At 72.0% G+C, this 114,209-nt stretch carries 96 protein-coding genes and 3 pseudogenes (2 of these 99 running past the window's edge); 47 read left to right on the forward strand and 52 right to left on the reverse strand.

What is annotated here, in order from left to right; all coding sequences use genetic code 11:
- Positions 1-31, forward strand: partial view of a GntR family transcriptional regulator gene (locus AB0I49_RS01130; RefSeq protein WP_363224610.1) — the end only. The gene continues 329 nt to the left of window position 1, outside the view; the window shows 31 of its 360 coding nt (coding positions 330-360); its start codon lies beyond the left edge, outside the window; the stop codon is at positions 29-31.
- Positions 32-97: 66 nt separating this feature from the next.
- Here the strand turns inward: AB0I49_RS01130 and AB0I49_RS01135 are convergent, their stop codons facing one another.
- Genes AB0I49_RS01135 through AB0I49_RS01150 form a run of 4 tightly spaced genes read right to left on the reverse strand, consistent with a single transcriptional unit; the run spans position 98 to position 3,895 of the window.
- A complete protein-coding gene (locus AB0I49_RS01135) occupies positions 98-742 on the reverse strand; it encodes a response regulator transcription factor (protein WP_363224611.1) in 645 nt (214 codons plus the stop codon).
- Between the two features lie 57 nt (positions 743-799).
- Positions 800-2,311, reverse strand: a complete 1,512-nt coding sequence (locus AB0I49_RS01140; RefSeq protein WP_363224612.1) for a sensor domain-containing protein — start codon at positions 2,309-2,311, stop codon at positions 800-802.
- A 4-nt stretch (positions 2,312-2,315) separates the two neighbouring features.
- Entirely contained in the window at positions 2,316-3,119 is an 804-nt protein-coding gene (locus tag AB0I49_RS01145; RefSeq protein ID WP_363224613.1) for an ABC transporter permease, read from the reverse strand.
- A complete protein-coding gene (locus AB0I49_RS01150) occupies positions 3,116-3,895 on the reverse strand; it encodes an ATP-binding cassette domain-containing protein (protein WP_363224614.1) in 780 nt (259 codons plus the stop codon). Before AB0I49_RS01150 ends, AB0I49_RS01145 begins: the two co-directional genes overlap by 4 nt.
- A 202-nt stretch (positions 3,896-4,097) precedes the next feature.
- Here AB0I49_RS01150 and AB0I49_RS01155 point away from each other — a divergent pair, with 202 nt between their 5' ends.
- Positions 4,098-4,616 carry a GNAT family N-acetyltransferase gene (locus AB0I49_RS01155; protein WP_363224615.1) on the forward strand — a complete coding sequence of 173 codons (519 nt, stop codon included), beginning with the start codon at positions 4,098-4,100 and terminating at the stop codon, positions 4,614-4,616.
- A gap of 59 nt (positions 4,617-4,675) precedes the next feature.
- Here the strand turns inward: AB0I49_RS01155 and AB0I49_RS01160 are convergent, their stop codons facing one another.
- Complete coding sequence (locus AB0I49_RS01160) at positions 4,676-5,371, reverse strand: alpha/beta hydrolase (protein WP_363224616.1); 696 nt, start codon at positions 5,369-5,371, stop codon at positions 4,676-4,678.
- Between the two features lie 131 nt (positions 5,372-5,502).
- Between AB0I49_RS01160 and AB0I49_RS01165 the strand changes: the two genes are divergently transcribed.
- Positions 5,503-5,991, forward strand: a complete 489-nt coding sequence (locus AB0I49_RS01165) for a MarR family transcriptional regulator (protein ID WP_363224617.1) — start codon at positions 5,503-5,505, stop codon at positions 5,989-5,991.
- Between the two features lie 86 nt (positions 5,992-6,077).
- Here the strand turns inward: AB0I49_RS01165 and AB0I49_RS01170 are convergent, their stop codons facing one another.
- The 4 genes and pseudogenes from AB0I49_RS01170 to AB0I49_RS01185 all read right to left on the reverse strand — a co-directional run.
- Complete coding sequence (locus AB0I49_RS01170) at positions 6,078-6,830, reverse strand: class I SAM-dependent methyltransferase (protein ID WP_363224618.1); 753 nt, start codon at positions 6,828-6,830, stop codon at positions 6,078-6,080.
- A gap of 221 nt (positions 6,831-7,051) precedes the next feature.
- Positions 7,052-9,139, reverse strand: a complete 2,088-nt coding sequence (locus tag AB0I49_RS01175; protein ID WP_363224619.1) for an iron ABC transporter permease — start codon at positions 9,137-9,139, stop codon at positions 7,052-7,054.
- Between the two features lie 22 nt (positions 9,140-9,161).
- The gene (locus AB0I49_RS01180) at positions 9,162-10,145 is read right to left on the reverse strand and encodes an iron-siderophore ABC transporter substrate-binding protein (protein ID WP_363224620.1); all 984 of its coding nucleotides are present in this window, start codon (positions 10,143-10,145) and stop codon (positions 9,162-9,164) included.
- A gap of 248 nt (positions 10,146-10,393) precedes the next feature.
- A pseudogene (locus AB0I49_RS01185) lies at positions 10,394-11,227 on the reverse strand (ABC transporter ATP-binding protein); the annotation flags it as partial.
- Between the two features lie 352 nt (positions 11,228-11,579).
- On the opposite strand from AB0I49_RS01185, the gene AB0I49_RS01190 reads away from it, so the two are divergent.
- The 3 genes from AB0I49_RS01190 to AB0I49_RS01200 all read left to right on the forward strand — a co-directional run bounded on the left by AB0I49_RS01190 (position 11,580) and on the right by AB0I49_RS01200 (position 15,705).
- Positions 11,580-12,734, forward strand: a complete 1,155-nt coding sequence (locus AB0I49_RS01190; RefSeq protein WP_363224622.1) for an aromatic acid exporter family protein — start codon at positions 11,580-11,582, stop codon at positions 12,732-12,734.
- A 152-nt stretch (positions 12,735-12,886) separates the two neighbouring features.
- On the forward strand, positions 12,887-14,404 hold the full coding sequence (locus AB0I49_RS01195; protein ID WP_363224623.1) for an MFS transporter: 1,518 nt from the start codon (positions 12,887-12,889) through the stop codon (positions 14,402-14,404).
- Positions 14,401-15,705 carry an FAD-dependent monooxygenase gene (locus AB0I49_RS01200; protein WP_363224624.1) on the forward strand — a complete coding sequence of 435 codons (1,305 nt, stop codon included), beginning with the start codon at positions 14,401-14,403 and terminating at the stop codon, positions 15,703-15,705. Before AB0I49_RS01195 ends, AB0I49_RS01200 begins: the two co-directional genes overlap by 4 nt.
- Here AB0I49_RS01200 and AB0I49_RS01205 read toward each other — a convergent pair.
- The 4 genes and pseudogenes from AB0I49_RS01205 to AB0I49_RS01220 all read right to left on the reverse strand — a co-directional run.
- Positions 15,665-16,339 (reverse strand): response regulator transcription factor, encoded by a 675-nt coding sequence (locus tag AB0I49_RS01205; protein WP_363224625.1) that lies wholly within the window; start codon positions 16,337-16,339, stop codon positions 15,665-15,667. The two genes, AB0I49_RS01200 and AB0I49_RS01205, sit on opposite strands and share 41 nt — an antisense overlap.
- Positions 16,336-17,664 carry a sensor histidine kinase gene (locus AB0I49_RS01210; RefSeq protein WP_363224627.1) on the reverse strand — a complete coding sequence of 443 codons (1,329 nt, stop codon included), beginning with the start codon at positions 17,662-17,664 and terminating at the stop codon, positions 16,336-16,338. The genes AB0I49_RS01205 and AB0I49_RS01210 overlap by 4 nt, the downstream gene beginning before the upstream one ends.
- A gap of 110 nt (positions 17,665-17,774) precedes the next feature.
- Complete coding sequence (locus AB0I49_RS01215) at positions 17,775-18,527, reverse strand: alpha/beta hydrolase (RefSeq protein ID WP_363224628.1); 753 nt, start codon at positions 18,525-18,527, stop codon at positions 17,775-17,777.
- Positions 18,528-18,880: 353 nt separating this feature from the next.
- Positions 18,881-19,243, reverse strand: a pseudogene (locus AB0I49_RS01220) (hypothetical protein); the annotation flags it as partial.
- A 93-nt stretch (positions 19,244-19,336) separates the two neighbouring features.
- Here AB0I49_RS01220 and AB0I49_RS01225 point away from each other — a divergent pair.
- The 5 genes from AB0I49_RS01225 to AB0I49_RS01245 all read left to right on the forward strand — a co-directional run bounded on the left by AB0I49_RS01225 (position 19,337) and on the right by AB0I49_RS01245 (position 27,003).
- Positions 19,337-19,960: a TetR/AcrR family transcriptional regulator gene (locus AB0I49_RS01225; RefSeq protein WP_363224629.1), complete on the forward strand. Its 624-nt coding sequence runs from the start codon at positions 19,337-19,339 to the stop codon at positions 19,958-19,960.
- Positions 19,961-20,176: 216 nt separating this feature from the next.
- Positions 20,177-22,903: an aconitate hydratase AcnA gene (gene acnA / locus AB0I49_RS01230; RefSeq protein ID WP_363224630.1), complete on the forward strand. Its 2,727-nt coding sequence runs from the start codon at positions 20,177-20,179 to the stop codon at positions 22,901-22,903.
- Positions 22,904-23,193: 290 nt separating this feature from the next.
- Positions 23,194-24,765: a trypsin-like serine protease gene (locus tag AB0I49_RS01235; RefSeq protein ID WP_363224631.1), complete on the forward strand. Its 1,572-nt coding sequence runs from the start codon at positions 23,194-23,196 to the stop codon at positions 24,763-24,765.
- 206 nt (positions 24,766-24,971) lie between these two features.
- Complete coding sequence (locus AB0I49_RS01240) at positions 24,972-25,772, forward strand: response regulator transcription factor (RefSeq protein ID WP_363224632.1); 801 nt, start codon at positions 24,972-24,974, stop codon at positions 25,770-25,772.
- A gap of 1 nt (position 25,773) precedes the next feature.
- Positions 25,774-27,003, forward strand: coding sequence for a HAMP domain-containing sensor histidine kinase (locus AB0I49_RS01245; protein ID WP_363224634.1), 1,230 nt, complete (start codon positions 25,774-25,776; stop codon positions 27,001-27,003).
- Between the two features lie 73 nt (positions 27,004-27,076).
- Here the strand turns inward: AB0I49_RS01245 and AB0I49_RS01250 are convergent, their stop codons facing one another.
- The gene (locus AB0I49_RS01250) at positions 27,077-27,271 is read right to left on the reverse strand and encodes a DUF397 domain-containing protein (protein WP_363224635.1); all 195 of its coding nucleotides are present in this window, start codon (positions 27,269-27,271) and stop codon (positions 27,077-27,079) included.
- Positions 27,272-27,283: 12 nt separating this feature from the next.
- Positions 27,284-28,138, reverse strand: coding sequence for a helix-turn-helix transcriptional regulator (locus AB0I49_RS01255; RefSeq protein WP_363224636.1), 855 nt, complete (start codon positions 28,136-28,138; stop codon positions 27,284-27,286).
- Positions 28,139-28,334: 196 nt separating this feature from the next.
- Between AB0I49_RS01255 and AB0I49_RS01260 the strand changes: the two genes are divergently transcribed.
- Positions 28,335-28,670: a hypothetical protein gene (locus AB0I49_RS01260; RefSeq protein WP_363224637.1), complete on the forward strand. Its 336-nt coding sequence runs from the start codon at positions 28,335-28,337 to the stop codon at positions 28,668-28,670.
- Between the two features lie 50 nt (positions 28,671-28,720).
- Here the strand turns inward: AB0I49_RS01260 and AB0I49_RS01265 are convergent, their stop codons facing one another.
- The 6 genes from AB0I49_RS01265 to AB0I49_RS01290 form a co-directional block, all read right to left on the reverse strand.
- Entirely contained in the window at positions 28,721-29,371 is a 651-nt protein-coding gene (locus AB0I49_RS01265; RefSeq protein ID WP_363224638.1) for an ABC transporter, read from the reverse strand.
- Positions 29,368-30,960 (reverse strand): ABC transporter permease, encoded by a 1,593-nt coding sequence (locus tag AB0I49_RS01270; RefSeq protein ID WP_363224639.1) that lies wholly within the window; start codon positions 30,958-30,960, stop codon positions 29,368-29,370. The genes AB0I49_RS01265 and AB0I49_RS01270 overlap by 4 nt, the downstream gene beginning before the upstream one ends.
- Positions 30,957-31,832, reverse strand: coding sequence for an ABC transporter ATP-binding protein (locus tag AB0I49_RS01275; RefSeq protein WP_363224640.1), 876 nt, complete (start codon positions 31,830-31,832; stop codon positions 30,957-30,959). Before AB0I49_RS01275 ends, AB0I49_RS01270 begins: the two co-directional genes overlap by 4 nt.
- Positions 31,829-32,683: a zf-HC2 domain-containing protein gene (locus AB0I49_RS01280; protein ID WP_363224641.1), complete on the reverse strand. Its 855-nt coding sequence runs from the start codon at positions 32,681-32,683 to the stop codon at positions 31,829-31,831. Before AB0I49_RS01280 ends, AB0I49_RS01275 begins: the two co-directional genes overlap by 4 nt.
- On the reverse strand, positions 32,680-33,273 hold the full coding sequence (locus AB0I49_RS01285; RefSeq protein ID WP_363224642.1) for an RNA polymerase sigma factor: 594 nt from the start codon (positions 33,271-33,273) through the stop codon (positions 32,680-32,682). Before AB0I49_RS01285 ends, AB0I49_RS01280 begins: the two co-directional genes overlap by 4 nt.
- A 364-nt stretch (positions 33,274-33,637) precedes the next feature.
- Positions 33,638-34,423 (reverse strand): DUF3592 domain-containing protein, encoded by a 786-nt coding sequence (locus AB0I49_RS01290; RefSeq protein ID WP_363224643.1) that lies wholly within the window; start codon positions 34,421-34,423, stop codon positions 33,638-33,640.
- Between the two features lie 448 nt (positions 34,424-34,871).
- Between AB0I49_RS01290 and AB0I49_RS01295 the strand changes: the two genes are divergently transcribed.
- A complete protein-coding gene (locus AB0I49_RS01295) occupies positions 34,872-35,474 on the forward strand; it encodes an XRE family transcriptional regulator (protein WP_363224644.1) in 603 nt (200 codons plus the stop codon).
- Between the two features lie 102 nt (positions 35,475-35,576).
- Here AB0I49_RS01295 and AB0I49_RS01300 read toward each other — a convergent pair whose 3' ends face one another.
- Positions 35,577-36,530 carry a VCBS repeat-containing protein gene (locus tag AB0I49_RS01300; RefSeq protein WP_363224645.1) on the reverse strand — a complete coding sequence of 318 codons (954 nt, stop codon included), beginning with the start codon at positions 36,528-36,530 and terminating at the stop codon, positions 35,577-35,579.
- A 109-nt stretch (positions 36,531-36,639) separates the two neighbouring features.
- The gene (locus tag AB0I49_RS01305; RefSeq protein ID WP_363224646.1) at positions 36,640-37,812 is read right to left on the reverse strand and encodes a serine protease; all 1,173 of its coding nucleotides are present in this window, start codon (positions 37,810-37,812) and stop codon (positions 36,640-36,642) included.
- Between the two features lie 354 nt (positions 37,813-38,166).
- On the opposite strand from AB0I49_RS01305, the gene AB0I49_RS01310 reads away from it, so the two are divergent.
- Positions 38,167-38,928, forward strand: coding sequence for a hypothetical protein (locus AB0I49_RS01310; protein WP_363224647.1), 762 nt, complete (start codon positions 38,167-38,169; stop codon positions 38,926-38,928).
- Positions 38,929-38,991: 63 nt separating this feature from the next.
- On the opposite strand, the gene AB0I49_RS01315 is transcribed toward AB0I49_RS01310, so the two are convergent.
- Positions 38,992-42,855: a GH92 family glycosyl hydrolase gene (locus AB0I49_RS01315; protein ID WP_363224648.1), complete on the reverse strand. Its 3,864-nt coding sequence runs from the start codon at positions 42,853-42,855 to the stop codon at positions 38,992-38,994.
- 591 nt (positions 42,856-43,446) lie between these two features.
- On the opposite strand from AB0I49_RS01315, the gene ngcE reads away from it, so the two are divergent.
- The 3 genes from ngcE (at position 43,447) to AB0I49_RS01330 (ending at position 47,003) form a co-directional block, all read left to right on the forward strand.
- Entirely contained in the window at positions 43,447-44,880 is a 1,434-nt protein-coding gene (gene ngcE / locus AB0I49_RS01320; RefSeq protein WP_363224649.1) for an N-acetylglucosamine/diacetylchitobiose ABC transporter substrate-binding protein, read from the forward strand.
- A 151-nt stretch (positions 44,881-45,031) separates the two neighbouring features.
- On the forward strand, positions 45,032-45,949 hold the full coding sequence (locus AB0I49_RS01325; protein WP_363224650.1) for a sugar ABC transporter permease: 918 nt from the start codon (positions 45,032-45,034) through the stop codon (positions 45,947-45,949).
- Positions 45,950-46,145: 196 nt separating this feature from the next.
- Complete coding sequence (locus AB0I49_RS01330; protein ID WP_363224955.1) at positions 46,146-47,003, forward strand: carbohydrate ABC transporter permease; 858 nt, start codon at positions 46,146-46,148, stop codon at positions 47,001-47,003.
- Between the two features lie 59 nt (positions 47,004-47,062).
- Here AB0I49_RS01330 and AB0I49_RS01335 read toward each other — a convergent pair whose 3' ends face one another.
- A complete protein-coding gene (locus AB0I49_RS01335; RefSeq protein ID WP_363224651.1) occupies positions 47,063-47,773 on the reverse strand; it encodes a hypothetical protein in 711 nt (236 codons plus the stop codon).
- 280 nt (positions 47,774-48,053) lie between these two features.
- Between AB0I49_RS01335 and AB0I49_RS01340 the strand changes: the two genes are divergently transcribed.
- From AB0I49_RS01340 to AB0I49_RS01365, 6 genes are all read left to right on the forward strand, one after another.
- On the forward strand, positions 48,054-49,277 hold the full coding sequence (locus AB0I49_RS01340) for an ROK family transcriptional regulator (protein ID WP_363224652.1): 1,224 nt from the start codon (positions 48,054-48,056) through the stop codon (positions 49,275-49,277).
- Positions 49,278-49,432: 155 nt separating this feature from the next.
- The gene (locus tag AB0I49_RS01345; RefSeq protein WP_363224653.1) at positions 49,433-50,542 is read left to right on the forward strand and encodes a substrate-binding domain-containing protein; all 1,110 of its coding nucleotides are present in this window, start codon (positions 49,433-49,435) and stop codon (positions 50,540-50,542) included.
- A 234-nt stretch (positions 50,543-50,776) separates the two neighbouring features.
- Positions 50,777-51,565, forward strand: a complete 789-nt coding sequence (locus AB0I49_RS01350; RefSeq protein WP_363224654.1) for an ATP-binding cassette domain-containing protein — start codon at positions 50,777-50,779, stop codon at positions 51,563-51,565.
- Positions 51,562-52,863, forward strand: coding sequence for a sugar ABC transporter permease (locus AB0I49_RS01355; protein ID WP_363224656.1), 1,302 nt, complete (start codon positions 51,562-51,564; stop codon positions 52,861-52,863). The genes AB0I49_RS01350 and AB0I49_RS01355 overlap by 4 nt, the downstream gene beginning before the upstream one ends.
- A gap of 362 nt (positions 52,864-53,225) precedes the next feature.
- Complete coding sequence (gene dxs, locus AB0I49_RS01360; RefSeq protein ID WP_363224956.1) at positions 53,226-55,154, forward strand: 1-deoxy-D-xylulose-5-phosphate synthase; 1,929 nt, start codon at positions 53,226-53,228, stop codon at positions 55,152-55,154.
- Positions 55,155-55,622: 468 nt separating this feature from the next.
- A complete protein-coding gene (locus tag AB0I49_RS01365; RefSeq protein ID WP_363224658.1) occupies positions 55,623-57,143 on the forward strand; it encodes an amino acid permease in 1,521 nt (506 codons plus the stop codon).
- 84 nt (positions 57,144-57,227) lie between these two features.
- On the opposite strand, the gene AB0I49_RS01370 is transcribed toward AB0I49_RS01365, so the two are convergent.
- Positions 57,228-57,644 (reverse strand): NTP pyrophosphohydrolase, encoded by a 417-nt coding sequence (locus tag AB0I49_RS01370; RefSeq protein WP_363224659.1) that lies wholly within the window; start codon positions 57,642-57,644, stop codon positions 57,228-57,230.
- Between the two features lie 156 nt (positions 57,645-57,800).
- Between AB0I49_RS01370 and AB0I49_RS01375 the strand changes: the two genes are divergently transcribed.
- Complete coding sequence (locus AB0I49_RS01375) at positions 57,801-58,865, forward strand: hypothetical protein (RefSeq protein WP_363224660.1); 1,065 nt, start codon at positions 57,801-57,803, stop codon at positions 58,863-58,865.
- Between the two features lie 70 nt (positions 58,866-58,935).
- Here AB0I49_RS01375 and AB0I49_RS01380 read toward each other — a convergent pair whose 3' ends face one another.
- A complete protein-coding gene (locus tag AB0I49_RS01380; protein ID WP_363224661.1) occupies positions 58,936-59,880 on the reverse strand; it encodes a hypothetical protein in 945 nt (314 codons plus the stop codon).
- Positions 59,881-60,449: 569 nt separating this feature from the next.
- Between AB0I49_RS01380 and AB0I49_RS01385 the strand changes: the two genes are divergently transcribed.
- The 4 genes and pseudogenes from AB0I49_RS01385 to AB0I49_RS01400 all read left to right on the forward strand — a co-directional run bounded on the left by AB0I49_RS01385 (position 60,450) and on the right by AB0I49_RS01400 (position 65,087).
- Positions 60,450-62,210, forward strand: coding sequence for a HAMP domain-containing protein (locus tag AB0I49_RS01385; protein ID WP_363224663.1), 1,761 nt, complete (start codon positions 60,450-60,452; stop codon positions 62,208-62,210).
- 11 nt (positions 62,211-62,221) lie between these two features.
- A pseudogene (pgsB, locus tag AB0I49_RS01390) lies at positions 62,222-63,415 on the forward strand (poly-gamma-glutamate synthase PgsB); the annotation flags it as partial.
- 71 nt (positions 63,416-63,486) lie between these two features.
- Positions 63,487-63,969: a poly-gamma-glutamate biosynthesis protein PgsC/CapC gene (locus tag AB0I49_RS01395; protein WP_363224664.1), complete on the forward strand. Its 483-nt coding sequence runs from the start codon at positions 63,487-63,489 to the stop codon at positions 63,967-63,969.
- 56 nt (positions 63,970-64,025) lie between these two features.
- Positions 64,026-65,087, forward strand: a complete 1,062-nt coding sequence (locus tag AB0I49_RS01400) for an NlpC/P60 family protein (RefSeq protein ID WP_363224665.1) — start codon at positions 64,026-64,028, stop codon at positions 65,085-65,087.
- Positions 65,088-65,202: 115 nt separating this feature from the next.
- Here the strand turns inward: AB0I49_RS01400 and AB0I49_RS01405 are convergent, their stop codons facing one another.
- The 5 genes from AB0I49_RS01405 to AB0I49_RS01425 form a co-directional block, all read right to left on the reverse strand.
- The gene (locus tag AB0I49_RS01405; RefSeq protein ID WP_363224666.1) at positions 65,203-67,332 is read right to left on the reverse strand and encodes a 3-hydroxyacyl-CoA dehydrogenase NAD-binding domain-containing protein; all 2,130 of its coding nucleotides are present in this window, start codon (positions 67,330-67,332) and stop codon (positions 65,203-65,205) included.
- A complete protein-coding gene (locus tag AB0I49_RS01410; RefSeq protein WP_363224667.1) occupies positions 67,329-68,549 on the reverse strand; it encodes an acetyl-CoA C-acyltransferase in 1,221 nt (406 codons plus the stop codon). The genes AB0I49_RS01405 and AB0I49_RS01410 overlap by 4 nt, the downstream gene beginning before the upstream one ends.
- A gap of 231 nt (positions 68,550-68,780) precedes the next feature.
- On the reverse strand, positions 68,781-70,058 hold the full coding sequence (locus AB0I49_RS01415) for a ribonuclease D (protein WP_363224669.1): 1,278 nt from the start codon (positions 70,056-70,058) through the stop codon (positions 68,781-68,783).
- A 75-nt stretch (positions 70,059-70,133) separates the two neighbouring features.
- Positions 70,134-70,799: a response regulator transcription factor gene (locus tag AB0I49_RS01420; protein WP_363129827.1), complete on the reverse strand. Its 666-nt coding sequence runs from the start codon at positions 70,797-70,799 to the stop codon at positions 70,134-70,136.
- 161 nt (positions 70,800-70,960) lie between these two features.
- Entirely contained in the window at positions 70,961-71,599 is a 639-nt protein-coding gene (locus AB0I49_RS01425) for a DUF3000 domain-containing protein (RefSeq protein WP_363224670.1), read from the reverse strand.
- 90 nt (positions 71,600-71,689) lie between these two features.
- Between AB0I49_RS01425 and hemE the strand changes: the two genes are divergently transcribed.
- Positions 71,690-72,799, forward strand: coding sequence for a uroporphyrinogen decarboxylase (gene hemE / locus AB0I49_RS01430; protein ID WP_363224671.1), 1,110 nt, complete (start codon positions 71,690-71,692; stop codon positions 72,797-72,799).
- 84 nt (positions 72,800-72,883) lie between these two features.
- On the opposite strand, the gene AB0I49_RS01435 is transcribed toward hemE, so the two are convergent.
- The 4 genes from AB0I49_RS01435 to AB0I49_RS01450 all read right to left on the reverse strand — a co-directional run bounded on the left by AB0I49_RS01435 (position 72,884) and on the right by AB0I49_RS01450 (position 77,191).
- Complete coding sequence (locus AB0I49_RS01435) at positions 72,884-74,293, reverse strand: FAD-dependent oxidoreductase (RefSeq protein WP_363224672.1); 1,410 nt, start codon at positions 74,291-74,293, stop codon at positions 72,884-72,886.
- 126 nt (positions 74,294-74,419) lie between these two features.
- On the reverse strand, positions 74,420-75,052 hold the full coding sequence (gene pcaG / locus AB0I49_RS01440) for a protocatechuate 3,4-dioxygenase subunit alpha (RefSeq protein WP_363224673.1): 633 nt from the start codon (positions 75,050-75,052) through the stop codon (positions 74,420-74,422).
- On the reverse strand, positions 75,049-75,828 hold the full coding sequence (pcaH, locus tag AB0I49_RS01445) for a protocatechuate 3,4-dioxygenase subunit beta (RefSeq protein ID WP_363224675.1): 780 nt from the start codon (positions 75,826-75,828) through the stop codon (positions 75,049-75,051). Before pcaH ends, pcaG begins: the two co-directional genes overlap by 4 nt.
- 157 nt (positions 75,829-75,985) lie before the next feature.
- Positions 75,986-77,191 carry a thiolase family protein gene (locus tag AB0I49_RS01450; protein ID WP_363224676.1) on the reverse strand — a complete coding sequence of 402 codons (1,206 nt, stop codon included), beginning with the start codon at positions 77,189-77,191 and terminating at the stop codon, positions 75,986-75,988.
- 425 nt (positions 77,192-77,616) lie between these two features.
- Here AB0I49_RS01450 and AB0I49_RS01455 point away from each other — a divergent pair, with 425 nt between their 5' ends.
- The 3 genes from AB0I49_RS01455 (at position 77,617) to hemQ (ending at position 80,871) form a co-directional block, all read left to right on the forward strand.
- Positions 77,617-78,498, forward strand: a complete 882-nt coding sequence (locus AB0I49_RS01455) for a D-alanyl-D-alanine carboxypeptidase (protein WP_363224677.1) — start codon at positions 77,617-77,619, stop codon at positions 78,496-78,498.
- 167 nt (positions 78,499-78,665) lie between these two features.
- On the forward strand, positions 78,666-80,144 hold the full coding sequence (gene hemG / locus AB0I49_RS01460; protein WP_363224679.1) for a protoporphyrinogen oxidase: 1,479 nt from the start codon (positions 78,666-78,668) through the stop codon (positions 80,142-80,144).
- 10 nt (positions 80,145-80,154) lie between these two features.
- Positions 80,155-80,871: a hydrogen peroxide-dependent heme synthase gene (gene hemQ / locus AB0I49_RS01465; RefSeq protein WP_363224680.1), complete on the forward strand. Its 717-nt coding sequence runs from the start codon at positions 80,155-80,157 to the stop codon at positions 80,869-80,871.
- Between the two features lie 74 nt (positions 80,872-80,945).
- Here the strand turns inward: hemQ and AB0I49_RS01470 are convergent, their stop codons facing one another.
- The 5 genes from AB0I49_RS01470 to AB0I49_RS01490 all read right to left on the reverse strand — a co-directional run bounded on the left by AB0I49_RS01470 (position 80,946) and on the right by AB0I49_RS01490 (position 87,543).
- Complete coding sequence (locus AB0I49_RS01470) at positions 80,946-82,511, reverse strand: alpha/beta hydrolase (protein WP_363224681.1); 1,566 nt, start codon at positions 82,509-82,511, stop codon at positions 80,946-80,948.
- Between the two features lie 302 nt (positions 82,512-82,813).
- Complete coding sequence (locus AB0I49_RS01475) at positions 82,814-83,641, reverse strand: TIGR04222 domain-containing membrane protein (RefSeq protein WP_363224682.1); 828 nt, start codon at positions 83,639-83,641, stop codon at positions 82,814-82,816.
- 133 nt (positions 83,642-83,774) lie between these two features.
- Positions 83,775-84,980, reverse strand: coding sequence for a DUF1996 domain-containing protein (locus AB0I49_RS01480; RefSeq protein ID WP_363224684.1), 1,206 nt, complete (start codon positions 84,978-84,980; stop codon positions 83,775-83,777).
- Between the two features lie 6 nt (positions 84,981-84,986).
- Positions 84,987-85,817, reverse strand: coding sequence for a DUF4142 domain-containing protein (locus tag AB0I49_RS01485; RefSeq protein ID WP_363224685.1), 831 nt, complete (start codon positions 85,815-85,817; stop codon positions 84,987-84,989).
- 337 nt (positions 85,818-86,154) lie between these two features.
- Positions 86,155-87,543: a DUF692 domain-containing protein gene (locus AB0I49_RS01490; protein WP_363224686.1), complete on the reverse strand. Its 1,389-nt coding sequence runs from the start codon at positions 87,541-87,543 to the stop codon at positions 86,155-86,157.
- A gap of 420 nt (positions 87,544-87,963) precedes the next feature.
- Between AB0I49_RS01490 and AB0I49_RS01495 the strand changes: the two genes are divergently transcribed.
- Positions 87,964-88,641: a nuclease-related domain-containing protein gene (locus AB0I49_RS01495; RefSeq protein WP_363224687.1), complete on the forward strand. Its 678-nt coding sequence runs from the start codon at positions 87,964-87,966 to the stop codon at positions 88,639-88,641.
- 136 nt (positions 88,642-88,777) lie between these two features.
- On the opposite strand, the gene AB0I49_RS01500 is transcribed toward AB0I49_RS01495, so the two are convergent.
- Positions 88,778-89,410 (reverse strand): BlaI/MecI/CopY family transcriptional regulator, encoded by a 633-nt coding sequence (locus AB0I49_RS01500; protein ID WP_363224688.1) that lies wholly within the window; start codon positions 89,408-89,410, stop codon positions 88,778-88,780.
- Between the two features lie 303 nt (positions 89,411-89,713).
- Here AB0I49_RS01500 and AB0I49_RS01505 point away from each other — a divergent pair, with 303 nt between their 5' ends.
- From AB0I49_RS01505 to AB0I49_RS01515, 3 genes are all read left to right on the forward strand, one after another.
- Positions 89,714-90,097 (forward strand): DUF6083 domain-containing protein, encoded by a 384-nt coding sequence (locus tag AB0I49_RS01505; protein WP_363224689.1) that lies wholly within the window; start codon positions 89,714-89,716, stop codon positions 90,095-90,097.
- 283 nt (positions 90,098-90,380) lie between these two features.
- Positions 90,381-91,646 (forward strand): hypothetical protein, encoded by a 1,266-nt coding sequence (locus tag AB0I49_RS01510; RefSeq protein WP_363224690.1) that lies wholly within the window; start codon positions 90,381-90,383, stop codon positions 91,644-91,646.
- On the forward strand, positions 91,643-92,308 hold the full coding sequence (locus AB0I49_RS01515) for a hypothetical protein (RefSeq protein ID WP_363224691.1): 666 nt from the start codon (positions 91,643-91,645) through the stop codon (positions 92,306-92,308). Before AB0I49_RS01510 ends, AB0I49_RS01515 begins: the two co-directional genes overlap by 4 nt.
- Before the next feature lie 17 nt (positions 92,309-92,325).
- Here the strand turns inward: AB0I49_RS01515 and AB0I49_RS01520 are convergent, their stop codons facing one another.
- Entirely contained in the window at positions 92,326-94,527 is a 2,202-nt protein-coding gene (locus tag AB0I49_RS01520) for a tetratricopeptide repeat protein (protein ID WP_363224692.1), read from the reverse strand.
- 152 nt (positions 94,528-94,679) lie between these two features.
- Entirely contained in the window at positions 94,680-95,606 is a 927-nt protein-coding gene (locus AB0I49_RS01525; RefSeq protein ID WP_363224957.1) for a LysR family transcriptional regulator, read from the reverse strand.
- A gap of 264 nt (positions 95,607-95,870) precedes the next feature.
- Between AB0I49_RS01525 and AB0I49_RS01530 the strand changes: the two genes are divergently transcribed.
- Complete coding sequence (locus AB0I49_RS01530; RefSeq protein WP_363224693.1) at positions 95,871-96,236, forward strand: darcynin family protein; 366 nt, start codon at positions 95,871-95,873, stop codon at positions 96,234-96,236.
- Positions 96,237-96,307: 71 nt separating this feature from the next.
- Here AB0I49_RS01530 and AB0I49_RS01535 read toward each other — a convergent pair whose 3' ends face one another.
- Positions 96,308-97,027 (reverse strand): peptidyl-tRNA hydrolase, encoded by a 720-nt coding sequence (locus AB0I49_RS01535; RefSeq protein ID WP_363224694.1) that lies wholly within the window; start codon positions 97,025-97,027, stop codon positions 96,308-96,310.
- A 183-nt stretch (positions 97,028-97,210) separates the two neighbouring features.
- On the opposite strand from AB0I49_RS01535, the gene AB0I49_RS01540 reads away from it, so the two are divergent.
- The 3 genes from AB0I49_RS01540 (at position 97,211) to AB0I49_RS01550 (ending at position 99,830) form a co-directional block, all read left to right on the forward strand.
- Complete coding sequence (locus AB0I49_RS01540; protein WP_363224696.1) at positions 97,211-97,885, forward strand: AIM24 family protein; 675 nt, start codon at positions 97,211-97,213, stop codon at positions 97,883-97,885.
- 86 nt (positions 97,886-97,971) lie between these two features.
- Entirely contained in the window at positions 97,972-99,165 is a 1,194-nt protein-coding gene (locus AB0I49_RS01545) for an ATP-binding cassette domain-containing protein (protein WP_363224697.1), read from the forward strand.
- Entirely contained in the window at positions 99,162-99,830 is a 669-nt protein-coding gene (locus AB0I49_RS01550) for an ABC transporter (RefSeq protein ID WP_363224698.1), read from the forward strand. The genes AB0I49_RS01545 and AB0I49_RS01550 overlap by 4 nt, the downstream gene beginning before the upstream one ends.
- An 8-nt stretch (positions 99,831-99,838) precedes the next feature.
- Here the strand turns inward: AB0I49_RS01550 and AB0I49_RS01555 are convergent, their stop codons facing one another.
- Positions 99,839-101,239: an alkaline phosphatase PhoX gene (locus AB0I49_RS01555; protein ID WP_363224699.1), complete on the reverse strand. Its 1,401-nt coding sequence runs from the start codon at positions 101,237-101,239 to the stop codon at positions 99,839-99,841.
- Between the two features lie 242 nt (positions 101,240-101,481).
- Between AB0I49_RS01555 and AB0I49_RS01560 the strand changes: the two genes are divergently transcribed.
- Complete coding sequence (locus AB0I49_RS01560; RefSeq protein ID WP_363224700.1) at positions 101,482-102,108, forward strand: TetR/AcrR family transcriptional regulator; 627 nt, start codon at positions 101,482-101,484, stop codon at positions 102,106-102,108.
- Between the two features lie 53 nt (positions 102,109-102,161).
- Here the strand turns inward: AB0I49_RS01560 and AB0I49_RS01565 are convergent, their stop codons facing one another.
- Both AB0I49_RS01565 and zapE read right to left on the reverse strand, forming a co-directional pair.
- A complete protein-coding gene (locus tag AB0I49_RS01565; protein WP_363224701.1) occupies positions 102,162-103,376 on the reverse strand; it encodes a hypothetical protein in 1,215 nt (404 codons plus the stop codon).
- 56 nt (positions 103,377-103,432) lie between these two features.
- The gene (gene zapE, locus AB0I49_RS01570; RefSeq protein ID WP_363224958.1) at positions 103,433-104,509 is read right to left on the reverse strand and encodes a cell division protein ZapE; all 1,077 of its coding nucleotides are present in this window, start codon (positions 104,507-104,509) and stop codon (positions 103,433-103,435) included.
- Positions 104,510-104,629: 120 nt separating this feature from the next.
- Here zapE and AB0I49_RS01575 point away from each other — a divergent pair, with 120 nt between their 5' ends.
- Complete coding sequence (locus AB0I49_RS01575) at positions 104,630-105,445, forward strand: pyrimidine reductase family protein (RefSeq protein WP_363224702.1); 816 nt, start codon at positions 104,630-104,632, stop codon at positions 105,443-105,445.
- A 126-nt stretch (positions 105,446-105,571) separates the two neighbouring features.
- Entirely contained in the window at positions 105,572-106,048 is a 477-nt protein-coding gene (locus AB0I49_RS01580) for an indole-3-glycerol phosphate synthase (RefSeq protein ID WP_363224703.1), read from the forward strand.
- A 96-nt stretch (positions 106,049-106,144) separates the two neighbouring features.
- Here AB0I49_RS01580 and AB0I49_RS01585 read toward each other — a convergent pair whose 3' ends face one another.
- Genes AB0I49_RS01585 through AB0I49_RS01595 form a run of 3 tightly spaced genes read right to left on the reverse strand, consistent with a single transcriptional unit; the run spans position 106,145 to position 108,596 of the window.
- Positions 106,145-106,630, reverse strand: coding sequence for an NUDIX domain-containing protein (locus AB0I49_RS01585; protein WP_363224704.1), 486 nt, complete (start codon positions 106,628-106,630; stop codon positions 106,145-106,147).
- Positions 106,631-106,680: 50 nt separating this feature from the next.
- The gene (locus AB0I49_RS01590; protein ID WP_363224705.1) at positions 106,681-107,427 is read right to left on the reverse strand and encodes an ABC transporter ATP-binding protein; all 747 of its coding nucleotides are present in this window, start codon (positions 107,425-107,427) and stop codon (positions 106,681-106,683) included.
- Complete coding sequence (locus AB0I49_RS01595; RefSeq protein ID WP_363224706.1) at positions 107,424-108,596, reverse strand: ABC transporter permease; 1,173 nt, start codon at positions 108,594-108,596, stop codon at positions 107,424-107,426. The genes AB0I49_RS01590 and AB0I49_RS01595 overlap by 4 nt, the downstream gene beginning before the upstream one ends.
- 175 nt (positions 108,597-108,771) lie before the next feature.
- Between AB0I49_RS01595 and AB0I49_RS01600 the strand changes: the two genes are divergently transcribed.
- The 3 genes from AB0I49_RS01600 to AB0I49_RS01610 all read left to right on the forward strand — a co-directional run bounded on the left by AB0I49_RS01600 (position 108,772) and on the right by AB0I49_RS01610 (position 112,550).
- Positions 108,772-110,535 (forward strand): sensor histidine kinase, encoded by a 1,764-nt coding sequence (locus tag AB0I49_RS01600; RefSeq protein WP_363224707.1) that lies wholly within the window; start codon positions 108,772-108,774, stop codon positions 110,533-110,535.
- Positions 110,532-111,176 carry a response regulator transcription factor gene (locus AB0I49_RS01605; protein ID WP_363224708.1) on the forward strand — a complete coding sequence of 215 codons (645 nt, stop codon included), beginning with the start codon at positions 110,532-110,534 and terminating at the stop codon, positions 111,174-111,176. Before AB0I49_RS01600 ends, AB0I49_RS01605 begins: the two co-directional genes overlap by 4 nt.
- Positions 111,177-111,380: 204 nt before the next feature.
- On the forward strand, positions 111,381-112,550 hold the full coding sequence (locus AB0I49_RS01610; protein WP_363224709.1) for a serine hydrolase domain-containing protein: 1,170 nt from the start codon (positions 111,381-111,383) through the stop codon (positions 112,548-112,550).
- A gap of 108 nt (positions 112,551-112,658) precedes the next feature.
- Here the strand turns inward: AB0I49_RS01610 and AB0I49_RS01615 are convergent, their stop codons facing one another.
- The gene (locus AB0I49_RS01615; protein ID WP_363224710.1) at positions 112,659-113,270 is read right to left on the reverse strand and encodes a TetR/AcrR family transcriptional regulator; all 612 of its coding nucleotides are present in this window, start codon (positions 113,268-113,270) and stop codon (positions 112,659-112,661) included.
- A gap of 135 nt (positions 113,271-113,405) precedes the next feature.
- Between AB0I49_RS01615 and AB0I49_RS01620 the strand changes: the two genes are divergently transcribed.
- On the forward strand, positions 113,406-114,209 hold the 5' portion of the coding sequence (locus tag AB0I49_RS01620) for an MFS transporter (protein WP_363224711.1). 426 nt of this gene lie beyond the right edge of the window; only the first 804 of its 1,230 coding nucleotides appear in the window; it begins with the start codon at positions 113,406-113,408; its stop codon lies beyond the right edge, outside the window.

Genomic DNA, 114,209 nt, shown 5'->3' on the forward strand with positions numbered 1-114,209 from the left:
GCTGGTACGGGCCGGGCTCGCTCCTGGGTGAGGGCCGCCCCGACGCTGCTCAGGCGCTGCCGCAGCCCCGGCCCGCCGGGTGCCGGCCCTCACGCCCCTACGATCCCAAGTAACGGATCACCGCCAGCACCCGGCGGTTCTGCTCCTCCGCCGCCGGAAGCCCCAACTTCCCGAAAATCGCGGCCACATGCTTCTCCACCGTCCCCGGCGTCACCACGAGCGACTGCGCGATCCCCGCGTTCGAACGGCCCTCGGCCATCAGGGAGAGCACCTCGCGCTCGCGCTGGGTGAGAGCGGCCAGATCCTCGGACCGCCGGTTGCCGGCGGCCAGTTGGGTGACGACCTCCGGATCGAGGGCGGTGCCGCCCGCGGCCACACGCGCCAGCGCGTCGGTGAACTCGGCCACGTTCGCGACTCGGTCCTTGAGCAGATAGCCGACGCCCGCCGAGCCCGCCGCGAGCAGCCGGGTGGCGTACCGCGTCTCGATGTACTGCGAGAAGAGCAGCACCCCCGTGCCGGGGTGCGCGGCGCGGATGTCGATGGCGGCCCGCAGTCCCTCGTCCGTGTGGGTCGGCGGCATCCTGATGTCCACCACCGTCGCGTCCGGACGGTGTTCGGCCACCGCCGCGCGCAGCGCCCCGGCGTCGGCGACCGAGGCGCACACCTCATGGCCGCGGTCCGCCAGCAGCTGAGTGAGCAACTCCCGCAATACGGGGGCGTCTTCCGCGATCACGACGCGCATGGCCGCATGCTCCCATCCTTTCGGAGGCTTCTCCCAGGCGTGGCCGCCTCGGGGAATTCAAGCGTGTCGGGGCAGGACCACGGTCACCTCCGTCGGGCCGCCCGCCGGGCTCGCGACCGTGAACGTCCCGTCCACCGTGCGTACGCGCTGCGCCAGCCCCGCCAGTCCGCCGCCCGCCGCCGGGCGCGCGCCGCCGCGGCCGTCGTCGGCGACGCGGAGCCGGAGCGCGCCGTCGCGCTGTACGGCCTCGATCGCGATGTTCCGGGCGGCGCTGTGCTTGGCGGCGTTCGTCAGGAGCTCGGCGGCGCAGAAGTAGGCGATGGCCTCGATCGCCGCGGTGGGGCGTACGGGCACGTCCACCGTCAGCGCCACCGGCACCGCGCTCCGGGCCGCGAGGCCGGCCAGCGCGTCGGGCAGGCCGTCGTCCAGCACGGGCGGGTGGAGGCCGCGGGAGAGGTCGCGCAGCTCGGTGAGGGCCGCGGCGGCGTTGCGGTGCGCGGTGTCCACCAGCCGCCGGGCGCCGTCCGCGTCCGGCGGCGGACCCGCCTCGCCCAGCTTCTCCTTCGCCATGTCGAGGCTCATCGCCAGCGCCACGAGCCGCACCTGCGCCCCGTCGTGCAGATCGCGTTCCAGCCGCCGGAGCGTGGCCGCCGCGTCGTCCACCGCCAGCGCCCGCGTCTCCTCCAGGTCGCGGACCCGCTGGTCCAGCCGGCCCGGCCCCAGCAGGGCGCGCAGCAGCCGGAGATCTGCCGCGACCACGGCCCGCGTCAGCCACGGGGCGACCAGCACCCCGCCCGCCCCGACGGCCAGCGCGCCGAGCGCGCCCGGGTAGGAGCTGACGTGCAACTGGCCCCCCGGCACCGGCGGCAGCACGTCCATCGGGCCCATGGCCCCCGCCATCCAGTACAGCGGGAAGACGACGTCGAGCAGCGAGAAGAGCCACCAGCAGATGGCGTAGGACATGCCGAAGGCCGCCACCGGCAGCTTCACCAGGACGTACGCCACGGCCCGCCAGCCGTCGCCGTCCCGCAGCCGGGCGTCCAGCCGGCCCAGCACCCCGCCCGCGCGGGAGCGGAAGGGCGTCGGCGCGGTGACGCGCTCGCCGAGCAGCCCGGCCGCCAGTGCGCGGTGGACCTTGCCGAGAGCCCGGGCGAGCGCCGCGTCCGCCGCCAGCACCAACACACCGACGAGTGCGCCGACCAGAGGGAGCGTCAGGACAACGCCCAGTGCGAGCAGCATGGCGATGAACGCGAAACCGGCCAGCCCGAGGGGCAACCCCACTGCGCAGTAGGCGAGTTCCGCCCATGTCCGGCGGTGCGCGAACGGGTCGCGGAGCAGTGCGCGTACGCCCGCTGAAGCCCGTACGAGCACAGCTGTCCGTACGAGCCCAGCAGCCCGTACGCGCGCCGGGTCCCGTACGCGCGCCGGGTCCCGTACGCGCGCCGGGTCCCGTACGCGCGCCGGGTCCCGTACGCGCGCCGGGTCCCGTACGCGCGCCGGATCCCGTACGCGCGCCGGATCCCGTACGTGCGGTGTGCCATGTACGCGCGCCGCGCCCCGGTCTGACATCCAATCAGGCGTCTCGCCGCGTCAGCACCCGGTCGCCGATGACGAGCGCGGCGGCGACGTACAGCCAGAGCACGGCGAAGCCCACCCAGGGATGGAGCGTGTCGGGGTCGGGTTTGGCCACGGCGAGGGAGCTGGAGGCGATGATCGACGGCAGGAACTTGGCGACCGTGGTGCCCGTGAAGCCGGCGAGGACCGCCGGGACGACGAAGATCAGCGCGACCTGCGCGGCGACCGCCGCCGCCGTGTGCCGGATGGCCGCGCCGAGCCCCACCCCGATCACCGCGATCAGCGACAGGTACAGGCCGGAGAGCAGCAGCGCCTGTACGACGCCGGGCTGGTCGAGCGCGGGGTGCGGCACCGAGTCGGACAGCGCCGCCCGGCCCGCGAAGAAGGTGACGAAGGTGATGACCTCGCCCACGACCAGCGTGAGCCCGCCGATCACCGTCGCCTTGGCGGCCAGCAGCCGCCGCCGGTGCGGCACCGCCGCCAGGGTGGACCGGATGGAACCCGACGAGTACTCGCCGGTCACGACGAGCACGCCGATCGTGCCCACGACCAGCTGCCCCAGCGCGATCCCCGCGAGCACGTTGTTCGTGGGGTCGAAGGCCGCGGCCTTGGCCGCGCTGGGCGGCTTGGTGTTGGCCATCGTGGCGACGCCGATGCCGATCATGCCGACGACGACGCCGACCAGCGCCCATACGGACGAACGGAGGCTGCCGAGTTTGATCCACTCCATCCGGACCGCGTCCCGGAAGGCGTGCTGCCCGGCCCTCGGAACGCGGGGGAGGCCCGCTGCCGCCACGGTCATGCCGTCCACTCCTTCCACTCGTCGCGAGGCGCGGCGCCGGTGCCGGTGCTTGTGCTGGTGCCGATACCGCGGTACTCGACGCTCCCACTGGTCAGCCGGAAGAACGCCTCCTCCAACGTTCCGCCCCCCGAGGTCAGTTCGGCAACCGAGGTGTCGGCGAGCAGCCGCCCCTGGCCGATCACTACCAAGTGGTCCGCGGTCAGCTCCATTTCACCGATCAGATGGCTCGACAGCAGCACCGTGCGCCCTTCCGCCGCCAGCGACCGCATCAACTCCCTTATCCAGCGCACCCCCGCCGGGTCCAGCCCGTTGACCGGTTCGTCGAAGAGGAGCACGGCCGGGTCGCCCAGCAGCGCCGTCGCGATGCCGAGCCGCTGCGCCATGCCGAGCGAGAACGTGCCCGCCCGCCGCCGCGCGACGGCGCTCAGCCCGACGGTGGCCAGCACCTCGTCGACCCGGCGGCGCGGGATGGAGTTGCCCGCCGCCAGCGCCGCCAGATGGCGGTAGGCGCTGCGCCCCGGATGGAACGTACGCGCCTCCAGCAGCGCCCCCACCTCGCGCAGCGGTCGGCGCAGCTCCCGGTAGGCCCGCCCGCCGATCCGCGCGTGCCCGGCGTCCGGCGCGTCCAGCCCCGTGACCAGGCGCATCGTCGTGGACTTGCCCGACCCGTTCGCGCCGAGGAAACCGGTCACGCTGCCCGGCCGCACATCGAAACTCAGCGTGTCGACGGCGACCGTCGCGCCGTAGCGTTTGGTGAGATTACGGATCTCGATCATCACAACTCCCTGGAGCGCGTGGGTATGTGCTCCCGTACGTACGGGCATGCGCTCGTGGAATGTCACGCTAGGCACCGGCGGGCCGCCCCGGAACGCGGCTGACCACCAACTCCGCCCGGGGGATTTCCCCCAGACGGGACGAGGACGAAGGGTGCCGCGCCCGGCCGGGCGACGCCATCATGCGGGGATGGACCGGAATCCGATGAGCGAACCGCCGGCCGTCACGCGGCTGGCGCGGTACACGTCGAGCGAGTTCGACGAGATCAGGGGGGACGACCACGATCCCTTCGAGGTCGAGGGGTCCGGCTTGGTCTGGCGGCCCACGCAGGAGCACTTCGGCGTCCGGCTCGACGGCCGCCTGGTGGCGCACGCGGGGTACGTGCCCGTGCCACTGTCGGTGGGCGGCGCCCGGTTCCGGGCCACGGGGGTCGGCAGCGTCATCGTCGCGCCCGGACAGCGGGGGCGCGGGCTGGCCCGTACCGTCGTGGCGTCCGCGGTGGAGCACGGGCGCGGGCGGGGCCTGGAGTACGGGTTCCTCTTCTGCCGGCCGGACCGCGTCCCGGTCTACGAGCGGCTGGGGTGGCGGCTGCTGAAGGACGACGTGCGGATCGAACAGCCCGACGGGCCGATCGTCATGCCGCTCCGCTCGATGTGGCTGCCCCTTCGGGAGGACGCGGTGTGGCCGGGCGGACCGGTGCGGCTGCTGTCGTTGCCGATGTGACGGCGCCTCCCGGCCCGTTCAACAACCTCTCAATGGAAAGAAGTTGACGAGCTGTCCGGTCAGTCCTGAGTCGACGCGATGCTGCCGAGGAGGGCCGCCAGTTCGGCGGGCGCGGACAGGAAGGGGGAGTGGCTCCTGGCGATGCGCTCGACGCGCCCGGTGCGCGCGGCCATCTTCTCCTGCATCGCGGGCTTGAGCGCCCGGTCCTGCTCGCAGAGCACGTACGTGGAGGGCACGGTCCGCCACGCCGCCTGGGTGATCGGCTCGTGGAACGACCGCTTGCTCTGCTCGACGAGCCGGCCGATGGCGAGCTCGGCCTGCTCGTCGGTCAGGTCCTGGTACAGCAGGCCCCGGGCGTCTTCGAAGCCGGGAACGGAGCCTTCCAGGTCGTCGGTCTGCGGGGCGCCGTGCATGCCGCGGGTGTACTCGCCCTCCTCGGGCACGTACGCGGCGAGGTAGACGAGGCGCGTGACGTTCGGGTGGTCCCCGGCGGCCTGCGTGACCGGGAAGCCGCCGTAGGAGTGGCCGACGACGACCACGGGGCCCGGTATCCGCCGCAGCTGCGCGGAGACCTCTTCGGCGTCGGCGTACATGCCCGCGGAGGGCGTGGGCTGCGGGCCGCCGCTCGGCAGGGTCACCGTGCGGGACTGCCACCCCTCGGCGGCGAGGGCGGCCTGGAGCGGCTCCCAGCAGGTGGGCCGGTGCCAGGCGCCGTGGACGAGGAGGAAGGTCGGGCGGGGCTCGGCAGTTGACATGGAAGTGCTCCTGATGTTGTGACAGGCTTACTGTTAAGTTGACAGTAGACCTGTCATCTTCTGCCGGTCAAACTCTGGGCCCGCGCACCGGGCATGCCAGACTTGGGCGAGCACGAGAGGTGGAACCAGCGATGCCCCGAACGCCGTCGCGCGTCGAACCGGTCGGCGATGCGCACGAGGAGCGGCTCGAATACGCCCTGTGGCAGGTGAACAGAACCCTGCTGAAGGCCCTCGACGACGAGCTCAAGCCGTTGTGTCTCACCATGGCCCAGTTCGGCACGCTCTACCGGCTCGCCGTGTACGGCCCGATGTCCGCCGCCGACCTCGCCCGCGACGTCGGGATGCGCCCCCAGACCGTGGCGCAGAACGTGACCGCGCTGCTCAAGGCGGGCCATGTGCACCGCCGCCGCCACCCGGTCCACAAGCGCATCCTGCTCGTCGAGCTGACCGAGCAGGGACGCCGCGTCTGGGAGGACGCCGATCGCCGGGCCGCCGCCGTGGAGCGGCGGATCCAGGACGCGCTCGGCGAGCGGCGTCATCAGTCCATGTGCCGCGACGCCTGGAAGATCGTGGACGCGTTCGGCGGCCTGCCCGACGAGGCTGCCGGCGACCGCCTCTGACCTGTGCTGTGGTTACGGGCCTGCGCCCGCAACCGCTGCGCCTGCAACCGCTGCGCCCGCAACCGTTGCGCCTACAGCCGTTGCGCCTACAGGTCGGCCACGCGCCAGACGCCGATCGACTTGTCGGTGAAGCCGTACCGCACGCCCGTATCGCCTTCCCGCGCCACGTATACCTCCGAGCAGTTCTCGTTGATGACATGGCTCGGGGCGGGGAGGGAGAACGGCGCGAGGCAGAGATTGAGCGAGCGCCAGCCGCCCGTCTCGATATCGGGGGCGTTCTCGGTCCGGCCCGTGAAGGTGGTCGCGGCGAGATACGTGGCGCCGCTGCGCTTGACGTTCTCCAACGCGGCCCGCACGGCGGCGTCGCCGAAGTGCACCAGGCAATCCCGTGAGAAGACCAGATCGACCCGCGGAAGCGGACTCCGGGTGATGTCGAGGACGCGGAATTCACGGCCCGGCCCCGCGAAATCGCGGGTGTTCCGCTCGACGACTTCGGGGACGAGGTCGGCGCCGATATAGGCGTCGATTCCGAGGTCCAGCCGGGACATCCAGTAGAAGTCCCCGCACGGGATGTCGAGCAGCGTACGGACGCCGAGCCGCGCGAGCAGGCCGGGGAGCTCGGTGCGGAGCGTGGCGGTCTGCGCCAGGTTCGAGCCGTTGCCCGAACGCGACGTGTCCCCTTCTTCGCCGCCCCCGCCCTGCCCGGCGCGGCTCTCGCCCGCGAGGTAGAGATTCCAGGTGTTGTTGTCGTAGAGCTTGGTGAAAACACCCTCCATCGTCCGTTCGGACGACGCGTTGGGGGAGCGGGGAACGCTGATGGAAGGGAATTCGCGATTCATGGGGCTCATGACAAGCCTTCCGATAACGAAATGACGGAATGAATCGATACCCGAACAGGCTCCCGTGGCCCCGGAAGCCTGTCAACGGCACCCATCCGGTCCCCATCCGGTCCCCATCCGGCATCCGGCCCGGTATCCGGTCCGACTCCCGGCCCCGCGCCGCCTGCCGTCCCACCGTCGACAGCTCAGCCCTCTATCGCCCCGCCCCCATCGCCCCGCCCCTATCGCCCCGCCGCCCGAGTCCGTACCAGCAGCCAGAGGAAATACGGCGTCCCGATGACGGCCGTGAGCAGCCCCGCGCCGAGCTGCGCCGGAGCGATCACCGTCCGCCCCAGCATGTCCGCCAGCCCCACCAGCACCGCGCCCAGCAGCACCGCCACCGGCACCACCCGTACGTGCCGGCGGCCCACCAGGGCGCGCGCGGCGTGCGGGGCGACCAGGCCGACGAAGGAGATGGTCCCGGCGCACGCGACGGCCGCCGCGCTCAGCAGCACCGCCAGCGTCAGGAAGCCGAGGCGCGACCGGGACAGCCCCAGACCCAGCAGCTTCGGGGTGTCCTCGTCGAGCGAGACGAGGTCGAGTTCGGTGCGCCGTACGACCGCCACGGCGACGGCCGCCGCCAGGACGATCGCGAGCGGCAGCAGGTCGGGCATCGTGCGCCCGTACGTCGAGCCGGACAGCCAGGTCAGCGCCTTGGTGGCGTTGAACGGGTCGGTGAGGACGATGAACAGGCTGATCAGGGCGGCGCTTGCGGTGGAGACGCCCATGCCGACCAGGACCAGGCGGTTCTGCCGGAAGCCGCCGCGCGCGGACAGCCCGAAGACGAGCGCCGAGGCGAGGGCGGCGCCCGCGAAGGCCGCGCCGGCGAGCCCCGCCGGCCCGGCCTGCGGCACGGTCGTCACCAGGATCACCGCCCCCAGCGCCGCGCCGCCGGAGACGCCCAGGACGCCCGGTTCGGCGAGCGGGTTGCGGGTCACGGCCTGGACGAGGGTGCCCGCCAGGGCGAGGGCCGCGCCCGCGAGGACCGCGGCGAGCACCCGCGGCACCCGCGTGTCGAGGACGAAGGAGACGGCCCGGCCGGCCCTGCCCTGCGTCCAGTTCACGACGTCGCCGAGCAGCAGCTTGGAGTCGCCGAGCAGCACGGAGCCGACGGCCAGCGCGACGAGCGCCGCCACCAGCACGGCGGTCGCGGTCAGGAAGACGGTCCGGCTGCGGATGCGCAGCCGGTCGGGCGGTGCGGCGGCGCCGGTGTCCCGGCCCCTGGTCGCCAGCACCACCAGGAAGGCGGCGCCGACCAGGCTCGTCACCACGCCGGTCGGCACGGCTACCGACGTGTCCGCCGACACCATGGCCCGCAGCGCGACGTCCGAGCCGAGCACGAGGGCCGCGCCGGCCAGAGCGGACAGCGTCACGCTCGTACGGACTCGGGCGAATCCGCGGTAGCGGCGCGCGAGCAGGCGTACGAGGGCCGGGGCGCACAGGCCGACGAAGCCGATCGGTCCGGCGAGGGTGACGGCGGCGGCGGAGAGCAGCGCGGACAGCACGACGGTGGTCACGCGGGTGGCCCGTACGGGCACGCCGAGGCCCCGCGCGGCGTCGTCGCCGAGCGCGAGGGCGTCGACCCGGCGGGCGATCAGCAGCAGCCCGGCGAGGGCGGCGACGGCGAGCGGCACCATCCACAGCACGCTGCCGAAGCCGTTCTGCGCGATGCTGCCCTGGTTCCACGCGTACAGCCCCTCCGTCTGCTCGGGGAAGAGCAGCAGCAACCCTCCCGTGACGGAGGCGAGGCCGAGGGTCAGGGCGCTGCCCGCGAGCACCAGCCGTACGGTCCCGGTGCCCAGGCCGGACAGCCCGAGGACGAGGGCAGCGGCGGCCAGACCGCCGACGAAGGCGACGCCGGAGGACGCGAACACCGGCAGCGAGACGCCGGTCGCGGCGACCAGCCCGAGCGAGAAGTAGGAGCCGGCGTTGACGGCCAGGGTGTCGGGCGAGGCGAGGACGTTGCGGCTGACGGCCTGGAGGGCGGCGCCCGACATGCCGAGCGCCGCGCCGACGAAGAGCCCGGCGGCCATGCGCGGCAGCCGGGAGGCGACGACGACGGACGCGTCCGCCGGGTCGGCCTGGCCGGTGAACGCCTTCCACACCTCGGCCGCGCCGACGGCGGCGGTGCCCTGGGCGATGTCGACGACCGCGAGGACGGCCACCAGCAGGACGAGCGCGGCCGTCACCCCGACCGCGCCGCCCGTCCGGGAGGCCGCGGCCGCGGTGGGCGCGGGAGGGGCGGGGGGAGCGGTGGTGGTGACGGCCATGATCTTTACGCGCGCCTCGTCATCACTTCTTCAGCGCGGCGACGACGGAGTCGACGTACGACTCCATCGACCCGGTGCCGCCGAACATCCACACGCCGTCGGGCAGCCGGTGCGTCTTGCCCGCCTTCACGAACGGCAGCGACTTCCACACCGCGTTGTCGGCGAGGGCCCCGGAGAACGGCGAGCTGGTCTTGTCGTCGTCGTTGCCGATGTACCCGAACTCCGTGTCCTTGTCGAGCTTGGTCAGCCCCTCGACGTCGGTGGAGCCGAGCCCGTAGGCCGGGTCGCCCTTGAGCTTCCAGGGGTTCTTCAGCCCGAGCTTGTCGTTCACCGCGCCGATCAGCGAGCCGCTGAGGTACGGGCGGATGCTGACCTGGCTGCCGTTCACATACCCGTCCGCGAAGGCGAACTTCGTGCCCTTGTGTCCGGACTTCTCCAACGCCTGCCGGCCCTCCTCAAGCTTCGCCTCGAAGCCCTTCTTGAGCTTGCCGGCCTGCTCCGTGGCGCCCGTGGCCTGGGCGATGAGGTCCAGGTTCCTGGTCATCTGCCCGATCGGGTCGGACCCGTCGGCGGACTTCACGTCCAGCACGGGGGCGATCTTCCGGAGCTGCGCGAGGGCGGCCTTGGGCAGGCCGTCGGTGGCGACGATGAGGTCGGGCGCGAGGGCCGCGACGGTGTCCATGCTCGGCTCGCCGCGCGTGCCGATGTCCTTCGGATCGTTCTTCAGCGGCGCGGCCTTGTCCCAGGTCTTGTACCCCTTGACGTCCGCGACGCCGGCCGGCTGCACGCCCAGCGAGACCAGGTGCTCCACGACGTTCCACTCGGTCCCGACGACCTTCTTCGCGGGCCGGTCCAGCTCTACCTTCGTGCCGGACGCGCCGGTGAGGGTGATGTGCCCGTCATCGGACTTCTTGGACTGGTCCGCAGCGGGCTCGGTCGTACCGCACGCGCTGAGGGTGAGCGCGGCGGCGGCTGCCGCGGCCGCGGTGAGGAGGAGTCGTCTCATGGGGTGGCACTGAGCCTTTCACTGTGCGCGGGGCGCGCGTTCTGCTTGCTGTCTTACGTGGTGGGGGCGCCGGCCCGGGCCGGGACGCCGCTGTCCTGAGCCGGGACGCCGTCCGGGCGCGATGGGGCGCCGCTGTCCTGGGCCGGGACGCCGTCGGCCGGGGCGGTGCCGTCGTCTTGCGAAGCGCCGTCGGCCGGGGCGGTGGTGTCGTCGCCTCGCGCCGTGTCGTCGTCGCCGTCCGCCGCCCGGCGCGTGTGGTAGCGGCCGATCGCGCGGGTGCGCAGCCGCCCCGTCAGCGGATCGGTCGAGACCTCGATCCGGATGCCGTACGTGTCCGTGAGCCGCTCCGGGGTGAGTACGTCCTCGGGCCCGCCGTCCGCGATGACGCGGCCCTGCCCGAGCAGCACGATCCGGTCGGCGACGGCCGCCGCCTGGTCGAGGTCGTGCAGGACGACGCCGACGGCGATCCCGTGTTCGTCCGCCAGGTCCCGTATCAGGTCGAGCAGTTCCACCTGGTACCGCAGGTCGAGGTAGGTCGTCGGCTCGTCCAGCAGCAGCACGCCGGTCTCCTGCGCGAGGCAGCCCGCGAGCCACACCCGCTGGAGCTGGCCGCCGGAGAGGTGCTCGGCGCCCCGCTCGGCCAGGTCGGCGACGCCGGTCATGCCGAGGGCCCGGTCCACGGCCGCGCGCCCGCCGGGGTCGGACCGGCCCCAGCGCCCGCGGTGCGGATACCGCCCGAACTCCACGACGTCCCGGACGGTCAGCCCGCTGGGCGTCGGCCGTCCTTGGGGCAGCAGCGCCACGCGCCGCGAGAACTCGCGGGGCGTCAGCGCGAAGCAGTCCGTTCCCTCGTCGAGCGTCAGCGCCGCGCTGCGCGCCCGCTGGAGCCGCGCGGCGGTCCGCAGCAGCGTCGACTTCCCGCTGCCGTTCGGCCCGACGAGCACGGTCACCTGTCCGGGCGACAGTTCGAGGGACGCCTCGTGCACGACGTCGACACCGTCGTACGCCACGGTGACGCCCGTGGCGGAGAGGGTGTGGCCGCGGGTACGCGCGGCCTGGGGGAGTTCTTCACCGACCTTCACGGGGCAAAGGTTAGCCTAACCTAATCTTGGCTGAAAATAGCCTCATGGGACGGCTTTTGCCGACCGCTTCCCCGGCCCGAGCAAAACACCCCAAATGCCCCCGGTGTGTGTAAAGTCGCCGCAGGCGGCCGCCCGGTGCGGCCCGCGGCCCGCGGCCCGTACGGACATGACACGAAGCGGCACGGACACGAAGCGGCACGGACGCGGAGCCGTACGGACACGAAGCGGTACGGACACGAAGCCGTACGGACACGAAGCGGTACGGACACGGAGCCGTACGGACACGAGGCCGTACTGGCATGACGCGAGGTCGGCCGGGAACTCGCACCGCCCCGACTCAGGAGGCCGCCACATGCCCGACAGGCTCAGGAGCGCGCTCGCCGGCGAGGCCCGCGGCATAGCGCGTTCCATCCGCCGGGCCGCGACATCCGCGGGCCCGGAACGCGATACGGCCGTACAGGCGCTCAAGGCCGCCGCGGCGGCACTGGCGGCGTGGGCGCTCGCGGGCTGGTGGTGGAACGCGCCGATGGCGCTGCTCGCGCCGTGGACCGCCGTCCTCCTCGTCCAGAGCACGGTCTACCGCTCGGTGTGGTCGGCGACGCAGCAGTTCGCCGTCGTCGCGACGGGCACCGTGATCGCCGCCGCGGCGGCGACGCTCACCCACGACGTACTGGCCGCGATGGCCATCGCGCTGCCGATCACGGTGCTCATCGGCCAGTACTCCCGGTTCGGGGAACAGGGCTGGTACGCGCCGACCGCCGCGCTGTTCGTCCTCACCTACGGTTCGTACGGACCCATGGAGATCGTGCACCGGCTCCTGGAGACACTGCTCGGGGCGGTCGTCGGCGTCCTGGTCAACGCGCTCGTCCTGCCGCCCGTGCACACGGGCGGAGTGCGCCAACTGCGCGCCCGCGTGCCGTCGGACTGCGCGGACCTGCTGCGCGACGCGGCGGACGGCATCGAGAACGGATACGACTCGGCGGCGGCCGAGGACTGGTACGCGCGGGCGCTGCGGCTCGGCACGACGGTGGCCGAACTCGAATCGGCCCGCCGCCGTTCCGACGAGAGCCGCCGCCTCAACCCCGGCCGCCGGCTGCGCCGCTCGGCGCCCCACCCCCCGGCGGGCGGCGGCGACTTCCGCTGGGAGCGGGTGGCCGGTCACCTCTCGGCGGTGATGCGCTCACTGGCCGAAACCGTTCGGGAACGCCCCCGCTTCGCCGCCCCTCCCGAGACGGCACTCGGCGCGCTGGCCGCACTGCTGCGGTCGGCCGGCGAGGTGTGCGCGGTCGACGCGGACCGCTTCAAAGCGGCGGACGCCGACGAGGAACGGGCCGTACGCGCCTGGGAGGAAGCCCACGACGCGAGCCGCCGCCTCGCCTCCCACCACACCGACCCGCACGGCGGCCCCGTCACCGCCTCACTGGGCGAACTCACGGCGGCGGCGACCCGGCTCCTCGACGACCTGGAGGCCGTCGCGGCACCGCCCGCGGCCCGCCGCGACCGGTAGTGCGCCCGCACCAGGGCAGGCGAGCGCCTGGTGCGGGCGCACCAGGCGAAGACGGCGGCTGAGGACGATGCCGGGAGCGGCGCGGGCGGGAAATGTGGGAGGCGCGCGAATCCCGCGCTTCTCCCTCTCTCCCGACACCGACAAGGACGTCCATGTCCGAAGCCGTGATCTCCCCTGCCCGCATCGGGCGGCTCCCGATCGGCGCCCTCGGCGCCTTGGCGCTCGCCCTCGGCACCCTGCAGTCAGTGGTGGAGCCCGCGCTCCCGCTGCTCCAGCGCGAGTTGGGGATCAGCCCCTCCGAAGGGGCGCTGGTCGGCAACACGTTGCTCATCACCGGGGCGGTCGCCGCGCCCATCGCGGGAAAACTCGGCGACCGCTACGGCGGCAAGCGGGTACTGGCCTGGCTGATGGCCCTGGTCTCGGCCGGCGGGCTGCTGGCCGGGCTGGCGCCGAATCTGCCGGTGCTGCTGCTCGGCCAGGTACTTCAGGGCGTCATGGTGGGCGCGCTGCCCCTCTCCTTCATCCTCGTGCGGAAGCACCTGCCGGCAGGGCGGTCGCAGGTGGCGATCGGGGTGGTCGTCGCGCTGTTCACCGGCGGCGGCATGGTGGGTACGGCGGTCGCCGGGCCGATCGCGGAAGGGCTGTCCTGGCACTGGATGTTCGCGCTGCCGACGGTCGTGGTCATGGCGGCGACGCTGGCCGTGACCCGGCTGATGCCGCACGATCCGCCGGTCCCCTCGTACGGTGGGAGCGAGGGGAACGACGGTAGCGACGAGAGCGACAAGAGTGATGGGAGCGGCCGGAGCGTCAGGAGGGGCCGGACCGACCCGATCGACTGGCCCGGCGTGGTGCTGCTGAGCGGCACGCTGCTCGTGTTCATGGTCGGGCTCGTGACGGTCTCGAACGGCGGCCTGCCGCCGCTGGCGATCGGCGCCGTCACGGTGGCCGTGGCCGCCCTCGCCACCGCGTGGGTCGCCGTCGAGCGCCGGGCGGCCTCGCCGATGGTCGATCTGCGCATGCTGGCGCGGCCCGCGATGTGGCACGCGTGCGTGCTCACCCTCGTCATCACCACCGGCCTCGGAATGATGATCTTCCTGCTCCCGCAGCTGTTCTCGCTCTCGGCGGACGGATACGGCTTCGGGGCCGGCACCACCGACATCGGACTGTTCCTGCTGCCCGGCGCCCTCGCCGGGGCCGTGAGCGATTCCGTCGGCGGGTTGGCAGCGCGGCGGTTCGGCCCGCGGGCCGTGGTCGTCGCGGGCACCCTCGTCACCGCGGCCACGATGCTCGTCCTGGCGTCGGTGCACACCGCGGCCTGGCAGCTCGCCCTCGCGAAGGTGCTGACCGCGTTCGCCGCGGGCGTCGGCACCACGGCGCTGCTCGCCGGCGTCGCCACCGCCGTCGACGCCAAGGACACCGGCATCGCCACCAGCCTGCTCGTGGTGACACGCGTGATCGGCGTCGCCATCGGCGCCCAGGCCGGCGGCGCGATCCTCGCCGCCGGGGCCGACCCGACGACGGGCAGGCCGACCGAATCGGCCTTCGTCATAGGTTTCGCCCTCACCGGAGTCGTCGCCGCACTGTCACTCCTCGTCGTCCGCATGACGCATAAGACGCCTGAGACGCACACCACGCACGTGACGCAGACGAAGAAGGGAACCCCGGCATGACTCCCATAGGTTCGACGGCGGGCCCGCTTACGGCCGCGAAGCGCGAAGTCCTGATATCCGGGGCCAGCATCGCCGGGCCCGCCCTCGCGTACTGGCTGCGCCGGTCCGGATTCGCGGTCACCGTCGTGGAGAAGGCGGACGCGCTGCGCGACGGCGGCTATCCGGTCGATATTCGCGGTACCGCGACGGAGGCCGTCCGGCGCATGGGAATACTGCCGCGCCTGCGGGACGCGCACATCGACTCGCGCCGCATGACATTCCTCGACGCCGACGGCGGGACATTCGCCTCGGTTGCCCCGAGCGCCGTCGTCGGCGGAGTCGAAGGGCAGGATCTCGAAGTACGCCGCGGGGATCTGACCGCGGCTCTGTACGGGCTGGTCCGCGACGACGTGGAATTCCTGTTCGGCGACTCCATCGACACCCTCGACCAGGACGGGCACGGGGTCGATGTCACGTTCCGCGGCGGGCGGCAGCGCACGTTCGACCTGGTCGTCGGCGCCGACGGCATGCACTCGCAGACCCGGCGGTCCGTGTTCGGCCCCGAGGAGCGATTCCACCGCTACCTCGGCTACTGCTTCGCCATATTCACCATGCCGAACACCTTCGGGCTCTCCCGCGAGGCCATCCTGTGGAACGCACCGGGGAAAGCAGCCGCCCTCTACGCGGTCGGGGACGCGGGCGAGAACGGCGACGAACTCCACGCCTTTCTGAACTTCCATCGCTCGAAAACGCCGCCCATCGAAGCTCTCCGTGATCCCGATGCGCAGCGAGACCTTTTCGCCGAGGGTTTCGCGGGCGCGGGATGGGAGGTCCCCGGCATGGTCGACGCCATGCGCGTCGCGGATGACGCGTTCTTCGACACGGCCGGCCAGATCCGCATGCCCCATTGGTCCAAGGGCCGCGTCGCGCTCGTAGGCGACGCCGCGTACGCGCCCTCGTTCCTCACCGGACAAGGTACGAGTCTGGCCCTGGTCGGCGCCTATATGCTCGCCAATTCCCTGGCGGCGCACCGGGATCGGCACGACGCCGAAGGCCACATCGGAAAAGCCTTTGCCGCCTACGAGCGCGGCATGCGCGAATTCGTGGCCGTGAACCAGGCGCTGGTCGACGACGGCGCGGCCGGCCTCTTCCCTACCACGCAAGAGGCGCTGGAGCGGCGCAACGCCAGGCTGCGCGGTCTCGTCACCATGCCGTCCGCGCCGGTGCGCCCGGCGTACACGGCTCTCGCGCTGCCCGAGCCCGTCCCGCCGCCCCGCCGATTCACCCCGACGCCGACACCAGGCCCGTCCGGTAGGCGATGACGACGAGCTGCGCCCGGTCGCGGGCCTCCAGCTTCGTCATGGCGCGCTGCACGTGGGCGCGGACGGTGAAGGGGCTGAGGAACATCCGGTCGGCGATCTCCTGATTGGACAGACCGGTCGCGACCAGGGCCACCATCTCGCGTTCGCGCGGCGTGAGCACGGCGAGCTGTTCGGCGCGGTGCGCCGGGGCGGCGTCGTCGTTCGGCGTGGCCAGGAAGCGGGCGACCAGGGAGCGGGTCGCGGCGGGGGAGAGGAGGGTGTCGCCGTCGGCGATCGTCCGTACGGCGTTCAGCAGGTCCTCGGCCCCGATGCCCTTGCCGATGAAGCCCCCGGCCCCCGCGCGCAGCGCCTGGGCGACGTACTCGTCGGTCTCGTACGTGGTGAGGATCAGGATGCGGCTGGCGCGCAGTTCCGGGTCCGCGCAGATCTCCGAGGTGGCGGTGAGCCCGTCCGCCTCGGGCATCCGGATGTCCATGATCACCACGTCCGGGCGCAGCTGCCGGGTGAGCCGTACCGCCTCCCGTCCGTCGGCGGCCTCGCCGACCACGGTGATGTCGTCGGCGGAGTCGAGCAGGAGGCGGAAGGCGTCGCGCAGCAGCGCCTGATCGTCGGCGAGAAGCACCCGGACTGTCACGACACACCACCGATCCGCTCTCCGCCGTCTGCCGGTCCGCCGTCCGCTGGTCCGTCGTTCGCCGGTCCGTCGTTCGCCGGTCCGCCGTCCGCCGGTCCGGCGGCCGTCCGCGCCGTCGGCAGCTCGGCGGAGACGAGGAAGCCGCCCTCCGCGCGTCGGCCCGCGGAGAGGCGTCCCCCGACCGCCGTGGCGCGTTCACGCATCCCGATCAGCCCGTAACCGGGCGTACGGTCCGGTCCCGCGTACGTACTCGGCGCCGTACGAGCGTCCCCACCGTCATCCGCGATGCTGACGGTCACGGACTCTCCGCCCCAGACGAGGCGCACCCGGGCGCTCCCGGCGCCGGCATGTTTGGTCACGTTGGTCAGAGCCTCCTGGACGATGCGGTAGGCGGTGAGGTCCGTGCCCGGCGGCAGGGGCCTGGCCGTGCCCTCCTGGCGCACCGACACCTCCAGCCCCGCGCGGCGGAAGGACGCGAGGAGGGCGGGCAGCCGGGAGAGTCCAGGCGCGGGTTCGGCGGGCGCACCCGTATCCCCGTCCTCATCCGCGTCCCCGGTCTGCCGCAGCAGCCCGACCGTGGCCCGCAGTTCGTCGAGCGCGCTGCCGGTGGTCTCGATGAGTTCGTGCAGGCTCTTGCGGGTCTGCTCCGGGCGGGCGTCGAAGAAGTGGGCGGCGACCGTGGCCTGCGCGTTGGCCAGGGTGATCTGATGGGCCACGAGGTCGTGGAGTTCGCGGGCGATGCGCACCCGCTCCTCGGCCACCCTCCGGCGCGCCTCGCCCTCCCGGCTCTCCTCGGCCCGCCGGGCCCGCTCCTCCATGGCCGCCAGATAGGCGCGCCGGTTCCGCACCGAGTTGCCGAGTACGCCCGCCATCAGCGGGAACGCCGCCACCGCCGCCATCCTGCTGGCGTCCCGCCACGAAAGGGCGTCGAAGAACGGGGTGGTGGCGACCAGCAGCGTCGCGGCGGCGAGCGCCACCGCGCCCGCCGCGCGCCGCCACTCGGTGCGTACGGCGAGCGAGTAGGCGGTGATCACGGCGGGCGCTACGAGGGGCGGGCTCAGCAGCAGACCGGCCAACGGCGCCAGCAGCCCGCCCGCGGTCGTGACGGCCATGGCGGCCAGGGGAGCCCGGTGCCGTACGGGCAGTACGGCGCAGGTCGCCACGGCGAGGAGGTAGGCGGCGGCGGGCGGCGCCCCGATCGTGGCGCCGTCGTCCCGCACCGTGCCGGCGAGCAGGCAGAGCGCGAACGCCGCCGCCGTGACCGCTGCCTCCCGCCACCGCACACCACGCGGTCGCGGGTCCCCGCCCCCTGAATTCACCGGCACACGGCCAGAATACGAGGGGGAAGGGGACCTCCTGCTGTCCGTACCGTCCCCCGCCTACCGGCTGCGACCGCCGCCTACCGGCTGCGACGCGCCTGCCTGCCGGACCGGTCTCACCTCAGGTGCCGGGCGAAGAACCGGGCCGCGGCGTCCCCGGCGTGCTGAGGGACGCCGGTGTGCCCGCCCATGTTGGCGTGCAGGGTCTTCTCCTCGGAGCCGAAGGCGTCGAACAGGTCCAGGGCGGCCTGCCGGTCGTTGCCCTCGTCGTCCCACTGCAACAGGACGTGCAGGGGGATGGTGACTCGGCGGGCCTCCTCGACTATGGCGCGGGGGATGAAACTCCCGGCGAACAGCACGGCGGCCGAGACGCGCGGCTCGACCACCGCCAGCCGGACCCCGATGGAGATCACGCCTCCCGAGTAGCCGACCGGGCCGCCGATCCCGGGCAGCGCGAGGAGGGCGTCCAGGGCGGCCTGCCATTCGGGGACCGCCTGGTCGACCAGGGGGAGGATGAGGGCGTCGATGATCTCGCCGCCGACGGGCTCGCCGGCCTCCAGCGCCCGGCGCATGTCGGCGAGGGCCTGCTCGGCGGCGGGCGAGCGGGGCCGGTCGCCGCTTCCGGGGAGTTCGATGGCGGCCGTGGCGAAGCCGTCCGCCGCGGAGTGCCGGGCTCGGGCCGCCAGCCGCGGGTACGCCTTGCGCAGTCCGAGGGGAGGGGGGCTGAGCAGGATCAGCCGCGCTGGTTCAGACGCGGATGCGGCCGCGGATATGAAGGAGGGCGTCCACAGGATGCCGGGGATCTCGCCGAGGGTGAATTCGCGTTCGAGGACGCCGTCTTCGAGGCGTCGCTCGGAGGTGAATCGCATGGTCGTGCCTTTCGGGAGGGCTCACAGATGGCGCTCCCGGACGACCTGTCGCCCGACCGTGACCCCGGAGGGGAGCACCCATGTCGATACTGCGTTCACGGGTACCACCTCCTCGTTCTCCGGCACGGCTGCCGGAAAAGTAGCAGTGGCCGCCGCGGCCCGCCAACGGGTTTTCGCGGGCCCCGGCGGACAGGACACCGACGCCGGGCGGCGACGGTCGGCGACGGTCGCCCTCACCGTCAACGGGCGACGTCCTCCGCCTGAGCTTTCGAGGCCGCCTGCGCCGGGACTGTCTGCGTCGAGGCCGCCTGTGTCGAGGCCGCCTGTGTCGATGCCGTCTGCGTCCGGGCCGTCTGCGTCGGGGCCGCGGCGATCAGCAGCGCGGCGAACGCGAGGGGAGCGGCACACTGGTACGCCATCCACACCTCACCCCCGGCGCTGCTGCCCTGCCAGGCCATCAGGAGGCCGGCCAGGGTCGCCAGCACCCAGCCGCTGTCGTAAGCGATCATGAACTGGGTGTACGTGCGCAGCGACCGTCTGTGTATGTACCTGATCTCGATGCCGCCGCCGATCAGCAGGGCCACGCCCGAGACGACCATCAGCCAGACCGGCGTGCCGAGCAGCCGGCCGAGCGGGGCGGCGCCGGCGATGTAGACGGCGGCGAGCAGCACCTTGAAGACGCCATCGGTGATGGCTCCCACTGCCTGTCGGGTCATCCGCGGTGCCACGACCTGGGTCATGAACGTCCTCCTTGAGGCTGGTCCGGACTGGTTTCATAATGAGATTACGGCAATAATGAGATTATGAGAATGACGAGGGCGGAAGCCAAGGAGCGGAACCGCCGGGCGTTGCTGGACGCGGCGTTCCAGGTCGTTTCCCGAGACGGGTACCGGGCGAGGCTGGAGGAGATCGCCGAACGCGCCGGCCTGACCACCGGCGCCATCTACTCCCTGTTCGGGAGCAAGAACGGCCTGGTGGTCGCCCTGGTCGCCGACTACCTGCGGCCGTACTACGAGGAGATCGAGCAGGTGATCCCCCCTGGGCTAGACCTGCTGGAAGCGGTCGACGCCTTCGCCCGGCACTACCGGCGCAGCAGCGACGCCCCGGACGCGCTGTCTAGCCTGTCGCTCCAGATCACCTTGCTGGACATGGCCCTGCACGACCCGGAGCTGGGGTCCCAGCTCGCCACGTCAGTCCGGTCGCAGGAGAGTCACCTGGTCGCGCTGTTCACCGGAAGGCTGCACAACGGAAGGGCCGTGACGTCGCATCAGGCGCAACGCCTGACCACCGCCCTCAGGGCGCTGTTCGTCGGCCTCACCCAGGGCGTCCCCTTCGGCCTCGCCCCTGGCGCCGACGAGCAGTACTTCGCCGACACCGCCCGCGCACTGGCGTCGGATATGTCCCTCATCGATCACGATGAGGGTGCTTCGTGATGGTTCGACCTTCGGTGGGTCGGGAAGGCGGGCAGCACATGACCCGGGCGGGGCGATGTACTAGAGTTATCTCGACATCGAGATATCTGCCGAGAGGCGTACCGCTGCCGCGCCAGTAAGGCGTACCTAACTTAGGTTGACCTTAGCGGATCGGCAAGGTCCTGTGACGGCAGGATCGCGGTAGTACGCGCGAATTCATGCATGAAGGAGACTGTCGTGTCGGCGAACAGCTTCGACGCCCGCACCACGCTGCGCGTGGGCGACGAGTCGTACGAGATCTTCAAGCTGGACAAGGTCGAGGGCGCCGCGCGCCTTCCCTACAGCCTGAAAGTGCTGCTGGAGAACCTCCTCCGCACCGAGGACGGCGCGAACATCACCGCCGACCACATCCGGGCGCTGGGCAACTGGGACGCGAATGCCCAGCCCAGCCAGGAGATCCAGTTCACGCCGGCTCGTGTGATCATGCAGGACTTCACCGGCGTGCCCTGCGTCGTCGACCTCGCCACCATGCGTGAGGCCGTCAAGGAGCTGGGCGGCGACCCGGCGCGCATCAACCCGCTCGCCCCGGCCGAGCTGGTCATCGACCACTCCGTGATCGCCGACCGCTTCGGCACCCCCGAGGCGTTCACGCAGAACGTGGAGCTGGAGTACGGCCGCAACAAGGAGCGCTACCAGTTCCTGCGCTGGGGCCAGACCGCGTTCGACGAGTTCAAGGTCGTACCGCCCGGCACCGGCATCGTCCACCAGGTCAACATCGAGCACCTGGCCCGTACGGTCATGGTCCGCGGCGGCCAGGCGTACCCCGACACCCTCGTCGGCACCGACTCGCACACCACCATGGTCAACGGCCTCGGCGTGCTCGGCTGGGGCGTCGGCGGCATCGAGGCCGAGGCCGCGATGCTCGGCCAGCCGGTCTCCATGCTCATCCCGCGCGTCGTCGGCTTCAAGCTGACCGGCGAGCTGCCCACCGGCACCACCGCCACCGACCTGGTCCTCACGATCACCGAGATGCTGCGCAAGCACGGCGTCGTCGGCAAGTTCGTCGAGTTCTACGGCGAGGGCGTCGGCGCCGTGCCGCTGGCCAACCGCGCCACCATCGGCAACATGTCGCCGGAGTTCGGCTCCACCGCCGCGATGTTCCCGATCGACGGCGAGACCATCAAGTACCTGAAGCTCACCGGCCGCGACGAGCAGCAGCTCGCGCTGGTCGAGGCGTACGCCAAGGAGCAGGGCCTCTGGCACGACCCCAGCCGCGAGCTGGAGTTCTCCGAGTACCTGGAGCTCGACCTCGCCACCGTCGTGCCGTCCATCGCCGGCCCCAAGCGCCCGCAGGACCGCATCATCCTGGCCAACGCCAAGGAGCAGTTCGCCACCGACGTCCGCAACTACGTCGCGGACGACGAGGAGGCGGGCAAGGAGTCCTTCCCGGCCTCCGACGCCCCCGCCGTCCGGAACGGCGTGCCGAGCAAGCCGACCACGGTCACCGGCCCCGACGGCCAGACGTACGAGATCGACCACGGCGCCGTCGCCGTCGCCGCGATCACCTCCTGCACCAACACCTCCAACCCGTACGTCATGGTCGGCGCCGCGCTGCTGGCCAAGAAGGCGGTGGAGAAGGGCCTCACCCGCAAGCCGTGGGTCAAGACCACCCTGGCCCCCGGGTCCAAGGTCGTCATGGACTACTACGACCGCGCCGGCCTCACCCCGTACCTCGACAAGCTGGGCTTCAACCTCGTCGGCTACGGCTGCACCACCTGCATCGGCAACTCGGGCCCGCTGCCCGACGAGGTCTCCAAGGCCGTCAACGACAACGACCTCGCCGTCGTCTCGGTGCTCTCCGGCAACCGCAACTTCGAGGGCCGGATCAACCCCGACGTCAAGATGAACTACCTGGCGTCCCCGCCGCTGGTCGTCGCGTACGCCATCGCCGGCTCCATGAAGGTGGACATCACCACCGAGGCGCTGGGCACCGACACCGAGGGCAACCCGGTCTACCTCAAGGACATCTGGCCCTCCGAGTCCGAGGTCGAGACGGTCGTCGCCTCCGCCATCGGCCAGGAGATGTTCACCAAGGACTACGCCGACGTCTTCGCGGGCGACGCGCAGTGGCAGGCCCTGCCGATCCCGACCGGCAACACCTTCGAGTGGGACAGCGAGTCCACCTACGTCCGCAAGCCCCCGTACTTCGAGGGCATGACGATGGAGACCTCCCCGGTCTCCGACGTCTCCGGCGCCCGCGTCCTCGCCAAGCTCGGCGACTCGGTCACCACCGACCACATCTCCCCGGCCGGCGCCATCAAGGCCGACACCCCGGCCGGCAAGTACCTCACCGAGCACGGCGTCGAGCGTCGCGACTTCAACAGCTACGGCTCCCGCCGCGGCAACCACGAGGTCATGATCCGCGGCACCTTCGCCAACATCCGGCTCCGCAACCAGATCGCGCCCGGCACGGAGGGCGGCTTCACCCGCGACTTCACCCAGGCCGCCGACGCCGCCGACGCCCCGGTCTCGTACATCTACGACGCCTCGCAGAACTACCAGGCGCAGGGCATCCCGCTGGTCATCCTGGCCGGCAAGGAGTACGGCTCGGGCTCGTCCCGCGACTGGGCGGCCAAGGGCACGGCGCTGCTGGGCGTGAAGGCCGTCATCGCCGAGTCCTACGAGCGCATCCACCGCTCGAACCTCATCGGCATGGGCGTCCTCCCGCTCCAGTACCCGGAGGGCGCCTCGGCCCTCTCCCTGGGCCTGACCGGTGAGGAGACCTTCGACATCGCGGGCGTCACCGCCCTCAACGACGGCGGCATCCCCGACACGGTCAAGGTCACCACGGACAGCGGCGTCGAGTTCGACGCCAAGGTCCGTATCGACACGCCGGGCGAGGCGGACTACTACCGCAACGGCGGCATCCTGCAGTACGTGCTGCGGTCGCTGATCAGCGAGTAAGCGCCCCGTACGGCAAGTGAAGGGCCGCACTCCCCGGGAGGGGGGTGGCGGCCCTTCCGCGTTCTCGGCGCGCACACGCTGATATACGGGCGGATAGACGCTGATATACGGATGTGTACGCGCTGTTACCCGACTGAGCGGTCGCCGCGGACCGTCTGATACACGGGTGAGCTCTTCCGGCGGCCCGCCGGGGCCAGCATCAGTGGCCGGACGGGACGGCCGGGCGCCGTTCCTCCTCCGTACGAGACCGCCGCGGGGATGGCCCGCGGCGGACGAAAGGGGAGACGCTGATGCGCAATCGGATACGTCGGAGGGTGGCCGCCGTCCTGACGGCCGGGGCCGCCGTGACCGCGTCCATGATGGCCGCGACACCGGCGCAGGCCATCATGGGCGGCACCGAGTCGACCCACGCCTACTCCTTCATGGGGTCGTTCCAGCCTGCCTACCCCAAGTCGCCGCGCCCGGACGGGCACGGCTGCGGGGTCGAGGTTCTCGCACCGCAGTGGGTGCTGACCGCGAGCCACTGCGCCGGCAAGAACCCGACCGATACGAGAACGGGGGTCCCGAAGGGCTGGAAGGTCCGGATCGGGTCCCTGGATCCCGCGTCCGGGGGCGAGGTCGCGGAGGTCGATCACTACTACCGGCTGTCGACCTTCCAGGACAAGGGCAGGATCTATGGCAGGGACGTGGCGCTGATGCACCTGCGCACCCCGGTGCGGGCCAAGCCCGTGCGGATCGCCTCGGCCAGGCCGGCGGACCACGCCCCTGTCCGCATCATGGGGTGGGGCATGACCTGCCAGGATGACGACGACCCGGGGTGTTTCCCGAAGCGGCTGCACGAGGCCGACACCGAGGTGCAGCCGCTGACGAAGTGCCCGAATCACGTGCCCGTCGGAGAGATGTGCGTCGGCAGCGCCGACGCCCGCGTCAGGGCGTTGGACTTCGACTCCGGTTCGCCCGCGCTGGTCCGTGAGGGCGGTGAATGGGCGGTGGCCGGTGTGGTCAGCAACGGCACCACGAATGACGACACGCTGTACGCCGACGTCACCAAGTACCGCGACTGGATCAACGGCATCATCAGCGGCGCCCATGTCCCGCCCGACGACAAGATCCCGAACGTGGAAGGCGCGACAGACCTGGGGAACTGCGTGGGCTCGGTGGTGAAGACCCCGGCTTCCCGGCCGCAGGACCCCGCGCTGCTGATGACCAACGGCCACTGCGTGGAGGGGAAGCGGCCCGCGCCCGGAGCCGCGCTGACGGACCAGCCGGCCGACGGCGACGTGCCGATCGCCGACCGCCAGGGCTACCCGAAGACCACCGCCCATATGAAACGGCTGGTGTACGCGACGATGACGGGCACTGATGTCGCGCTCTACCGTCTGGACCAGACCTACGCGCAGTTGAAGGCCGAGGGCGCGAAGGTCTTCCGGCTCACGTCCTCCCCGGCACGCGCGGGCGACTCGCTGACCATGGCCGACACCTACCGCCGCTTCCACTGCACCGCCGAGGCCGTGGTCCCGCACCTGCGGGAGGGCGGCTACCACCAGGACCACTCGATCCGCTACGCCACCGGCAAGGACTGCGCCCCCGAGCGCGGCACCTCCGGTTCGGCGCTGCTGGCCCCCGACGGCACCACGGTGGTGGGCATCCACAACACCCACAACGTCGCCGGCGAGAAGTGCACCGACAACAACCCCTGCGAGGTGGGCTCGGACGGAACGGTGACCTCCGTGAAGGGGCGCGGCTACGGCCAGCAGGTCGACATGATCGCGTCCTGCGTGACGGCGGGGTCGAAGCTGGACTTGTCGCGCAAGGGGTGCACGCTCACTGGCGCCACGTCGCGCACGGGCCACGGGCGCTGAACGGGCGCGGCGCGGTCACGGGCGCTGATGGCGCGAACCCTGCTCACGGGTGCTGATGGGGCACGGCGCGGTCACGGGCGCTGATGGGGCAAACCCCGGCTCAAGGGCGCTGATGGGCAGGCCCCTGCCACGGTGGCTGATTGGGCAAGGCGGACCTTCTCGTCGCATCATGGTCCCCCAGCACCCAGTACGTCCCATGGGGGAATATGTCGGCCCCACTGTCCGGGGAGAGCGCCTCGGCGCCCGTAGCGGTCCTGCTCGTCGAGGACGACGAGGTGATCCGCAGATCGGTGACGCTGGCGCTGGAGCGCTACGGCTACCGCGTCACCTCCGCCGGTGACGGACTGACCGGTCTCGAACTGTTCCGGCAAGGCGGACACGACCTGCTGCTGCTGGACATCATGCTGCCGGAGCTCGACGGCATCGGACTGTGCCGCCGGATCAGGGAGACCAGTACGGCCCCGATCCTGATGATGTCGGCCCGCGGAGACATCCCGGACATCGTGGCCGGCCTGGAATCGGGCGCCGACGACTACGTCGTCAAACCGGTCGACACCGCCGTGCTGGTGGCCCGGATACGGTCCCTGCTGCGCCGCGCCACGTTCGCGCCGGTCGCGGCGGCAGCGGAGCCCGGCGCCGCGACGGCGGCGCCGGGCGGATCCACGGTCCCCCTGCCGGGTGGGCCGTTCCCTCCCGACGGGAGCGATCCATCCGGTGGGCGCCCCCGCCTCGTCTTCGGGGACCTGGCCGTCGATACGGCCGGCCTGGAGGTGTTCCTGGCCGGTGAGCCGGTCGCCCTGGCCCCCACCGAACTCCGGCTGCTGCTGGAATTCGTCGCCCACCCGGGCATCGTCCTGGACCGGCAGGCCCTGCTGCGCAACGTATGGGACTACGGCTGGGACGGCGACAGTCGGGTGGTCGACCTGTGCGTGCAGCGGCTGCGGAAGAAGATCGGCGCCGAGCGCATCGAGACGGTCCGGGGCTTCGGCTACAAGCTGAGGAGCTGACATGGGAGGCCGGCGGTCCCTGCTCAACTGGCGCTCGCTGCGCTGGAGGATCGCCCTCCTGGTCACCGTGGCGTGCTGCGGCATCGCGCTGACGGTCGGGCTGCTGGTGCACCGCAGCACGTACGAGTGGTCCATGAACGACGGCGCGGCCAAGGCGCACAACGCCCTGGACACCGCCCTTGCGGGCCGAGGCAGGGCGCGCCTGGTGGCTCCCGAGGACATGCCGGCGGCTCTGGTGCGGACGGTCCGGGAGAACGGGCACGGCCACCTGTACGACGAGAGCAACGATTACGACCCGAAGATGTGGGCCGGTGAACGGCTGTCTGACGGGCGCCTGGCGGCAGTCACGGTCAGCATGGTCCCCGACCAGCTCAGCCGCCGCGCCCTGGACCGGCACATGTGGAAGTACTCACTGGTCGCGCTGGCCGTCATCGTCCCCCTGTCCGCCCTCGCCGCCGAACTCCCCAACCGGCGACTGCGGCGGGTGGCGCGTACGGCCCGGCGCATCTCCTCCGGCGACCTGGCCGCCAGAACCGGGACGGGCCGCCGGAAAGGCGACGAGATCACCGAGATCTCGGCCACCGTCGACTCGATGGCCGACAGTTTGCAGGACCGGCTGCGCAATGAGCAGCGCTTCACCGCCGACGTCGCCCACGAACTGCGCACCCCGCTGATGGGCCTGGTCACCTCCGCCGAACTGATCCCCGAGGGCGAGGCCACCGATCTCGTCAGAGGCCGGGTACGAGTGCTGCGCACCCTCGTCGAAGACCTGCTGGAGATCTCCCGCCTCGACGCCGGCTCGGCCCACGCCGACCTGCGGTCCGTCGTCCTCCCCGACCTGGTCCGGGACGCGCTCGCCCGCACCGGCCTCGACGCCCGCCTCACGACCGACGCCGCGCCGCCCGTCGTAGTGGAAACAGACCCCCGCCGACTCGACCGCATCCTCGCCAACCTGATCGTCAACGCCCACCAGCACGGCGCCGCCCCGGTCGAGATCACCGTCGAGGACACGACCATCGCCGTCCGCGACCACGGCCCCGGCTTCCCCGACAGCCTCCTCGCCGAAGGACCGCAACGCTTCCGCACCGGAGCAGCCGAACGCGGCCGCGGCCACGGCCTCGGCCTCACCATCGCCTCCGGCCAGGCCAAGGTCATCGGCGCGACCTTGCACTTCTCGAACGCCGGTGACGGCGGGGCCGTCGCCACCCTCCGACTGCCGTCGGTGGGCTGACGCCGGTCGGCTGGCGCCGCCGGGCCGATACGCGACGGGCCGCGCCCCAAGCGGGGGCGCGGCCCGTCGCGCGTCAGCGGGAGGTGTCGTACCGCCCTGCTTTGGCGGCGCGTATGAAGGCGTGGAGGCTGGTGGGGGTGGTGGTGAGGATGACGTCGGGGGTGTCGCTTTCGCGGAGCTTGATGATGTGGGGGGCTGCCGCGGCGACGTAGAGGCAGTTTGATCCTTCCTGGCTGTAGGAGGACTTCTGCCAGACAGGGGCGGGCACTATTGCTTCCCTTCAGAGACTCTGGGCGATGCTGTGGATCAGATCGCGGGACGCCTCTGGTTTGAGTGCGTAGCCTTCGAGGCGGTCCAGCACACTCCGGTATTTCACGAGGTGGGCTTGCGCGTCGAGTAGTTCGTTGCCGTGGTCGGTGTCGAGCTGAACGGTGTCGAGTTGCGGTACTGATCCGCCGAAGTAGTCGATGGGTTGGCCAGAACCGTGGAGTGCGCCGACGCCGAACGGGATCACCACGACCGTGATGTTCTCGCGCTCGCCCATCTCGATGAGGTGCTGAAGCTGTCCCCGAGTTACATCCGGACCACCGAACCCCATATGCAGAGCCGCCTCGTGGACGATCGCCGTCAATGGGGTCGGATTGTCCCCGTCGAGAATGCCCTGCCGCCTGATCCGGAACGAGAGCCGGTGTTCCACGGCGTGGGGCGGAAGTTGCGGGACCGTCGAGTCGAAGAGCACACGCGCGTGGTCCCTGGTCTGGAGCAGTCCGGGCATGTGAACCATGGTCGCGATGCGCACATGTGTGGCGTGGTGTTCGAGTTCGGCCAGGTCGAGGAGCCCGGCAGGGAGGACTTCCCGCTCTTGCTCCCACCAGCCTCGGTACTGCCGTCCAGTCAACTCCGTCAATGCCGCGACGTATTCGTCGTCCGCGCAGTTGTACAGAGCGGCCAGTTCCCGGACTCGGTTCGCACTCACCGCATAGCGGCCCGATTCCATGGTGCTGATCCGCGACTGGTTGGCACCTGCGAGCGCGCCCGCCTGGGTGGCTGACAGGTCGACTCGCTCGCGGAGTCTGCGCAACTCCGCGCCCAAGCGCCGCTGTCGCACGGTCGGTGGACGGTTGGTCGGGGCCATGGCGGTCCCTCTCTGCCTCGGGCGAGATGTGTTGGCGTCACCCTAATGGAGGGTGTTGAGACTCATCGCGGCAAATCTCGATATTCATCTCAAGTTTCACGCTACGGTGTGACCCGAGCCACTTCGGCTGGCGCGGCCGTGCCGTGCGTGCACAACTGCGCCCTGGTCCAAATCCCCCTCCTGACGGGAGACTTCCATGGCCAAAACACCCCCACAGAGGCCCGCGCTCATCCCCGTGACGTTCGACCAGGAACTGTGCGAACTCGCACTATCCGACGCACCCCGCTTCTTCGCCGTAGTCCAGGAGTGGGATACGGACACGGAGGACCCGGACGGGGTGGTCGTCGCCTGGGGGCTGGCCTACGAGGACGGGCGCGTCCACGTGGTCAGCGCTGGAGGCCGCACGCAGTACAGGCTCAACTCGCCCGAGCGGGCGGTCTACTGGTTCGGCCGAGAACCCGGCGTAACGGCACGCATCGTGTGGTTCGCGCCCCCGGCGAACCCGGCATTCGAGCGGGTCGAGGCGGCGTGACGCGGGGCGGGCCGGGGTGCCCCGTGCGGGTGGTGACCCCGGCCCGCCTGCTATGTCGTTGACGGGTCGCGTAACTGGGCCGCGCAGCCGATCACGGTGATGACCAGCAGCAGCGACCACCGCAGGCCGGCATCGGGCCAGTTCGGATCGCTCGGTGTTGGGAACAGCTTCAGGCCCTCGGGGAGGAACAGCGCCGCCACGACGAAGAGCGGCACCGCGGGCGCGGCCAGCAGGCTGCCCGTTCCCGGTGCCGAGTGCCGTACGCCGAAGAGGGCGAGGGCCAGTGTGCCGACGGCGAGCGTCAGGGCTTCCAGCGCGAGACCGCCGAGGGGGAACGACTGCCGTGCCTCGGTCGCCACCCCCAGCCGGGCGAGGTTCGCCGAAGCGCCCCAGAAGAGGCCGAAGGCCGGCAGACCCACGGCTATCCGCAGCCCGCTTCGCAGCCCTCGTGAAACAGGTACCGCTACGGTCGTCCGGGCGGCGGGGTCGTCGAGGAGGCAGGCGAGGCCGACGGCGGTGAGTACGGTCGCGGTCCGCAACAGCACGGCGGCCGTGACCGGTTGGACGGGTGCGGAGAACAGCGCGGGGCAGCTCGTAGTCGCTGTTCCCGCCACGCCCGCGCCGAGCAGCGGAAGGGTGCGGGCGGCCCGCAGGTCGGGGCCGAGGAGAGTGCGCAGCACCGCACCTGTGGAAGCGTTCACAGGCACCGGCCCTCCTCACCTTCGCGTGCGGCCGGCGGGGCGGGGACGCCCAGGAGGGCCGCAGCCTCGTCGGTCGTGGTGTCCGGAGCGGTGAGTCGCGTCCACGACCGTTGCACCTTGGCGCCGATGTCGGCACCGGGCCGCGTCAGGAGGGTCCGTACAAGCTCCTGTTCCCGCACGTTGACGCTGAAGCCGGTGGCGGCGTCGAAGGCGGTGAGCGAGAGCCCGCCGAAGGTGCGGCCGGACAGCGATTCGTATGCCTCCCGGGTCCCGTCGGTCGCCTGGACGGCGAGCCATAGAGTGATCGCGCCGCGAGCACGGCAGATCGCTTGGCCGCGGGCGTCGGCGAGGGACTCGCCGGTCACCGCGCGGTACGCGAAGCTCCCGGCGAAGCCGAGCGTGTGGTCGCCCGCGAGCTCGCTGTGCGTGCCCCAGTCGGTGCCGACGGGCACGGCGCGCGGCGTTCCGGCCGCCCGGTCGTCGGCGGCCCAACGTGTCACCGGTAATGGGGGTACGACGCCGCTGTCGACCGTGCTCAGGAAGACGTGCTGGCGTACGGTATACCGCTGCTCCCGCTCGGATGGCGGCACCCGGTGCAGCACTCCTCCCGTCACCTCCGCCCACTGCCGGTACCGGTCCTCGAACTCGGGGAAGGCGCAGTAGGCGACGGCGTCGCGCTCGACGCACACCTGTTGCGACGACGGGGCGTTGTCGGCGATCGTACGGGCCTGGCGGACGTCGTCCGGCAGGCCGCGCTGCTGCGCGACACCTGTGCCGATCAGCGCGAGAAGGGCGACACCGGCTGTCGCCCTGAACGCGGTGGAGGGGCCGCCCGCGCGGAGCACGGCCGCCGCGGCCACCAGGGTCAGCAGGGCGGCCAGGTAGAGGAGATGCCAGCTCACGGGCCGGTGGGTGAGCGCGGTGGGCAGCGGCGGTACGTTCTCGTCCTCGATGCCGACCAGTCCCCACCAGCGCGCATTCGACTTCGGCTGTAACGCGCCCGCCACGGTCACGATCCCGAGCGCGGCCAGGGTGAGCGGCGCGGCCGCCACGGACCGGACGACGCGGGCCGCGAAGACGCCGATCGCGCCGGTCAGGAGCACCACGAGGGGGCCGGTGGCGAGCTCCGCCATGGAAGGGCCGCCGATCGCCGCGTCCTGAGCGGCCACGTAGCCGATGCGGGCGCCGGCCAGGACCGCCGACAGCGCGGTCACCGGCAGCAGGGCGAGCAACAGGGCCCAGGTGCGACGCCAGGGCGGGAGCACCAGGAGGTCGAACATCGCGTCGGCGCCGTGCCGGTACGAGCGGAGCGCGGCGAGGTTGGCCGCGAGCAGGGTTCCCGCCGCGATCAGCAGGAGCGGCACCTGGGTGTAGCGGTCCTCGTCGTGCAGCACCGGATAGCGGTCGTCGCCGGAGTACGCGCCGTACGCCCACTGCGCGAGATACAGCGCGAACGCGGCGAGTACGGCGGGGTGCCGCAGCAGCCGGACGGCTTCGGCGCGGGTGAGGGCGCGTGTGGCGGCGCCCGCCGTGGCGGAGGGGGCATGGTCTTCGGCGCGCACCGGGGCCTCGGCCGTCGTGCCGCTCACGCCGAGCTCCCCTGTCCGGTCCGCCGCCCGGTGTCGTGGAGGAGCAGCAGATAGCCGTCCTCCAGGGCCGGGTCCACGAGCGAGGCGCCCGGCGGCGGGCTGCCGATGTTGTGGAACGTCCCCTTGCCCGTACGCCATCCGGCGAATGCCCCCGGGTCGCGCTCGGCGCTGCTCCACACCCGGCCCTCGGCGACCGCGCTCAGGCCGACCGGATCACCGTCGAACTTGACGACGCCGTGGTCGAGTACGACGACGCGTCGGCACAGGGCGGCGACGTCCTCGGTCTGATGGGTGGAGAGCAGGACGGTCCGCCCCTCACCGATATCGGCGATCAACTCACGGAAACGCAGCCGCTGTTCGGGGTCGAGTCCCACGGTCGGTTCGTCGAGGATGAGCAGTTCGGGCTCGCCCGCGAGGGCCGCGGCCAGCGCGACGCGCTGCTTCATGCCGCCCGACAGCATCCGTATCCGCTTTCCGCGGTGCGCACTCAGGCCCACGGCGTCGAGCACCCGGCGCACCTCGTCGTGCCGGCGGCCGCGGTGGGTCATCTCCTTGAGGATGGCGACATAGTCCACGAACTCGAAGGCGGTGAAGTTCGGATGGAAGCCGGGGTCCTGTGGAAGGAATCCGAGGCGCCGCCTGATCTCCGTCCGTTGGCCGGGCGCGCGGGGGTCCCTGCCGAGCACTCGGATCTCCCCGGTGTCGGGGACGAGCGCGGTGGCCAGTGCCCGTAACAGGGTTGTTTTTCCTGCCCCGTTGGGCCCGAGCAGGCCGGTGACGCCGGTCCGCAGCGAGAAGGACACGGAGTCGAGCGCCACGGAGCGCCGGAAGCGTACGCCCAACTCCCGCACCTCGACGGTGCGATCGGTCATCGGAGATTCCCCTGTCGGTAGGCGGGCCGGTCGAAGGCGGTACGGGAGAGCAGCACGCACACCGAGGCCACGGCGAGCACCGCGGCCGAGGCGGTCTGCCCCGTGGCGCTGAAGACCGCGTGCGATGCGTGGGTGGCGAGCAGGACGGCGAGCCAGCCGGCCCCGGTCGCGCCGGCCGCCGTCGTGGAGTCCATACGCGCCGCCAGGGCGAGAGTCATGGCGGTGAGCGCGCAGCCGGGCAGCAGCCATCCCAAGGCGGCGAGGCCGAACCCGGGCAGGGCCAGGCCGGCGGCGCCCGTCAGGGTGATGCAGGTGCCGAGGACCGCCGCGGTGCGCAGCAGTACGAGCCGGAAGGCCCGCATGGGCGTCACCAGGCCCATCTCGTGTGCGGGATCCCAGCGTCGGCCGTAGGAGACGGACACTCCGGCCACGGGCAGCAGCGGTGCGAGACCGAGGAAGAGCACCGGGGTCCCGGCCGGCTCGGCGAGGCGCGCGATGAGCGCGGCGAGCAGCAACGTCAGGGCGGCGGCGCCGACCCAGGACGCGCGCAGCGCCGGAGTCGCCGCGAACAGCCGCGCCACGTGCTCCGGCACCCCGAACCGGAGCAACAGCCGCTCTCCTGTGCCGGGTACGGGTGCGTCGATCGCCACGTCGAGGCGCTCCCAGCCCTGGTCCAGGAGGTGCGGGTCGGTGTGGTCCGACAGCCGCGAGCGGCAGAGCGCACAGCCGTCGAGGTGCGACTCGACGGCCCGCAGGGCGTGCGGCGCCGTCTCTCCGCGCGCGTAGCCGCGCAGCAGCGCGTCGGGCGCGTGGTGGTCGGTGCTCTCCTGCGTCGATCTCCGCCGCGTCACCCTCGCCTCCTCTCCGGCCGGGCTGTGAGCGCGGCCCCTTCGAGTTCCTGCTTCAGTAATCTGCGGGCGCGCATGGCGCGCGTCTTCACCGTGCCGGACGGGACTCCGAGGAGGGCCGCGGTCTGCCGTACGGTCAGGCCGTCGACGACCGTCGCCTGTACGACGTGCCGGAGCTCCACGGGCAGCCGGGCCAACGCATCGGCCAGATCGCCGTGCCGGCCGCCGGCGAGCGCCTGCTCCTCGGCCGACGGCTCGTCGGAGGCGCGCAGCCGTTGCAGCGCCTGACGCAGCCGCGAACGGGCGCCACCCGCGCGAACCTGGTCCGCGAGTCGCCGGGAGGCGATGCGCCATAACCAACCCGCCATGTCCGCGACCTGCTGCTGCCGGCCGGCAGCACAGGTGCGCCACAGGCTGAGAAACGTCTCCTGGACGATGTCGTCGATCAGAGAGGCGTCCGCGCAGCGGTGGCGCAACCGAGCGGCCAGCCAAGGAGCGTAGTGACGGTAGAGCAGTCCGAAGGCGTCGCGGTCCCCTTCGGCGACGGCCGCCACGAGGCCCGCCTCGGTATCCGCATCGCGCGGCTCTCCCATCACACCTCTTCGTCGTGGTGACCCGGGCTCCCGGTTCATGCGAACAGAGTGATGCCCGACACATCCGGTCGAGGTGGCGCGCTTGCTTCCCGCCGCGCGGCAGGCGGTCTATTCGGGTCGGCTTTCGGCCAGGAGGGAGGACCGTGGGCGACGAATGCCCTGACTGGATACGTCCCGCGGGGCGGCTCCGCTACTGGCTACCGGTAGGTAGGGAGCGGTTGCCACCCGACAAAAGCGCCTTTTGGGGCGCGGATTCGGGCGGCAAGCGCACTCTGTTGAACAGCAGACCTGGCGCATCGGGCATACCCGGCGCGGCGGTTGACGCGTGGTGTTCCCCCGGCCGTGGGTCTGCTGGGTTCGTTGTTCACCACCCCGTCAGCAGCGCGGAGATGAACAGCCACAACGGAATGAGCATCAAGACGACCGAGAGCACGCCGAAGAATGTCAGCGCGATGCCGCGTATGGCGAGGCGTTTGTCGCGGAGGCTTCTGACGCGAGTCGGTGACAGCGGATCGTAGGTCACGTCCACCGGGCCCCTTTCGCCCTTGTGCTCGCGGCCGACCGGCTGGGTGACGACGAGGTTCCGGCCTTCCAGCGTCCGGAACTCGTAGACGGGGCGCCATTCCCCCCGGCCCTCCGAGATGTGGTGCCAGTCGTAGTCCCGGATACGGCCGGGGACGGTGATGCCTCGTCGTCGCAGAATCAACGCGTCGCGCATCACCTCGGTCCAGCCCGCGTGCAGCATCAGCCAGCCCACAGGGCAGTAGAGCATGATGAAGGCGACCGGGCCTTCGATACCCGCTTCGGCGCCCTTGTCCACGGCCACGGAGAAGAAGGCGAGATACGGCACGATGCCCAGAGCGATCTTTCCGCCCGCGGAAATGGGCGGCAGACGTGGGAGGCGACGCCCGGTCACCTCCCTCACTACCTGGGCCGGTGCCTGGGGCGAGGCCGGCCGGCGTCTCAGGGCGGTACGCAGCTGCTGGACGAAAGCGTCGGCGGCGGTGGTGTTGCGGGTGGTGAGCGTGAGAGCGGCGCTGTCCTCGGCGCCGCCGGCGTCGGGGGACAGTTTCAGCAGGACGCGTCCTCCCGCGTAGTCGACGCGGTCGATCGCCGCCAGCGGCACCGTCCAGGTGATGCGACCGCGCATCACCCGCACCGCGTACCCCTCCAACCGGAAGACGACGCCCCGCCCCCGTAGCACCATTTCCGGTATTCGCTCCATGCCCAAGATCATAAATGCCGGTGAACGGGGAGTTACGCGTCTTCTTCAGGGCAACGCGCACGGCTCGACACGCAGTCGGCATACCGCTCGTCACCGCTCGTTCCGGAACACGGGGTGCCCTCGCGGGCGCCACCTCCCGCATCCGCGTCCAGACCGAGCTGCTGCTCGCTCCGCTGCGCGACACCGCCCTCCTGGGCAGGCGGCCTGTTCGACACCGCGCGCAGCTTCTGGAAGGAGTATCCAGCGCACGGTTCACCGGCCTTCGGGTGCGCCCGAGGTCCGTCGTGGCCGCTTCCCGTCTCCAAGGCGCGTCCGCCCCGGCAGTCGGGCAAACCTCTTTGCGGGAAGTGCAAAGGGCGGGCAGGGTGGGCCTATGAGCGATGACTTCGGTGCGGTGCTGGACGCGGTCGGGCCGCGGTTGCGTGAGTTGCGCCGTCGTCGCGGTGTCACTTTGACCGCCCTGTCGGAGACCACCGGCATCGCCATCAGCACGCTGTCCCGGCTGGAATCCGGGCAGCGCAAACCCGGCCTGGAGCTTCTGCTGCCGCTGGCTCGCGCCTATCAGCTGCCGATCGAGGAGCTGATCGGCGCGCCGGCCGACCTCGATCCGCGGGTGTATCCGCAGCCGTTCACCCACAACGGCATGACCGTCGTCCCGCTGAACCGCACCCCCGGCGGGTTGCAGGCGTTCAAACACATCCTGCCCGCCGGCCTGGCCGACGGCCGTGCGGCGGAGCCCCGTTCACACGAGGGCTACCACTGGCTGTACGTCCTGCGCGGCCGTCTGCGCGTCGTACTCGGCGACAAGGACTTCGTCCTCGGCGAGGGCGAAGTCGCCGAATTCGACACCCATCTCCCGCATTGGTTCGGCAATGCCGACGAGCACTCCGTGGAATTCCTCAGTATTTTCGGCCCGCAGGGTGAACGCGTCCACATCAAAGCCAGCTACCGCCCCGACGGGGCCCCGCCCCGGTGAATGACCTCTCCGGGGGGTCTCCGCGGCGCCGGTGTCCGCGTACGGGCGCACGCGGACACCGGCCCGTACGCGGACACCCGCCCGTACGCGGTCACCCGCCCGTCAGAACAGCAGCTTGAACTGGTTCCAGCCGGAGTTGCCGATCTTGACTCGGGACTGGAACGGCGCCGACGCCTTGCCCGTGCCCTTGTAGAGCCACAGGGCGCCGGACTTGTCACGGGCGATCAGGTCGCTGCGGCCGTCGAGGTCCACGTCGCCGGTGGAGAACAGGGCGTTGAACTGGTTCCAGCCGGGGCCGACCTTCGTGCGCGCGGCGAACGGCTTGTTGTAGTCGCCGGTGCCCTTGTAGAGCCACAGGACGCCGTCGCGGTCACGGGCGACGATGTCGGTCTTGCCGTCGCCCGTCAGGTCGCCCTGGCCCGCGATCGCGGTGTACTGGCCCCAGCCGGGGCCGACCCGGTGCGCGACGCCCGTGAAGGAGCCGTCGGGGTAGGCGAGGAAGAGCCACAGCACGCCGTCCTTGTCGCGCGCGAGGACGTCCGACTCCTTCGCGCCGCCGAGGTCGCCGGGCGAGAACACCAGGTCGTACTTGTCCCAGCCGCCCGAGATATCGCGCGCGTTCCCCGCGGTCGAGAAGATCAGCGAGCCGCTGTTCGTACGGGCGTACAGGGCGTCCGCGAAATCGTCCTTGTCGTTGTCGACCGTGGACGCCGCGTTGAACTCCCCCCAGCCGTCGGTGACGTAGTCGCGGGTCTCCAGGCCGCCGCGTCCGTCCGGCCAGTAGAAGTACAGCTCGCCCGAGTCGTTGACCGCGGAGACCGGGAAGATCGGAGCGCTGCCGGGAGCCCCCTTGAGCGACTTGAGGGCCCCGTGCGAGGCGGGTCTGTGCTTCGCGGCCTTGCGCACCGTGTCCTCAAGCGGCGTCGGGGCCGCGTCCTTGGCCATCGCGGTGCCGGCGGTGGTGCCGACGAGGACGGCGGCCAGGGCCCCGGCGGCGATGCGACCCAGCGTACGCCCGCGCGTACGCCCGTATGCACGTCCGTAAGAAGTAGGCATCCATGTCTCCAGAAGTCGTGAGATGAAGCGCGACACGCCCCCATGTGATGAGACGTGTCACGATAACTCCTGGATCTTTGCACAACTCCTTTACATGTCAATCGATTTGTCAGGACTCGGCGGGACGCACCGACTGCTGGAGGCGCACCTCGCCCGCCGGGGACTTCAGCGTCGCGATGCACAGCAGCCGCTTGCCCGCGAGGTCCTTGGACACGGTGAGGCCCGAAGAAGTGGCCCCGTCGATGGGGACGTTGTACTTGAAGCCGTCGTCGTCGGACTTCTCCTCGTACCAGACGTAGTGCACGGCGGCGGACTTCGGGGTGAGCGCGTCGACCGCGGCGTTCAGCCGCTTGCCGGCGGCCGGGGTCCCGTGGACGCGCAGCGTGCCGGTCGGGGCGAGTTCGGGGTTCGGGCGCAGGGCCTGCCGCCGCCAGGGGCCGGGGTTCATGAACTGGCCCTGGTGCACGCTGCCGTCGCAGCCGTCGCCGCTCTGCGCGCTGAGGACGCCGGCGACCTCGCGGCCGGCCGGAGTGGACACCATGAGGGGGCCGCCGGAGTCGCCCGGGCAGACGCTCGGGGCCTTCGCGTGGCTGTCGGCCGGGACGCCGGTGGTGCAGAAGTCGGCCTTGTCCACGGAGTTCTGCGGGATGTCCTGGGCGCACCGCTGCGGCGGGAGCAGCTTCATCGTGCCCTGCCGCAGCCGGTCGGTCAGGCCGCCTTTCTTCGGGTCGGTGTGCTCCGTGGCGCCGTGGCCGTAGAGCGTCCCGGCGCTTCCGCCCGCCACCTTGGCGGCGACCTCGTCGGCGGTCGCGATCCGCGCGGGGCGCACATCCTTCACGGGGTGGTCGAGTACGACCACGGCCATGTCATGGGCCGCGAACATGCCGTCATCGGTGGTGATCTTCTGCCAGCCCGGGTGCTGGAACCAGCCCCGCGCGTGGTGCGCTTCCCCATGGGGCTTGGAGAGTTGATCGGCGCCGAGGTAGACGTCGAAGTCCGCGGGGGACTTGTCCATCACGCAGTGCCCGGCGGTCAGCACCCGGTCCGGGGCGATGAGCGTCCCCCCGCAGTAGCCGCGCTCGGTGAGCGGTGTGTCGTGGGGGAACGCCAGTGTCGCCATCCAGGGAGCCGCGCCGGCGGGGGCGTCCGTACCGTGCGAAATGGCCGCTGCCGACGGGGCGGTGGAGACGACGCCGGCCAGGAGCGCCGCCGACGCCGAGGCCAGTACGGCTGCTCGGCGTGCGTGGCGGCCGGTGCTGCGGCGGGGGCCAGAGAATGCCATCAGAGGGGTTCTCCTGTGGTGTTGCGGATGTACAGCGTTGCCTACGGCGAAAAAGCTAGTGGCGGCGCCGTATCGCGGCATCCGACCGCCGGGCTACATCCGCGTCAGACTCCAGGATTACGTTCCACCCGAGCGCCAACCCGTCGACTGACGCGGCGCGCGGCGGGGTCGGAGCCGCCCTCAAGCGGACATATCCCTGGATGTCCCCGGCATTTGGCGGCGACCGGCCGGAGAACACGGGAACCTGCCGCCCGCAACTCCCGTCGTTATCTACAGGTACGACAAAGTCGCACCGTGCCGGCGGGCCGGTCCTCATCCGGTCTCCCGGCGCTCTTGCGAACTCCGGAGACGAACGTGCGGGAAGTCATCCGCTACATCGAAGAACAGCGCAAGCGGTACGAGGACCACGATTTCTTCATCAAGCTCCTGGCCGATGAAACGCTTCCGGGGGATAGGCGACTGGCCTGGGCCCCGAGCGTCATACCGTTCATCATGGGCTATTCCGACCTGAACAAATATGTCTTCCGCAAGACCGTCGAGGACGGCGAACTCGACCCGTTGCAGGTCCTGCTCAATGACCACACCTACGAAGAGGACTTCCACTGGCAGTGGATGCTCACCGACCTCGCCAAGCTGGGGGCGGACGGCCCCATGCCGCTGTCCGACGCGTCGCGGGTGCTGTGGGGAGCGGACTTCCAGCACTCCCGGCGGCTCTGCCTCGGACTGGCCGAGATGGCCGCCAACGCTCCGACCTATGCCGTGTTCGCGATGGTCGAATCCATCGAAGCCGTTTCGGTGACGATATTCGAGCACTGCCAGGGAATCACCTTGCGGAACGGTCAGGAATGCGAGTTCTTCGGCACGCGCCACTACCTCGCCGAGGCGTCCCACAGCATCAAGTCCCCGGAAGTCGAGGCGACCGAACTCCCACTCCTCGACACCTCGCAGCGCGAGCAGGCGAAACTGGTAGTGGATCGCACCTTCTCGCTCTTCGACGACTGGTCGACGGCCCTGCTGCAATTCGCCCTGAAGAATGAGAAGAATGAGACGTATCAGCTTGCCTACGAGCGGATGATCCAGGACAGCAAGGATCTGTACCCGAACCCGGAGCCGTAAAAGGAAGGGGCGTTGCGGCGGGCACGAATTCGTGCCCGCCGCAACGCCCGCCGGCTGTTTCGGCTACTTCAGCAGCTCGATCTGGGCGAGCGTCGTCTTCGCCGTCGGTACGAGCCGGTAATGCGTGTACGAGCCGGGGGACCGGACCGTGAACGTGCGGGTCTGCCGGTCCCACGGGAACGACTCATGCGCCCGCCGGTCCAACTGCCGCCATCGCTTTCCGTCGTTGGAGCCCTGGAGCACCCAGCCGGACGGCGCCGCGTCGTGCGCAGCGGAGGTCAGCGTGTACTGCACCGCCCGCGTCGCGCGCCCCGGCTTCACCTCGGCCGCCGTGAACGCGGCGTCCGTGGCGGAGGTGTTGTCGACCAGGCGCGAGCCGTCGCCGCCGCCGGTGAGCACGACCTCCGTCTTCGGGGTGGTCGCGTCCTCCATCGGCGTCGGCGGCTTGTCGCCCTTGGTGATGGACGTGGGCCCGGCGTTCTTTCCGCTGCCCCAGGACGACGGCTTGTCGCCCATCGCGAACTCCAGCGTCCCGCCGCGCGCGAGCAGCGAGTGGGGGAGCGCGGTGGAGTTCCAGCGCTTGCCGTCGACCTTCAGCCCCTGGACGTACACATTCCGGGCGCTGTTGCGCGGGGCCTTCACGACGAGGTCGCGGCCGTTCTCCAGGTGGACGGTGGCCTTGGTGAAGAGCGGGGACCCCACCGCGTACTCGGGGCTGCCCATCACCAGCGGATAGAAGCCGAGGGCGCTGAAGACGTACCAGGCCGACATCTCGCCGTTGTCCTCGTCGCCCGGATAGCCCTGGCCGATCTCGCTGCCGAGGTAGAGCCGGGAGGTCGCCTCGCGCACCTTGGCCTGCGTCTTCCACGGCTGGCCGGCCGCGTCGTACATGTAGGCGATGTGGTGCGAGGGCTGGTTGCTGTGCCCGTACATGCCCATGCGGACGTCACGGGCCTCGGTCATCTCGTGGATGATGCCGTTGTAGGAGCCCGCGAAGTCCGGGGAGGCGGTCTCCGGCGTCGAGAAGAACGTGTCGAGCTTCTTCGCCAGCCCGTCCCGGCCGCCGTAGAGGTTCGCCAGGCCCTTGGTGTCCTGCGGCGCGGTGAAGGCGAAGTTCCAGCCGTTGGTCTCGGTGTAGTCGTGACCCCAGACGCGCGGGTCGTACGCGTCGGGGGAGAGCCGCCGGCCGCCGTCCGCGTCCCTGCCCTGGAAGAAACCGATCTTCGGGTCGAAGAGCTTGACGTAGTTCTGCGCGCGGCTGAGGAAGTACGCCGACTCTTCCTTGTAGCGGGCCTTGTGGGTCTTGGCGTAGAGCGCCTGGCCCATCTTCGCGATCCCGAAGTCGTTGAGGTAGCCCTCCAGCGCCCAGGACATGCCCTCGCCGGTCTTGGTGCTCGTATAACCGAGGAAGACGGAGGTGTCCATGCCCTTGCGGCCGACTCCCCGGTTCGGCGGCGCGACCGTCGCGTTCTTGAGCGCGGCCTCGTACGCCGCCTCCGCGTCGAAGCGCACGCCCTTCTGGTAGGCGTCGGCGAAGGCCACGTCCGAACTGGTGCCGGTCATCAGATCGGCGTAGCCGGGCGAGGACCAGCGGGAGATCCAGCCGCCGTCCTTGTACTGCTGTACGAAGCCGTCGACCATGTTCCCCGCGCGCTTCGGGGTCAGCAGGGAGTACGCGGGCCAGGTGGTGCGGTAGGTGTCCCAGAAGCCGTTGTTGACGTACACCTGGCCGTTCACGATCTTGGCGCCGGTGTGCGTCGGGGTGTTCTCGCCCGTCGGCTTCGAGAAGGCGCTGGCGTACTGGTACCGGGGCCGGTGAGCCGAACCGGTGTTCTCCGAGGCGGAGTTGGGATAGAGGTACAGCCGGTAGAGGTTGGAGTAGAGCGTCGTGAGCTGGTCGCGGGAGGCGCCCTCGACCTCGATGCGGCCGAGGATGGAGTCCCATGCGGCGCGGGCCTTTCCGGTGACCGAGGCGAAGGAGGCCGAGGCCGGGATCTCCTGCTGGAGGTTGGCCTTTGCCTGGTCCACGCCGATCAGCGAGGTGGCGATGCGCAGCGTGACGGTGCGGTCCTTGCCGGGCTTGAAACGCATATAGCCGGTGACGTCGTCGCCCCCGCCGCCCTTCAGCTTTCCGCTGCCGGTCACCGGCGCGTCGAAGACGCCGTACACGAAGAGCCGACCGGCGCCCGTGGACAGGCCGCTCTTGACGTCCGAGTAGCCGGTGATCACGCCGTGCTCGGGGTCGAGGGAGAGCCCGCCCTCGTTCTTGACGTTGTCGAGGATGACGCTCGCGTCGTCGCCGGGGAAGGTGAAGCGCATCATCGCGGCGTGGTCGCTGGGCGCGATCTCGGCCTTGAGCCCGTTGTCGAAGGTGACGCCGTAGTAGTGCGGATTCGCCGTCTCGCGCTCGTGGTGGAAGGGGAGCGCGCGGGCGGTCCGCTTCGCGTCCGGGACGCCGGCCGCCGCGGACGGCATGACCTGGAACGTCTGCCGGTCGCCCATCCAGGGGCTCGGCTCATGGCTCGCGCTGAACGCCTGGATCGTGGGGAGGTTGTCGGCGTTGTTCGCGGCCGCGTACTGGTAGAGCCAGTCGGTGGAGCCCGCGTTGGTCACCGGCGTCCAGAAGTTGAAGCCATTGGGAACGGCGGTCGCCGGGAAGTTGTTGCCGCGCGAGAAGCTGCCGCTCGAATTCGTGCCGCGGGTCGTCAGCGCGTAGTCCGCGAGATGCGCGGGCCGCTTCTCCGGCGGCGCGGGCGCGATCGAGATGTCGTCCACCCAGCCGCGGAACTTCGCCGGGCCGCTGGGGGAGTCGTACGCGAGCAGCACGCGGGCGACCGTCTTGCCCGCCGCCACCGCGCCGATCCGCGACTCCTTGTTGTTCCACTGGTTCGCGTACAGCGTCTTGGAGGCCGCCTGGCCCTGCGGGGTCAGCCGGGCGCCGTGCTGGTCGACGGCGTTCAGATCGCTGAGATACGTGCCGTCGGTGAAGGCGAGGTCCAACGCCACATGCGTCGCCGGGTAGTTGGCGTCGTACTCCGGCATCGACGGGAAGATCTTGTACGACAGCTCCGTCCGCGGTGTGACCTTGGTGTGCACGGCGAAGACCTTGTTGTACGAGTACGCGCGCCCCGTCGCCTTGTGCGTGCCCGCGTAGCGCAGCGCGTGCGTGCCGCTGAAGCCGACATTGGCCTTGGCGGTGGGGGAGCCGGTGGGGCCCCGGTCCACGTACGTGCGCATGTCCTGGGGCGGCGGCGGGGCGTCGTCGCCGTTCGAGATCTGGAACTCGGCGAGCTGGGTGATGTCGTCGCCGCCGTTGCGCGTGATATCGAGCCGGTAGTGCCGGTAGGCGGTGGAATTCGTGAACCCGAACTCGCGGGTCTGCTGCCGCTTTTCGAAGGTCTCGTCCTTGCGGGCGTCCAGCGCGGTCCAGTTCCTGCCGTCGTCGGAGCCCTTGAGCGTCCAGTCCCTCGGGTCCCGGCCGGCCGCGTCATTCGCGGACGTGAGCGCGTACCGTACGACCTTGACCGGCTCGGACAGGTCGAATTCCAACCAGGAGGTCTTCTCGAAGGTGAGCCATTTGCTGGTGGTCTCGCCGTCCAGCAGATTCTCCTTGACCTCACCGGACGCGCTGTTCTCGCCGCTGGCGCGTACGGCGGTGACCTTCTCGGTCACGCTGCCGGGTATGCCGGAGGAGTAGCCGCCGTCCACCCCGGACGCCTTCTTCTTTCCGTCCGGACCGGTCTCGACGGTATTGCGCCAGTCGGGCTGCGGGTCCTTCGTCTCGAATGAGGAGTGGAACTCGGCGCCGCTTTTCTGCGGTTGGCCGGGAAACGCCACCGCTACGCCCTGTGCCGTCGCCACGAGCGCGGCCGCCGCCAGCAGGGCGGCCGGTCTGCTGACCGCCCGCCATCGTCGTCTCTGTCGCATCTTGTGCCTCTCAACGCATGTGACAACGTTGTCAATTGAGTTGCGCAGAGATAAGTAGGACGCGAGGGGCCAAAGGTGTCAAGGGGGCGCGGCGGGAAGGGGCCGTTGGGGGGATAGGCGGGGCGAGGGGCGCGGGCCCCGATTCCGGCCCGGCGTGGCCCTCCGGGCGGGGAAATTGTCGCGGTCACGACAGCGGGATGGTAAGCGCGGGGGGTGTTCTCGCGGGGCGGATACCGGTCCGGGGCGGCAAACGGAGTAGGGGCCGCCGAAGGCGCGGACCGCGCACTATGTCATCGAGGTCTCAACTCGGGAAAGACTGCTGACGAAAGCTGTATTCGATCTTGCTCATTCGATGGGCAGTGGACTATACCTGTCGGCGTCCGGACAGGTCGTACGTCACCGCCCCGGATCCGGGGGGACCCAGGTAAGGGTCACGGAACATCGAACCTGGTGTGAACAACGCCGGCCCCCGGGCATACCCAGCACAACCCTGCTTCGACTGACCCGCGGTGTCGGGCCCTTCGCCGAAGGCGAGTTCCAAGGGGAGACCGGCTTACCGCCTGAGTCCTGTTGGAAAGCGAGGACTTGAGCATGGGATCCACCTCAGAATTCAGCCGTCGAGACCTGATCAAGCGAGCAGCGGCCATCGGCCTGATCTCCGTCCCCTCCATCGGCGTCCTCAGCGCCTGCGCGAGCGGCGACAGCGGGGACGACGGAAACAAGGCCGACAAGGGCAAGAAGACCGCGAAGAACCCCCTCGCCGTCAATGACTCCGCGCCCCTGGACGTCGTCATCTTCGACGGCGGACTCGGCGACCAGTACGCGAAGGACGCCGAGGCGCTGTACAAGCGGGCGTTCCCCAAGGCGTCGATCAAGCACACCCCGACGCAGAAGATCCAGACCACGCTCCAGCCCCGGTTCAACGGCGGCACCCCGCCCGACCTGATCGACAACTCCGGCGCCGAGCAGATGGACATGGGCACCCTCGTCGGCAAGCGGCAGCTGGCCGACTTCAACGCGCTGCTCGACGCGCCCTCCATCGACGACCCGGGCAAGACGGTGCGCGACACGCTGCGCCCCGGCGTCGCCGAGATGGGCAAGTTCGACGGCGACGAGACCTGGGTCCTCTACTACGCCTACACCGTGTACGGCGTCTGGTACTCGAAGACCAATCTCGACAAGCTCGACGCCGCGTACCCGGAGACCTGGGACGACATGCTCGCCCTGTGCGCGAAGGCGAAGAAGAAGGGCATCGCCGGCTGGACGTACCCGGGCAAGTACCCGTACTACCTGCCGTTCAGCCTCTACCCCTTCATCGCCAAGATCGGCGGCGTCGAGGTCCTGGACAACATCGACAACCTGGAGCCGAACGCCTGGAAGCACCCGGCCGTGAAGGCCGCGTTCGAGGCGTACTACGAGCTGTTCAAGAGGGGCTACATCCTCCAGGGCACGCCCGGACTGACCCACATCGAATCGCAGACGGCGTGGAACGAGGGGAAGGCGCTGTTCATTCCGAACGGCTCCTGGGTGGAGAACGAGTCGAAGAAGACCACGCCCAAGAACTTCGAGATGACGGTGAGCGCGCCCTCGGGGCTGGACAGCAGCGACAAGCTGCCGTTCGGCACGCTGTGGGCGTCGGGCAGCGAGCCGTACATCGTGCCGAAGGCCGCGAAGAACGCGCAGGGCGGCATGGAGCTGATGCGGATCATGCTCGGCAAGCAGGCCTCCCAGAACTTCATCAAGCAGGTCTCCTCGCTCACCTCCCTCAACGGCGGCACCGAGGGCCTGTCCCTGCCGCCGGGGCTGAGGTCCGCGCAGGCCGCGGCCGCCAAGGCCGGCAAGAACATCGTCAACCCCCGGCTCCAGGACTGGTACGTGGCGCTCCAGAAGGAGAAGATCGGCGTTTCCGCGCTGGGCGAGATGATGGCGGGCCGGATGACCCCGGACGAGACGATCAAGAAGATCCAGAAGTTCACCGACGACACCCGCAAGGACGACTCCGTAAAGAAGTACAAGCACCGGTGAGGTGGGCGGCGTGCGCCGCGGCGCGTGCTTCCGGGCGCGCTCCGGCGTGTGCCGCCGAGGTGAACTGCGCGCGCTCGCCGGGCATTACACCCTTCACGTCACCTGCGACACCTACGGCGGCGCCCGCACGTAAAGATCGGGGTCGGTTGACATGCAACACGGTAAGTACCGTTTCATCGTGGGGTTCCTGCTCGTGCCCCTGGTGCTGTACGGGGTCTTCGTCATATCGCCGTTCGTCCAGGCCATCTACTACTCGTTCACGGACTGGACCGGCCTGAGCTCCGACTTCAAGATGGTCGGGTTCGACAACTACCAACGCATGTTCAAGGACGACGTGTTCTGGACATCCGTCGGCCACAACGTCCTGCTGCTGTTGCTGCTGCCGCTGGTGACCATCGGGCTCGGCCTGTTCTTCGCCTTCATGCTCAATGTCGGCGGCCGCCGCCGGAAGAACGCGGCGGTCGCCGGTGTACGCGGTTCGAGCGTCTACAAAATCATCTACTTCTTTCCGCAGGTGCTTTCGATCGCGATCGTCGCCCTGCTCTTCCAATTCGCCTACAACCCCAACAGCGGCGCCATCAACTCCCTGCTGAAAGCGGTCGGTCTGGACTCCGTGCAGCCCGAATGGCTGGGCGATCCGCAGCTCGCGCTGTGGTGCGTGATGGCGGTGATGGTGTGGAGCAACGTCGGCTTCTATGTGGTGCTGTTCTCCGCCGGAATGAGCTCCATCCCGAAGGACTACTACGAGGCCGCGCTCCTGGACGGCGCCAACCGCATCCAGAGCTTCTTCAAGATCACGCTGCCGCTGCTGTGGGACACCGTGCAGACCGGCTGGGTCTATATGGGGATCATGGCGCTGGACGGCTTCGCGGTCGTACAGATCATGACGGTGGGGCCGGGCGGCCCGGACTACTCCACCGAGCTGCTGTCCTTCTTCCTCTACACGAAGGCGTTCCGCGACGGGCAGGCCGGTTACGCGACCACGTTGGGGGTCGCGCTGCTCATCGTCACGCTGATCTTCGCGGGCATCGTCATGAAGCTGGGCCGGCGCGAACGGCTGGAGTACTGATGGGCGCGGCGACCGGAGTGCGGGTACCTGTCGAGACCACGGCAGCCGCCGAAGTGGGGGGAGCACAGTGAGCGCGCAAGCAGAGCCCGCGGGCCGCCCGAACGCGACGAAGGCGAGCGGCGGGGAAGGGCCGGGCGCCGGGACCGGCGGCGGCTCCGGCGACGGGGCGCCGCCGCAGGGCGGCGGCGCGGCCAAGGTGGACTCGCCGCGCGGGCGCCTCGGCAGCGAGGGCAGGATCCTCAACGTCTTCTCGCACGCGACGCTGGTCATCTGGGGGCTGATGGTCACCCTGCCGCTGCTGTGGGCGGTGATGAGCTCCCTCAAGGACGACAAGTCGATCTTCACCTCGCCGTGGTCGTTCCCGACGAGCCTGCACTTCGACAACTGGTCCCGCGCCTGGGACCAGGCCCACATGAGCCAGTACTTCCTCAACTCGATCATCGTGGTGGCCGGTTCGCTCACCGGCACCATGCTGCTGGGCTCCATGGCCGCCTACGTACTGGCGCGGTTCGAGTTCCCCGGCAACCGCTTCGTCTACTTCCTGTTCGTGGGCGGGATGAGCTTCCCGATCATCCTGGCGCTGGTGCCGCTGTTCTTCGTCATGAAGAACATGGGGCTGCTGGACACCTATCCGGGGCTGATCCTGGTCTACATCGCCTACTCGCTGCCGTTCACGATCTTCTTCATGAGCGGCTTCTTCCGTACGCTCCCGAGTTCGGTCGCCGAGGCGGCGATCATCGACGGGGCGTCCCACACCCGGACGTTCTTCCAGGTCATGCTGCCGATGGCCAAGCCGGGGCTGATCAGCGTCGGCATCTTCAACTTCCTCGGGCAGTGGAACCAGTACCTGCTGCCGGCCGTGCTCAACGTCGGCGACGAGGACAAGAAGCTGCTGCCCCAGGGGCTGGTGGCGCTGGCCGTCAGCCAGGGCTACAAGGGCGACTGGTCGGGGCTCTTCGCCGGGCTGGTGATAGCGATGCTGCCGGTGCTCGCGGCGTACATCATCTTCCAGCGGCAGGTGCAGAGCGGCCTGACGGCGGGGGCGATCAAGTAGCGGGCGGGGAGCCGGGCCCGTACGCGCGCACGCCTGTACGGGCCCGGCCCCTGTGCCGCTCAGCGCAGCGTCCAGATCCAGCCCAGCGGGGTGAGGCCCAGGGTGCGGGCCACCGACTGGGAGGCGTGGTTCGTGGCGCCGGTGCTGTAGAAGAGCACCTGCTTGTTCCGGCGCTCGCGCTCCGACCAGGCGGCGACGACGGCCGGGGCGAGCCGCCGGCCGCGGAAGTCCGCGCGGGTCCAGATGCCCGCCTCGGCCGCTGCGGCGTTCGTGGCCGGGGAGAAGCAGATCGACACGGGCGAGCGGTCGTGCACGGCCATCGCCCACTCGCCGAGCTGCCCGGAGATCAGCTCGCCCCACTCGCCCGGCTCCCAGTTTCCGGGGCGCGTCAGCGCCTCCGCGGCGCGCATGCCGTCCTGGTCGGAGGCGATGAGGGGCAGCGAGGACGGGGGCGGGGCGGGGAGCGCGGCCGGGAAGACATAGCTGGGGCCGCCCGAGATCTCGCCGGCCGCCGGGCCGAGCGAGTCGGCCAGCCGCTCCAGCGCGCGCGGCACGGCTCCGGGGGCGTACGCCTGCGCCTCCCCGTCCAGCCCGTGGCCGGGCTCCTCCATGCCCGGCCGCAGCGCGAATATCCGGGCCCGCGGCGACCACGACCACACGGCGCGCACCTTCGGATCCCGCACGCCGGGCCGTCTCCGGCCGGGCTCCTCGGTGAGCCCGTAGATCGCGTCGGCCTCCAGCCTCAGCAGTTGTTCGTCGTCCCAATTCATTACGCAAGGCTAGGCCGTTGGCGTGCTGGAATCGCGCCCGGCCGCCGCCCCGGAGAGGAGCGACGAGGGGTGTGCCAGGCCCCGCGTCGAAGGTATGTGCGAACATGGGAAGATTCGCTGGGGGCCGGCCGGTGGATGCCGCCGTTCAAGGTCTTGACGGGATACAACCGAGCCAGCTCAGCTTAGAGTTCACATGTTGTAGACAGGGCCGGGCTCCATGGACGTGGTCCGGCCGACGGGGCGGCCGTCGTGCCGTCTCTCGAGGCGGGAGTGGATGGGCGTGGAGACTCCGGGATCGCAGTCGTCGCTGCACCGGGCCAACCTTGAGCGGGTCGTGCGCGCGGTGCGGATGGCCGGGTCGCTCACCCAGGCGGAGATCGCCAGGACCACCGGGCTGTCCGCCGCCACGGTCTCCAACATCGTGCGGGAGTTGAAGGAAGGCGGCACGGTCGAGGTCACGCCGACCTCCTCCGGAGGGCGCCGGGCGCGCAGCGTCTCGCTCTCCGGGGACGCCGGCATCGTCGTCGGAGTCGATTTCGGGCATACGCACCTGCGGGTCGCGATCGGCAACCTCGCCCACACGGTGGTGGACGAGGAGATGGAGCCGCTGGACGTGGACGCGTCGGCGGAGCAGGGCATGGACCGGGCCCAGACGCTGGTCAGCAGGTTGATCGAGAGGAATGACATCAGCCGGCACAAGATCGTCGGGGTGGGGCTCGGCGTGCCCGGCCCCATCGACGTCGAGTCCGGGGTGCTGGGCTCGACCTCGATCCTGCCGGGGTGGGTCGGCACCAACCCGCGCGACGACCTCGGCGCCCGGCTCGGGGTGCCGGTGTACGTCGACAACGACGCCAACCTCGGCGCCCTCGGCGAGCTGGTCTGGGGGAGCGGGCACGGCGCGGCCGACCTCGCGTACATCAAGGTGGCCAGCGGCGTCGGGGCCGGGCTGGTGATCAGCGGGCAGATCTACCGCGGGCCCGGCGGCACCGCCGGGGAGATCGGCCACATCACCCTCGACGAAGCCGGGCCGGTGTGCCGGTGCGGCAACCGCGGCTGCCTGGAGACGTTCGCCGCCGCCCGCTACGTGCTGCCGCTGCTGCACTCCAGTCACGGCCCCGACCTCACCATGGAGCGGGTGGTGCAGCTGGCCCGCGAGGGCGACCCCGGCTGCCGGCGCGTCATCGCGGACGTGGGCCGGCACATCGGCAGCGGCGTGGCGAACCTCTGCAATCTGCTCAACCCGAGCCGCGTCGTGCTCGGCGGCGATCTCGCGGACGCCGGTGAGCTGGTGCTCGCCCCCATCCGCGACTCCGTCTCGCGCTACGCGATCCCCAGCGCGGCCCGGCAGTTGGAGGTCGTGCCCGGCGCGCTGGGCGGCCGCGCCGAGGTGCTCGGCGCGCTGGCGCTCGTACTCAGCGAGATGGGCGACTCGACCCTGCTGGACCGCACCCAGCCGGCCGCGCGGACTGCCGCACAGCCGACCGACGCCGCCGCCCTCGCCTGACCGCTGCCGCTCACGCCTCTTGAGTTCACGCAGATAACGAATGGCATCGTTGCCATCTCGTTAAGGATTTACTTATTGACGCCCCCCCTGGCAGCCGAGTTGACTTCCAGCCACCTCGGCCGCAACGACGCGGCCTCGTCAGGGAGGTATCTCACGTGAACACGCATCTGCGTCGTGCTGCCGTGGCCGTGGCCGCCGTCTCGATGGCCGCCGGGCTCGCCGCCTGTGGTTCGGCCAAGGAGGCCGGCGACAACGGCGGGAAGAAGAAGGACAAGAGCGGCCCGCTGACCATCGGGCTGCTGCTGCCGGAGAACCAGACCGCGCGCTACGAGCGGTTCGACCGGCCGCTCATGGAGAAGAAGATCAAGGAACTGGCCGGCGCCGACACCAAGATCGTCTACGAGAACGCCAGGCAGGACCCGTCCGTCCAGCAGCAGCAGGTCGACACGGTGATCACGAAGAAGGTCGACGCGCTGATCCTGGACGCCGTGGACGCCAAGTCCATAGCCAGCTCCGTCAAGAAGGCCGACGACGCGGGCATCCCGGTCGTCGCCTTCGACCGCCTCGCCGAGGGCCCCATCAAGGCGTACACCTCCGTCGACAACGAGCGCGTCGGCAAGATCCAGGGCGAGTCGCTGCTCAAGGAGCTCGGCGACAAGGCGTCCAAGGGCCAGATCGTCATGATGAACGGGTCGATCACCGACCCGAACGCCAAGTCCTACAAGGACGGCGCCCACTCCGTGCTCGACGGCAAGGTCAAGATCGGCCGGGAGTACGACACCAAGGAGTGGAAGCCGGAGAACGCCAACCAGAACATGAAGGGCGCCATCGCCTCGCTCGGCAAGGACAACATCGTCGGCGTCTACTCCGCCAACGACGGCATGGCCGGCGGCATCATCACCGCGCTCAAGGGCGCGGGATACAGCAAGCTCCCGCCCGTCACCGGCCAGGACGCCGAACTCGCCGCCGTCCAGCGCATCCTCTCCGACGAGCAGTTCATGAGCGTCTACAAGCCGTACAAGCCCGAGGCCGACGCCGCAGCCGAGATGGCCGTCGCCCTCGCCAAGGGCAAGTCGCTCGACGGGATCGCCAAGTCCACCGTCGACAGCGGCACCGTGAAGAAGGTCCCCTCGATCATCGTCGACCCCTTCGCGCTGACCAAGGCCGACATCGGCAAGTACGTCGGCAAGGAAGGCTTCTTCAACCTGGACGAGATCTGCACGGCCAAGTACAAGGCCCAGTGCGACAAGGCCGGGCTGAAGTAGCCGTCCCGGAGTGACCGGCCTGACGTAAGCCGTCAATTCCCCTGCCCTGTACGGGAATCGGGCACGCAGGCCACGTAACGCCGTCGCGCGCCGACCCCGTACGGGCGGAGAGCGCACCATCCGTACGGGCGGCAGCGCACCCCCGAAGTCCGTCCGGCGCCCAGCGCCTCATCCCACCCCGCCGAGGGCCGGGCGCCGGATGCCACACCCCCGCCGGTCAGGCGGGCGAAGGAGATGATTCACGTGTCCGCTACGCCCGTGCTGGCGTTGCGCGGGGTCTCCAAGCGGTTCGGCGCCGTGCAGGCGCTCACCGATGTCGAACTGGAGATCCACCCCGGCGAGGTGGTCGCCCTGGTCGGCGACAACGGCGCCGGCAAGTCCACCCTGGTCAAGGCCATCGCCGGGGTCGGCCCGGCCGATGACGGCACCATCGAGTGGGAGGGCCGGCCCGTCACCGTCGACCGGCCGCACACCGCCCAGGGGCTGGGCATCGCGACCGTCTACCAGGACCTCGCGCTCTGCGACAACCTCGACGTCGTCGGCAACCTCTTCCTCGGCCGCGAGATCGCGCGCGCCGGAATCCTCGACGAGGTCGAGATGGAGCGCCGCTCCCGCGAACTGCTCGCCACCCTGTCGATCCGCATCCCGAGCGTGCGCATCCCCGTCGCCTCGCTCTCCGGCGGCCAGCGGCAGACCGTCGCCATCGCCCGGTCGCTGCTCGGCGAGCCCAAGGTCGTCATCCTCGACGAGCCGACGGCGGCGCTGGGCGTCGAGCAGACCGCGCAGGTCCTCGACCTCGTCGAGCGGCTGCGCGAGCGCGGCCTCGGCGTGATCCTCATCAGCCACAACATGGCCGATGTGAAGGCCGTCGCCGACCGGGTCGCGGTGCTCCGACTCGGCCGCAACAACGGTGTGTTCGACGTGCGGACCACATCCCAGGAGGAGATCATCTCCGCCATCACGGGCGCCACGGAGAACGCCGTGACCCGCCGTGAGGCGCGTACCACGGAGGCGCAGAAGTGAGTGCGAACCTGTCCCGTACCGAGGGCGACCCCGTAGACGAACCGGCCGCGTCGGACGCCCCGGCGGCCGAAGGCGCCGTGACCGTCGTCGACCCCCGGCTGCTCGTGCGCCAGCAGGGCTTCAAGGGCTACCTCGACGACTTCGGGCGCAAGCTGCGCAGCGGCGAGCTGGGCTCGCTGCCCGTGGTCGTCGGCCTGATCATCATCGCCCTCGTCTTCCAGTTCCAGGACGCGCGGTTCCTCAGCGCGGGGAACCTGAGCAACCTCCTCGTCGACGCATCCGGCACCGGGCTGATCGCCGTCGGCATCGTCTTCGTGCTGATCCTCGGCGAGATCGACCTGTCGGTGGGCTCGGTCAGCGGCCTGGCCTCCGCGGTCTTCGCCGTGCTGAACGTCAGCCACGGCATGCCCGAGTGGGAGGCGCTGATCCTCGCGGTGCTGAGCGGCGCGCTGACCGGCGCGTTCCACGGCTTCTTCTTCGCCCGGATCGGCGTCCCGGCATTCGTCGTCACCCTGGCCGGCCTGCTCGGCTGGAACGGCCTGATGCTCCAGATCCTCGGCTCCAACGGCACCATCAACCTGGACCCCGACGGACTGCTCTCCCAGCTCACCAACTACTTCTTCAGCGACGTCGCCGTCGCGTATGGGGTGGCGCTGCTCGCCGTGGTCGCCTTCTTCGGGCTGTCCTTCCTGGACAGCAGGCGACGGGAGGCGGCCGGTGTGCCCAGCCGGCCGCTGAGCGAGATCGTGCTCCGCACGGTCTTCATCGCGGTGCCCGCTTTCCTCGTCGCCTGGCTGTTCAACAACTTCAAGGGGCTGCCGCTCGCGGTCGTCATCTTCATGGTCTTCATCGTCGGCCTCGACTTCGTGCTGCGGCGCACGTCGTACGGGCGCAAGGTCTTCGCGCTCGGCGGCAGCGTCGAGGCGGCCCGCCGCGCCGGCATCAACGTCGTCGCCATCCGGATCTCCGTCTTCACGATCTCCGGCACGATGGCGGCGATCGGCGGACTCTTCCTGGCCTCCCAGCTCAACGCCGCCAACCAGTCCTCCGGCGCGGGCAGCCTGCTGATGAACGCCATCGCGGCGGCCGTCATCGGCGGCACCAGCCTCTTCGGCGGCCGTGGCAAGACCTGGTCGGCGCTGCTCGGCGTGCTGGTCATCCAGGCGATCTCCTCCGGCATGGCGCTGCTGGGGATCGCCGCCGCCGTGCAGCAGATGATCACCGGTGCGGTGCTGCTCGCCGCCGTGGTCATCGACTCGGTGTCCCGGAAGACGCAGAAGACGGCCGGGCGCGCGTAGCCGGGCCTTCTTCCCCGCCGGGGTGCGAGCTTCCCCGCCGGGGTGCGAGGCGCCCCGGCCCCCGCCCCGCCCCCGAACGCCGGATGAGCTGGCATACCAGCTCATCCGGCGTTCGCGATCTGCCCGAAAGCGGCCGGGAAAGGCCAGGAACAGGCCGTTTCCCGCGTACGAGGCCGGGCACTACCCCTGATTTGTCACCCGAATGGGTGACGTACATCGCATAGCCCGACCATCGCCGCCCCAGGCGGAACATTAGACTCGGCAAACCGGCAAGGCTCGACAGCTCAAAGCAAGGAGGCACAGTGCCAAAGGTGCCGCGCGAAGCGCGCCGTCCAGAGGCGGTGGCGGTCGACGGGCGGGAGCTGTTGACCCGCGTCAACGGACCCCGTGATCTGGACGGGCTGAGCCCGGAGCAGCTGGAGCGGCTGGCCGCGGAGATCCGGTCCTTCCTCGTCGACGCCGTCTCCAAGACCGGCGGCCACCTCGGCCCCAACCTCGGCGTGGTGGAGCTGACCATCGCCCTGCACCGGGTCTTCGAGTCCCCGAAGGACCGGGTGCTCTTCGACACCGGCCACCAGAGCTATGTGCACAAGCTGCTCACCGGCCGCCAGGACTTCGCCAAGCTGCGTACCAAGGGCGGACTGTCGGGCTACCCTTCGCGCGCCGAGTCCGAGCACGACGTCATCGAGAACAGCCACGCCTCCACGGTCCTCGGCTGGGCCGACGGCCTCGCCAAGGCCAATCAGGTGCAGGGCCGGGACGACCACGTCGTCGCGGTGATCGGCGACGGCGCCCTGACCGGCGGCATGGCCTGGGAGGCGCTCAACAACATCGCCGACGCCCAGGACCGCCCGCTGGTCATCGTCGTCAACGACAACGAGCGCTCGTACGCGCCGACCATCGGCGGCCTGGCGAACCACCTCGCCACGCTCCGTACGACCGACGGCTACGAGCGGTTCCTCGCCCGCGGCAAGGACCTCCTGGAGCGCACGCCCGTCGTTGGCCGCCCGCTGTACGAGACCCTGCACGGCGCGAAGAAGGGCCTCAAGGACTTCATCGCCCCGCAGGGCATGTTCGAGGACCTCGGCCTGAAGTACGTCGGCCCGATCGACGGCCACGACATGGAGGCCCTGGAGTCCGCGCTGCAGCGCGCCAAGCGGTTCGGCGGGCCGGTCATCGTGCACTGCCTCACCGAGAAGGGCCGCGGCTACCGCCCCGCCCTCGAGGACGAGGCCGACCACTTCCACGCCGTCGGCCAGATCCACCCCGACACGGGGCTGCCCATCGCCGCCTCCGGCATGGACTGGACCTCCGTCTTCGGCGAGGAGATGGTCAAGCTCGGCCGCGAGCGCGAGGACATCGTCGCCATCACGGCGGCCATGCTCCAGCCGGTGGGCCTGACGAAGTTCGCCAAGGAGTTCCCGGACCGCGTCTACGACGTCGGCATCGCCGAGCAGCACGCCGCCGTCTCGGCCGCCGGGCTGGCCACGGGCGGGCTGCACCCCGTCTTCGCGGTGTACGCGACCTTCCTCAACCGCGCCTTCGACCAGATCCTGATGGACGTGGCGCTGCACAAGTGCGGCGTCACCTTCGTCCTGGACCGGGCCGGGGTCACCGGCTCCGACGGCGCGTCGCACAACGGCATGTGGGACATGTCGATCCTCCAGTGCGTCCCCACCCTGCGGATCGCCGCGCCGCGCGACGCCGACCAGGTCCGCGCCCAGCTGCGGGAGGCCGTCGCGGTCGACGACGCGCCGACCGTCGTGCGCTACTCCAAGGGCGCGGTCGGCCCCGCCGTGGCGGCCGTCGGCCGGATCGGCGGCATGGACGTCCTGCGCGAGCCCGCCGACCGCACCGAGCGGCCGGACGTGCTCCTCGTCTCCGTCGGCGCGCTCGCCCCGATGTGCCTGGAGATCGCCGACCTCCTCGACAAGCAGGGCATCTCGACGACCGTCGTCGACCCGCGCTGGGTCAAGCCGGTCGACGAGGCGCTCCCCGCCCTCGCCGAGCGCCACCGCGTCGTCGTCACCGTCGAGGACAACAGCCGCTCCGGCGGCGTCGGCTCGGCCATCGCCCAGGCCCTCCGCGACGCTGGCGTCGACCTCCCTCTCCGCGACTTCGGCATTCCGCCGCGCTTCCTCGACCATGCCTCCCGCAAGGAGGTCATGGCCGAGATCGGCCTCACCGCCCCCGACATCGCCCGCCAGGTGACGGGCCTCGTCGCCAAGATCGACGGCAAATACGACCACCATGCCGCCGCCTCCAGGACGGCGGAAACGGCCCGCGACTGAGCTGAGCGTCGCCGGTAACGGCTGACGGTACGAACGCGCCGCACGGACCCCAGGTCCGCGCGGCGCGTTCGCGTTGGGCACCGCCGACGCCAGGCGTCCCGCGGGACGGGCCGCATGTACGGGCCCGGCGCTGCCCGACCGGCCGTACAGCCCCGCTCGCAGCCGGCCCCGCCGCCACACGTCCCGCCGCGCGGCCACAATCCGGCCTGCCGCGCCGACGGCGCTTGCCGCGCGGCCGCCTTGCGGCCGTAGCCGCGCCGTCACGCCCGTACGGCGTACGTACCACCAGCTCCGACCCGCCCCGGGTCCCCCTTCGAGTGGTCCGGGAGGACACCCGGCATAGGCGCCCACGCGTCAGTTCGAGTGAATCCGGCCCCGCAACGCCGTAGGCGATTGGCATGGGGACGAACATTGCGGAGACTCGCCCAGTTCAGGGTGGGCGACGGCCGAGCAGGCGGAGGTGCGGCGATGAGTGGTACGTCGGGGGAGACGGCTCGCGGCGGCGGAGGCGGGGGCAAGGGGGTTCTGCGGACCAAGACGATCGAGCAGTCGATCCAGGACACGGAGGAGCCGGAGCACTCGCTCCGCAAGTCGCTCTCCGCCCTCGACCTCACGGTCTTCGGCGTCGGCGTGGTCATCGGCACCGGCATCTTCGTGCTGACCGGAAAGATCGCGAAGGAGACGGCGGGCCCCGCCGTCGCCCTCGCCTTCGTCGCCGCCGGCCTGGTGTGCGCGCTCGCGGCGCTCTGCTACGCGGAGTTCGCCTCGACGGTCCCGGTCGCGGGCTCGGCGTACACCTTCTCGTACGCCTCGCTCGGCGAGCTCCCCGCCTGGATCATCGGCTGGGACCTGGTCCTGGAGCTCGCGCTCGGCTGCGCCGTCGTCGCCGTCGGCTGGTCCGGCTACGTGCGCTCGCTGCTGGACACGGCGGGCTGGCGGATCCCGGACGCGCTGTCCGGACCGAAGAGCGGGCACTTCGGCTTCGACCTGTTCGCCTGCCTGCTGGTGCTGCTGCTGACGGCCATCCTGGTCGTCGGGATGAAGCTGTCCTCGCGGGTGACGTCGATCGTGGTCGGCGTCAAGGTCGCCGTGGTGCTCATCGTCGTCATCGCGGGCGCCTTCTTCATCAACGGCGCCAACTACAAGCCCTTCGTCCCGCCGTCCGAGCCCAGCAGCGGCGGCGACGGGCTGGCGGCGCCCCTCGCCCAGATCATGTTCGGCTTCACGCCCTCCAACTTCGGCGTGATGGGCGTCTTCTCGGCCGCCGCCGTGGTCTTCTTCGCCTTCATCGGCTTCGACATCGTCGCCACCGCCGCCGAGGAGACCCGCAACCCGCAGCGCGACGTGCCGCGCGGCATCCTCGGCTCGCTCGCCATCTGCACCGTGCTGTACGTGGCCGTGTCGGTGGTCGTCACCGGCATGCAGAAGTACAGCTCACTGACGGTCGACGCGCCGCTCGCCGACGCCTTCAAAGCGGTCGGGCACCCCTTCTGGGCCGGTCTGATCAGCTTCGGCGCGGTGGTCGGCCTGACCTCCGTGTGCATGATCCTGCTGCTCGGCCAGAGCCGCGTGTTCTTCGCGATGAGCCGGGACGGGCTGCTGCCCACCGTCTTCTCCCGCGTGCACCCGCGCTTCGGCACGCCCTACCGCTCGACCATCGTCCTCGGCCTCGTCGTCGCCGTCGTCGCCGGGTTCACCTCGATCGACGTGCTGGCCGAACTGGTCAACATCGGCACCCTCTTCGCCTTCGTCGTCGTCGCGCTCGGCGTGATCATCCTGCGCCGGACCCGCCCCGACGTGCCGCGCTCCTTCCGCACCCCGCTGGTCCCGCTCGTCCCCGTGCTGTCCGTGCTGGCCTCGCTGTGGCTGATGCTGAACCTGCCCGCGGAGACCTGGCTGCGGTTCGGCGTGTGGATGGCGCTGGGGTTCGTCGTCTACTTCCTGTACGGGCGGCGGCACAGCCGGGTGCGGGCGGAAGCGAAGCGGTAGCGGGGCGCACGGGGCCCGCCGGTCCCGCCGGGTGAGCCGTGCCTCGTACCGCAGGTCCGGCTGTGCCGCGTACCGCTGGTCCGGCTACGGCTCGTACCGCTGGTCCGAGGAGGAACGGCCGGTGTCGGGCCGTACGGTCCGGGGCCCGGCCACCTCGGCGCCCAGCGCCGCCACCCGCCCCCGCAGCTCCCGGTCGGCCGTCACCACGACGCAGCGCCGCCCGTCCGCGCGGTCCGCGACCAGCTCCACGATGCGGTCGTCGCCGCTGCCGTCCGCCGCGTCCGTCCGTACGCCCGGCACGGAGGCGGTCCCGCGGGCCGCGCCCTCCACCACGAGGACGATCTCCAGCGGCGGCGCGAGCGCGGCGCCGGGCAGGCCGTCCGCGGCGTAGGGGACGAGGCGGTCGCGGAGCCGCTCGGCGGCGCCCCGGCGGTCGCGCCACCAGCCGTCGGGCACGGACCCGACGACGTTCGCCGCGTCCACGATCAGCAGGGTGTGCATGGGGACAGCCTCGCACGCGCCGGGGGAGGGCGCCGGGGGAGATCATGGGCGATGGCCGCGGTGAGGCCCAGTGATATTGTCGATGGCCATCGGTTTGTGTGCCGGACAGTGCCGCGCACCGCGGAATTCGTTCTTCAGGAAGGTTGGCGGCGAGTCATGCACACCCCCACCACCGGCTGGCTGCTGCGCGGTACGGACGGCCGGCTCACGGCCTACGCCCCGAGGGCGGAAGGCATCGCCCGCTGGACCGAGGAGCGCCCCGGCGGCCCCTCCTGGAAGGGCCCCGACCTGCTGGCCGCGCCGGGGCTGCTGCCCTACCTGTCCGTGGCCCAAGGGCCCGACGGCTACGCGCACTTGGTGGGGCTGCGGCGGCAGCCGAAGGACGGCGGCGAGGTCGCGACGGACGTCGTGCACGCCACGCAGTTCCAGCCGGGCCGGCCCCCGACGATGTGGCGGGCCCTGGGCACGCCCTACGGCGGCGACTGGCGCCGGGCGGAGCAGATCGGCCTCCCCGCGGCGGTCGTCGGCCACTCCGGCGCGCTGCACGTCTTCGTACGCAACGCCGGGGGCGGCGTGTGCGGGCGGAAGCAGGACGCCAAGGGCTCCTGGGGCGGCTGGCTGGACCTCAAGGGCTACGACCTGCTGGAGGGGCTCTCGGCGGCGGCGACCGGCGACGGCCGCGTCGACGTGATCGCCCCCGCGCGCGAGGGCGCGCACCGCTGGAGCCAGGAGAAGCCGGGCGGCGACCTGAAGCGGGCCCCGGCGGTGCCGGCGGCCGCGGCGGCGGGCACCGCGTCGTCCACCGGGACCGGCGAGACCTCCGTCACCCATTTCTGGCGGGACGCCGGGGACGGCGAGGTGCGCGCCTGGCGGGCGGGCGGCGAGGACGAGCCGGAGGACGCCGTGGTCTCGCTCGGCGGCGGCGCCGGCACGGGCCCGGTCGCCCTGGTCCGTACGGCCATCGACGGCCACGACTGCACGGTGCTCGCCCAGCGCACCGCGGCCGGCCGGGTGGCCGTCGCCGCGTATCCGACGGCGGACGAGTCGGCGGGCGCGTTCTGGTCCGAGACCGGCGGGGAGTGCGTGGGCGCGCCCGCGCTGGCGCTGGACGCGCGAGGGCACGTGGTGCTGGCGGCCATCGCCGCCGACGGCGGGCTGCGCGTGGCCCGGCAGCGGGCGGAGGAGCCGGGGCTGGCACTGGGGGCCTGGGTCCCGGCCTGACGGTCGCTCACGCCTCCATCCCTCCACCCCTTCAGCTCTTCCCCCTGCACCCCTGCACCCCTGCACCCCTTCATCCACGCCCCCAAGACCCCACGACCTCGCCCAGCGCGTCGATCAGCCGCTCCCGCGACGTGGCGGAGTCGCGCAGTTCGCGGCTGTTCTCGTCGTGGAGGAACGGCACGCCGTGGTCGGCGGCGGTCTGGGCCTGGACGTTGGTGGTGCCTTCGAGGCGGCCGCAGTCCTGGGACCAGGCGCGGCAGACGGCGAACCCGGCGGCGGAGAGCTTCTTCGCGGCCCGGCGGGCGGGCCCCGTGGCGGCCTCGTCGGGGCCCGGTGAGAGCACGATGTCGTGGTCGGGCGAGCTGTCGTCGGCGAAGCCGTGCACCTGGATGCCGGGGAGGCGGCGGGCGACGAGTTCGGTGCAGATCGCGTCGAAGACGGAGTCCTGCCGGTGGGCCATGTCGGCCGAGATGCCCTTGCCCGCGTCGCGCGGTGCTCCGGCGAGCACCATGATGCCGCCGGGCGTCCGGGTGAAGAGGCCGGCGCCGATCAGTTCGGTGTGCAAGTCGGAGCGCGGGTGCGGGACTTGGACGCTCCAGCGGACCCGCTGCCCGAGGTCGATGTAGACGCGCCCCCAGCCGCGGCCCGTCCGGTGTTTCTCTGTGATCTCGGCCACCGTGCGGTCCGTGCCCCCGAGCCGGACAGTGCGGACGGTGTAGTCGACGGCCGCGAGGCGCTTACGGGCCGAGTCGAGCTTGTCGTCGAGCACGTCGGCGACGCCGCCGGCGAGCGCGGCCCGCTGACCGGCGGTCGGGGTGCGGTAGCCGCCGTGGCGGGGGAAGTCCGACACATAGTCGTCGACCTCCTCCGTCAGGTGCAGTACGGGCTCTGCCGGCGCCGAGTGGGTTATGAGGAGTGCGGCGACGACCGCCAGGGCCCCCGCCGCGCACAGGACGAAAAGCGTGGCGAGGGCGGTGCGTCGTCGGTGGAGTGGCTTGACTGCGGGGAATTGCATGGGGATACAGCGTAGGCGGTCTTGGCGGGCGAATTGTCGCGGCCGGGGCCCCGGTTGGTCCAATCCGCAATCTCTTGTGTCGGATTCGTGAGAACCGTGTGTCAACGGTGGTGAAACTGCACGTCAACTCCTTGTGTCGATACCGGTGTTGTGTTTCGTCCGGGTGAGCGGTCCCCGCGAATGCCGTTAATCATGAGATACGATGTTCGCCAATTCATGAACTGGCGTGCCGAACTTCCCTGACCAGGAGCGATGCCATGCAGGCAGCGGGGGCTGCCCCTCGACCGCCACAGGCCCGGCGCAAGCGCGCGAATATGCCGCTGCTAGGTGGCGTAAAGCCGCCAATAGCAGCGCTGTTGGCCTTGTTGGTGGCAATTTCCGCCCTTACCTCTCTTACCGTCGGTAGCTCCGACGACCGTTCCGTCTCACGTGCCATCGTCGAGTCCCAAGAGCATGTCGCGAACGATACGGCGCGTTCTCTCGGCTCTTCTCTCGAACAGAACACGGCCGATCTCCGGGACGCCGTAGCGCTTCTAGAGCAACATTCACCAAATCCTCCCGAATCGGTGTTGAGTTCACTCGGCGCCGCTTATCGGAAGTGGCGCGGACTCGCGATCGTCGACCCGAAAACGGGCAGACTCCTCGCCGCCCGCGGTGAAACCGTGCCGCTCGACCAATTCGACGGACGCTCGGACGACAGCTTCCGGCCCCGCCTGGTGACCACCGAATCCGGCGCGCCCCGGCTGCTCTCCTTCGCCTCCCTCGAAGGGCGGGGCGGAACGGAACAGCTGGTCGTCGCCGCGGGCACGCTCCGGCTGCCCGCCGAGCGCGGCAACCGCACCACCTTCGTCACCGGCCCCGGCGGGCGCGTCCTCGCCGCCTCGGGCGACCAGGCCGACAACTCCGGTGTCCGCGAGCTCGCCGCAAGCGACGCCGGGCCCGTACGCCGCGACGGCGACCGCTACTTCGCCGTCGGCCGCGCGGACGTCCCCGGCGGCGACCGCGTCCAGCGCCTCGGCCTCTCCGTCGCCACCGCCGTCCCCGTGCCCTCCGGCACGGCCGTCGACAGCGACCGGCTCCTCGGCCCGCTGGCCGCCGTCGTCCTCCTCGCGATCGGCGTCCTCGTCGCCTGGTGGCTCGCGCGCCGCGTCCAACGCCCCCTGCGCGGACTGGACATGGAGGCGGCCAGGCTCGCGCGCGGCAGCCTGGAGCGCCCCGTGAACGTACCCGGCCGCGGCGAAGCAGCCCGGATCGGCCGGTCGTTGGAGGCGCTGCGCCGCCAACTCCTCGGCGAGCGGCCCGGAACCGCGCCCGCCAAGCCCGTACGCGGCGGACTGCGGGTGACCGCCCTGTGCTGCGCGGCCCTCATCACCGCCTGGGCCGTGGCGCTGCCCGTACTCAACCGCGCCGACGGCCGGGGCCCCGTACCCGCACAGACCGCCCAGGACCAGCGGTATCGCACCGAGGCGGCGTCCGAGCGGGTGCGGCGCACCCTCGGCGAGGGGATCGCCGACCTGACCTCGGTGGCCCGGCTCGGGGCCGCGGGCGAGGCCCGACCTGGGAATGTCATGGACATGTTGCTCCCTAAACATCCCGAGTGGAGCGCCCTGTACATCATGGACGGGGACGGGGAGATCCTGCTGCGGTCCGGCGCCGGGAAGAGCGGCATCGACCGCAAGGCGGCCCTCGGCGGCGCGAAGAGCGCGACGCCGAAGGTGGTCCAGCTCAACCACGGCGGCAAGGTGCCGGTCTCCGCCGCCGTCGTCCCCTACGGCAAGGACGGGCGCCGGCTCGTCGGCGAGTTCGAGCCCGCGGCCTTCAACGGGCTGCTCAACCGCCCCGGAATCGGCCGGTCCTGGCTCGTCGACGCGCACAACCGGGTGATCGGCTCCAACCAGGGCTTCATCGCCTTCAGCGCACAGCCCGGCCATCAGGCCCGTACGCTCACCGCCGCCGCCCCCGTCAAGGGCACCGCGCCGGTGGACGGCCTCGGCTGGCGCGTCGTCACCCAGAAGCCGCTGTCCTGGCTCCCGTTGGCCTCGTACGAGACACAGCGGCGCGCCATCCTCGTGGGGCTGCTCGCCTTCACCGCCGCACTGCTCTGCCTCGGCTGGCTCCAGCTCACCGTGATCCGGCCGCTGCGCGCCGTCGACACGTCGGCCGCGGCGCTCGCGGCGGGCGACCGTACGAGCGTGATCTACCCGCGCCACCACGACGAGGTCGGATCGCTGGCCCGCTCCCTCGAACTCATCAGACAGCGGCTCGCGGACGCCGACCGTCACGGCGCGGCCGCCGAACGCCCCCTTTCCACCGTCCTCCAGGGCAACTGACAAGCAGGGACATGCTTTTCCTCTACAGCGTCTTCCTCATCTCCTCCCTCACCCTCCTCGTCGCGGGCATCGTCGAACAGCGCCGGCACTACGCCGCGCTCGAAGCGATCCCCCAGCGGGTGCTCGTCAACGGCATCCGCGGCAAGAGCTCCATCACCCGGCTGTGCGCGGGCGCGCTGCGCGGCGGCGACCTGACCACCGTCGCCAAGACCACGGGCACCGCGGCCCGCTTCATCCACCCGGACGCCACGGAGGAGCCGGTCTACCGCAAGTTCGGCATCGCCAACGTCGTCGAGCAGATCGGCATCGTCCGGCGGGCCGCCTCCTACCGGCCCGACGCGCTGGTCATCGAGTGCATGGCGGTCATGCCGGCGCTCCAGGAGGTCAACCAGACCAAGCTGATCCGCTCCACCATCGGGGTGCTCTGCAACGTCCGCGAGGACCATCTCGCCGAGATGGGCCCCACCCTCGACGACGTGGCCCGCTCGCTGTGCCGCTCGATGCCCGTCGGCGGCGTCTGCGTCACCGCCGAGCGGGACCGGCTGCACATCCTGCGCGAGGAGGCCGCCGCCCGGAACTGCGAGCTGATCGTCGCCGACCCGGAGACCGTCTCCGACGACGAGCTGCGCGGCTTCAGCTGGTTCACCTTCAAGGAGAACGTCGCCATCGCGATCGCCGTCGCCGGACTCCTCGGCGTGGACCGCGCCACGGCCCTCCAGGGCATGTACGACGCGCCGCCGGACCCCGGCGTCCTCTCCGTCGAGAAGTACCGCACGCCCAGCGGCCACCGGCTCTCCTTCGCCAACGTCTTCGCGGCCAACGACCCCGAGTCGACGCTCATGAACGTACGCCAGCTGCTCGGCCTCGGCGCGATCGACCGGCCCCTGCACGTCGTCATCAACTGCCGCCCCGACCGCGTCGAACGCAACGGCCAGATGGGCGCGATCATCCCCGACCTCGACCCCGACACCGTCTTCCTGATCGGCCACCCCACCAGGAGCGCGCGCGACGGCATCCCCGCCGACTGGCACGGCCGGGTCGTCGACCTCGGCGGCGACAGCCGCGACCCCGACGAACTGCTCGCCGGGATTCTCGACGCCATGCCCGGCGACGCCTCCCTGGTGGCCGTCGGCAACATCCACGGCCAGGGCGAACACCTTCTGGAGCGGCTCGCCCTGCTGCCGGACGCCGACTCCGCCGAGGCCCGTACGGGCGCCTCCTCCCACATCCCCGTCCAGCGCACCCCCCACAGCTCCCGCACTGGAGACACCACCCCGTGACCCCCGTCGAACTCACCCCGGACATGGCCGCCATCGGCATCGCCCTGGGGCTGCTCTTCTCGCTCATCTGCTACCTGACGACCAACCTCTCGCCCGGCGGCATGATCACCCCCGGCTGGCTGGCGCTGACCCTCGTCGGCGACGTCCGGCTCTTCGCGATGGTCCTCGGCGTGACCGTGCTGACCTACATCTCCACCCGCGTGCTGCAAGGCGTCGTGATCCTCTACGGGAAGCGGCTGTTCGCGGCGGTCGTGCTGTGCGGCGTCCTGCTCCAGGCCACGCTGTACCTGATCCTCCAGCAGCAGTTCCCGATGCTGTTCGCGCACCAGACGCTGGGCTACATCGTCCCCGGCCTCATCGCCTACCAGCTGGTCCGCCAGCCGCCCCGCGCCACGATGCTGTCGACCGCCACGGTCACCCTGAGCGCGTACGTGGTGCTGACCGCGGGCGTGCTGCTCGGCGCGCTCCCCAGCGTCTGAGCCTCCCGCGCCGAAGCCGACAGCCGACTCCGCGCCGAAGAAAGGTTCCCCCATCCATGGCAGCCCGCATGAAGAGCCGGCTCCCGATCGCCGTCCTGTGCGCCCTCGCCGTCACGGCCGGCGCCCTGACCTACGAACTCCACGCCGATCCCGCGGCGGCCCAGTCCCCCGACCCCACGGCCCGCCACACCCGCCTCCCGTCCGCCCTCGTCGGCGGCTCCGGCGGCTCGGCCGGCTACCGCTACGACCGGCTCACCGGCCCCGGCCGGACCGTGGTGCGCGACCACAAGGGCGCCGTCCTGGCCACCCTCACCGACGGGGCCCGCACCGCCGTGCTCACCGGCCCCGGCCGTACGTTCGCCGAGCCGCATACCACCAAGTCCACCGTGGTCACCGACAGCTGGGTGCGGCTGCTGCCGCGGGCCTGGAAGCCCGGCCAGGAGCGCGCCAAGTGGTTCGCCGACTGGCTGCGCGCCTACCGCGGCAGCCGCGCGCCGGACGTCTTCGACATCTCCATGCAGTACGTGCGCGGCGCGAAGCCGAAGAAGGACGCCAAGGGGGTCCGCTACGCGGGCGACGCGGGTTTCGGCCCGCTCAACCCCAAGGGCGCGCCCGGCAGGGACCTGCGCCTGGAGAAGTCCGACTTCTACCAGTACCTGGGCAGGCCCTGGACCTTCCCGGACTCCGGAGCCGCCGCCCCGCAGCGGGTCCGGTACGGCACCGTCGACTGCTCCGGCTATGTGCGGCTCGTCTACGGCTACCGCTCCGGGTACCCGCTGTTCGGCTCCGACCACAAGGGCGCCGGCCTGCCCCGTACGGCCAACGGCATGGCCACCGTCGGCCCCGGAGTGTCCGTCATCGCCGACCACCGCACCCGCCCCGTCGAACTGGACGCGCTGCAACCCGGCGACCTGGTCTTCTTCGACATCGACCGGCGTACGGGCCGGCGGCTCGACCACGCGGGCATCTACCTCGGCCTCGACACCGACGGGCACCCGCGCTTCATCTCCAGCCGCGAGGAGAGCAACGGGCCCACCCTCGGCGACGCGGGCGGCGACTCGCGCCTCGACGGGCCGGGCTACTACGGGAAGGGGCTGCGCAGCGCCAAGCGGCTCTGAGCGCCGATCGCCGTCAACGGCCGCCATTAACCGACAGATGACGTTCGAACGCCGTGTGGCGGGGCCCTTTCCACAAGGGCCCCGCCACACGCTTCTTCCGCGATCCGGCTTCCGGCTACGCGGGCACGCTCGCGACGCCCGGCTCCAGGAAGCGCTTCCCGTTGACGCGCTCGGAGACGCCCTCGCGGTCCAGGTACGGGGTGATCCCGCCCAGGTGGAAGGGCCAGCCCGCGCCGGTGATCAGGCACAGGTCGATGTCCTGCGCCTCGGCCACGACGCCCTCGTCCAGCATCAGGCCGATCTCCTGCGCCACGGCGTCCAGGACGCGGTCGCGGGCCTCCTGCTCGCTCAGGACGGTGTCGCCCTGCTTGAGCAGCGCCAGCACCTCCGGGTCCAGCTCCGGCTTGCCGGAATCGTGGACGTAGAAGCCGCGCTTGCCGGCCTTCACGACGGCGGCCAGGTTCGACGAGACCGTGAAGCGGTCCGGGAACGCGCCGTGCAGCGTCTCGGAGACGTGCAGCCCGATCGCCGGCCCCACCAGCTCCAGCAGCTCCAGTGGCGACATCGGCAGCCCGAGCGGTCGGACGGCCTTCTCGGCGACCTCGATGGGCGTGCCCTCGTCGATGACGTTCTGGACCTCGCCCATGAAGCGGGTCAGCACGCGGTTGACGACGAACGCCGGGGCGTCCTTGACCAGTACGGCCGTCTTCTTCAGCGACTTGGCGACCGCGAAGGCGGTGGCCAGCGACGCGTCGTCGGTCCGCTCCGCCCGGACGATCTCCAGCAGCGGCAGCACCGCGACCGGGTTGAAGAAGTGGAAGCCCACGACCCGCTCGGGGTGCTTGAGCTTCGACGCCATCTCGGAGACGGACAGCGAGGAGGTGTTGGTGGCGAGGATCGCGTGGGCCGGGACGGCCGCCTCGACCTCCGCGAACACCTGCTGCTTGACGCCCATCTCCTCGAAGACGGCCTCGATGACGAAGTCCGCGTCGCCGAAGGCCGCGGCCTTGTCGAGCGAGCCGGAGACCAGGCCCTTGAGCCGGTTGGCCTTGTCCTGGTTGACGCGGCCCTTCAGGAGCAGCTTGTCGATCTCGCCGTGGACGTAGCCGACGCCCTTGTCCACGCGCTCCTGGTCGATGTCGGTCAGCACGACCGGCACCTCCAGGCGGCGCGCGAAGAGCAGCGCCAGCTGCGAGGCCATCAGCCCCGCGCCGACCACGCCGACCTTGGTGACCGGCCGGGCGAGGGACTTGTCCGGGGCCCCGGCCGGGCGCTTGGCGCGCTTCTGCACCAGGTTGAAGGCGTAGATGCCGCTGCGCAGCTCGCCGCCCATGATCAGGTCGGCGAGCGCCTGGTTCTCGGCCTCGAAGCCGGCCCGCAGATCGCCGTTCTTGGCCGCCGCGATGATGTCGAGCGCCCGGTACGCGGCCGGGGCCGCGCCGTGCACCTTGGAGTCCGCGACGGCCCGGCCGCGCGCCACGGCCTGGTCCCACGCCTCGCCGCGGTCCACGTCGGCCCGTACGACCTCGGTGCCGCCGCCGAGGACCGACGCGGTCCAGATCAGCGACTGCTCCAGGAAGTCCGCACCCTCGAAGAGCGCGTCCGCGATGCCCAGTTCGAAGACCTGCGCGCCCTTGAGCTGGCGGTTCTGGTTGAGGGAGTTCTCGATGACGACGGACACCGCGCGGTCCGCGCCGATCAGGTTCGGCAGCAGCACACAGCCGCCCCAGCCCGGTACGAGGCCGAGGAAGACCTCGGGCAGCGAGAAGGCGGGCACGGCCTTGGAGACGGTGCGGTACGTGCAGTGCAGGCCGACCTCGACGCCGCCGCCCATCGCCGCGCCGTTGTAGTACGCGAAGGTGGGGACCGCCAGCGAGGAGAGCCGCTTGAAGACGTCGTGGCCGCCCTTGCCGATGGCGTACGCGTCCTCGTGCCGCTTCAGCAGCTCGACGCCCTTGAGGTCGGCGCCGACCGCGAAGATGAACGGCTTGCCGGTGACGCCGACGCCGACGATCGTGCCGTCCGCCGCCTCCTTCTCCACCTGATCGATGGCCGCGTCCAGCTGCGCCAGCGACTGCGGGCCGAAGGTGGTCGGCTTGGTGTGGTCCAGGCCGTTGTCCAGCGTGATGAGCGCGAACCTGCCCGCGCCGCCCGGCAGATCGAGGTGGCGCACGTGCGCCCGCGTCACGACCTCGTCCGCGAACAGCTCGGCCGCGCCCTTCAACAGCTCAGCGGTGGTCGTCACTTGCCTGCCCCCTCGAAGTGCGGGTTCTCCCAGATAACGGTGCCGCCCATGCCGAAGCCGACGCACATGGTGGTGATGCCGTAGCGGACGTCGGGCTGCTCCTCGAACTGCCGCGCCAGCTGCGTCATCAGCCGCACCCCGGAGGAGGCCAGCGGGTGGCCGAAGGCGATGGCCCCGCCGTACTGGTTGACGCGCGGGTCGTCGTCGGCGATGCCGTAGTGGTCCAGGAGCGAGAGCACCTGCACCGCGAACGCCTCGTTGATCTCGAAGAGCCCGATGTCGTCGATCGACAGCCCCGCCTGCGCGAGCGCCTTCTCCGTCGCCGGAACGGGCCCGATCCCCATCACCTCGGGCTCGACGCCCGCGAAGGAGTACGCGACCAGCCGCATCTTGACCGGCAGGCCCAGCTCGCGCGCCACGTCCTCGGCGGCGATCAGCGAGGCGGTGGCGCCGTCGTTGAGCCCGGCGGCGTTGCCCGCGGTGACCCGGCCGTGCGGCCGGAACGGGGTCTTGAGGGACGCCAGGTTCTCCAGCGTCGTCCCCGGCCGCATCGGCTCGTCGGCGGTGGCCAGCCCCCAGCCGGTCTCCCCGGCCTCGGCGTTGGTGCGGCGCACGGAGACCGGCACCAGGTCCGCCTGGATCTTCCCGTTGGCGTACGCCTTGGCGGCCTTCTCCTGGCTGCGGACCGCGTACTCGTCGGCGCGCCGCTTGGTGATGTGCGGCAGCCGGTCGTGCAGGTTCTCCGCCGTCATGCCCATGAACAGGGCCGACTCGTCGACCAGCTTCTCCGAGACGAAGCGCGGGTTGGGGTCCACGCCCTCGCCCATCGGGTGGCGGCCCATGTGCTCGACGCCGCCCGCGACCGCGATGTCGTACGCCCCGAAGGAGACGCCGCCCGCGACGCTGGTGACGGCGGTCATCGCGCCCGCGCACATCCGGTCGATGGAGAAGCCCGGCACGGACTGGGGGAGCCCGGCCAGGATGCCGGCGGTACGGCCCAGGGTCAGGCCCTGGTCGCCGATCTGCGTCGTCGCGGCGAGGGCGACCTCGTCGATACGGGCCGGGTCCAGGTCCGGGTTGCGGCGCAGCAGCTCCCGGATGCAGTTGACGACCATGTCGTCGGCGCGGGTCTCGTGGTAAATGCCCTTCGGGCCCGCCTTGCCGAACGGGGTGCGGACACCGTCGACGAAGACGACGTCCCTAGCGGTACGAGGCACGTTGGCTCTCCTCCAGTTGCGTACGGGCGCTACGAGGGCACGGCCGTGCCGAGCCGGGGCACGGCGCTGGCTCCCACCGCCATGCTACTTGCGGGTAACCAAGCTGCCCAGCCCCCTTGCCCCAAGCGGCGAAGGTCACACCGCGGACCGGGCCGAGTCGAGCCGAAAGGCCGAAAAAAGACCCCCGCCCGCCGGACGGACCGGTGGGCGGGGGTGCGAGGGCGGCGGGGGTCATTCCACCCCGGCCTGTAGTGCCTCGGTGAGGACCGGGGTGACCTGTTCGATCTGCCAGGGGCGCGCGCCGTGGCCCGCGAGGACGTTCGCGACGGCCTCCGGCGTCGGATCGGCCGGCGGCTCCCAGCACAGCCGCCGCACGGTGTCCGGGGTGATCAGGTTCTCCTGCGGCAGGTTCAGCCGCTCGGCGAGGTCCGAGACGCCCGTGCGGGCCGCCGAGAGCCGGGCGGCGGCCACCGGGTCCTTGTCGGCCCAGGCGCGCGGCGGCGGCGGACCGGTCAGGGCCTGACCGGGCTGCGGCAGTTCGCTGTCCGGCAGGGCGCGCGCCCGGTCGATCGCCGCCTGCCACTGCTCCAGCTGCTTGCGGCCCATCCGGTGGCCGAAGCCCGGCAGCGCCGCCAGCGCGTGCGCGTTCGGCGGGGTGCCCAGCGCGGCCTCGATGATCGCGCTGTCGCCGAGCACCTTGCCCGGCGAGACGTCGCGGCGCTGCGCGATCTGGTCGCGCGTGGTCCACAGCTCGCGCACCACGGCCATCTGCCGCCGCCGGCGCACCTTGTGCATCCCGGAGGTGCGGCGCCAGGGGTCCTTGCGCGGCGGCGCGGGCGGCGCGGCCGCGATGGCCGCGAACTCCTGGTGCGCCCACTCCAGCTTCCCCTGCCGCCGCAGCTCCTCCTCCAGCGCGTCGCGCAGGTCGACCAGCAGCTCCACGTCGAGCGCGGCGTAGCGCAGCCACGGGTCGGGCAGTGGCCGGGTCGACCAGTCGACCGCGGAGTGCCCCTTCTCCAGGGCGTAACCGAGTACGTTCTCGACCATCGCGCCGAGCCCCACCCGGGCGAATCCGGCGAGCCGTCCCGCGAGCTCCGTGTCGAAGAGCCGCGTCGGCGTCATGCCTATTTCGCGCAGGCACGGGAGGTCCTGGGTGGCGGCGTGCAGGATCCACTCGGCGTCGGCGACGGCCGCGCCCAGCGCGCTGAGGTCGGGGCAGCCGACCGGGTCGATGAGCGCGGTGCCCGCGCCCTCGCGGCGCAGCTGGACGAGGTAGGCGCGCTGTCCGTAGCGGTAGCCGGAGGCGCGCTCGGCGTCGACGGCGAGCGGGCCGGTGGCCGCCGAGAAGGCGTCGACGACGGCCGCCAGGGCGTCGGCGTCGGCCACGACGGGGGGCATGCCCTCGCGTGGCTCCAACAAGGGAATCGGCGCCGAATCGACGTCGTCCGGGGGAGCGCCCCCGGTGGTTCGCAGTGTCATTTCTTCTGCGGTCTCTTGGGCGTCGGTCACCGGTCAAGGGTATCTGTGGATAGGAAGCGCCCGCCGACGGAACGTTCCGTCGGCGGGCGAGCTGGTCGGGAGCGGTCAGTGGATGATGCCCGTACGCAGCGCGACGGCGACCATCCCGGCCCGGTCGCCGGTGCCGAGCTTGCGGGCGATGCGGGCGAGGTGGCTCTTGACGGTCAGCGCGGACAGGCCCATCGAGACGCCGATGGCCTTGTTGGACTGGCCCTCCGCCACCAGCCGCAGGACCTCGACCTCGCGGCCCGAGAGCTCGCGGTAGCCGCCGGGGTGGCCGGGGGCGCCGGGCGGGCGGCGGTGCATACGGGCCGCGGCGGCGGAGCCGATCGGGGGGTGGCCGGGGCGGCCGGGGACCCCGATGTTGGTGCGGGTGCCGGTGACTACATAGCCCTTGACGCCGCCGGCGAGCGCGTTGCGCACGGCGCCGATGTCGTCGGCGGCGGAGAGCGCCAGGCCGTTCGGCCAGCCCGCGGCGCGGGTCTCGGAGAGCAGCGTGAGACCGGAGCCGTCGGGGAGGTGGACGTCGGCGACGCAGATGTCGCGCGGGTTGCCCACTCGGGGACGGGCCTCCGCGATGGACGACGCCTCGATGACGTCTCGCACACCGAGCGCCCACAGATGGCGGGTGACGGTGGAGCGGACTCGGGGGTCGGCCACGACGACCATGGCCGTCGGCTTGTTCGGGCGGTAGGCGACCAGGCTCGAAGGTTGCTCTAGAAGAACAGACACCAGGCCTCCTGGGGGAGTGGCGGGACGGTGCCGGCTTGGGGGATCAGCCGGAGTGATCGCTTGGAACGGTCACAAGGTCCTTCGGCAGCAACCCGGCCCGGCTTTAGAGAATGATCACGAATTGATGAGTAACAATTCGGGCGAATCGGACGGTTGATCGATCATCGCCCTTGCGGCCCGCGCCGCTGCGGCAGCGAGACCACCCCGGCGTCCACCGGCCCCCCCGGCGGCAGCCCCGCGATCTGGCAGAGCAGATCGCACCACGCGGCCAGGTGCGCCGCCGTGTCCGGCACGCCGTCCACCGCCGTCGGCGACCACGACGCCCGGATCTCGATCCGCGTCGACGGCTCCCGGTCCGCGAGCCCCCCGAAATAGTGCGAGCCCGCCCGCGTCACCGTGCCGCCCGGCGCCCCGTACGGCACCCGCCGCGCCTCCAGCGCCCCCGTCAGCCACGACCAGCACACCTCCGGCAGCAGCGGGTCGTCCGCCATCTCCGGCTCCAGGTCCGCCTGAAGGATCGTCACCAGCCGGAAAGTCCCGTGCCACGACTCGTGGCCGCTCGGGTCGTGCAGCAGGATCAGCCGGCCGTCCGCCAGCTCCTCCTCCTCCACCACGACCGCCGCCTCCAGCGCGTACGAATAAGGCGCGAGCCGCTGGGGCGGCGGCGTCGGATCGATTTCGATCTCCGGTCGGAGCCGCACTCCTTGCAGCCCGGCAACCGCCTGCCGGAAAGCGGTCGGGGAGCTCTCCCCGTCCGCGCCGTCCGGACCTTCCGAGAGGTGTCCCTGCGCCGCAGCCATGCCCGGAAGACTAGGCGGAACGAGCCCTTCTTCCGGGGAGGGACACCCGATGGGCGGGTCACTCGTTCGGCCCGTGCGAAGATTTGGGGCATGAGTGCGTCCCAGAGGCCGGAAGGCCAGCAGCAGACCGGCCGCGACGCGGCGCCTTCCGTTCGGGAATCCGTCCGGGCCGTCCAGGATTCAGCCTTTCTGCGGGCCTGCCGGCGCGAGCCCGTACCGCACACTCCGGTCTGGTTCATGCGGCAGGCGGGACGCTCGCTGCCCGAGTACCGCAAGGTCCGCGAGGGCATCGCGATGCTCGACTCCTGCATGCGCCCCGACCTCGTCACCGAGATCACCATGCAGCCGGTCCGCCGGCACGGCGTGGACGCCGCCATCTACTTCAGCGACATCGTCGTACCGCTCAAGGCCATCGGCGTCGACCTCGACATCAAGCCCGGCGTCGGGCCCGTCGTCGAGCAGCCGATCCGCACCCGCGCCGACCTGGAGCGGCTGCGCCCCCTCGAACCGGACGACGTGCGGTACGTGACCGAGGCCATCACCATGCTCACCGGCGAGCTGGGCGCGACCCCCCTCATCGGCTTCGCGGGCGCCCCCTTCACCCTCGCGAGCTACCTCATCGAGGGCGGGCCGTCCCGCAACCACGAGCACACCAAGGCGCTCATGTACGGCGACCCCGAGCTCTGGGCCGACCTCCTGGACCGCCTCGCCGACATCACCGCGGCCTTCCTCACGGTCCAGATCGAGGCCGGCGCCTCCGCCGTGCAGCTCTTCGACTCCTGGGTCGGCGCGCTCGCCCCCGCCGACTACCGCCGCTCCGTCATGCCGGCCTCCGCCAAGGTCTTCGACGCCGTCGCCGGGCACGGCGTGCCGCGCATCCACTTCGGCGTCGGCACCGGCGAGCTCCTCGGCCTCATGGGCGAGGCCGGCGCGGACGTCGTCGGCGTCGACTGGCGGATCCCGATGAACGAGGCGCAGCGGCGCGTGGGCCCCGGCAAGGCGCTCCAGGGCAACCTCGACCCCGCCGTCCTCTTCGCGCCGCGCGCGGCCGTCGAGGCCAAGACGAGCGAGGTCCTCGACGCCGCCCGCGGCCTCGACGGCCACATCTTCAACCTCGGCCACGGCGTGCCCCCGAACACCGACCCCGGCGCGCTGACCGCCGTCGTCGAGTACGTGCACGAGCACACTTCGGGTCACTGATCGCCGTCGTCGAGTACGTGCACGAGCACACTTCGGGTCGCTGACCCCGCGCTCCGAGCGGGAGCGGCGGGCCGCGGGCGGGTCTCAGGACGCCCGTACGTCCGCCGCGACCGCCGCCGTCGCCTTGCGGGCGGCCACCAGGACCGGGTCCCACACGGGTGAGAACGGCGGCGCGTACCCGAGGTCGAGCGCGGTCATCTGCTCCACCGTCATCCGCGCGGTGAGCGCGACCGCCGCGATGTCCACGCGCTTGCCAGCCCCCTCCCGGCCGACGATCTGCACGCCGAGCAGCCGGCCCGTACGGCGCTCCGCGAGCATCTTCACGTGCATCGGCCGCGCGCCGGGGTAGTAGCCCGCGCGGCTCGTCGACTCGATGGTGACGCTCACGTACTGCAACCCGACGGCCGTCGCCTGCGCCTCCAGCAGGCCCGTACGCGCGATCTCCAGGTCGCACACCTTGGAGACCGCCGTGCCGACCACGCCCGGGAACGTGGCGTAGCCGCCGCCGACGTTCGCGCCGATGACCTGGCCGTGCTTGTTGGCGTGCGTGCCCAGCGCGATGTGCCGGGTGCGGCCCGCGACCAGGTCCCAGACCTCCACGCAGTCGCCGCCCGCCCAGATGTCCTCGTGGCCGCGCACCCGCATGGACAGGTCGGTCAGCAGCCCGCCCGAGGGGCCCAGCGGCAGCCCGGCCGCGCGCGCCAACCCGGTCTCGGGGCGCACCCCGAGGCCGAGGACCACCAGGTCCGCCGGGTATTCGTCGTCCTCCGTCGCCACCGCCCGCACGCGGCCGTCCTCACCGGTGAGGATCTTGGTGACCGCCGTGCCGTTCACCGTCTCGATGCCCAGCCCGCACATCGCCTCGTGCACCAGCGCGCCCATGTCCGGGTCGAGCGTCGGCATCGGCTGCTCGTCGCGGTTGAGGACCGTCACCGCGTAGCCGCGGCGGATCAGCGCCTCGGCCATCTCCACGCCGATGTAGCCCGCGCCGACGACCACCGCGCGGCGGCCCTCCGTCCGCTCCAGCCCGCCGAGGGTGTCCAGCAGCGCCTGGCCGTCGTCGAGGGTCTGCACGCCGTGCACGCCCGGCGCGTCGATGCCCGGCAGCGGCGGGCGCACCGGCCGCGCGCCGGTGGCGATCACCAGCTTGTCGTAGCCGTGCCACCGCTCGTCGCCGCCCGCCGCCGCGTCCGCGTCGACGTCGCGGACCCGGACCCGGCGGCCCGCCACGTCGATCTCCGTCACCTCGGTGCGCATCCGCAGATCGATGGAGCGCTCGCGGTGCGCCTCGGGGGAGCGGGCGATCAGCGCGTCGGGGCCGTCCACCTCGCCGCCCACCCAGTAGGGGATGCCGCAGGCCGAGTACGAGGTGAAGTGGCCGCGCTCGAAGGCGGTGATCTCCAGCTCGTCCGGGCCCCGGAGCCTGCGCGCCTGGGAGGCCGCGGACATGCCCGCCGCGTCGCCCCCGATGACCACCAGCCGTTGCGCCGCCATGGAGTCGGTTCCTTTCGCCGGTACGTCCGCTGCGTACGTACGTGCGGCCCACGCTAAGCCTTCTCCGGCGGCCGGCCGGAGAGGGCGACGGGTGCGGCGACGGCCCGGGGCCGCGCGGGGCGTCGGTCAGGGCGTGTCGGCGGGGTGCCGGAAGTCGAGGAAGACGGTCTCCTCGCCCGCCGGGTCGCTCTCGCCGCCGCCCTGGAGCCGGATGTCGAAGCGGTAGCTGTGGTGCCGGGCCCGGTCGCCGGTCTCCGGGACGGCGATGAGCGTCGCGGCCCGCTCGGGCGGCAGGGACGCGAGCAGCGGATCGGCGGCGAGCCGGGGCGAGGGCAGGTACAGGCGCGTGTGCAGCGGGCCGAAGAGGCCGCGGGCCAGGACGCAGACGGCGAGGTGCGGGGCGGTGCGCCGGGCGGTCGGGCCGGGCGCGAGGGTGCGCAGCGCGTAGTGGCCGCCGCCGTCGGCCGCCACCCGCGCGAAGCCGGTGAACTCCGCCCCGTCGCGGCCCAGCGGCACGCCGCTCGCCCGGTCGCGGCGCAGTGTGCCGGGCGCCCCGGCGAGCGAGCCGGACGGCCCGGCCTGCCAGAACTCCACGAGCGCGTCGGGCACCGGCGCGCCCGTGCCGTCATAGAGGTGTCCGTGGACGGTGATGGTGTCCGGGTGCCCGGCCGGGGCGACGTCGCCGCCGCGCGGGAAGGGCAGCGCGTGGCCGTAGAAGGGGCCCAGCGTCTGGGCGGGCGTCGGCTCCAGCAGGGTCATCGGCGGGCCTCGGTCCAGGTGGCGGACGGGCCGTCGAGGACGATGTCCCAGCGGTAGCCGAGGGAGGCGCCCGATACGGACAGGGCGGGGTCGTACGCGGCGACGAGGCGGCCGTCCGTGCCCGCCTCGACGGCCGACCGCCAGAGCCCGTCGTAGGCGAGGAGCGGGTCGCCGGGGAAGTACATCTGGGTGATCAGGCGCTGGGTGAAGGCCGTGCCGAAGAGGGAGAAGTGCACATGGGCGGGGCGCCACACATGGGGCTGGTCGCCCTCCGGGTACGGGCCCGGCTTGAGCGTCGTGAAGCGGTAGCCGCCCGCGTCGTCCGTCAGGCAGCGGCCGACGCCGGTGAAGTTGGGGTCGAGCGGGGCCGGGTGGCGGTCGAGCTGGTTGGCGTACCGGCCGGCGGCGTTCGCCTGCCAGATCTCCACCAGCTGGCCGCGCACCGGCCGGCCCCGGCGGTCCGTGACCCGGCCGGAGACGGTGATGCGCTCGCCGATCGGCTCGCCGGCGTGCTGCCGGGTGAGGTCGGAGTCGAGCGCGTCGACGTCGGCGGCGCCGAAGACGGGGCCGGTGAGCTCGACGTCGTCGGGGTCGAGCCGGACGGGGGCCAGGGGCCTGCGGGGGTGGCGTTCGGGCGCGCCCGCGTAGGGGGCGATGGCGTCGGGAGGGTTGTACGGGGCCGGGTGAGGGCCCCGCGGTAAGTGCCCCGGCGGCGGTTCGTCGGCGTCGGGGCGCCGCGGTTCGGCTCCGTCCCGGGCGGCTGCGGGTATCGCCATCTGCGGTCAACTCCCTTGGTGGTCACCGTTCCCGTACGCGCTTGTCCCGTGCTCACTCCGTACATATTCCGTACTTATCGGCACTCGCCGTACTCGTCGGCACTCGCCGTGCCCGCCGCCCCCGTCCCCGCCGCCCCCGTCCTCGCCGATCCCGTCCTCACCGTTCCAGCACGAGCGCCTGCCCTTGCCCTACCCCGATGCACAGGGCCGCCACACCGGTCCCCGAGCCCGCCGCGGCGAGCTGGTGGGCGACCGAACCGGCCAGGCGCGCGCCGGAGCAGCCGAGGGGGTGGCCGATGGCGATGGCGCCGCCGCGCGGGTTGACGACGGCCGGGTCGAGGTCCGGCCATTCGGCGAGGCAGCCCAGCGCCTGGGCGGCGAACGCCTCGTTGAGCTCGAAGGCGGTGAGGTCCGCGAAGCCGCGGCCCGCCTTGGCGAGGGCCCGCTGGACGGCCTCCACCGGGCCGAGGCCGAAGTGGTGCGGTTCGATGCCGGTGACCGCGGACGCCCGTACGCGCGCGAGCGGTTCGCGGCCCACGGTCCGCAGCCCCTCCTTGTCCGTGAGCAGCAGGGCGGCGGCGCCGTCGCTGAGGGGGGAGGAGTTGCCGGCGGTGACCGTGCCGCCGTCCTTGCGGAATACGGGCTTCAGCTTGGCGAGCGCGGCCGACGACGCGGCATCGCGGATCGTCTCGTCGCGGCCCAGTTCCACGCCCGGAACCGCCACGGCCTCGGCGTCGTACGCGCCCTCCCGCCAGGCCCGCGCCGCCTTCTCGTGGCTGGCGAACGCGAAGGCGTCCTGCTCCTCGCGGGTGATGCCGTGCTTGTCGGCGACCAGCTCCGCGCCCTCGCCGAGCGACACCGTCCACTGCGGCGGCATGTCCGGGTTGGTCATCCGCCAGCCGAGAGTCGTCGAGTACAGCTGCTGGTCGCCCGCGGGGAAGGCGCGCTCGGGCTTCTGGAGCACGTACGGGGCGCGGCTCATCGACTCGACGCCGCCCGCGACGGCCACCGACGCGTCGCCGAGCGCGATGGCCCGGTACGCCTGCACGACGGCCTCCAGCCCCGAGGCGCACAGCCGGTTGACGGTCGCGCCCGGCACGGTGACGGGCAGCCCGGCGAGCAGCACCGCCATCCGTGCCACGTTCCGGTTCTCCTCGCCCGCGCCGTTGGCGTTGCCGAACACCACGTCGTCGACGCGGGCCGGGTCGAGCGCGGGGGAGCGCTCCACGAGCGACCGCACGACGTGCGCCGCCAGGTCGTCGGGGCGCACGGAGGCGAGCGCGCCGCCGTACTTGCCGACGGGGGTGCGGACGGCGTCGACGATGTAGACGTCGCGGACGCCGGGGGCGGAAGAGGCTGCCATGGGGTCTTCGGATCCCTTCCCGCGGCCCGAGAGCGGGCGGCGCGGCGCGTTCGGTGTTCGCCCGGTGAAACTTTGTTCAAGATCGGTCCGTGCCGAGTCTCGGCTCCCCGCGGAGCGCTGTCAATGGCACCGTGACGCCGCGGCCGCCGGGTCCGCCGCCCCCGCGGCCGGCGTCAACCCGGCGCCCGTCTTCTACTACTTCGGCACTGTCGCGAGCGGTACCGGGACGCGCTGGATCAACTCGCCGCCCCCGTCGGGGCTGTTGAGGAGCTGGGTGGGCGGGTGCGGGGACGTGTGGAGAGCGCGTCGGCAAGAGTGAGGGGCGTACCGGGAGTTCTCTCCTTGCGCAGAGGCCCTGCGAGACGGCAGTACCCTCATATGACTGTAGGTCAGGGGTATTTGGAGTGTTCACCTTGATGATCGGCATGAAGAATCTGCGTCGGGCGTCGGCGGTCGCCGTCACCGCGGGGGCCGTGGCCGCGACCGGAGCGCTCGCCGCTCCGGCGCAGGCCGCCGCCAGGATCGCCACACCCACGATCACCGCCAAGGGCGGCTTCGTGATGAACAACGGCAACGGGAAGGCGCTCTTCGGCAAGGCCGCCGACACCCGCCGCTCCACCGGGTCGACCACCAAGATCATGACGGCGCGGGTGGTGCTGGCCCAGAAGAAGCTCAACCTCAACGCCAAGGTCCGGATCGACAAGGCGTACAGCGACTACATCGTCTCGAAGAACGCCTCGTCGGCCCGGCTGATCGTCGGCGACAAGGTCACCGTCGGCCAGCTGCTGTACGGGCTGATGCTCCCGTCCGGCTGCGACGCCGCGTACGCGCTCGCCGACAAGTTCGGCCACGGCTCCACCCGGCCCGCGCGCGTGAAGTCGTTCATCGGCCAGATGAACGCCACGGCCAAGAGCCTCGGCCTGAAGAACACGCACTTCGACTCGTTCGACGGCATCGGCGGCGGCTCCAACTACTCGACGCCGCGCGACCTGACGAAGCTCGCCTCCAACGCGATGAAGTACTCCACCTTCCGTACGGTCGTGAAGACGAAGTCGACCAAGCAGAAGGTCACCATGGCCAACGGCGGCTACCGCTACATGTCGTGGTCCAACACCAACAACCTGCTCGGCGGCTACTCGGGCACCATCGGCGTCAAGACCGGCTCCGGCCCCCAGGCCAAGTACTGCCTGGTCTTCGCCGCCACCCGCGGCGGCAAGACGGTCATCGGCACCGTCCTCACCTCGTCCTCCGTCGCCAACCGCACGGCGGACGCGAAGAAGCTCATGGACTACGGCTTCAAGAAGTAGGCAGGCCGTCGTCACCTGCCCGCAGCTCGTCCCACGGTGAAGGGGCGGGGGCCGTCCGTAGGCGGAGCCCCCGCCCCTTCACCATGCGAGGAGACGGGTGGAGCCGCGGAGCGGCCAGGGCGGGGACTCGTGCGATGTGCGAAATGACCGTTTGAGAGAGTGGGGCCATGAGCACAGCGCACACGCCCAAGGGCCATGTGATCGTCATCGGCGGCGGCATCTCCGGGCTGGCGGCAGCCCATCGGCTCCTGGCGGGCGGTGCGCGGGTGACCGTGCTCGAAGCCTCCGGTCGGCTCGGCGGCAAGCTGCACGCCGGCGAGATCGCGGGCGTCCCCGTGGACCTCGGCGCCGAGTCGATGCTCGCGCGCCGGCCCGAAGGGGTCGAACTCGCCCGCGCCGCCGGACTCGGTGACCGGCTCCAGCCCCCGGCCACGGCGAGCGCCGCCCTGTGGACCCGCGGCGGCCTGCGGCCCATGCCCAAGGGACACGTCATGGGCGTACCCGGCGACCTCGCGCCGCTCGCCGCGTCCGGCGTCATCTCCGACGAGGGGCTCGCGCGCATCGCCGAGGATGCCGAGCTGCCCCGCACGGAGGTCGGCGAGGACGTCGCCGTCGGCGAATACGTCGCGCGGCGGCTCGGCCGCGAGGTCGTGGACCGCCTCGTCGAGCCGCTGCTCGGCGGCGTGTACGCGGGCGACGCCTACCGCATCTCCATGCGCGCGGCGGTGCCCCAGCTCTTCGAGGCCGCCCGCGGCCACCGCTCCCTGACCGAGGGCGTACGGGAGATCCAGGCGCGCGCCGCCGCCAAACAGCCGGACGGGGTTCCGGGCCCGGTCTTCATGGGCATCGACGGCGGCGTCGGGCGGCTGCCCCTGGCCGTCGCCGAGACCGTACGGGCGCAGGGCGGCGACATCCGCACCGGCGCGCCCGTCAGCCGGCTCACCCGCACCGCGACGGGGTGGACGGTCGTCGTCGGAGGCGGCGGCAGCACCGGCGGCGCCGCCGGTACCGAGGCCACCGGCGGCAGCGTGCTGGAGGCCGACGCCGTCGTGCTCGCCACCCCCGCGCCCGCCGCGTCCGCGCTGCTCGCCGACGCGACCCCGGCCGCCGCCGCGGAGCTGGCCGCCGTCGAGTACGCCTCCATGGCGCTGGTCACCATGGCCTTCCGCCGCTCCGACACCGACATGCTCCCGGACGGCAGCGGCTTCCTGGTGCCGCCCGTCGACGGGCACAAGATCAAGGCGTCCACCTTCGCGAGCCGCAAGTGGGGCTGGATCGCCGACGCGGACCCCGACGTCTTCGTGCTGCGTACCTCCATCGGGCGGTTTGGGGACGAGGACGACCTGAAGCGCGAGGATTCGGAACTGGTAGGGATGTCGCTCGCGGACCTCCGCGAGGCGGTCGGCCTTTCAGCCGCCCCCCTGGAGAGCCGCGTCACCCGGTGGGACAGCGGACTGCCGCAGTACCCGGTCGGCCACCTCGACCGCGTGGCCCGCGTCCGCGACCACGTCGCGGCCCTCCCCGGCCTGCGGGTCTGCGGCGCGGTCTACGACGGCGTGGGCATCCCGGCCTGCGTCTCCAGCGCCCACCGGGCCGCCGACGAACTCCTCGCCACCCTGCCGACAGGCGCCCGGACCAGCGAGTGAGAATAGGGACATGACTGCTGAACCTGACAAGACCCCGAACGCCGGCAAGAAGGCCAAGGACCTCAACGAGGTCATCCGCTACACCCTGTGGTCGGTCTTCAAGCTGCGCGACGTCCTGCCCGAGGACCGCACCGGTTACGCGAACGAGGTGGACGAGCTGTTCGCGCAGCTCGCCGCCAAGGACGTCACCGTGCGCGGCACGTACGACGTGTCCGGGCTGCGGGCCGACGCGGACATCATGATCTGGTGGCACGCGGAGACCTCGGACGCCCTCCAGGAGGCGTACAACCTCTTCCGCCGCACGAAGCTGGGGCGCGCCCTGGAGCCGGTGTGGTCGAACATGGCGCTGCACCGCCCCGCCGAGTTCAACAAGTCGCACATCCCGGCGTTCCTCGCCGACGAGGAGCCCCGCGCGTACGTCAGTGTGTACCCCTTCGTGCGCAGCTACGACTGGTACCTGCTGCCCGACGAGGACCGCCGCCGCATGCTCGCGGACCACGGCAAGATGGCCCGCGGCTTCCCGGACGTCCGCGCCAACACCGTCCCGGCGTTCTCCCTCGGCGACTACGAGTGGATGCTCGCCTTCGAGGCCGACGAACTGCACCGCATCGTCGACCTGATGCGCCACCTGCGCGGGTCCGAGGCCCGTATGCACGTACGCGAAGAGGTGCCCTTCTACACCGGCCGCCGCAAGGCGGTGGCCGAGCTGGTCGCCGGCCTGGCCTGACGGTCCGGATTTCGGCAGTGGCTTGACGGCTCAGCTCACGGCAGTGGCTTGACGGCCCCGGATCACGGCAGCCGTCAGGGCACGGGCCGCGGCTCCGGGCGCGGTGCGCAGTACGCGCGCCGCGCCGGGGTCTCCCCGGTGAGCAGGTACGTCTCCAGGTGGCGGTTGACGCACTGGTTCGGGCCGCCGCCGATGCCGTGCGTGCCCGCTCCCCGCTCGGTGACCAGGGCCGAGCCCGGCAGCCGGCGCTGGAGTTCCAGCGCGCCCGGATAGGGCGTCGCCGCGTCCCGCTCGGCGGCGAGCAGCAGCGTCGGCGGCAGCGCACCGACGCCCCTCACCCCGATGTCCACGGCGCGCTGCTGGTGGGCCGGCCAGTAGGCGCAGGGCAGGTTCATCCACGCGTTGTCCCACGTCTCGAAGGGCGCGCGGCGCGCGAGCAGGGTGTTGTCCCGGTCCCAGACGCGCCAGTCGCGCGGCCAGCTCGCGTCGTTGCACTCGACGGCCGTGTAGACGGCGTTCTCGTTCTCGTCCGCCCGCGCGGTCGCCGGGTCGGGCGCGGCGGCGGCGATCAGCGGCTTCGGGTCGCCGCGCAGATACGCGGCGAGGGCGTGGGCCCTGGGGGCCCAGAAGGCGTCGCTGTAGCCGACGTTGAGGAAGGCGGCCTGGAGCTGGGCGGGGCCGACCGTGCCGCCCGCCGGTTCGCGCGCCAGCCGCGCGTGGACCCTTTCGTACGCGGCCCGTACCTCCCGCGGCGTGCGGCCGATCCGGTAGTGCGCGTCGTGCCGGGCGACCCAGCTGCTCCAGTCGGCCCAGCGGACCTCGAAGGCGGGCACCTGGTCGAGGTTGCTGCGGTACCAGATCTGCCGCGGATCCGGGTCGACGACGCTGTCGAAGACCACGCGCCGCACATGGCCGGGGAAGAGGGTCGCGTACAGGGCGCCGAAGTACGTCCCGTAGGACGCCCCCACGAAGTTGAGCTTCGCGTCGCCGAGGGCCGCCCGCAGCACGTCCAGGTCGCGCGCGTTGTTGAGGCTGGTGAAATGCGGCAGCGCGGAACCGGCCCGGCGCGCGCACCCCTGGGCGTACGCGCGGGCCTGGGCGGCCTTGTGCCGTTTGAAGGCGTCCGAGGGATGGCGCGGGGCCTGGGTGGGGGCCTTGGCGAACTCCGCCGGGTCCTGGCAGGAGAGGGGGGCGGAGCGGCCGACGCCGCGCGGCGCGTACCCGACGAGGTCGTACGCCCGCGCCGCCCTGCGCCAGGCCGGGCGGTCCTTGAGCGTCGGGTAGACCATGCCGGAGCCGCCCGGTCCGCCGGGGTTGAAGATCAGTGAGCCCTGCCGCTCGGCCGGGCGGCCGGTGGCGCGGGCCCGGCTGACGGTGAGGTCGATGCGGCGGCCCTCGGGGCGGGCGTAGTCGAGCGGTACGGATACGGTGCCGCACTCGACGGAGGCGGGCAGCTTCTCCACGGGCGCGCAGCGGCCGAAGGCGATGCCGCGCGCCGCGGCCTGCCGGGCGGCGACGGCGACCCCGCGGGCCTGCGCGGCGCCGTCCGGGGGCGGGGTGGCGGCTCCGCCGGCGGGGGCGGCGGCGAGTGCGGAGAGGATCAGCGATCCCACGGTGCCGTACAGGGCTGCTGCTCTCACTGACCGCCATCCCTTCGCGCATTATCCGACAAAAGGGATATTTAGTCTGATGGGTGGTGAAGTAAAGCATTGAGGCCGGGTGTCGGCGCCGAAGCCCCCGGACTGCCGAATGTCCGCCGGGGGACAGCCGGGCGGCTGCCGGGCCTCCGCCGGACGGCTGCCGGGCGGCTGCCGGGCGGCTGCCGGGTGCGGAGGGGCGGGTGATCGGCCGAGGGTGGCCAGTCGCGGGCGGTTAGCCGTAGGCGGTCAGTCGCGGGCGGCCAGTCGCGCGCGGTCCGTCGTGGGCGGCCGGTCGTAGGCGGTCAGTCGTGGGGGCCGCGGAGGTTCTCGGCGAGCGCGGCGCGCAGCTGCGGATCGGCGAGCGCCGCCCGGCCGCGTACGGCCAGCGCCGTGAGGAACGACCGCTCCCCGGCCGAACCGTCCTCCTCGGCCGAACCGTCCACCTCGGCGCCGTTCCCCCTCCCGGGCGTGTCCATCCGCCCGAGCACACGGGCCCCCGCCGGGGAGGCCCAGTGGGTGTACGGCCGGATCTCGTACCGGACGATGGCCAGGCAGCCGAGCGTCAGCACCAGGGGCAGCGCGAACCAGGCCGCCACCGGGCCCGCGCTCGGCTGCGGCGGCACGATCAGCAGCGCCGCGACGGCCATGCATACCACCAGCGCGCACGCGCCCCGCACCTGGCGGATCGCCGAGGACACGTTCGTACGGTCCGCCGGGCTCACCGCCAGCCCGGCCGCGGTCAGCCGCTCGGCCAGGGCCCGCACCGAGTCGGCGGCGGTGAGCGCGGCCTTTATGGCCGGTACGCGCGACTGCCCCTCGGGGCCGATCGCCGTGATCACGGACCGCTCCATGTCGTCGCGGCCCACCGGGTCGACGACGGTCGCCCAGCCCGTATGCGCGAGCAGCAGCCGGCGCTGCCGGGACATCGACACGAGCGCCAGGTCCGTGACCCGGTGCGGCCCGCCGGCCAGGAACGCCGCCTCGTACAGGGTCAGCCCCCAGGCCCCGGCGTCGGCCCCGGGCTCCTGGGCGGAGGCCGGGGCCAGGGCGGCGGCGGACGCGATCAGACACAGACGGGCGCAGGTGAGAAACGCCGCACCCCAGGCGACAAGCAGGAAGATGACCCACATGGCGGCCTTTTTTACTCGATGACCGGGCTAATGCGCCATGGTCGAACAGGAATTGGGATCGTTGTCTCAGGGGAGAGCGGCTCCCGGGGCCGTCGCGGGGCCCCGGGAGCCGCCGTCGCGGGGGCGGCCGGGATCAGCCGCAGCGGCGGCCGGAGTTGATGCAGCGTACGGCCGAATCCATCAGCGCGCCGGGCATGAAGTTCGCGAAGTCCGCGTGGTCGGTGACGGGCTTGCGGAGCTGTTCGGGGAAGCTGTCGACCGCGAAGTTCGGACCCTGCGGCACCTTGTAGGTGAGCGTCATCCGGAGCTGCGGCACGGCCTTGAACCCGCTCTGGCAGCGGCCGGTGGACTTGTCGGGGAAGGCGAGATGGGCGCGGTGGTTCGCGCTGTCGGTGTTCCGGCCGTCCCAGCAGCTGGGGAAGTCGAGTCGGCGTACGACCTGGCTGCCGCGGGGGCACAGCGGGTACTTGTCGGTCAGCACGCGATCGGTGAAACCGGTGCACGTCCACTGCGCGCGGGCGTTGGCGGTGCCGTTGGTGAACGCCTTCGCGTCGCCGGTGATCGTGCGCAGCGCCTCCGGCATCGCGGTGACCTTGGCGGCCGGGCTGCCGCGGAAGGTGAGGCTGACGGAGGTCGGGGTCAGGACGCGGCCGATGTTGCCGTCCTGGCCCGAGTCGCCGCCGCGGGTGACGTCGCGCAGTACGGGCCAGAAGTACGTGGACTTGTCGCCGCGGTCGCAGGTGGTGCCCGCGGCGCTCAGCGAGGCGTCGGTGGAGAAGGCGTCGGTGGAGCGGTTGCCGACGTAGTCGTGCAGGTGGTGGGCGCCGTTGCGGACGCCGGGCGTGACGATGAAGTTGTCGGGGTTGCGGTGGCCTTCCTCGTTGCGCCCGCACCGGCTGGTGAAGCTGCCGGTGGACGCGGAGCGCTGGTCGCGAGGGGGCCGGGCGCCGGGCCGGACGCCGCGGATGTCGACGAAGTCGGAGGCGGCGGGGCCGGAGTGCTGGTGCTGCCGGCCTTCGGCCGGGTCTTGTGCCTGGTCATCACGGTCATCACGGTTGTCGCTGCTGCCGTCGGTCCCGCCGTCGGCCCTGCGGTCGCCCCCGCCGTCGCCCCCGCCGTCGCCCCCGCCGTCGGTCCCGTCCGAAGGGGCGTTGTCAGTGGGAGATGTCACGCTGGGTGATGTCGGTGGCGGAGGGGGCTGGTCGGCTGCGGGGGGAGAGGTGCGGGCGGAGGCGTTGTCGGTGACGGCGAGGAAGGTACCTGCCGAGCCGAACAGCGCGATGAGGGCGATGACGATGAGGTGCGTGGCGCCGAGACGGCGGCGGTGACTGGCGGGCATGGGGTCTCACTTCTCCTCGGGCGACTGCTCGGGGCGGGTGGCGGCTGGTGGCAGCGGATAGGTGGGCGAGGGGGAGGCGGACGGCGTGTCGGATGTCGTAGAGGCGGATGTCGTAGAGGTGGAAGCCGGAGGGATGGGAGTCGGAAGGGTGGAAGCCGGAAGGGTGGAAGTCGGAGGGGCGGCGGGCGTACGGGCCGGGGTGGGCCGGGCGGTGGGCGGCGGCGCGGAGCTCAGGGTCTGTTCGGCGACGGCGTCGAAGTCGACGAGGCCGGTGGCCTCCAGGACCCCGATGTGGTCCAGGACGGTCGCGTTCGCGTCGTCGGCGAGAGCGCGCACGAGCGAGTTCCGGGTGGTGGCCCGGACCTGGGCGACGACCGTGAAGACCTTGCCGTGGGCGAGCCGCAGGATGTTCGCGAACTCACGGTCGTACGTACTGCCGCTCGCGGCGCCGAGCCGCGTCAGCCAGCCGCGCTGCTGGGCGTTGGGCTGGTTGGGCAGGTCGAGGCCCAACTGGTCGGCCACTCGGCGCACATGGTCGTCGAGCGAGGTGTGGCCCGTCACGAGGTGCTCGCCCGCGCGGCGGACGGCGGCGGTGGTGCCGCGCTCCTCGGCCTGCTGCCCGGCGGGCAGCTCCCAGAGGCCCGCCAGCCGCACCCGGTCGACGAAGTCGCGGTCGAGCGGGGAGAGCGGGCCGTACCGCGTGGCCATGGAGCCGGCGGTCAGGTCGGCGGCCCCGGTGCCGAGGCGGTCGCGGTACGACCAGATGGGGAAGAGCAGCGCGGCCACGGTCGCCGCCAGCGCGGCGACGACCAGTCCGGTGCCGGTGAGGGATCGCATGGTGCCTCCTGGTGCGGCACCGCACGGTATGCGTTACGCGGTGATCGTCCGGCTTTTTCGGCGAACCCGGTCCGGGGCGCGGGGCGCGGATCACGGCCCCCGCCTGGGAACCGAGACCGAAACAGTTGGCCGGCGGGCGGGTGTGTGCCGCGTCACTGCTGGGCGAAGGGGGCACTTATGGGACAGGTCGGTTGCTACATTGGCCGGTTTTCCGGTGGGGTCGGGAGGGGGAGAGGGCCGGGACTGGTCGGCCCGCTCGCGGTGCGCGGCGGGCGGCGGTCCGCCGCGACGGGCCCGCCGACCCGCCGGTGGACCGGCCGCCCAGCCGGCCGGCCGGTCAGCCTGTGAGCTGGTGCGCCAGCCGGGCGGCGAGGCGGGCCGTTCGGCCGGTCAGGAGCGGGGCGGGCCCGGAGCGCCGGCGCCACCAGCGGCGCAGCTTCCGCCGGGCCGCCCGGCTGCGCGGCCGGTCGCCGTCCGGGGCCAGCAGATGCTCGGCGAAGGAGAGCGCGTCGCGCCGGAAGCCGCCGGTCATGGGGCGGGTCCGGGCGTAGCGGAGGAACGCGGGCCGGTAGCCGTCGCCCAGGATGTCCGGCAGCTCCGGCGCGACCTTCGCCACCACGTCGGCCCGCTTCGCCGCCAGCGCCTCCGACTGCACCCGCAGCCGCTCCCGGTCGAACCCCGCCGGTACGGGCGCGCCGGCGACCAGCGCGGACAGCAGCCCGCTCAGAGCCAGGGCGAGCCGCCCACGAGCGCGGCCGGTGTCGCGGGGGCCGCCTGTGTCGCGGGCGCTGCCGGTGTCGCGGGCGCTGCCGAGTGCGCACCGCTGCTGCGGGACGGGGGCGGGCGGCGGCGGCGCGTACGGGCATGGGGCAGCCGCATCCGGTGCGGGGGCGGCGGGGGTGGCGGGAGCGGCGGCGCGAACGCGGGGAGCGGCGAATACCGCGCGTACCTCGGCCAGTTCGGCGGCGAGACCGTCCGCGCCGGGGAAGTCGTCGTCGCGTTCGAGGAGGACGCCGGGCGGGGTGACGCGGGACCGGAGCTCGGCGAGGATGTCGAGGATCGGGCGGGTCACGGGGTGGGCGTGGGTGTCGTGCCAGACGCCGTCGCGTTCGATGCCGCCCGCCACATGTACGTAGGCGATGGCTTCCAGCGGGAGTTCGTCGAGAGCGGTGACCGGGTCCTCGCCGCGGTTGATGTGGTTGGTGTGCAGATTGGCGACGTCGATGAGCAGCCGCACGCCCGTCCGGTCCACGAGCTCGGCGAGGAACTGACCCTCTGTCATCTCCTCGTCCGGCCAGTTGACGAGCGCGGCGATGTTCTCCAGGGCGAGGGGCACGGGCAGGGCGTCCTGGGCGATCCGGACGTTCTCGCACAGCACGTCGAGTGCGTCGCGGGTACGCGGCACCGGCAGCAGATGCCCGGCCTCCAGCCCCCTGGCCCGTACGAACGCGATGTGCTCCGTGACCAGTGGCGACCCCAGCGCCTCGGCCCGCTCGCCGAGCGCGGCCAGCCGCCCGGCGTCCGGCCGCTCCGCCCCGCCGAGCCCGAGCGAGACGCCGTGCGGCACGACGGTCGTACCGCGCTCGCGCAGCCGCCGCAGCGCGTCGGGCAGCGCATCCGGGCAGATGTTCTCCGCCACCACCTCGACCCAGTCGACACCGGGCAGCCGGGCGACATCCCCCGCGATCTCCGGCCGCCAGCCGATCCCCACCCCAAGATGCTCCACCCGGCCCCCTTCACGCTCCCCGCGCTCGCCCGCCCCCTGAGAAGGTCATGCGCCCGCGGCTGGCCGGGAAACCGCTGGCGGTGGAATTCAGAGACCGATTTGAGCTTTCGGCTCGGGGGCGGGGTGACTGGTTGCGGGGCGCCTGGGTGCGGGGTGGTGGACGGTCGTGCGAGAGGCGCGCGCTCAGCGCGCGGGGCGGAGCACGTGGCTGTAGGCCGGGCAGATCCGCGATGGCGCGCGCTCCGCGCACGGAGCCGCAGCGGCGGGCCGCGCGGCGCGACTGGTGAGACCCCGCAGCCGGGGGGATGGTGCGGGGTCTCATGCCGTCCAACGGATGGGCGTTTGGGCAGGTTCCCGCACTTCTGCCGAAATTCCCGCAGACGCTTGTCCGGAGCGGCACGCTGCTGCTGCCATTGGCGGGTGGGCGATGGGTGGAGCATCCCGTGGAAGGGGGACGACCCCGAGCGGTTGTTCCTGGCACCCGATGACGATCTTGCGCCGAACCGGCCCGGAGAGGCGCTGCGAGCCCGGCTCGACGCCTCCCGCGCCGGCCCCGGCCGCCTCCTGGCGTCGCGCCTGCTGGGCCGCCGCCCGCAGGAGGACGAATGGCGGCGCGGCCTGGAGGGCGAGCAGTTCGTCGGCTCCGAGCTGGAGGAGCTGACGGCCGTCGGCTGGCGGGTGGTGCACTCCATACCCCTGCCCGGGGAGGCCGACATCGACCACCTGCTGATCGGCCCCGGAGGGGTGTTCTGCGTGCAGGCTCAACTGCTCCGCCGGGCGGCCGTCCGGGTGGGCGACGACGGGGTGCGCGTGGGACGGGAGCGGCAGCCGCGTCCGTATCTGCGTGCGGCACGGCGCGAGGCGGCGCGCGCCGGGTTCGCCCTGGCGCGGGGCTGCGGCTTCGAGCCCGAGGTACGGCCCGTGCTCGTCCTCGTGGCGGCGGCCCGCGTCGAGGTGGCCTCCGTCCCGCGGGACGTGCGAGTGCTGCGGGAACGGGACGTGACCCGGCTCGGCGAGTTCGGCGGGGTGCTCCACCCGGAGCGCGTCGAACGCGTCTACACCGTCGCCCGCAACCGCCGCACGTGGCTGAACGTGTGACGGCGGGCGATGACGTACGGGAGGCGGCCCGGGGCCGGGGCTCGTGACGAGAACTCGGCCGCTGGCCGCCGGCGACTGACCGGGCAGGTCCGGGGCGGGGCGGGGCCGCTATTCCACCGGGCCTATTCCACCTGACCTATTCCACAGGTCCGGCCCCTTGCGCCTCGTTCCTCTTGCGTCCCGCGCGCGGGGCGGGGCGGAGGAGGCGGCGCAGCAGTTCCCCGTCCGCGTCGGACAGGTCGTCGACGAAGCGGGTCAGCACGGCCTCGCGGTCGGGCCGGGCGTCGAGGACCTTGCGCATCCGGAGGGCGGCCAGCCCCGGTTCGTCGGCCACGGGCGCGTAGGCGTACGCACGGCCGCGCGGGGCGCGGGTCAGCACCTCCTTGCCGTAGAGGCGGGAAAGGATCGTCACCACCGTGCTGTAGGTCAGCTCCCCACCGAGGCGGGCTTGGACCTCACCGGGAGTGAGCGCGGCGGCGGCCCGCTGAAGGGTGGCGAGTATCTCGCTCTCCAGCGCCCCGTTGGCACGCCGCCGAGCCGTACCCGCCGAGCTCGAAGAACCTGCCGGACCTGAGGCACCTGACGAACCGGAAGAACCCGCCGAACCCGCTGAACCCGGAGAACCCGCCGAACCCGAAGAGGCCGCCGAGCTCGAAGAGCCCTCCGGACCCGAGGCACTTGCTGAACCCGAAGAGCCTGCCGAAATGGCCGAGCCTGCCGAAGCCGCTGGGTCCGCCGGAACCGCTGGGCCGTCCGCATCCGATTCCATGCGCGCGTCGTTCCCTCCACTCGCCTCGTACGGCCGTACGGCACTTCTACAGGTGAGTAAAAGTTCCGTTCCCGAGTGTGCCACCGCCGGGGGCGACGGCCAAAAGCCCCGGCCGCGGGATTCCGGAGTTCAGCGGGGCTTTGCACAAGAGACGCGCATACAACGCCTATTGCTGGAAAGATCTGTCACGTCAGCGAGTCGGACAAGTCATCCGTGAGAAAGACCTGTTGGCGCGGGCCGATTGGTGGGGAGCCGATGTTCTCTGGCCATCGTGATGAAGAGTGCGGGCCCAGCCGGGACCCGGTGAGGCTGGCGGATACCCTGCCGGCCGTCCTGGACGTCATCGCGCGCGCAGCACGGACCGCGACCCCCGTCCCCATGGCCGGCGGACCCCGCGCCCGTACGGCCTGCAACCGCTGCGGCGGCGCGGCCGCCTGGCACCGCACGGTGCGCGGCCGCTGGATCCTCATGGAGCCCGGCGCGTGGCCGCTGACCGTCATCCCCGCGGGCAAGCGCTGGCGCATCGCCGGTGACGGCACAGCCGTCAATCTCGGCTCCACCGTCCCTTCGGACACCTGCCGCATCAGCCATTTCGACATCTGCCCGGCACGCCCGGCGCCCACCGGTTCGGCCGCCCTGCTCACCCTGTGGCGGCGCAATTCCCGGCGCGGGGCGGAACACGGCTGACTTTGCGAACGAGGCGGCGCGGCACTCGCATTCGCCGCGTGGTGAGTCCGCGCGGCACCCGGCGTCGTGGGCCGATCCGAAGCCTGGGACAGCGGAATCCTTCGGCGGAAATCGAGGGCATTCGACACTCTGCAAGGTTTCTCCAAGGGTTCGCCAAGGCTTCCGCACGCGCCCCCGGGCATCCCTTTGAAGCCGCCGCTCGTTCCCGGCGGCGGCGCTGGAGCGATCCGAGCAGATCCGTGATCCGAGCGGATCCGTGATCCGAGCAGACCTGGGGGGTGTCATGACAGCAATCACCGCGTTCGAGAACCACGGCGGAACCGACGGCGAAAGCCACGAAGACCACGGCGAGGGCCACGCCCGGCAGTGGCTGACGCTGACAGGGCGCAAGCGCGTGCTGGTCATCGTGCACACGGTGACGTACGGGAAGAGGCTGCGCGACGTGGTCGCGCTGCTGGAGGCGGACTTCCGCGTCCAGGTGGTGTTCACCGCGCCGCCGCACGAGTTCGGCGACGGCGTCGCGCGATTCCTGCGGGGGCTGGGCAGCGCCGTGCTCCCGTGGGACGAGGCCGTACGGGCGGACTTCGACCTCGCGCTGACGGCGGGACCCCGGGGAGTGGCGGAGGTGCGCGCTCCGGTGATCACGCTGCCGCATGGCGCCAACTACCTCAAGCGCCTCGTCGGCGTCCCCGGCTCGTACGCCCTGGGGCTCGGCCGGCCGGATATCGTGCCGGGCGGCGCGGACCTGCCCGCGGAGGTCGTCGTACCGCACCGTGACGACCTCCGCGAACTCGCCCGCTCTTGCCCGGAGGCGTTGCCCTCCGCTGCCGTGGTCGGGGACCCCGCGTACGACCGGATCGTGGCCAGCCTGCCGCTGCGGGAGACCTACCGCCGGGCGCTCGGCCTGCGGGACGGCCAGAAGCTGATCGCGGTCACGTCCACCTGGGGCCCGCGGTCGTTGTTCGACCGTATGGAGACGCTTCTGCCGCTGCTGATGGGCGAGGCGGCGCGGAGCGAGGAGCACCGGATGGCGCTTCTCGTGCACCCCAACGTCTGGTCGGGGCACGGCCCGTGGCAGGTACGTGCCTGGCTGGCGCGGTGCGAACACCTCGGCATCGGGATCGTGCCCCCGGAGGCGGACTGGCGGGCCGTGCTGATCGCGGCCGACTGGATCATCGGGGACCACGGCTCGGTCACCTTGTACGGGACCCTGACCGGCGCTCCGATCCTCCTCGCGGCCTCCCCGGAACAGGAGATCAACCCCGACTCGCCCGCCGCCGCCCTCGCCGTCACGGCCCCTGCGCTCTCTCCCGCTCACCCGCTTCCGGGCCAACTCGCCTACGCCGCGGCCGAGTACCACCGGGAGGACTACGAACCCATTGCCGCCCGCATCACCTCCGAACCCGGCAGATTCAACCGGAACATGCGCAGGCTGATGTACCGGGTGCTCGGCCTCGGCCAGCCCGCGCACGAGCCCGTGCCCCGGCCGCTGCCCGTGCCGCCGCCGCTGGGGCCGCCGGACGCCGGGGGCGCGCAGGTGCCGGCATGACGGCGGCGACGGTGTACGCAACGCCGCTCGGGTACGGCGGGCACCGCCTGGTGGCGGTGGAGCTCGTGGACCTTGTGCAGCTCGCACGGTCGGCGGGGCACGCCGGGCACGTCGGGCGCGAGGGGGAGCGGGTCGTGCTGGAGGGGATGGCGCGTGCCATGGCCGGCTCCCCGGCTCTCGGTCTGCGCATCGACGCGCCGTCGGGGACGTACGCGGTGCTGGCCCGTGCCGTGGACGGGGTGTGCGGTCGCGCGTTCGCGGGCCCGTTCGCCGTCCTCGACGAACACCTCGCCGTGGATGTCGACGCCCGTCCGGCTCGGCGGCTGCTGGAGTGCGCGGACGTCCTGTACGGCAGCCGGCCGCGCCGCGCCGCCCTCGCGGCGGCGCGGGTACGGCGCATGCTGGTCGACAGCCCGGGGTGCTGCGTAGCGGCTGCCCCGGTCGATGGGCCTTATCGCGACAGCAGTTGGGCGGCCGGGGATCGAGTCGGCCCCGGCTCCGTGATCGCCGGGGTGGGGTCCGCACTGTACGGGCATGGCTGCCGCGCTACGGGCGTGGGCCCGGCGGATACGGGGATGTTCGCGTCCTGTCTGCACGCCTGGCGGGCGGCCGGTCGTCCGTTGCATGAGCTGACCGCCGCCCGCATGACGCCCATCGGGTAACGGAAGGGGCGTGCGGCTCACCCGCCGGGCGCGTTCGTCTCCGACTGCTCCAGACGGCTCCGCAGTCGAGCCGCGTCGTCCGGGCTGAGGTGATCGTAGAGGGGCAGCGCCTGCTCGTAGAACCTCCTGGCAGCGGCGGCGTGTTCGCCGGAATCGTCGGCGTCGATCGCCCGTTCCCGCGCGCAGTCGCCGAGCATCTCCAGGGTCCGGGCCTGCCAGTGGACAGAGCCCGTCGCCTCGAACACCGAGAGGGCTTGGCCGAGTTGGTCCAATCCCTCTTCGTGCGCGCCGGCGCGGGCCCGCGCGCGGCCCAGGAAGGCCAGGGCACGCGCGACGTCGTACGGACCCTCGACCCCGACCAGTACGGCGTGCGCCCAGACGAAGTGCTCGACGGCCCGGCCGGCTTCGTCCCTCTCCAGTGCGATCTCCCCGAGGACCATCCGGGCGAGTGCCGTGCCGCGGTGGTAACCCGCGCCTTCCCAGGCGGTGATGGCCTCTTCCAGATACGGCACGGCCTGTTCCAGGCGTCCGGCGTCACGGTGACAGGCCCCGAGGCCGAGCAACGCCTGCCCCTCGTCCCGGATGTCGCCCGCCGCGCGGGCGGCTTCGAGCGAGGAGCCGTACCACTCGATCGCGTCATCGAGCCGGTGCGCAGCGCTCAGTCCGATGGCCCCGGAGTTGAGCATCTGGCGCTCGGCTGCACCGTTCCCGGCGGCGCGGGCCGCGGCCAGTCCGATGATGTGGGCTTCGGACCACAGGTCGTAGTGGCGGCGGCGCAGGAACAACGGCCACATGGCGTCGACGAGTTGCCAGGCTGTGGAGTGCCAGCCCCGGTCGGCGGCGGAGCGTAGGACGGCCATCAGATTGAGCCGCTGGGCCTCCAGCCAGGCGAGCGCTTCCGTCTCCGCGAAGGGGGCATCGGTGGGAACGGACGCGGATTCAGCGGCAGGCTCGCTGTCCGTGGAGAAGGGCGGTGACAGCTCGGACGGATAGGCGTAGTCGCGCTCCAGGGTGAGCTGAATCGGCGTCAGGAGCCGCTGCGCCTCCGTGGCCGTCGCCAGGTACCAGTCGGCGACCCGGCGCAGCGCCTCGCCGCAGGCGGCCTCGCTCTCGTCCCGCTCCCCGCACCCGCGGGCGTGCAGCCGTACGAGGTCGTGGAAGCGGTGGGTGTCGAGGGCGATGTCCTCGATGAGATTGGCCTCGACCAGGGCGTCCAGCAGCCGCTCGGCCTCCGGCAGCGGCACGGCGCAGGCCGCGGCGGCGGCATGGGCGCCGAAGTCGAGGACGGGCAGCAGCCCCAGCAGGCGGTAGAGGCGTGCGGCGGCCGCGTCGAGTACCGCGTACGACTCGTCCAGTGCGCTCTGCACGGCGGGTTCTCCTTCGATGGTCAGTACGGCGAGTCGGCGCCGGTCCCGGGCCAGGGCGTCGGCCATCGCGCGTACCGGCTGCCGGGGCCGGGCGGCGAGCCGGGCGGACGCCAGGCACACGGCGAGCGGCAGCCCGGCGCAGAGCGACACCACTTTGAGCGCCGCCGCGGATTCGTTCTCGATCCGGTCCGCGCCGACTCCGCGGACCAGCAGCTCGCGCGCGGTGCTCGGGTCGAGCAGTCCGAGCTGGTGGAAGTGGGCGCCGTCGGTGCGCAGCCCGGTCAGCCGCCAGCGGCTGGTGACCACGGTGAGGTTGCCCTCGGCGCCGGGCAGCAGCGGCCGGGCCTGGGCGGCGGTGAACGCGTTGTCCAGCATCACCGCGATCCGCAGTCCGGCCGTGACCGATCGCCACAGCGCCGTCTGTTCTGCCAGGTCAGCGGGGATCTGCGGCACGCCGAGAGCGCGGAGAAATTGGCCGAGTATCTCGCCGGGGGAGGCCGCGCCCTCCGGCGCGTGCCCCCGCAGGTCCGCGTACAGCTGGCCGTCCGGGAAGTCCCCGGCCGTCCTGCGCAGCCAGGCCGACACCAGGGCCGTCTTGCCGACTCCGGCGGGACCGCTGACCACGATCAGCGGAGCCGACGCCGCCGCGCATCGCGCGTAGACCGCGCCCAGGGCCGCCATGTCGGCGGTCCGGTCGGTGAAGTGAGGTGATACGGGCAGCAGTTGGCGCGGCACTGGTGGACGCGGGGGTGACGCACCGTGCAGATGGATGCCGCCGCTGATCTGACGCGCCTGCACCGTGGGTCCGTTGAGCTGGGTCGAGCCGCCGATCACGTTCGCGTGTGGGTCCATCCGCTGCCCCGTCCCGACGCCGCAGAGCGGGCGTTCGTCGATCCAGTGGTGAGCGTCCGTTCACCTTGATCGGTTGATCGGTTGAGAACTACCCACCGGACGCCCGGCGGAGACGCGGGCGGGGACCCGTGGGAGTTATTCGGCCACCTGTTCTACGGATTGGGGGTGTCGCTCCGATCGCGGAGCACCCGCCGTACCGCGTCGCGGAGCCAGTGGTGGGCGCCGTCGGCGGCGTGGCGGGGGTGCCAGGCCATGCCGATGGTGACGGGCGGCAGCGGCAGCGGGATTTCCAGGAGGCGCAGGTTGAAGGTGGCGGCGATGTCGGTGAGGGGGGAGGGGGCGGCGCCGGGGACGACGGTGGGGAGGAGGCAGACAACATCGCTGCTGGCGGCCAGGGCCATCGCGGCCAGGTGGCTGGGGAGGACGACGGTGACCCGCCGGCGCAGGTCGTGCTCGGCGAGAGCGGTGTCCAGCGGGCCGGTGAACCGGCCGCGGCGGCTGACCGCGACGTGCTCGGCCGCGGCCAGCCGGGCCGCGGTGAGGGGCTTCTCGGTGAGGGGGTGGCCGGGGCGGACGGCCGCCGCCATCCGGAGCGTGACCAGCTCCTCGACCCGCGTCTCCGGGTCGACATGGTCGATGGAACCGGCCTCCAGGTCGATCCGCCCGTCCCGCAGTGCCTGCCCGGCCTCCAGGTCTTCGGCCCGGAACCGCAGCGAAACTCCCGGCGCCTCCCGCCGGACCAGTTCCAGCAGCGCGGGAGCCAGTGCCGCGCCGATCAGGTCGGCGGCCTGAACGGTGAAGGTGCTGCGCAGCGTCGCCGGGTCGACGCCGGTTCCGGGGCTGAGCAGCGCGCCGAGGCCGCGCACCACCGCCGCGGCTTCGTCGCGCAGGGCCTGGGCGCGCGGCGTGGGCACCATGCTCTGACCGGCCCGTACCAGCAAGGGGTCCTGGAGGACGCGACGGAGCCGGGCCAGCGTGCGGCTCATGGCGGCGGGGGACGTGTGCAGCCGCGCGGCGGCGCGGGTGACGCTCTCCTCGGCCAGCAGGGCGTGCAGGGCGACGGCGAGATTGGCGTCCATGCCCGGCGCCGGCCCGCTTTCCGAGGTCTTCCCCGCGCCGTTCCCCGGTCCGTTCTTCCGGCCGGCCTTTGCGCTGTCCTTCGCGCTGCCCGTCAGGCCGTTCTTCGAGCTGTGCGGGCCGCTTGAGCTGTTCACCAGCATAATTCCATTTCAGGCAATGATCCGTTGCTGATGTTCCTATTGTGGCAACCCGGTGCCCCTCAGCAGGATGAAGTCATACCGATCCCCACGCCGTTCCGATTCCCCCCCCAGGAGGCACCCGTCATGTCCGCCGAACAGGCCGCGACCCCCGTCACCGCTTTCATGCTCATCAAGACCATGCCCGAGTGGCTCGCCATGACCCCCGAGGAGCGGGTGCACGCCCTCACCACCGAGGTCATGTCCGTGGTCAAGGCCAGGACCACCGGCGTCCGTTCGCGCTTCTACGACACGGAGTTCTACTCCACCCGCGTCACCGACGTCTGGGTCTGGGAGGCCGACGACCACAACGCCTACCAGCTCCTGATCGACGCGCTGCGCGAAACCCCCTTCTGGGACCGCTACTTCGAGGTCGTGGAACTCCTCGTCGGCACCGAGAACGGCTATGCGCGGACCTACAACGTCGACCCCGTCGCCACGGTGACCACCTGATACCCCGTCACCAAGAGGCATGGCGACGCCTCACCTGACGCAGTATCAGTCGACCACCCGAGAACGGTCGACTACCGGCCCCGCAGCGCCGGATGGTCCGCCACCACCGTGCAGGAACCCGGAGCGATCTCGGTGAACCCGGCGTCGCGGACCAACGGCAGCCCGCCGCCGGTCAGTTCCGCCCACGCGCGCGGCTCCGCCCTCCGTACGGACAGCGCGAACCCCGCCTCGCGCCAGGCGGCGCGCTCCTCGGCGTCCAGCTCCCACCAGGCGAGCTGGGCGCCGTGGCCCGCCTGGGCCATGGCCTTGCCCGCCGACATGTCGAGTTCCGGGCTGAGCCACAGCACCGGGCCCTCGGGACCGACGGCGGGCGGGGGCTCCGGGTCGTCGAGGTCCGTGCCCGAGACCTGGAGCTTGACCAACTCCTTGGGCCAGCCGTCCAGCGGTACGGGCGGGTAGACGCGGACCTCGGCGGCGCGGCCCCGGACCGTGATGCCGGGCAGGGCCTCCGCGCGCCGCCACTCCGCGCCGCGCGCCCGGCGCACCACCTTGCGGATGCGGGCGTCCTGCCAGTCCCGTACGGCCTGCGCCCACTCGCCGTCGTCAGCCGTCGCGCGCTCGTCCGAGAGCAGCGTGAGCACCGCGCGCGCCGCCGTCTCCAGGGCGTCCGTACGGGCCGGGGGCGCGGACTTCTCGATCCGGACGACGAGCGGCAGTACGTACTCGGGCGCGGCGTCCCGGTCCGTCTCCTCGTGTTGGAACGGACTGGTCGCGGCGCTGGAACTGGTCATCCGCCCAGTCTGCCAGCCGCCCCCCCGCACACCATTACCGGCCGCCCCCGCCGCTCACCTATACCGACCGCCTCCGCGGGCCTCCGTCGGCTGTTCCAGCGCACCTCTGCCAGCCGCCCCCCACCTCTGCCGGCCGCCCCGCGCACCCTTGGCGGACGCATCCGTTCCGGGTGATCATTGGCCATGCACAGTGACCTCTTCGCCGCCGAACACATGGCGCAGCCCGCGACCGCGCCCGGCATGACCGTACAGAACGCAAAGTCGATCAAGTACACCGTCCAGGGCGAGTGCTACGCACGCCAGGGCTCGATGATCGCGTTCCGCGGGGACCTCCAGTTCGAGAAGCAGGGCCAGGGCGTCGGCAAGTTCCTCAAGCGCGCCGTGACCGGCGAGGGGCTGGCCCTCATGGCGGTCCGCGGCCAGGGCGAGGTCTGGTTCGCGCACGAGGCCGCCAACTGCTTCATCGTCGACCTCGCCCCCGGCGACGGCCTCACCGTCAACGGCCGCAACATCCTGTGCTTCGACCCCACGCTCTCCTACGAGATATCGGTCGTGAAGGGCGCGGGCATCACCGGCGGCGGCCTGTTCAACTCCGTCTTCACCGGCCACGGCAAGCTCGGCATCATCTGCGAGGGCAACCCCATCGTCATCCCCGTCAGCCAGCACGCCCCCGTGTACGTCGACACCGACGCCGTCGTCGGCTGGAGCGACCGCCTCCAGACCTCCCTGCACCGCTCCCAGAGCCTCGGCTCCATGCTGCGCGGCGGGTCGGGCGAGGCGGTCCAGCTCATGCTGTCGGGGGAGGGGTTCGTGATCGTACGGCCCAGCGAGGCCAAGCCGGAGAAGACGAGCAACTGATCGAATCGGCTACCGTCAACCGGCATGGACGGTACGGGCTGCATAGGTGACATGAGCGGTACGGACGGTACGGACGGTACGGGCGCGTGAGCGGCGGCATGGAACTGCGCGGCGTCGGCCGACGCTACGGACTCCGCGGCCCCTGGGTGCTGCGCGGCGTCGACCTCGACGTGCCGCCGCGCTCCCTGCTGCGCGTCGAAGGCGCCAATGGCACCGGCAAATCCACCCTGCTGCGCCTGCTCGCGGGCATCGACGCGCCCACCGCCGGTCGCATCACCGGCAGCCCGCGCACCGCCTACGTCCCCGAACGCTTCCCTCCGGCGCTCCCCTTCCCCACAGCCGGCTATCTGGCCATGATCGGCCGCGTACACGGCCTGGACCGGGCCGCGGCCAAGCGCGCGGCCGCCGACTGGCTGGAGCGGTTCGGCGCCGGATCCCATGCCCGTACGCCCCTGGCCGAGCTCTCCAAGGGCACCAGCCAGAAGGTCGCCGTGGCCCAGGCCCTGCTCGCCGCGCCCGAACTCCTCGTCCTCGACGAGGCGTGGACCGGCCTCGACCACGCGGCCCGGGACATCCTCGACGGGGCCGTGCGCGACCGGGTCGCCGAGGGCGGCGCCGTCGTCTTCGTCGACCACGACCCGCGGCGGCTGGCGGGCGCGGCCGACGCCGTGTACCGGGTGGCGGCCGATGGGCGGGTGACCGCCGCGGAGCCGACAGCCGCAGCAGAGCCGACGGCCGCAGCAGAGCCGACGGCCGCCACCGGTCGGAATACGGCGGGTCGGGGTGCGATCGGTCCGGATATAAATGGTCCGGATACGACTCGTCCGGACACGGCCGCCCCGGAAGAGGAGGCCGGTCCCAATGCTGCCGGCCCGCGCATACGCATCGTGGCGCAGGGCCCGCCCGGTGCCACGCTCCCGCCGGACCTGCCCGGCGCGCCCGCCTACGAGCCGGAGCGGCCAGAACGGTCGGAGCAGCCAGAACGGTCGGACCGGCCGGAGCGGTCGAACCGGCCAGAGCAGCCGCAGCGGCTAGACCAGCCGCAGCAGCCGGACCAGCCTCAGCGGCCGGACGACCGGCCCGAGCGCGGCGGAACCGTCGGACTCACCGTCCCGGCGACGCACTCCGACGCCGTGCTGAGCGCTCTTCTGACGGCCCGACCCGCCTGGCACATCCGGGAGGTCACGCCCGTACGGCCCCTGCGCACCCGCCCTCCGCAGGCGACCGGCCCGAACGAGCAACCGCGTCCCGACGACACCCAGAGGCCCGACCGCACATGACCTCGCTGTACCGCTATCAGGCCGCGCTCCTCATCCGCTCGCACCGCCTGCTGCCGCCGCTGACCCTGTACGTGCTGATCATGGGCATCGGGGTGCAGGCCGGGCAGCCGATCCTCGACTCGTTCGGCTGGGCCGGGGTCGCGCTGCTGCTCGTCGCCGCGTGGTTCGTACGGATCTGCGTGACGAACGAACCACCGGCGGCCCGCCATGTGGCCGCCGCCGCGACGAGCCCCGCCCGGGTGCACCTGGCGAGCGTGCTCACGGCGCTCACGTGCTCGGTCGCCCTCGGGACGATCGGCACCGCGTTCGTCGCGATCGTCAGCGATCCGCGCAGTTCCGACCGCCAGATCGACGTCCCGGTCGGCCCCGCGATCCTGGCCGGGCTGCTCACGGCGCTCGCCTGCGCGCTCCTCGGCACGGCGGTGGGCGCCCTCTGCAACCGGCCTCTGCTGCGCGGCACGGGCTGGACCATGCTGACGACGATGGTCGCCGCGATGCTGGTCCTGGTGGTCGACGGCTCACCCGCGCACGCCGCCGTGACCGGCCTTGTCACCGGTTCCGCCAGCGGCCGGGTGACGATCCCCCTGCTGCCGCTGGCGGCCACCGCCGTGCTCGCCGCCGGGGCCACGGCCCTCGCCTGCGCGCTCAGTGCACGGCGGCCGTAGGCGACCGGTCAGCGCCGCCAGGGCCCCGAAACCGCGAACGTCGTGCCGGGCGTGTAGACGTTGACGTACATCGTGCGGTGGTCGGGGGAGAAGGTGACGCCGGCGAACTCGCCCCACTCGGGCTTGTCCGGAGTGCCGATGTTCTGCCGCCCGCGTGCCATCGGGTAGACGTCGCCGCCGGTGGTCACGCCGAAGACGTACTGCGCGCCGTCGCCGTCCTCGCAGACCATGAGGCCGCCGCCGGGTGCGAGGGTGATGTTGTCGGGGGACTCGCCGGGCAGCTGTACGTCCGTACGCGGGCCGAAGACGACGACGAGCGTGAGGCGGCGGCGGTGCGGGTCGTACCGCCAGACCTGGCCGAAGTGATCGGCGGCCGAGCCGTTCGCGCGCTTGGCGAAGCTGGAGACGAAGTAGACGCTCCGGCCGCCCCAGTAGCAGCCTTCGAGTTTCTGGGCGTGGGTGATGCCGCGGCGGCCGAAGTCCTGGAGGCGTACGGGGGTCTGGCGGGCGAGGGGGTCGGGTACGGCCGCCCATTCGACGGAGTCGAAGACGGCGCCCGGCTCCTGGACCACGGACAGGTCGGGCACGCCCGGCACGCGCATCGCCTCCAGCCTGCCCCCGGCGCGCAGGGAGCCACGGCCGCCGAGCGGCTTGTGGGGGTGGAAGCGGTAGAAGAGGCCGAAGGGGCGGTCGAAGGCGTCCTCGGTCTCGTAGACGACGCCGCTGTCCGGGTCGACGGCGATGGCCTCGTGCTGGAAGCGGCCCATGGCGGTGAGCGGTACGGCGCCGGTGCGGCGCGGGTCGTAGGGGTCGACTTCGAAGATGAAGCCGTGGTCCTTGGTGTAGCCGTTGGTCCCGGCCTTCTCCTCGTTCTCCTCGCAGGTCAGCCAGGTGTGCCAGGGGGTGGGGCCGCCCGCGCAGTTGGTGGAGGTGCCCGCGATGGCGACGCGTTCGCCCAGCACGCGGTGGTCGGCGTCGAGTTCGAGGGCCGTACAGCCGCCCATCCCCATCGGGTCGTAGGTGAGGCCGTCCACGGCGGGGACGCGGTGGGCGGCGGCGGGGCGGTTCTCGTGGTTGCGCACGAGGTGTACGCGCCGGTCGCGGCCGGTCGCGTGGCGCCCGCGGCCGGGGAACGCGGCCATGCCGTCGTGGTGGCTGGGCACCTTGCCCTCGCCGGAGCGCAGCGGGTCGCCCTCCCGTGACAGGACGCGGTACCGGAAGCCCTCGGGGAGGTCGAGGAGGCCGTCGGGGTCGGGGACGAGCGGACCGTAACCGGCGCCTCCGCGCCCTCGGGGGTCCTGGGCCACGGCGGCCGTACCGGCGAACAGCTCCGGGACGGCGCCCGCGAAGGCGATCCCCGCCCCCAGCGCACCGGTTCTGGCCAGGATCTGACGTCGTGTAGTGGACATGAGGCGACTCCCTGCTGGCGGACAGGAGCGAGCGGACAGGAGTGTGACGCGCCTGTGTGTAGCACGCGGCTCCCGCCGCCGGAAGCAGGTGCGCGTGATGTTTCGCCGGGGCCGGACTTTGTCTTTCCCGGCCAGGCCACGGCATGATTATGAGTAATTACTCACGTAGCGCGGTGCGCACTGTTCCGCATGATGCGGAGCGTTACCGCCGAGGGATATCACCGAGAGGGGCGAGGGGCGCCATGACGTCGGGCCAGCGGCGGTTCCAGCCGCGCAAGCAGCCCAAGCAGGTACGCGCGGAACTCACGCGCCGCCGCATCCTGAGCGCTGCCGCCGACGTCTTCGCCGACTACGGCTACGCCGCCGGCACCACCAACCGGATCGCCGAACGGGCCAGGATCTCGATCGGGTCGCTGTACCAGTACTACCCGAACAAGGACGCCATCCTCGTCGAGCTGACCGCCGCCCACCTCGACGCCGGGCTGGCCCTCGTACAGAAACGCCGGGACGGCGAGCTGCCCGAATCGCTCGAAGACACCCTCCGCCTGTTCGTCCGCGGCGCGATCAGCAACCACCGCGGCCACCCCCAGCTGCTCCGGGTGCTGTGCGAACAGGCCCCGCGCACCGCCCAGCTGATGGAGCTGATGCACGCGTACGAGGCATCGAGCATCGCTTTCACCAGGGAGCTGCTGGACCGCCACCCCGAGGTCCGGGTCGAGGACAAGCAGACCGCCGCCCGCCTCGTCGTCACCTCGGTCGAACTCCTCGTCCACCAGCTCGCGGCCGACCCCGACCCCATCGACGTCGACCGCTTCGAGAACGAACTCGTCGCCATGCTCACCCGCTATCTGACGGCGGCGGGGCCCTGATCTTCCGGGCGGGTTCCTGATCTTCCGATCGCCGCTGAGGCCGACGGGGGCCGCTAGAACGGCCGGTCGTACGGGTGGTCCCTGACGTGGTCGTAGAGCTTGCGGAGCCAGGGGCGGCGGACGGCGGGGAGGCGGGCCAGGGTGTCGAGGAAGGCCGATGAGACGGGGTGGAAGGGGCTCCAGGGGTGGAGGGGCGGCGGGTCGTCGCGGAGGACGCCGTCGGGCAGGCCGCCCGTTATAGGGACGGGAACGGGGGCGGGGACAGTTGAGCGGGCGCGGTGGAAGGACAGGTACGTCCATATGCCGGCGGCCAGCGGTACGACAGCCGCTCCGGCGTACGCACCGCCCTGCGGAGGCTGCCACACCTGGCCCGTCCTCGGGTGTCGCGGGACCAGCACCATGTCGGGGGAGGGGCCGCCGGGGGCAGGCAGGCTCGGGCCGGCCAGGGCCGCTCTCTTCGCGGGCGAGCCCGGTCGTTCCGGCGGGAGCAGCGCGTCGAGCGCGTGGCCGAAGATGTCCGCCATGAGGCCGTCCGGTACGGCCACGGGAGCGCCCTCCGAAGCCGCCACCAGGTGGGCCAGCGCCGCCCCGACCGCCGGCGGCCACAGCGGGTTCCACGCTCCGCACTGTTCGACGGGCGGGGTGCCCGGCCAGTCCTCCGTCAGGGCCGCCCAGTCGGCGGGCGTGGCGGCAGGACCTTCGGGTCCGCCGGAGCCGCCGGGGCCGCCGGAGTCAGCGGAGTCGTCAGAGCCAGCGGAGCCGTCGGGTCCGTCGGGTCCGTCAGAGTCAGCGGAGCCGTCGGCCGGGACGCGGCGTACGGCCTGCGGAGCGAGCCACACCGCCTGCCAGAGGGAGCAGTCGTCGACGCGGGTCGCCACCGCCTGCCCGCACTGCTCGCAGGCGAGATTCGGGCCGTCCCGGCCGTCCAGCCCCTGGCAGTAGCCGTCGCACCGCTCGGGTATCAGGACGGTGCCGCGCGCGTCGCCCGGCGCGATGGCGATCGCGCCCGGCTCCCCGAAGGAGAGGCTGTGGACCGGCGCGTACACACCGCGCGCCGCCGCCTCGGCCGCCCCGATCTCGCTCCACGGGCGCCACGGCGGCCCGTACGGCTCCGGGTCGACGGCGTACGTCCCCGGCGCCATGAGCGGGGGGAGGAGGTCGTGGCCGTAGCAGTGGTGGGCGTGTACGGGGAGGGCCACCCGCGACACGGGCGCGGTCAGCGCGGCGTCGCACCGTCTGCACACGAACACGGACTCGAACACCGCCACATAGCCCTCCCCGTACCTTGGTGAACCCGACCCCGGCCGCCCCCCCCGGCCGCCCCCTACCCCTCCGCGAGCCCCTTGGCGTCGCGGGCGAGCGCGGTGAGGCGGGAGATGGCGCGGAAGTACTTCTTCCGGTAGCCGCCCTTGAGCATCTCCTCGCTGAACAGCTCGTCGAACGGCTTCCCCGAGATCAGCACCGGCACCTCCCGGTCGTACAGCCGGTCGGCGAGCACCACCAGCCGCAGCGCCGTCGACTCGTCGGGCACCGGCTCGACCCCGGTCAGGCAGACGGCCCGGATGCCGTCGCACATCGCGCCGTAGCGGCTCGGGTGGACCTGGGAGAGGTGTTCGAGGAGGGAGGGGAAGTCGTCGAGGGAGGCGCCCTCGGTGCGGTACGCCGTCTTGGTGACGGTCTCGTCGTCGTACGGCGCCGGGGCCTGCGGCAGGCCCCGGTGGCGGAAGTCCTCGCCGTCGATGCGCAGCGGGCGGAAGTGCGCGGACAGGCCCTGGATCTCGCGCAGGAAGTCGGCGGCGGCGAAGCGGCCCTCGCCGAGCTTGCCGGGAAGGGTGTTGGAGGTCGCGGCGAGCGCCACGCCCTGCTCGACGAGGCGGCTCAGCAGGGAGGAGACGAGCACCGTGTCGCCGGGGTCGTCGAGCTCGAACTCGTCGATGCACAGCAGGCGGTGGCCGCCCAGCGTCCGTACGGTCTGCTGGAAGCCGAGCGCCCCGACCAGGTTGGTCAGCTCGACGAAGGTGCCGAACGCCTTCTGCTCCGGGGCCGCCGGGGCGGCGTGCCAGAGCGACGCCAGCAGGTGGGTCTTGCCGACGCCGTAGCCGCCGTCGAGGTACACGCCGCGCGGGCCGGCCGGGGCGGCGGACCCGCCGCCGCGCCGGAACCAGCGCTTCTTGCCGCCGGCCGCCGCGCTCGCCCCGCCGCCGAGCCCGGCGGCGAAGGCGCTCAGCACCGTGACGGCCTCGGCCTGGCTCGGCTGGTTCGGGTCCGGGATGTACGTGTCGAAGCGCGCGGAACCGAAGCGCGGCGGCGGCACCATCTCGGCGACCAGCCGGTCGGCGGGCACGTGCGGGGCGCGGGCGGTCAGCGCGAGGGGCGCACCGTCGGCAGGCGATCCGGCTATCGGAGGCGAGTCGGGGGCGGTGCTGGACTCGGAGGTGGTTGAGGGCGACACAGCCGTCCAGCCTAGTCGCTCCCCCCCGGGGACTCGGCGCGGTGAGCGAGCCATGTCACACTGCCGCGTATGCGACGCCTGTTCCCCGCTTCTCACGAAACATCCGATCTCGACAACCGCCAATGGGGTCTGGACGAGCTGGCGGACGTATACGCCTATCCGACCGACCGCGACGAGGCCCTGGAGGGCGGCCAGGGCGGCCGCCCGGACGGGGACCGGGACACCGGCTGGCTGCGGGCCAACATGGTCTCGTCGCTGGACGGCGCGGCCCACCACGAGGGCAGGTCGCAGCCGCTCTCCTCGGACGCCGACATGCGGATCTTCGGCACGCTGCGCGGGCTCGCCGACGCGGTGGTGGTGGGCGCGCAGACCGTACGGCAGGAGGGGTACCGCCCCGCACGCGCCCGTGAGGCGTTCGCGGCCCGGCGCGCGGCGCTCGGCCAGCCGCCGGCGCCGGTGATCGCGGTGGTCAGCGCGAGCCTGGACCTGGACTTCGCGCTGCCGCTGTTCACGGAGCCGCTGGTGCCGACCATCGTGCTGACGGGCGCGGGGGCCGCGCCGGACCGGGTGGCGGCGGCCCGCAAGGCGGGGGCGGAGGTCATCGTGGCGGGGGACTCGGCGCGGGTGGAGCCGGGCCGGGTCAAGCGGGTGCTCGCGGAGCGCGGCCTCACCAGGCTGCTGACGGAAGGGGGGCCGAAAATGCTCGGTCAGTTCGCGGCCGCGGGGGCACTCGACGAACTGTGCCTCTCCCTCGCCCCGATGGTGGCGGCGGGAGCGGCGCCACGCATCATGAACGGGCCGCGGTTGGAGGTGCCGGAACGATTCGTCCTCGCGTCCGTCATGGAGGAGGCCGGCTTTCTGTTCACCCGCTACCGTCGGATCTGACAATCAGCGGAATTTCCCGTTCCGGTTAGCTTCCGACGGGCAGAATTGAGTCAGGCGTGCCTACGGGGCGCGCGCAGGATGGTTTCTGTTGGGCCCGGTGGCCCACGTAGGAGAGGGGCTCCCACCGTGTTCACGAGCGTACTGATGATCGAACAACCGCTGACCGCCACGGACGTCGACTTCGTCACGTCCCTCCACGACGACCAGATGTCGTTCGTCGTCCTCATGCGGCCGAGGGGGGATGAGGACCGGCTGCTGCGCGCGATCGACGACGTAGCCCTCGGCGAACTGGAACAGGCCGTCCACGAATCGGAGGAGCCGGAGGGCGAAGAGGCGACCCGCCCGGCCGCGCAGGCACTCAACTACTCCCTCCACATGCTGCGCGAATCGGGCAGCGAGGCCGTCGGCCAGATCGTCGACGGACACCCGCTGGACCTGCTGCGGAGCGTGGTCGAGCAGACCGCCGCCGACGAGGTGATCGTCCTCACCGCACCGCACCTGGTCGAAGAGTTCTTCCACCGCGACTGGGCCTCCCGCGCCCGCCACAAGGTCGGCGTCCCCGTCCTGAAGCTCTACGCCCACGCCGCGGACGGGGAAGAGTGAGACGGACCGGAGCGAAGCACCGTCCGGGACGGCCAAGGCGAACGAACGCCTTGGCCGTCCCGGTCGTTTGAGCCGAGGGGGCCGTCGACCCCGGGCTCACATCCCCAGAATCAGCGGCCGGTCCGGGACGCCGTCCGTCAGCAGGCTGGTCAGCGGGGTGGCGAGGTCGCGGGGGCCGAAGAGGTCGGGGCCTTGGTAGGCGGTGATTTCCGGGAGGGGCCACCACCGGAACCCCGTGATGTTCTCGGCGGCGAGTTCGGCGTCCGACAGGGCGCCGGTCGGCTGGAACGCCGTGGTGCGGACGAGGAAGTAGTCGTGGACCGCGCCGTCGTAGCCGCGCACATAGCCGGGTGCGACGACCTCGCGGTGCCAGATGTGCGGTGGTGTTCCGTCGAGTACGAGGCCGGTTTCCTCGTGGAGTTCGCGGCGCAGGGCCGCGTGCGGGGTTTCGCCGGGTTCGATGCCGCCGCCCGGAGTTCCCCAGACGGCGGCCTCCGGAGCGGCGAACCTGCACAGGAGAATGCGGTCCCGCTCGTCCAGGATGATCGCGCGGACCGAGTGGCGCAGGTTCAGTTCGGGCATCGGGGCAGCTTATGCGTCCGCCGGCGCGATAAGCCAGGGCTGACGTGGCGTCAGCGAGGCTCCGGCCCGGCCGAGCGCGCCGCCAGGCGGCCGTCCTCCATCGACAGCACGCGGTCCGCGCGCCCCAGGAGCCCGTGGTCGTGGGTGACCAGCACCGTCGCCGTCCGGTGACGACGCGTCACGTCCGCCAGCAGCTCGACGATCCGCTCCCCGCGCTCGTGGTCGAGCGCCGAGGTCGGCTCGTCCACCAGGAGTACGGACGGCCCGCCGAACAGCGCGCGGGCGATGTTCACGCGCTGCCGCTCGCCGCCGGAGAGCTGGTGCGGGCGCCGCCGCTGCTTCGGCCCGTCCAGGCCCACCGACTCCAGCAGCTCCGCCGCCCGGCCGCGCGCCGCCCGCGCCCCGCGGCCCCGCAGGTCCTCGACCACCAGCAACTGTTCCAGCGCCGTCAGCGAGGGCAGCAGGTTCGGCTGCTGGAACACGATGCCGACGCGCTCGCGCCGCAGCGCCGTACGGGCCTTCGCGCTCAGCCGCGCCGTGTCCTCGCCCGCCACGACCACCCGGCCCGCCTCCGGCCGCAGCAGCGTCGCCGCCACCGCCAGCAGGCTCGACTTCCCGGAACCGGACGGGCCCACGACGGCCGCCAGCTCCCCGGCGGGCACCCGCAGCGACACCGCGTCCAGGGCGGTCAGCCGGCGGTCGCCATCCGGATAGGTGAGCGTCACGGATTCCAGGGAGAGGGCGGTACCGGCGTCCGCCGTGGCAGCGGTCGCGGCAGTCGTGTCGGCGGCGGTCATCGGGTTGCTCCCAGCGCGGTCAGCGGGTCTACGGACGTGATGCGGCGCACGGCGAGCGCGGACCCGGCCAGGCCCAGCGCCACCATCGCCAGTACTGGTACGGCCACGGTCGCCGCCCCCAGCTCGAACGGCACCGACGCCGCGGCCAGCGCCCCGCCGGCCACCCCCGCCGTGCCGCCCAGCGCCGCGCCCGCCACCAGCACGATCAGGGCCTGGGCCAGGGCGTCCCGCACCAGGTAGCCGCTGCTCGCGCCCACCGCCTTGAGCACCGCGATGTCCGGTTTGCGCTGCACGGTCCAGACGGTGAAGAAGGCCCCGACGACCAGAGCGCTCACGGCGAAGAGGAAGCCCTGGATGAGTTGCAGCGTGCCGTGCTCGGCGGAGTAGCCGTCGATCCCCGCGAGCGCGGCGTCGACCGACACGGCCTTGGTGGTACGCGCGGCCGAGCTCGTGCCAGCCGAACTCGTACCAGCCGAACTGGCACCAGCCGAGCTCGCACCAGCCGAACTCGTGCCAGCCGAGCTCGTACCAGAGGCCCCGCCGCCCGGCGACCCGTCCCCCGGCGATCCGTCGCCCTTGACCGCCAGCGCCGTAGGACGCTGCTGATGGCTCACCCGTTCCCACGTCGCCAAGCCGGTCCAGACGCTCGGCGCGTGCCCGAACGAGCGATCGGCGGTCAGCCCCGAGACCGTCAGCCGCTCGGTGCCGAGCGTCACCCGATCGCCGACGCCGATGCCGTTCTCACGGGCCGCCGATTCGCTCACCGCCGCCTGCCCGTCCCGCGGCGCGGTGCCCGAGACGAGGGCGGGCCGCAGCGCGTCGGCGGTGCCGAAGGCGCTCACGGACACCGCTTTGCGGTCGGCCGTCAGCCGGGTCATGGCGACGCCGAACGGCTCCGCCGACGAGACGCCGGGGGCCTCGGCCCAGGCGCGCTCCTGCTCCGGCCCGATCGTGCTGTTGCCGAACGACACCTCGGGCGCCGCGCCCGCCGGGGCGCCGAACACGATGCGGTCCACCGGCAGCCCCGACACGGCCGAGGACGCCTCGCGGGCCAGCCCGCCCGTCAGCCCGTACAGGAAGACCACGAGGGTGGTGATCAGCGTGACGACCGCGCCCATGAGGGCGAATCGCCCTCGGGCGAAGCGGATGTCACGGAGCGCGACGAACACAGGGACCCTCCCAGGGCTTCTTGTCAGTACGCCCCCACCCTCCGTCGCCGTCGCGCGCCCGCCATCAGGGACAGGAGCGGTCCTCGCCCCGCCCATCGGGTCCACCCCGAAATCAATCGAACGGATGATGGGGAGGACGGAAAGGGGCCCCTACGAGCGCCGTACGCTCGATGGAGTGAGCACCCCCGACACACCCCGGCCACAGGAACGGCCGACGAGCCATCCGGAGCGGCCGACGGCCCATTCGGAGCGGTCAGCGAGCCACCTTCAGCGGCCGACGAGCCAGCCCGGCGCGCCCGGTCACCCCGGCGCGCGGCGCAGTCATCCGCACGCCGACGCCCCGTCGCTGCGCCTGATGCGGCTCGCGCTGCACGGCGCGTTCTACGTGCTGCTCGCCATCGGGCTCGCGCCCGCCGCAGCCGTCGCCCTCGGCTCGGACGGTTCCCGGAACCCGTACGTACTGATCCCCGGAGCGGTGCTCGCCGTCGTCTACGGCCTCGGGGTGGTGCAGGAATCCCGTGCGGGGAGGGAAGCGGAGGGAGGGAGCGGAGGGCGGCGCCCCCTGGGCTCCCGGACCGGGCTGTGGCTGGCCGCGGTCACCGCCCTGTGGCTGGTCCTCCTCCTCATGGACCGCGGTTTCAGCTACGTCGTCTTCCCGCTCTTCTTCCTCTTCCTGCACGTCATGCCGGTCCGCTGGTCGCTGCCCGCCGTGGCGGCGACCACGGGCGCGGTCGTGGCGGTGCAGTCGCTGGGGCCCGGCGGCTTCACGGCGGCGAAGGTCATCGGGCCGGTCGCGGGCGCGGCGGTCGCCGTGCTGACCGCTTACGGGTACGCCGCGCTCTACAGGGAGAGCCGCAACCGGCAACACCTGATCGACGACCTCGTACGGACTCGGGACGAGCTGGCCGCCACCCAGCGCGAGGCCGGTCGGCTCGCCGAGCGTCAGCGCCTCGCCCGGGAGATCCACGACACGCTCGCCCAGGGCCTGTCCAGCATCGTCCTGCTCGCCCGCGCCGCCGAGACCGCCGCGGCGGCTGCGTCCAGCGCGCCCAGTGCGGGAGAGGCAGGAGAGACGAGTGAGGCGGGCGAAGTAGGTGCGGCAGGCGAGGCAAGTGAAGCGGGTGAGGTCGCCGGGATCGGCGGAGCAGCCGACCTGCGGACCGCCCGCGCGCACCTGCGCGAGATCGGCCGCACCGCCTCCGACAACCTCGCCGAAGCCCGCCGCTTCGTACGGGCGCTCACCCCTCCCGCCCTTGAGGACGCCACGCTGCCGGAGGCGCTGCGCCGCCTGACGGCCGGATTCACGGCCGGCCCGGCGGGAGCGGCGGCAGAGGCCGGAGTCGTGGAAGAGGCGGGGCACGCCGGTCGGGCACGCCAGACCGGTACCGAGGTCCGTTTCCACCTCGACGGCGAACCGCGACGCCTCCCCGTAGAGGCCGAGGTCGCCCTCCTGCGCCTCACCCAGGAAGCACTGGCCAACGTCGCCCGCCACGCCCGCGCCGGACGGGCCGCCGTCACGCTCGCCTTCCTGGACGGACAGGTGACGCTCGACGTGTACGACGACGGCGTCGGCTTCACGCCGGGCGGCTCCGCCGAGGGGGAGGGCGGGGGAGCGGGCCGTACCACCTTCGGCCTGCACGGCATGCGCGAGCGCATCGCCGAACTCGGCGGCACGCTCACCGTCGAGTCCGCGCCGGGCGAGGGCACGGCCGTGGCGGCGGCGCTGCCGGTACGGGCGGGCGAGACGCGTACGGAGGCCCGTACCGAGGAGGCACGTACGGAGGCCCGTACGGACGCCCGTACCGGGGAGGCACGTATGGAGGCCCGTACCGGGGAGGCACCCACGGACGCCCATACCGAGGAACCGCCCACGGACGCCCATACGCACCCCCACCCCCACCCCCAGACAGAACCCCGCCCCGAGGCGGCAGCCGCATGATCCGCGTGCTGCTGGTCGACGACCACCCCGTGGTACGGCGCGGGCTCCGCGCCATGGTGGACGAACTGCCCGGCGTGGAGGCAGTAGGGGAAGCGGCGGACGGCGCGGCCGCGCTGCGTCTGCTCGCGGAGGCGCGGGAGAACGGGGAGCCGCGGCCCGACGTGGTGCTCATGGACCTCCAGATGGGCGACGGCATGCACGGCGTCGAGGCCACCCGACGCATCACCGCCCTCCCCGAACCCCCGGCCGTACTCATCCTCACCACCTACAGCACGGACGCCGACATCCTCGCGGCCGTCGAGGCCGGGGCCACCGGCTACCTGCTGAAGGACGCCCCGCCGGAGGACGTCGCCACCGCCGTCCACGCCGCCGCCCGCGGCGAAACCGTCCTCGCCCCGCCCGTAGCCGCCCGCCTCCTCGGGCGCGTACGAGCCGGTCGGCCCACCCTCTCCCCGCGCGAGATCGAGATCCTGCGCCTCCTGGCCGAGGGCCTGGCCAACAAGCAGATCTCCCGCCGCCTGTTCATCAGCGAGGCCACCGTCAAAACCCACCTCGTGCACATCTACGACAAGCTGAACGTGGACAGCCGCACAGCGGCCATCGCGGCCGGCCTCGCGGGCGGTCTGATCCGCCCGGTGTGACGCGGAAGGGCACGCTGCCGCGCCGCCCGGTGAGGTACGGCGCACGGCTCCGCAATGCGGCTCGTGGGTCAACTGGCGTGGGGGCAGCCCCAGTAGGGCTGCTGCGGATGTCCGGATGGCGGGCCGGGCCGCGGGCCAGCAGGCTGAACTCCGCTGTCACAGACGCGTATGCCGCGTACGCGTATACGAGGAGAGGCCCACAGCATGCCGAAGCGCTCCCACCGCCGCCGGACCATGGCGGCGGCCGTGTCGACCACCGCCGTCCTGACCCTGGCCTCGGCCCTGGCGGGCACACTGCCTGCCTCCGCCGCGCCACCGCCCCGGCCGGCCGCCGACCCGGTGCAGCGGGGGCTGGACTATCTGGTGCGCGAGGACGGCTACCCCGCCGCGCTGGCCGCCACCACCGGTCGCGACGGCCGGACCCGTAACGCGGTCGCGGGCGTCGCGGACCTGCGGACGGGCGCGAAGGTGCCGGTGGACGGGCAGGTACGGGCCGCCAGCGTCACCAAGTCCTTCACCGCCACCGCCGTCCTGCAACTGGTCGGCGAGGGGAAGGTCGAACTGGACGCCCCCGTCGACACCTACCTGCCGGGGCTGCTGCGCGGCGACGGCATCGACGGCCGTCGCATCACCGTGCGCCAGCTGCTCCAGCACACCAGCGGGCTGCCCGACTACACCCAGTACATGGACGACCTGGTCACCAACCGCCACCGCTACTACCAGCCCCGTACGCTGCTCGACTACGCACTCCGGCACAAGGCGGCATTCCCGCCCGGAACGGCCTGGCGGTACTGCAACACCGACTACCTGGTGGCCGGGCTGCTCATCGAGCAGGTCACCGGCCGCCCGCTGGGCGAGGAGATCAACCGCCGGGTGATCGACCGTGTCGGGCTGCGGCACACCTACGTCCCGGCCGTCGGTGACCAGAGCATCCGGGAGGCCCACCCGCAGGGCTACGTCTCGCTGAAGCCCGGCGAGCCCCTGCTCGACGTCACCGAACTGGACCCGTCCTCCGCCTGGGCCTCCGGCGACCTGATCTCCACCCCGAGCGACCTGAACCGCTTCTTCGGCGCCCTGCTCGGCGGCGAGCTGCTCAAGCCCGAGCAGCTCGCCCAGATGCGTACGACCGTGGCGATCCCGGCCGACGCCGGTTACCCGAAGGGCACCCGCTTCGGCCTGGGCCTGTACAGCCAGCCGCTGAGCTGCGGCGGCCTGATGTGGGGGCACGACGGCGACTACCTCGGCTACGCGCTCTACCCCACCGCGACCGACGACGGCCGCGCCGCCACCATCGCCGTCACCGCCGACCCCGGCCCGGCCAAGCAGGGCCGCGCCGACGCCTATCGCCTGCTGGACACCGCCATCTGCCGGTGACGCGCGGGCCGGATCCCGTCAGTCCCAGTCTCAGCCGCGGTCTCGGTCGCGGTCTCAGCCTCGGCCTCGGCCTCGGTCTCGCTTTCAGCCGCGGTCGCGGTCTCGGTTTCAGTCTCGGGCGAGGTCCTCGGCCGCTGCCCGGGTGAGGGTGTCCGCCACCGTGGTGCAGGCGAGCCGGGCCACGGAGCGCAGCTCGGCGTCCGAAGCGCCGCCACGGCTCAGTACGGCCAGCGACTGGTTGACGGCGACGACGAACGAGGCGAGTTCGTCGAGCGTGCGGGCGTCGGCGGAGGAGTCCGCCAATGCCGCGCGGACCCGTTGGCGCTGCACATCGAGCAGGCCGCGCACGCGAGCGCTGTTCTCGTCCTGCAAGGTCGGCGCCTGCGCGGCGGACTGGGCGATGAGGCAGCCCACGGGGACCGACGGGTCGGCGATCCGGTTCAGGATGACGTCGAAGAACGCCTCGACGGCGCGTATCGGATCATCGGGGTGCGCCGCGAGCGCCTGCTCGTACCGCGTGCCGTAGACCGACGCGTACCGGTCGAGGCACTGGCGGAACAAGGCGTCCTTGTTGCCGAAGGCGCCGTAGAGGGAGCCGCGGCCGAGACCCGTCGCGGAGCCGAGGGCGTCGAGTGAGGCGTCGGCGTACCCGCGCTGCCAGAACACCCGCATGGCCTGGTCCAGGGCCGCACTGGTGTCGAACTGCTTTCGGCCGGACATGGCGCGCACCTTCCTTTCCTTTGCCTGCCGCGAGCCTACCCACATCTTGGATCGATCGGTCAACACATCTTTGACTGATCGTTCCAAGATGGCTAACGTGACGGTCAGTGGTTCCAGCGCTCGAAAGGCCGCACGATGATCGATAACGTCGCGTCAGAGGTCCGCCCACAGGCCGTCCCGCCCCTCGGCGGGCGCCGCTCGCGCGCCGGGTTCTGGCTCGTAGCGGCGGTGTACACCCTGGTCATGCTGGGCGGGACACTGCCGATCCCGCTGTATGCGTTCTGGGCGCCGCGCATGGGCTTCGGGCCCTTCACCACGACGCTGGTCTTCGCCGTCTACGCCCTGGGGACCGTGCTCGCACTGCTGGTGTTCGCGTCGCTCTCCGACCGCGTCGGCCGTCGCCCCCTGCTGGCCGCCGCTCTCCTGGCCGCGGCCGCGAGCACAGCGCTGTTCCTCGTCGCCCGCGACGTCCCAACCTTGCTGGCGGCGCGGTTCCTGTGCGGCCTGGGCACCGGCGTCTTCACCGCTACGGCGACCGCCGCCCTGGGCGAACTCGCCGGACCCGAGCGCGCCCGGCGGGCGTCGGCCGTCTCCACCGTGGCGAACATGGGGGGACTGGGGCTGGGAACCGTGGCCGCCGGCCTGTTCGCGCAGTACGGGGCGGACCCCACGCACCTGGTGTTCTGGGTCTACCTCGCCAGTCTGGTCCCGGCGCTCCTGGCCGTCATCGTCACCCCGGAGACCGTCACGGCCCGGCAGCGCCCCACGCTGTCCGTGCGCCGTCCGGCCGTGCCCGAGGAGCGGACGGCGCGGTTCGAGTTCCTACGGGCCGCCACGGCCGTCCTCGCCGCTTTCGCGGTCAGCGGACTGTTCTCGTCGCTGGTGCCTTCCTTCCTGCGTGAACAACTGCACGTCCACAGCGCGGCAGCCATAGGCGCC

The organism is Streptomyces sp. NPDC050617 (assembly GCF_040654795.1).
Taxonomy (GTDB): Bacteria; Actinomycetota; Actinomycetes; order Streptomycetales; family Streptomycetaceae; genus Streptomyces.

Bases quoted from the DNA above. Each gene is read 5' to 3' on its own strand.
- AB0I49_RS01135 (WP_363224611.1), bottom strand. From the start codon at position 742: ATGCGCGTCGTGATCGCGGAAGACGCCCCCGTATTGCGGGAGTTGCTC.
- AB0I49_RS01140 (WP_363224612.1), bottom strand. From the start codon at position 2,311: ATGTCAGACCGGGGCGCGGCGCGCGTACATGGCACACCGCACGTACGG.
- AB0I49_RS01145 (WP_363224613.1), bottom strand. From the start codon at position 3,119: ATGACCGTGGCGGCAGCGGGCCTCCCCCGCGTTCCGAGGGCCGGGCAG.
- AB0I49_RS01150 (WP_363224614.1), bottom strand. From the start codon at position 3,895: ATGATCGAGATCCGTAATCTCACCAAACGCTACGGCGCGACGGTCGCC.
- AB0I49_RS01155 (WP_363224615.1), top strand. From the start codon at position 4,098: ATGAGCGAACCGCCGGCCGTCACGCGGCTGGCGCGGTACACGTCGAGC.
- AB0I49_RS01160 (WP_363224616.1), bottom strand. From the start codon at position 5,371: ATGTCAACTGCCGAGCCCCGCCCGACCTTCCTCCTCGTCCACGGCGCC.
- AB0I49_RS01165 (WP_363224617.1), top strand. From the start codon at position 5,503: ATGCCCCGAACGCCGTCGCGCGTCGAACCGGTCGGCGATGCGCACGAG.
- AB0I49_RS01170 (WP_363224618.1), bottom strand. From the start codon at position 6,830: ATGAATCGCGAATTCCCTTCCATCAGCGTTCCCCGCTCCCCCAACGCG.
- AB0I49_RS01175 (WP_363224619.1), bottom strand. From the start codon at position 9,139: ATGGCCGTCACCACCACCGCTCCCCCCGCCCCTCCCGCGCCCACCGCG.
- AB0I49_RS01180 (WP_363224620.1), bottom strand. From the start codon at position 10,145: ATGAGACGACTCCTCCTCACCGCGGCCGCGGCAGCCGCCGCCGCGCTC.
- AB0I49_RS01190 (WP_363224622.1), top strand. From the start codon at position 11,580: ATGCCCGACAGGCTCAGGAGCGCGCTCGCCGGCGAGGCCCGCGGCATA.
- AB0I49_RS01195 (WP_363224623.1), top strand. From the start codon at position 12,887: ATGTCCGAAGCCGTGATCTCCCCTGCCCGCATCGGGCGGCTCCCGATC.
- AB0I49_RS01200 (WP_363224624.1), top strand. From the start codon at position 14,401: ATGACTCCCATAGGTTCGACGGCGGGCCCGCTTACGGCCGCGAAGCGC.
- AB0I49_RS01215 (WP_363224628.1), bottom strand. From the start codon at position 18,527: ATGCGATTCACCTCCGAGCGACGCCTCGAAGACGGCGTCCTCGAACGC.
- AB0I49_RS01225 (WP_363224629.1), top strand. From the start codon at position 19,337: ATGACGAGGGCGGAAGCCAAGGAGCGGAACCGCCGGGCGTTGCTGGAC.
- AB0I49_RS01235 (WP_363224631.1), top strand. From the start codon at position 23,194: ATGCGCAATCGGATACGTCGGAGGGTGGCCGCCGTCCTGACGGCCGGG.
- AB0I49_RS01240 (WP_363224632.1), top strand. From the start codon at position 24,972: ATGTCGGCCCCACTGTCCGGGGAGAGCGCCTCGGCGCCCGTAGCGGTC.
- AB0I49_RS01245 (WP_363224634.1), top strand. From the start codon at position 25,774: ATGGGAGGCCGGCGGTCCCTGCTCAACTGGCGCTCGCTGCGCTGGAGG.
- AB0I49_RS01255 (WP_363224636.1), bottom strand. From the start codon at position 28,138: ATGGCCCCGACCAACCGTCCACCGACCGTGCGACAGCGGCGCTTGGGC.
- AB0I49_RS01260 (WP_363224637.1), top strand. From the start codon at position 28,335: ATGGCCAAAACACCCCCACAGAGGCCCGCGCTCATCCCCGTGACGTTC.
- AB0I49_RS01275 (WP_363224640.1), bottom strand. From the start codon at position 31,832: ATGACCGATCGCACCGTCGAGGTGCGGGAGTTGGGCGTACGCTTCCGG.
- AB0I49_RS01285 (WP_363224642.1), bottom strand. From the start codon at position 33,273: ATGGGAGAGCCGCGCGATGCGGATACCGAGGCGGGCCTCGTGGCGGCC.
- AB0I49_RS01290 (WP_363224643.1), bottom strand. From the start codon at position 34,423: ATGCGCGGTCGCATCACCTGGACGGTGCCGCTGGCGGCGATCGACCGC.
- AB0I49_RS01295 (WP_363224644.1), top strand. From the start codon at position 34,872: ATGAGCGATGACTTCGGTGCGGTGCTGGACGCGGTCGGGCCGCGGTTG.
- AB0I49_RS01300 (WP_363224645.1), bottom strand. From the start codon at position 36,530: ATGCCTACTTCTTACGGACGTGCATACGGGCGTACGCGCGGGCGTACG.
- AB0I49_RS01305 (WP_363224646.1), bottom strand. From the start codon at position 37,812: ATGGCATTCTCTGGCCCCCGCCGCAGCACCGGCCGCCACGCACGCCGA.
- AB0I49_RS01315 (WP_363224648.1), bottom strand. From the start codon at position 42,855: ATGCGACAGAGACGACGATGGCGGGCGGTCAGCAGACCGGCCGCCCTG.
- ngcE (WP_363224649.1), top strand. From the start codon at position 43,447: ATGGGATCCACCTCAGAATTCAGCCGTCGAGACCTGATCAAGCGAGCA.
- AB0I49_RS01325 (WP_363224650.1), top strand. From the start codon at position 45,032: ATGCAACACGGTAAGTACCGTTTCATCGTGGGGTTCCTGCTCGTGCCC.
- AB0I49_RS01335 (WP_363224651.1), bottom strand. From the start codon at position 47,773: ATGAATTGGGACGACGAACAACTGCTGAGGCTGGAGGCCGACGCGATC.
- AB0I49_RS01350 (WP_363224654.1), top strand. From the start codon at position 50,777: ATGATTCACGTGTCCGCTACGCCCGTGCTGGCGTTGCGCGGGGTCTCC.
- AB0I49_RS01365 (WP_363224658.1), top strand. From the start codon at position 55,623: ATGAGTGGTACGTCGGGGGAGACGGCTCGCGGCGGCGGAGGCGGGGGC.
- AB0I49_RS01370 (WP_363224659.1), bottom strand. From the start codon at position 57,644: ATGCACACCCTGCTGATCGTGGACGCGGCGAACGTCGTCGGGTCCGTG.
- AB0I49_RS01375 (WP_363224660.1), top strand. From the start codon at position 57,801: ATGCACACCCCCACCACCGGCTGGCTGCTGCGCGGTACGGACGGCCGG.
- AB0I49_RS01380 (WP_363224661.1), bottom strand. From the start codon at position 59,880: ATGCAATTCCCCGCAGTCAAGCCACTCCACCGACGACGCACCGCCCTC.
- AB0I49_RS01400 (WP_363224665.1), top strand. From the start codon at position 64,026: ATGGCAGCCCGCATGAAGAGCCGGCTCCCGATCGCCGTCCTGTGCGCC.
- AB0I49_RS01425 (WP_363224670.1), bottom strand. From the start codon at position 71,599: ATGGCTGCGGCGCAGGGACACCTCTCGGAAGGTCCGGACGGCGCGGAC.
- hemE (WP_363224671.1), top strand. From the start codon at position 71,690: ATGAGTGCGTCCCAGAGGCCGGAAGGCCAGCAGCAGACCGGCCGCGAC.
- AB0I49_RS01435 (WP_363224672.1), bottom strand. From the start codon at position 74,293: ATGGCGGCGCAACGGCTGGTGGTCATCGGGGGCGACGCGGCGGGCATG.
- pcaG (WP_363224673.1), bottom strand. From the start codon at position 75,052: ATGACCCTGCTGGAGCCGACGCCCGCCCAGACGCTGGGCCCCTTCTAC.
- pcaH (WP_363224675.1), bottom strand. From the start codon at position 75,828: ATGGCGATACCCGCAGCCGCCCGGGACGGAGCCGAACCGCGGCGCCCC.
- AB0I49_RS01450 (WP_363224676.1), bottom strand. From the start codon at position 77,191: ATGGCAGCCTCTTCCGCCCCCGGCGTCCGCGACGTCTACATCGTCGAC.
- AB0I49_RS01455 (WP_363224677.1), top strand. From the start codon at position 77,617: ATGAAGAATCTGCGTCGGGCGTCGGCGGTCGCCGTCACCGCGGGGGCC.
- hemG (WP_363224679.1), top strand. From the start codon at position 78,666: ATGAGCACAGCGCACACGCCCAAGGGCCATGTGATCGTCATCGGCGGC.
- hemQ (WP_363224680.1), top strand. From the start codon at position 80,155: ATGACTGCTGAACCTGACAAGACCCCGAACGCCGGCAAGAAGGCCAAG.
- AB0I49_RS01475 (WP_363224682.1), bottom strand. From the start codon at position 83,641: ATGTGGGTCATCTTCCTGCTTGTCGCCTGGGGTGCGGCGTTTCTCACC.
- AB0I49_RS01480 (WP_363224684.1), bottom strand. From the start codon at position 84,980: ATGCCCGCCAGTCACCGCCGCCGTCTCGGCGCCACGCACCTCATCGTC.
- AB0I49_RS01485 (WP_363224685.1), bottom strand. From the start codon at position 85,817: ATGCGATCCCTCACCGGCACCGGACTGGTCGTCGCCGCGCTGGCGGCG.
- AB0I49_RS01500 (WP_363224688.1), bottom strand. From the start codon at position 89,410: ATGGAATCGGATGCGGACGGCCCAGCGGTTCCGGCGGACCCAGCGGCT.
- AB0I49_RS01510 (WP_363224690.1), top strand. From the start codon at position 90,381: ATGACAGCAATCACCGCGTTCGAGAACCACGGCGGAACCGACGGCGAA.
- AB0I49_RS01515 (WP_363224691.1), top strand. From the start codon at position 91,643: ATGACGGCGGCGACGGTGTACGCAACGCCGCTCGGGTACGGCGGGCAC.
- AB0I49_RS01520 (WP_363224692.1), bottom strand. From the start codon at position 94,527: ATGGACCCACACGCGAACGTGATCGGCGGCTCGACCCAGCTCAACGGA.
- AB0I49_RS01525 (WP_363224957.1), bottom strand. From the start codon at position 95,606: ATGGACGCCAATCTCGCCGTCGCCCTGCACGCCCTGCTGGCCGAGGAG.
- AB0I49_RS01530 (WP_363224693.1), top strand. From the start codon at position 95,871: ATGTCCGCCGAACAGGCCGCGACCCCCGTCACCGCTTTCATGCTCATC.
- AB0I49_RS01535 (WP_363224694.1), bottom strand. From the start codon at position 97,027: ATGACCAGTTCCAGCGCCGCGACCAGTCCGTTCCAACACGAGGAGACG.
- AB0I49_RS01540 (WP_363224696.1), top strand. From the start codon at position 97,211: ATGCACAGTGACCTCTTCGCCGCCGAACACATGGCGCAGCCCGCGACC.
- AB0I49_RS01550 (WP_363224698.1), top strand. From the start codon at position 99,162: ATGACCTCGCTGTACCGCTATCAGGCCGCGCTCCTCATCCGCTCGCAC.
- AB0I49_RS01555 (WP_363224699.1), bottom strand. From the start codon at position 101,239: ATGTCCACTACACGACGTCAGATCCTGGCCAGAACCGGTGCGCTGGGG.
- AB0I49_RS01560 (WP_363224700.1), top strand. From the start codon at position 101,482: ATGACGTCGGGCCAGCGGCGGTTCCAGCCGCGCAAGCAGCCCAAGCAG.
- AB0I49_RS01575 (WP_363224702.1), top strand. From the start codon at position 104,630: ATGCGACGCCTGTTCCCCGCTTCTCACGAAACATCCGATCTCGACAAC.
- AB0I49_RS01585 (WP_363224704.1), bottom strand. From the start codon at position 106,630: ATGCCCGAACTGAACCTGCGCCACTCGGTCCGCGCGATCATCCTGGAC.
- AB0I49_RS01590 (WP_363224705.1), bottom strand. From the start codon at position 107,427: ATGACCGCCGCCGACACGACTGCCGCGACCGCTGCCACGGCGGACGCC.
- AB0I49_RS01605 (WP_363224708.1), top strand. From the start codon at position 110,532: ATGATCCGCGTGCTGCTGGTCGACGACCACCCCGTGGTACGGCGCGGG.
- AB0I49_RS01610 (WP_363224709.1), top strand. From the start codon at position 111,381: ATGCCGAAGCGCTCCCACCGCCGCCGGACCATGGCGGCGGCCGTGTCG.
- AB0I49_RS01615 (WP_363224710.1), bottom strand. From the start codon at position 113,270: ATGTCCGGCCGAAAGCAGTTCGACACCAGTGCGGCCCTGGACCAGGCC.